General features: G+C 68.9%; 106 protein-coding genes and 1 tRNA gene (2 of these 107 only partly in view). 54 read left to right on the top strand and 53 right to left on the bottom strand.

The features are described from left to right. Positions 1-1205, bottom strand: the beginning of a protein-coding gene (gene clpB, locus PX554_RS09290) for an ATP-dependent chaperone ClpB (protein WP_275500935.1). The gene continues 1375 nt to the left of window position 1, outside the view; 1205 of the gene's 2580 nt are visible here — the first part of the coding sequence; it begins with the start codon at positions 1203-1205; its stop codon lies beyond the left edge, outside the window. A 125-nt stretch (positions 1206-1330) separates the two neighbouring features. On the opposite strand from clpB, the gene PX554_RS09285 reads away from it, so the two are divergent. The 6 genes from PX554_RS09285 (at position 1331) to PX554_RS09260 (ending at position 7168) form a co-directional block, all read left to right on the top strand. Next, entirely contained in the window at positions 1331-4162 is a 2832-nt protein-coding gene (locus PX554_RS09285) for a M16 family metallopeptidase (protein ID WP_275500934.1), read from the top strand. Positions 4163-4166: 4 nt separating this feature from the next. Continuing rightward, the gene (locus tag PX554_RS09280) at positions 4167-4466 is read left to right on the top strand and encodes a hypothetical protein (protein WP_093226125.1); all 300 of its coding nucleotides are present in this window, start codon (positions 4167-4169) and stop codon (positions 4464-4466) included. A gap of 123 nt (positions 4467-4589) precedes the next feature. Further along, a complete protein-coding gene (locus tag PX554_RS09275) occupies positions 4590-4853 on the top strand; it encodes a type II toxin-antitoxin system Phd/YefM family antitoxin (RefSeq protein WP_093226189.1) in 264 nt (87 codons plus the stop codon). Beyond that, on the top strand, positions 4850-5116 hold the full coding sequence (locus PX554_RS09270; protein WP_093226123.1) for a Txe/YoeB family addiction module toxin: 267 nt from the start codon (positions 4850-4852) through the stop codon (positions 5114-5116). Before PX554_RS09275 ends, PX554_RS09270 begins: the two co-directional genes overlap by 4 nt. 69 nt (positions 5117-5185) lie before the next feature. Continuing rightward, a complete protein-coding gene (locus PX554_RS09265) occupies positions 5186-6514 on the top strand; it encodes a PQQ-dependent sugar dehydrogenase (RefSeq protein WP_275500926.1) in 1329 nt (442 codons plus the stop codon). A gap of 201 nt (positions 6515-6715) precedes the next feature. Next, positions 6716-7168, top strand: a complete 453-nt coding sequence (locus tag PX554_RS09260) for a hypothetical protein (protein ID WP_093226120.1) — start codon at positions 6716-6718, stop codon at positions 7166-7168. 21 nt (positions 7169-7189) lie between these two features. Here the strand turns inward: PX554_RS09260 and PX554_RS09255 are convergent, their stop codons facing one another. Both PX554_RS09255 and PX554_RS09250 read right to left on the bottom strand, forming a co-directional pair. Continuing rightward, positions 7190-7501: a hypothetical protein gene (locus PX554_RS09255; RefSeq protein ID WP_275500922.1), complete on the bottom strand. Its 312-nt coding sequence runs from the start codon at positions 7499-7501 to the stop codon at positions 7190-7192. Beyond that, complete coding sequence (locus PX554_RS09250) at positions 7498-7674, bottom strand: hypothetical protein (protein WP_176787249.1); 177 nt, start codon at positions 7672-7674, stop codon at positions 7498-7500. The genes PX554_RS09255 and PX554_RS09250 overlap by 4 nt, the downstream gene beginning before the upstream one ends. 88 nt (positions 7675-7762) lie before the next feature. Between PX554_RS09250 and PX554_RS09245 the strand changes: the two genes are divergently transcribed. Continuing rightward, entirely contained in the window at positions 7763-8392 is a 630-nt protein-coding gene (locus PX554_RS09245; protein WP_275500920.1) for a S24 family peptidase, read from the top strand. 39 nt (positions 8393-8431) lie between these two features. Here the strand turns inward: PX554_RS09245 and PX554_RS09240 are convergent, their stop codons facing one another. Next, a complete protein-coding gene (locus PX554_RS09240) occupies positions 8432-8599 on the bottom strand; it encodes a hypothetical protein (protein ID WP_275500918.1) in 168 nt (55 codons plus the stop codon). A gap of 178 nt (positions 8600-8777) precedes the next feature. Between PX554_RS09240 and PX554_RS09235 the strand changes: the two genes are divergently transcribed. The 4 genes from PX554_RS09235 to PX554_RS09220 all read left to right on the top strand — a co-directional run bounded on the left by PX554_RS09235 (position 8778) and on the right by PX554_RS09220 (position 17291). Next, a complete protein-coding gene (locus PX554_RS09235; protein WP_275501023.1) occupies positions 8778-8981 on the top strand; it encodes a hypothetical protein in 204 nt (67 codons plus the stop codon). A gap of 123 nt (positions 8982-9104) precedes the next feature. Next, positions 9105-11102 carry an autotransporter assembly complex protein TamA gene (locus PX554_RS09230; protein WP_275500917.1) on the top strand — a complete coding sequence of 666 codons (1998 nt, stop codon included), beginning with the start codon at positions 9105-9107 and terminating at the stop codon, positions 11100-11102. Further along, complete coding sequence (locus PX554_RS09225; RefSeq protein WP_420833437.1) at positions 11099-15262, top strand: translocation/assembly module TamB domain-containing protein; 4164 nt, start codon at positions 11099-11101, stop codon at positions 15260-15262. Before PX554_RS09230 ends, PX554_RS09225 begins: the two co-directional genes overlap by 4 nt. 133 nt (positions 15263-15395) lie before the next feature. Beyond that, the gene (locus PX554_RS09220) at positions 15396-17291 is read left to right on the top strand and encodes a S9 family peptidase (protein ID WP_275500913.1); all 1896 of its coding nucleotides are present in this window, start codon (positions 15396-15398) and stop codon (positions 17289-17291) included. Positions 17292-17467: 176 nt separating this feature from the next. Here the strand turns inward: PX554_RS09220 and PX554_RS09215 are convergent, their stop codons facing one another. Beyond that, positions 17468-18142: a queuosine precursor transporter gene (locus tag PX554_RS09215; protein WP_093226113.1), complete on the bottom strand. Its 675-nt coding sequence runs from the start codon at positions 18140-18142 to the stop codon at positions 17468-17470. Positions 18143-18247: 105 nt separating this feature from the next. Here PX554_RS09215 and PX554_RS09210 point away from each other — a divergent pair, with 105 nt between their 5' ends. Further along, entirely contained in the window at positions 18248-19819 is a 1572-nt protein-coding gene (locus PX554_RS09210) for a peptide chain release factor 3 (RefSeq protein ID WP_275500911.1), read from the top strand. 78 nt (positions 19820-19897) lie between these two features. On the opposite strand, the gene PX554_RS09205 is transcribed toward PX554_RS09210, so the two are convergent. The 6 genes from PX554_RS09205 to rpmF all read right to left on the bottom strand — a co-directional run bounded on the left by PX554_RS09205 (position 19898) and on the right by rpmF (position 23926). Continuing rightward, positions 19898-20413 carry an energy transducer TonB family protein gene (locus PX554_RS09205; protein WP_275500910.1) on the bottom strand — a complete coding sequence of 172 codons (516 nt, stop codon included), beginning with the start codon at positions 20411-20413 and terminating at the stop codon, positions 19898-19900. 413 nt (positions 20414-20826) lie between these two features. Continuing rightward, a complete protein-coding gene (locus PX554_RS09200; protein WP_371128306.1) occupies positions 20827-21237 on the bottom strand; it encodes a MerR family transcriptional regulator in 411 nt (136 codons plus the stop codon). Continuing rightward, on the bottom strand, positions 21234-21530 hold the full coding sequence (locus PX554_RS09195) for an integration host factor subunit alpha (protein WP_093226108.1): 297 nt from the start codon (positions 21528-21530) through the stop codon (positions 21234-21236). The genes PX554_RS09200 and PX554_RS09195 overlap by 4 nt, the downstream gene beginning before the upstream one ends. A 142-nt stretch (positions 21531-21672) precedes the next feature. Continuing rightward, the gene (locus PX554_RS09190; RefSeq protein WP_275500907.1) at positions 21673-22644 is read right to left on the bottom strand and encodes a beta-ketoacyl-ACP synthase III; all 972 of its coding nucleotides are present in this window, start codon (positions 22642-22644) and stop codon (positions 21673-21675) included. A 35-nt stretch (positions 22645-22679) separates the two neighbouring features. After that, the gene (plsX, locus tag PX554_RS09185) at positions 22680-23723 is read right to left on the bottom strand and encodes a phosphate acyltransferase PlsX (RefSeq protein ID WP_275500904.1); all 1044 of its coding nucleotides are present in this window, start codon (positions 23721-23723) and stop codon (positions 22680-22682) included. 23 nt (positions 23724-23746) lie between these two features. Then, positions 23747-23926: a 50S ribosomal protein L32 gene (rpmF, locus tag PX554_RS09180; protein ID WP_093226103.1), complete on the bottom strand. Its 180-nt coding sequence runs from the start codon at positions 23924-23926 to the stop codon at positions 23747-23749. Between the two features lie 207 nt (positions 23927-24133). Here rpmF and PX554_RS09175 point away from each other — a divergent pair, with 207 nt between their 5' ends. Further along, positions 24134-24568 (top strand): MAPEG family protein, encoded by a 435-nt coding sequence (locus tag PX554_RS09175; protein WP_275500900.1) that lies wholly within the window; start codon positions 24134-24136, stop codon positions 24566-24568. A gap of 99 nt (positions 24569-24667) precedes the next feature. Here the strand turns inward: PX554_RS09175 and PX554_RS09170 are convergent, their stop codons facing one another. Further along, on the bottom strand, positions 24668-25327 hold the full coding sequence (locus PX554_RS09170; protein ID WP_275500898.1) for an MBL fold metallo-hydrolase: 660 nt from the start codon (positions 25325-25327) through the stop codon (positions 24668-24670). An 87-nt stretch (positions 25328-25414) separates the two neighbouring features. Here PX554_RS09170 and pabB point away from each other — a divergent pair, with 87 nt between their 5' ends. The 3 genes from pabB (at position 25415) to clpS (ending at position 28948) form a co-directional block, all read left to right on the top strand. Continuing rightward, positions 25415-27214, top strand: coding sequence for an aminodeoxychorismate synthase component I (gene pabB / locus PX554_RS09165; protein ID WP_275500896.1), 1800 nt, complete (start codon positions 25415-25417; stop codon positions 27212-27214). 33 nt (positions 27215-27247) lie between these two features. Then, positions 27248-28447 (top strand): pyridoxal phosphate-dependent aminotransferase, encoded by a 1200-nt coding sequence (locus tag PX554_RS09160; RefSeq protein WP_093226098.1) that lies wholly within the window; start codon positions 27248-27250, stop codon positions 28445-28447. A 174-nt stretch (positions 28448-28621) separates the two neighbouring features. Further along, positions 28622-28948 (top strand): ATP-dependent Clp protease adapter ClpS, encoded by a 327-nt coding sequence (clpS, locus tag PX554_RS09155; RefSeq protein ID WP_069207113.1) that lies wholly within the window; start codon positions 28622-28624, stop codon positions 28946-28948. A gap of 56 nt (positions 28949-29004) precedes the next feature. Here the strand turns inward: clpS and PX554_RS09150 are convergent, their stop codons facing one another. Then, entirely contained in the window at positions 29005-29706 is a 702-nt protein-coding gene (locus PX554_RS09150; RefSeq protein ID WP_420833441.1) for a Crp/Fnr family transcriptional regulator, read from the bottom strand. 187 nt (positions 29707-29893) lie between these two features. Here PX554_RS09150 and murA point away from each other — a divergent pair, with 187 nt between their 5' ends. Continuing rightward, positions 29894-31177, top strand: coding sequence for a UDP-N-acetylglucosamine 1-carboxyvinyltransferase (gene murA, locus PX554_RS09145; protein ID WP_093226095.1), 1284 nt, complete (start codon positions 29894-29896; stop codon positions 31175-31177). A gap of 215 nt (positions 31178-31392) precedes the next feature. Here murA and PX554_RS09140 read toward each other — a convergent pair whose 3' ends face one another. Continuing rightward, positions 31393-32241, bottom strand: a complete 849-nt coding sequence (locus PX554_RS09140) for a phasin family protein (protein WP_275500890.1) — start codon at positions 32239-32241, stop codon at positions 31393-31395. A gap of 133 nt (positions 32242-32374) precedes the next feature. Beyond that, positions 32375-34066: a PHA/PHB synthase family protein gene (locus PX554_RS09135; RefSeq protein WP_275501014.1), complete on the bottom strand. Its 1692-nt coding sequence runs from the start codon at positions 34064-34066 to the stop codon at positions 32375-32377. A 176-nt stretch (positions 34067-34242) separates the two neighbouring features. Here PX554_RS09135 and PX554_RS09130 point away from each other — a divergent pair, with 176 nt between their 5' ends. The 4 genes from PX554_RS09130 to PX554_RS09115 all read left to right on the top strand — a co-directional run bounded on the left by PX554_RS09130 (position 34243) and on the right by PX554_RS09115 (position 39716). Continuing rightward, the gene (locus PX554_RS09130; RefSeq protein WP_093226092.1) at positions 34243-35448 is read left to right on the top strand and encodes an LL-diaminopimelate aminotransferase; all 1206 of its coding nucleotides are present in this window, start codon (positions 34243-34245) and stop codon (positions 35446-35448) included. A gap of 118 nt (positions 35449-35566) precedes the next feature. Further along, on the top strand, positions 35567-37342 hold the full coding sequence (locus PX554_RS09125) for a sensor domain-containing diguanylate cyclase (protein WP_275500888.1): 1776 nt from the start codon (positions 35567-35569) through the stop codon (positions 37340-37342). 55 nt (positions 37343-37397) lie between these two features. Then, positions 37398-38144 carry a response regulator transcription factor gene (locus PX554_RS09120; protein WP_275500887.1) on the top strand — a complete coding sequence of 249 codons (747 nt, stop codon included), beginning with the start codon at positions 37398-37400 and terminating at the stop codon, positions 38142-38144. 30 nt (positions 38145-38174) lie between these two features. Beyond that, the gene (locus tag PX554_RS09115) at positions 38175-39716 is read left to right on the top strand and encodes a sensor histidine kinase (RefSeq protein WP_275500885.1); all 1542 of its coding nucleotides are present in this window, start codon (positions 38175-38177) and stop codon (positions 39714-39716) included. A gap of 207 nt (positions 39717-39923) precedes the next feature. Here PX554_RS09115 and PX554_RS09110 read toward each other — a convergent pair whose 3' ends face one another. The 10 genes from PX554_RS09110 to PX554_RS09065 form a co-directional block, all read right to left on the bottom strand. Further along, positions 39924-40709, bottom strand: a complete 786-nt coding sequence (locus PX554_RS09110) for a 3-hydroxybutyrate dehydrogenase (RefSeq protein WP_275500883.1) — start codon at positions 40707-40709, stop codon at positions 39924-39926. A 31-nt stretch (positions 40710-40740) separates the two neighbouring features. Continuing rightward, entirely contained in the window at positions 40741-41898 is a 1158-nt protein-coding gene (locus PX554_RS09105) for a patatin-like phospholipase family protein (protein WP_093226085.1), read from the bottom strand. 68 nt (positions 41899-41966) lie between these two features. Beyond that, the gene (locus PX554_RS09100) at positions 41967-43160 is read right to left on the bottom strand and encodes a murein hydrolase activator EnvC family protein (protein WP_275500880.1); all 1194 of its coding nucleotides are present in this window, start codon (positions 43158-43160) and stop codon (positions 41967-41969) included. Further along, positions 43160-43582: a 23S rRNA (pseudouridine(1915)-N(3))-methyltransferase RlmH gene (locus PX554_RS09095; protein ID WP_093226083.1), complete on the bottom strand. Its 423-nt coding sequence runs from the start codon at positions 43580-43582 to the stop codon at positions 43160-43162. The genes PX554_RS09100 and PX554_RS09095 overlap by 1 nt, the downstream gene beginning before the upstream one ends. Before the next feature lie 344 nt (positions 43583-43926). Next, a complete protein-coding gene (gene rsfS / locus PX554_RS09090) occupies positions 43927-44337 on the bottom strand; it encodes a ribosome silencing factor (RefSeq protein ID WP_275500876.1) in 411 nt (136 codons plus the stop codon). Positions 44338-44345: 8 nt separating this feature from the next. Beyond that, the gene (locus PX554_RS09085) at positions 44346-44978 is read right to left on the bottom strand and encodes a nicotinate-nucleotide adenylyltransferase (protein ID WP_093226080.1); all 633 of its coding nucleotides are present in this window, start codon (positions 44976-44978) and stop codon (positions 44346-44348) included. 8 nt (positions 44979-44986) lie between these two features. Further along, entirely contained in the window at positions 44987-46024 is a 1038-nt protein-coding gene (locus tag PX554_RS09080) for an aldo/keto reductase (RefSeq protein WP_275500871.1), read from the bottom strand. Between the two features lie 94 nt (positions 46025-46118). Then, positions 46119-46412, bottom strand: coding sequence for a type II toxin-antitoxin system RelE/ParE family toxin (locus tag PX554_RS09075; protein ID WP_275500869.1), 294 nt, complete (start codon positions 46410-46412; stop codon positions 46119-46121). Further along, a complete protein-coding gene (locus PX554_RS09070) occupies positions 46400-46663 on the bottom strand; it encodes a CopG family ribbon-helix-helix protein (RefSeq protein ID WP_275500867.1) in 264 nt (87 codons plus the stop codon). Before PX554_RS09070 ends, PX554_RS09075 begins: the two co-directional genes overlap by 13 nt. Positions 46664-46694: 31 nt before the next feature. After that, positions 46695-47960 carry a glutamate-5-semialdehyde dehydrogenase gene (locus PX554_RS09065; protein ID WP_275500865.1) on the bottom strand — a complete coding sequence of 422 codons (1266 nt, stop codon included), beginning with the start codon at positions 47958-47960 and terminating at the stop codon, positions 46695-46697. A 120-nt stretch (positions 47961-48080) separates the two neighbouring features. Here PX554_RS09065 and PX554_RS09060 point away from each other — a divergent pair, with 120 nt between their 5' ends. The 7 genes from PX554_RS09060 to PX554_RS09030 all read left to right on the top strand — a co-directional run bounded on the left by PX554_RS09060 (position 48081) and on the right by PX554_RS09030 (position 56775). Continuing rightward, positions 48081-49778: an Hsp70 family protein gene (locus PX554_RS09060; RefSeq protein WP_275500864.1), complete on the top strand. Its 1698-nt coding sequence runs from the start codon at positions 48081-48083 to the stop codon at positions 49776-49778. Beyond that, positions 49775-52195 (top strand): hypothetical protein, encoded by a 2421-nt coding sequence (locus tag PX554_RS09055; RefSeq protein WP_275500861.1) that lies wholly within the window; start codon positions 49775-49777, stop codon positions 52193-52195. Before PX554_RS09060 ends, PX554_RS09055 begins: the two co-directional genes overlap by 4 nt. Positions 52196-52238: 43 nt before the next feature. Then, positions 52239-53426 carry a BaiN/RdsA family NAD(P)/FAD-dependent oxidoreductase gene (locus PX554_RS09050; protein ID WP_275500859.1) on the top strand — a complete coding sequence of 396 codons (1188 nt, stop codon included), beginning with the start codon at positions 52239-52241 and terminating at the stop codon, positions 53424-53426. A 47-nt stretch (positions 53427-53473) separates the two neighbouring features. Next, a complete protein-coding gene (pdxH, locus tag PX554_RS09045) occupies positions 53474-54052 on the top strand; it encodes a pyridoxamine 5'-phosphate oxidase (protein WP_275500857.1) in 579 nt (192 codons plus the stop codon). Beyond that, entirely contained in the window at positions 54049-54981 is a 933-nt protein-coding gene (locus tag PX554_RS09040; protein ID WP_275500855.1) for a cation diffusion facilitator family transporter, read from the top strand. Before pdxH ends, PX554_RS09040 begins: the two co-directional genes overlap by 4 nt. Beyond that, positions 54978-55769, top strand: a complete 792-nt coding sequence (locus PX554_RS09035; RefSeq protein WP_275500852.1) for a PhzF family phenazine biosynthesis protein — start codon at positions 54978-54980, stop codon at positions 55767-55769. Before PX554_RS09040 ends, PX554_RS09035 begins: the two co-directional genes overlap by 4 nt. A gap of 112 nt (positions 55770-55881) precedes the next feature. Next, a complete protein-coding gene (locus PX554_RS09030) occupies positions 55882-56775 on the top strand; it encodes an SDR family oxidoreductase (RefSeq protein WP_275500851.1) in 894 nt (297 codons plus the stop codon). 98 nt (positions 56776-56873) lie between these two features. Here the strand turns inward: PX554_RS09030 and mnmA are convergent, their stop codons facing one another. After that, positions 56874-57980: a tRNA 2-thiouridine(34) synthase MnmA gene (gene mnmA, locus PX554_RS09025; RefSeq protein WP_275501012.1), complete on the bottom strand. Its 1107-nt coding sequence runs from the start codon at positions 57978-57980 to the stop codon at positions 56874-56876. A gap of 159 nt (positions 57981-58139) precedes the next feature. Here mnmA and PX554_RS09020 point away from each other — a divergent pair, with 159 nt between their 5' ends. The 3 genes from PX554_RS09020 (at position 58140) to PX554_RS09010 (ending at position 59115) form a co-directional block, all read left to right on the top strand. Continuing rightward, positions 58140-58367, top strand: a complete 228-nt coding sequence (locus PX554_RS09020; protein ID WP_275500849.1) for a hypothetical protein — start codon at positions 58140-58142, stop codon at positions 58365-58367. 98 nt (positions 58368-58465) lie between these two features. After that, complete coding sequence (gene sciP / locus PX554_RS09015; protein WP_093226062.1) at positions 58466-58765, top strand: CtrA inhibitor SciP; 300 nt, start codon at positions 58466-58468, stop codon at positions 58763-58765. 98 nt (positions 58766-58863) lie between these two features. Beyond that, complete coding sequence (locus tag PX554_RS09010; protein ID WP_093226060.1) at positions 58864-59115, top strand: GlsB/YeaQ/YmgE family stress response membrane protein; 252 nt, start codon at positions 58864-58866, stop codon at positions 59113-59115. Positions 59116-59172: 57 nt separating this feature from the next. Here the strand turns inward: PX554_RS09010 and PX554_RS09005 are convergent, their stop codons facing one another. Next, the gene (locus tag PX554_RS09005) at positions 59173-59898 is read right to left on the bottom strand and encodes an SIMPL domain-containing protein (RefSeq protein WP_275500846.1); all 726 of its coding nucleotides are present in this window, start codon (positions 59896-59898) and stop codon (positions 59173-59175) included. A gap of 290 nt (positions 59899-60188) precedes the next feature. Here PX554_RS09005 and PX554_RS09000 point away from each other — a divergent pair, with 290 nt between their 5' ends. The 3 genes from PX554_RS09000 (at position 60189) to PX554_RS08990 (ending at position 65911) form a co-directional block, all read left to right on the top strand. After that, a complete protein-coding gene (locus tag PX554_RS09000; RefSeq protein WP_275501010.1) occupies positions 60189-61379 on the top strand; it encodes an efflux RND transporter periplasmic adaptor subunit in 1191 nt (396 codons plus the stop codon). 6 nt (positions 61380-61385) lie between these two features. After that, positions 61386-64505, top strand: a complete 3120-nt coding sequence (locus tag PX554_RS08995) for an efflux RND transporter permease subunit (protein WP_275500843.1) — start codon at positions 61386-61388, stop codon at positions 64503-64505. Positions 64506-64648: 143 nt separating this feature from the next. Continuing rightward, on the top strand, positions 64649-65911 hold the full coding sequence (locus PX554_RS08990) for a DUF445 domain-containing protein (RefSeq protein WP_176787251.1): 1263 nt from the start codon (positions 64649-64651) through the stop codon (positions 65909-65911). 137 nt (positions 65912-66048) lie between these two features. On the opposite strand, the gene PX554_RS08985 is transcribed toward PX554_RS08990, so the two are convergent. Further along, the gene (locus PX554_RS08985) at positions 66049-66720 is read right to left on the bottom strand and encodes an HAD-IB family hydrolase (protein ID WP_275500836.1); all 672 of its coding nucleotides are present in this window, start codon (positions 66718-66720) and stop codon (positions 66049-66051) included. A 62-nt stretch (positions 66721-66782) separates the two neighbouring features. On the opposite strand from PX554_RS08985, the gene PX554_RS08980 reads away from it, so the two are divergent. From PX554_RS08980 to PX554_RS08965, 4 genes are read left to right on the top strand one after another with little or no spacing between them, the layout of a single operon-like run. Next, on the top strand, positions 66783-67892 hold the full coding sequence (locus PX554_RS08980) for an ABC transporter permease (RefSeq protein ID WP_093226173.1): 1110 nt from the start codon (positions 66783-66785) through the stop codon (positions 67890-67892). Further along, a complete protein-coding gene (locus PX554_RS08975; RefSeq protein ID WP_093226053.1) occupies positions 67889-68719 on the top strand; it encodes an ABC transporter ATP-binding protein in 831 nt (276 codons plus the stop codon). Before PX554_RS08980 ends, PX554_RS08975 begins: the two co-directional genes overlap by 4 nt. After that, the gene (locus tag PX554_RS08970; RefSeq protein ID WP_093226051.1) at positions 68719-69681 is read left to right on the top strand and encodes an MlaD family protein; all 963 of its coding nucleotides are present in this window, start codon (positions 68719-68721) and stop codon (positions 69679-69681) included. Before PX554_RS08975 ends, PX554_RS08970 begins: the two co-directional genes overlap by 1 nt. Before the next feature lie 23 nt (positions 69682-69704). Further along, positions 69705-70301, top strand: coding sequence for an ABC-type transport auxiliary lipoprotein family protein (locus tag PX554_RS08965; protein ID WP_275500830.1), 597 nt, complete (start codon positions 69705-69707; stop codon positions 70299-70301). Positions 70302-70412: 111 nt separating this feature from the next. Here PX554_RS08965 and PX554_RS08960 read toward each other — a convergent pair whose 3' ends face one another. From PX554_RS08960 to cyoA, 11 genes are all read right to left on the bottom strand, one after another. After that, the gene (locus PX554_RS08960; protein WP_275500827.1) at positions 70413-71378 is read right to left on the bottom strand and encodes an FAD:protein FMN transferase; all 966 of its coding nucleotides are present in this window, start codon (positions 71376-71378) and stop codon (positions 70413-70415) included. An 11-nt stretch (positions 71379-71389) separates the two neighbouring features. Beyond that, on the bottom strand, positions 71390-72274 hold the full coding sequence (locus tag PX554_RS08955) for a DUF4198 domain-containing protein (protein ID WP_275500824.1): 885 nt from the start codon (positions 72272-72274) through the stop codon (positions 71390-71392). Between the two features lie 198 nt (positions 72275-72472). Next, positions 72473-72943, bottom strand: coding sequence for a DUF2271 domain-containing protein (locus tag PX554_RS08950; protein WP_275500822.1), 471 nt, complete (start codon positions 72941-72943; stop codon positions 72473-72475). Between the two features lie 11 nt (positions 72944-72954). Continuing rightward, positions 72955-73644 (bottom strand): PepSY-associated TM helix domain-containing protein, encoded by a 690-nt coding sequence (locus PX554_RS08945; RefSeq protein ID WP_275500821.1) that lies wholly within the window; start codon positions 73642-73644, stop codon positions 72955-72957. Between the two features lie 237 nt (positions 73645-73881). Next, on the bottom strand, positions 73882-74412 hold the full coding sequence (locus tag PX554_RS08940; protein WP_275500819.1) for a response regulator transcription factor: 531 nt from the start codon (positions 74410-74412) through the stop codon (positions 73882-73884). Then, positions 74405-75652: an ATP-binding protein gene (locus PX554_RS08935; protein ID WP_275501008.1), complete on the bottom strand. Its 1248-nt coding sequence runs from the start codon at positions 75650-75652 to the stop codon at positions 74405-74407. The genes PX554_RS08940 and PX554_RS08935 overlap by 8 nt, the downstream gene beginning before the upstream one ends. 86 nt (positions 75653-75738) lie before the next feature. Further along, positions 75739-76479, bottom strand: a complete 741-nt coding sequence (locus PX554_RS08930; RefSeq protein ID WP_275500816.1) for an SURF1 family protein — start codon at positions 76477-76479, stop codon at positions 75739-75741. After that, complete coding sequence (gene cyoD / locus PX554_RS08925; RefSeq protein WP_275500814.1) at positions 76479-76877, bottom strand: cytochrome o ubiquinol oxidase subunit IV; 399 nt, start codon at positions 76875-76877, stop codon at positions 76479-76481. Before cyoD ends, PX554_RS08930 begins: the two co-directional genes overlap by 1 nt. Next, positions 76874-77506, bottom strand: a complete 633-nt coding sequence (gene cyoC, locus PX554_RS08920; RefSeq protein WP_093226039.1) for a cytochrome o ubiquinol oxidase subunit III — start codon at positions 77504-77506, stop codon at positions 76874-76876. Before cyoC ends, cyoD begins: the two co-directional genes overlap by 4 nt. A gap of 3 nt (positions 77507-77509) precedes the next feature. Continuing rightward, on the bottom strand, positions 77510-79513 hold the full coding sequence (cyoB, locus tag PX554_RS08915; protein ID WP_420833436.1) for a cytochrome o ubiquinol oxidase subunit I: 2004 nt from the start codon (positions 79511-79513) through the stop codon (positions 77510-77512). A 12-nt stretch (positions 79514-79525) separates the two neighbouring features. Beyond that, on the bottom strand, positions 79526-80626 hold the full coding sequence (gene cyoA, locus PX554_RS08910) for a ubiquinol oxidase subunit II (protein ID WP_420833435.1): 1101 nt from the start codon (positions 80624-80626) through the stop codon (positions 79526-79528). Positions 80627-80823: 197 nt separating this feature from the next. On the opposite strand from cyoA, the gene PX554_RS08905 reads away from it, so the two are divergent. Then, positions 80824-82170, top strand: coding sequence for an MFS transporter (locus tag PX554_RS08905; RefSeq protein WP_275500810.1), 1347 nt, complete (start codon positions 80824-80826; stop codon positions 82168-82170). Positions 82171-82594: 424 nt separating this feature from the next. Here PX554_RS08905 and PX554_RS08900 read toward each other — a convergent pair whose 3' ends face one another. Further along, entirely contained in the window at positions 82595-83737 is a 1143-nt protein-coding gene (locus tag PX554_RS08900) for an aminotransferase (protein ID WP_275500808.1), read from the bottom strand. Between the two features lie 49 nt (positions 83738-83786). Further along, the gene (locus PX554_RS08895) at positions 83787-84506 is read right to left on the bottom strand and encodes a dienelactone hydrolase family protein (protein ID WP_275500806.1); all 720 of its coding nucleotides are present in this window, start codon (positions 84504-84506) and stop codon (positions 83787-83789) included. A 109-nt stretch (positions 84507-84615) separates the two neighbouring features. Here PX554_RS08895 and gpmA point away from each other — a divergent pair, with 109 nt between their 5' ends. Beyond that, positions 84616-85302, top strand: coding sequence for a 2,3-diphosphoglycerate-dependent phosphoglycerate mutase (gpmA, locus tag PX554_RS08890; protein WP_275500804.1), 687 nt, complete (start codon positions 84616-84618; stop codon positions 85300-85302). A gap of 9 nt (positions 85303-85311) precedes the next feature. Here gpmA and PX554_RS08885 read toward each other — a convergent pair whose 3' ends face one another. Together PX554_RS08885 and PX554_RS08880 are read right to left on the bottom strand one after the other, a co-directional pair. Beyond that, positions 85312-85743 (bottom strand): DUF2141 domain-containing protein, encoded by a 432-nt coding sequence (locus PX554_RS08885; protein WP_093225126.1) that lies wholly within the window; start codon positions 85741-85743, stop codon positions 85312-85314. Then, positions 85673-86431 (bottom strand): sterol desaturase family protein, encoded by a 759-nt coding sequence (locus PX554_RS08880; RefSeq protein ID WP_275501005.1) that lies wholly within the window; start codon positions 86429-86431, stop codon positions 85673-85675. The genes PX554_RS08885 and PX554_RS08880 overlap by 71 nt, the downstream gene beginning before the upstream one ends. 103 nt (positions 86432-86534) lie before the next feature. Here PX554_RS08880 and crtY point away from each other — a divergent pair, with 103 nt between their 5' ends. The 4 genes from crtY to PX554_RS08860 all read left to right on the top strand — a co-directional run bounded on the left by crtY (position 86535) and on the right by PX554_RS08860 (position 90853). Then, complete coding sequence (gene crtY / locus PX554_RS08875; RefSeq protein WP_275500800.1) at positions 86535-87695, top strand: lycopene beta-cyclase CrtY; 1161 nt, start codon at positions 86535-86537, stop codon at positions 87693-87695. Next, positions 87695-89185, top strand: coding sequence for a phytoene desaturase (locus PX554_RS08870; protein ID WP_093225061.1), 1491 nt, complete (start codon positions 87695-87697; stop codon positions 89183-89185). The genes crtY and PX554_RS08870 overlap by 1 nt, the downstream gene beginning before the upstream one ends. Before the next feature lie 103 nt (positions 89186-89288). Further along, positions 89289-89870, top strand: a complete 582-nt coding sequence (locus tag PX554_RS08865; protein WP_093225060.1) for an LOG family protein — start codon at positions 89289-89291, stop codon at positions 89868-89870. 38 nt (positions 89871-89908) lie between these two features. Beyond that, the gene (locus PX554_RS08860; protein ID WP_275500797.1) at positions 89909-90853 is read left to right on the top strand and encodes a phytoene/squalene synthase family protein; all 945 of its coding nucleotides are present in this window, start codon (positions 89909-89911) and stop codon (positions 90851-90853) included. A 44-nt stretch (positions 90854-90897) separates the two neighbouring features. Here the strand turns inward: PX554_RS08860 and PX554_RS08855 are convergent, their stop codons facing one another. The 6 genes from PX554_RS08855 to dacB form a co-directional block, all read right to left on the bottom strand. Then, a complete protein-coding gene (locus PX554_RS08855; RefSeq protein WP_275500795.1) occupies positions 90898-91518 on the bottom strand; it encodes a hypothetical protein in 621 nt (206 codons plus the stop codon). Between the two features lie 52 nt (positions 91519-91570). Beyond that, positions 91571-93154 carry a lysine--tRNA ligase gene (locus tag PX554_RS08850; RefSeq protein WP_275500794.1) on the bottom strand — a complete coding sequence of 528 codons (1584 nt, stop codon included), beginning with the start codon at positions 93152-93154 and terminating at the stop codon, positions 91571-91573. 82 nt (positions 93155-93236) lie between these two features. Further along, positions 93237-94409, bottom strand: a complete 1173-nt coding sequence (locus tag PX554_RS08845; RefSeq protein WP_275500792.1) for a pyridoxal phosphate-dependent aminotransferase — start codon at positions 94407-94409, stop codon at positions 93237-93239. 50 nt (positions 94410-94459) lie between these two features. Then, positions 94460-95293 (bottom strand): sulfite exporter TauE/SafE family protein, encoded by an 834-nt coding sequence (locus PX554_RS08840; protein ID WP_275500791.1) that lies wholly within the window; start codon positions 95291-95293, stop codon positions 94460-94462. A 318-nt stretch (positions 95294-95611) separates the two neighbouring features. After that, positions 95612-96799, bottom strand: coding sequence for a diguanylate cyclase (locus PX554_RS08835; protein WP_275500787.1), 1188 nt, complete (start codon positions 96797-96799; stop codon positions 95612-95614). Positions 96800-96878: 79 nt separating this feature from the next. Further along, positions 96879-98330, bottom strand: coding sequence for a D-alanyl-D-alanine carboxypeptidase/D-alanyl-D-alanine endopeptidase (gene dacB, locus PX554_RS08830; protein WP_275500785.1), 1452 nt, complete (start codon positions 98328-98330; stop codon positions 96879-96881). Between the two features lie 106 nt (positions 98331-98436). On the opposite strand from dacB, the gene PX554_RS08825 reads away from it, so the two are divergent. From PX554_RS08825 to aguB, 6 genes are all read left to right on the top strand, one after another. Further along, positions 98437-100758: a DNA translocase FtsK gene (locus PX554_RS08825; protein ID WP_275500782.1), complete on the top strand. Its 2322-nt coding sequence runs from the start codon at positions 98437-98439 to the stop codon at positions 100756-100758. 300 nt (positions 100759-101058) lie between these two features. Continuing rightward, positions 101059-101667 (top strand): LolA family protein, encoded by a 609-nt coding sequence (locus PX554_RS08820; protein ID WP_093225049.1) that lies wholly within the window; start codon positions 101059-101061, stop codon positions 101665-101667. A 366-nt stretch (positions 101668-102033) separates the two neighbouring features. After that, positions 102034-102849, top strand: coding sequence for an exodeoxyribonuclease III (locus PX554_RS08815; RefSeq protein WP_275500779.1), 816 nt, complete (start codon positions 102034-102036; stop codon positions 102847-102849). After that, positions 102846-103907 carry a GTP cyclohydrolase II gene (gene ribA / locus PX554_RS08810; protein WP_275500776.1) on the top strand — a complete coding sequence of 354 codons (1062 nt, stop codon included), beginning with the start codon at positions 102846-102848 and terminating at the stop codon, positions 103905-103907. The genes PX554_RS08815 and ribA overlap by 4 nt, the downstream gene beginning before the upstream one ends. Positions 103908-104058: 151 nt before the next feature. Beyond that, positions 104059-104424, top strand: coding sequence for an endonuclease domain-containing protein (locus PX554_RS08805; RefSeq protein WP_420833434.1), 366 nt, complete (start codon positions 104059-104061; stop codon positions 104422-104424). A gap of 128 nt (positions 104425-104552) precedes the next feature. Beyond that, the gene (gene aguB, locus PX554_RS08800) at positions 104553-105401 is read left to right on the top strand and encodes an N-carbamoylputrescine amidase (RefSeq protein ID WP_275500771.1); all 849 of its coding nucleotides are present in this window, start codon (positions 104553-104555) and stop codon (positions 105399-105401) included. A gap of 474 nt (positions 105402-105875) precedes the next feature. On the opposite strand, the gene PX554_RS08795 is transcribed toward aguB, so the two are convergent. Then, a complete protein-coding gene (locus tag PX554_RS08795) occupies positions 105876-106574 on the bottom strand; it encodes a uracil-DNA glycosylase (protein WP_275501003.1) in 699 nt (232 codons plus the stop codon). Positions 106575-106599: 25 nt separating this feature from the next. Between PX554_RS08795 and folK the strand changes: the two genes are divergently transcribed. The 4 genes from folK (at position 106600) to PX554_RS08775 (ending at position 110495) form a co-directional block, all read left to right on the top strand. Beyond that, the gene (folK, locus tag PX554_RS08790) at positions 106600-107091 is read left to right on the top strand and encodes a 2-amino-4-hydroxy-6-hydroxymethyldihydropteridine diphosphokinase (RefSeq protein ID WP_275500769.1); all 492 of its coding nucleotides are present in this window, start codon (positions 106600-106602) and stop codon (positions 107089-107091) included. A gap of 19 nt (positions 107092-107110) precedes the next feature. Further along, positions 107111-107186: transfer RNA gene (locus tag PX554_RS08785), tRNA-Lys, on the top strand. Between the two features lie 134 nt (positions 107187-107320). Beyond that, a complete protein-coding gene (locus tag PX554_RS08780) occupies positions 107321-109444 on the top strand; it encodes a TonB-dependent receptor (protein ID WP_275500766.1) in 2124 nt (707 codons plus the stop codon). Between the two features lie 121 nt (positions 109445-109565). Then, on the top strand, positions 109566-110495 hold the full coding sequence (locus tag PX554_RS08775) for a right-handed parallel beta-helix repeat-containing protein (RefSeq protein ID WP_275500764.1): 930 nt from the start codon (positions 109566-109568) through the stop codon (positions 110493-110495). A 6-nt stretch (positions 110496-110501) separates the two neighbouring features. Here the strand turns inward: PX554_RS08775 and PX554_RS08770 are convergent, their stop codons facing one another. From PX554_RS08770 to PX554_RS08760, 3 genes are all read right to left on the bottom strand, one after another. Beyond that, positions 110502-111146, bottom strand: a complete 645-nt coding sequence (locus PX554_RS08770) for a DUF4893 domain-containing protein (RefSeq protein WP_275500762.1) — start codon at positions 111144-111146, stop codon at positions 110502-110504. A 77-nt stretch (positions 111147-111223) separates the two neighbouring features. Further along, complete coding sequence (gene hisC, locus PX554_RS08765) at positions 111224-112321, bottom strand: histidinol-phosphate transaminase (protein ID WP_275500760.1); 1098 nt, start codon at positions 112319-112321, stop codon at positions 111224-111226. Positions 112322-112513: 192 nt separating this feature from the next. After that, positions 112514-112728, bottom strand: partial view of a DEAD/DEAH box helicase gene (locus PX554_RS08760; RefSeq protein ID WP_275500758.1) — the 3' end only. The gene runs 1486 nt beyond the window's last position; the window shows 215 of its 1701 coding nt (coding positions 1487-1701); its start codon lies off the right edge, out of view; it ends in the stop codon at positions 112514-112516.

Below are 112728 nucleotides of genomic sequence, written 5' to 3'. Positions count from 1 at the left end.
CTGGCGGCTTCGTCCATCAGGTCGATCGCCTTGTCGGGCATGAACCGATCGGTGATGTAGCGGTTGCCGAGCGTCGCCGCAGCGACGATCGCGCCGTCGGTGATGCGGACGCCGTGGTGGAGTTCGTATTTCTCCTTGAGGCCGCGCAGGATCGAGATCGTGTCCTCGACGGTCGGCTCACCCACGAACACCGGCTGGAAGCGGCGCTGGAGCGCGGCGTCCTTTCCGACGTACTTGCGATACTCGTCGAGCGTGGTCGCGCCGACGCAGTGCAATTCACCGCGCGCGAGCGCGGGCTTGAGCAGGTTGGAGGCGTCCATCGCGCCATCGGTCTTGCCCGCGCCGATCAGCGTGTGCATCTCGTCGATGAACAGGATGATGTCGCCCTCGCCGGCCTTGACCTCGTCGAGCACGCCCTTGAGCCGCTCCTCGAACTCGCCGCGATATTTGGCGCCCGCGATCAGGCTGCCCATGTCGAGCGCCATCAGCGTGCGGTCCTTGAGCGTATCGGGCACGTCGCCATTGGCGATGCGCAGCGCGAGACCTTCCGCGATCGCGGTCTTGCCGACGCCGGGTTCACCGATCAGCACCGGGTTGTTCTTGGTGCGGCGGGCGAGGATCTGGATGGTGCGGCGGATTTCCTCGTCGCGGCCGATCACCGGATCGAGCTTGCCGTCGCGCGCCGCCTGCGTCAGATCGCGCGCGAACTTCTTGAGCGCGTCGTAGCGATCCTCGGCCGAGGCGGTGTCGGCGGTGCGGCCGCCGCGCAAGGTGTTGATCGCGGCGTTGAGCGCCTCGGCCCTGACGGCGGCGGCTTGCAGCGCCTTGCCCGCCGCGGTGTTGAGCGACAGCGCGAGCGCGACCAGCAGCCGCTCGACGGTGACGTAGCTGTCGCCGGCTTTCTGCGCGATCTGCTCGGCCTGGTCGAGCACGCGGACGAGATCATTGTCGATGCCGGGCGAACCTTGCGCGCCGCTGCCCGACACCGCCGGGATCTTGGACAAAGCGAGATCGGTCTCGCTGAGCGCGCGCTTGGCGTCGCCCCCGGCGGACTGGATCAGTCCCGCGGCCATGCCCTGCTCGTCCTCAAGCAGCGCCTTCAAGAGATGTTCGGGCGCGATCCGCTGGTGGTTCATGCGGATCGCGACGGTCTGTGCCGATTGCAGGAAGCCCTTGGCGCGGTCCGTGAATTTTTCGAGATTCATGTCGGTGAAATCCCTCCTTTGATGGCGCGCGATATGGTGTTGCCATTTTACAACACAAGAGGCGGCGGCGATTGGACGCATGGGTTCGTGCATGGTAGCGCGCGACCGATCCATCGGATGAAACCATGCGTCTCACATCTCTCGCATTTATCGGCTCCTTGATGTTCCTGACCCAGCCCGCCGTCGCGCGGACCGAAACCAAGCCCGCCCCGATCGCGGCCCTGATCCGGCAGGTCGATATTCCCTATACGCAATTCACCCTAGCCAATGGGTTGCGCGTGGTGGTCCATACCGATCGCAAGGCGCCGATCGTCGCGGTGAGCGTGTGGTATGACGTTGGATCGAAGTTCGAGCCCAAGGGCAAGACCGGGTTTGCGCATCTGTTCGAGCATCTGATGTTCAACGGCAGCGAGAACGCGCCGGGGGATTTCTACGCGCCGCTCAAACAGGCCGGCGGCACCGACATGAACGGCAGCACCTATTACGACCGCACCAATTATTACGAAACGGTGCCCAGGACCGCGCTCGAACGGGCGCTGTTCCTCGAGAGCGACCGGATGGGCTATCTGCTCGGCGCGGTGACGCAGGCGACGCTCGACCGCCAGCGCGGCGTCGTCCAGAACGAGAAGCGGCAGGGCGACACCCGGCCCTACGGGCTCGTCCAGTACAAGCTGACCGAGGGGCTGTTCCCGCCCGGCCATCCCTATGGCCACACCACGATCGGATCGATGGCCGATCTAGACGCCGCCAGCCTCGGCGACGTGAAGAGCTGGTTCCGCGCGCATTACGGCCCCAACAACACGGTGCTGGTGCTGGCCGGCGATATCGACGCGGCGAGCGCCAAGCCGCTGGTCGAAAAGTATTTCGGCGCGATCCCGCGCGGACCGCAGAATCTCGCGCCCAAGGTGGAGATCCCGACGCTCGCGGTGGCCAAATCCGAGGTGATGACGGACCGCGTCGGCGCGACGATGCTGCTGCGCGCCTGGACGGTGCCGGGGATCAACGACACCGATTCGACCGCGCTCGACGTCGCGGCGGGGGTGCTGGGCGGGCTGTCGAGTTCGCGGCTCGACGATATCCTGGTGCGCAAGGAGAAGCTGGCGGTGCAGGTCAGCGCGTATAACGCGAGCTTCGCGCAGCTCGGCACCTTCACAGTGCGCGCGGTGGTGCGGCCGGGGGTCGATGCGGCGCGGGTGGCGGCGCGGCTCGACGCGATCGTCGCCGATTTCCTCAAGACCGGGCCGAGCGCGGACGAGGTCGGGCGCTATGTCACCGAGCGCGTCTCGGCGACGATCGCCGGGCTCGAACGGGTCGGCGGCGGCGGCGGCAAGGCGGTGACGCTGGCCGAGGGCGCGCTCTATTCGAACGATCCCGGCTTCTACAAGAAGCAGCTCGCCGATCTCGCGGCGGAAACGCCCGAGCATGTCCGCGCGGTGGCGGCGCGCTGGCTGTCGCGGCCGGTCTATGCGCTGACGGTCACGCCGGGCGCGCGCGACGCTTATGCCGAGGCGGTGGTGCCGCCGCCCGCGCCGGTCGCCGCCAAGGCCGAGCCGCCGGTCAAGGGCACGCGCGGGGCGATGCCGCCGGCGGGGGCGGCGATCGACCTGACCTATCCGAAGGTCACGCGCGCCCGGCTCAGCAACGGGATCGAGATCGTCTATGCGCGGCGCAGCGCGGTGCCGTTCACGCGCGCGGTGCTGAGCTTCGATGCCGGTTATGCCGCCGATGTGGCGGGGCGATCGGGCACCGCCGGTTTCGCGCTGGCGATGCTCGACGAGGGCACCGCGACGCGCGACGCCACCGCGCTCGCCGAGGCCAAGGAGCGGCTCGGCGCCGGGATCGGGATGGGGATCGGGGCCGACCGCACTTCGGTGTCGCTCAGCGCACCGAGCGTCAATCTCGCGCCGGTGATCGACCTGGTCGCCGACATGGTGCGCCATTCCGCCTTCGCGCCCGCCGAGATCGAGCGGAAGCGCGCCGAACTGCTCGCCGGCATCGCGCAGGAGCTGACCGATCCGGGCGCGCTCGCCAACCGCGTGTTGCCGCCGTTGCTGTACGGCGCGGGCTCGCCCTATGCCAAGGCCAATGGCGGCGGCGACCCGGCCGCGATCGCGGCGCTGAGCCGCGACGACCTGATCGCGTTCAACGCCGCGTGGCTGCGCCCCGACACCGCCAAGCTGTTCGTGGTGAGCGACCTGCCGCTCGCCGACGTGGCGGCGGCGTTCGAGCGCGGATTCGGCGACTGGACCGCGACAGGCGCGCGCGGGGTGAAGACGTTCACCGCGCCCGCGCCGGCGACGCCGAAGATCGTGCTGGTCGACCGCCCCGATTCGCCGCAGTCGATGATCCTCGGCGCGGTGCCCAACCACCTTGCCGGCACCGACGAACTGCTGCCGCTGATCGTCGCCAACGATGCGCTCGGCGGCGGTTTCCTCGCGCGGATCAACATGAACCTGCGCGAAGACAAGCATTGGGCGTATGGCGCGAGCGGCAGCATCCAGCGGATCCAACATGCCGCGCCCTATCTGGTCAGCGCGCCGGTGCAGGCCGACAAGACCGGCGCGGCGATCGCCGAACTGCGCAAGGAGCTGACCGGCTATGTCGGCGCCGCGCCGATGACGCAGGCCGAGTTCGACCGCGCGATCGCCGACGCGACGCGGTCGCTGCCGGGCAGTTTCGAAACCGCGCAGGCGCTGCTCGGCGGCATGCAGAACAACGATCTGTGGCAGCGCCCCGACGAGTATTATGCGACGATCACCGCGCGGTACCGGGCGTTGACGCTGCCCGAGGCGCGGGCGGCGGCGCGTGCGGCGATCGATCCGGCTCGCGCGCTGTGGATCGTGGTCGGCGACGCCAAGGTCGTGCGGCCGCAGCTTGACAGCCTTGGCCTGCCGGTCGAGGTGATCCCCGCCGCATCGGTCGCGACGATGCGCCGGGCGGCCGGTTTACAGGAGTGACGTGATGGCGACGGTCGATGGACAGTGGAATATCGTGGTGCGCACGCCGCTCGGCGAACAGAAGGCGATGCTGAGCGTGGCGAGCGCGGGCGCGAGCTTCACCGGCAACCTGAGCGGCGCGCTCGGTTCGGTCGAGGTCAAGGACGGCAAGGTCGATGGCGACACGATCGCCTGGGTGATGTCGATCACGTCGCCGATGGCGATGACGCTCGAATGCACCGCGACCGTCGATGGCGACACGCTGACCGGATCGGTCGGCGCGGGCGTGATGGGGAGCTTTCCGGTTTCGGGGACGCGGGCGTAAAGCGGGACGGATCGCCCTCGCCCTTACGTCGACTCGCTCCTTCCTCCTGCAAATCAGTGAGGGAAGAAGCATCCCTTGATTTGTACATATACCTGTACATATAAGCGTCCAATGGAGGCTTATATGCAGGTTGTGACGTACACGGACGCGCGCGCCAATCTCAAGGACATGATGGAGCAGGTCGTCGAAGACCATGAAGAGGTCGTCGTCACGCGCAAGAACGGCAAGCCGGTGGTGATGGTGTCGCTCGATACGTGGAACGCCATCCAAGAAACGATGCACCTTCTGTCCACCCCGGCCAATGCGCGCGCGCTGCGTGAGTCGATCGCGCAGCTCGATGCGGGCAAGGGTGTCGAACGGAACTTGATTGCGCTGGCCGACGCGTGAGGCTGGTCTTTTCGGACTTGGCCTGGGAGCAATATCAATATTGGATAAACGCCGATCCCAAGGTTTTCGAAAAGCTCAACGCGCTTATCACCGAATGCCGGCGCAGCCCGTTCAAGGGCAAAGGCAAGCCCGAGCCGCTACGCGGCGACCTGTCGGGATGGTGGTCGCGGCGCCTCACCGAGGCGGACCGGCTGGTGTACCGCATTTCGGGCAAGGCGCCCGACCAGCAGCTCGAAATCGCGCAATGCCGATTCCACTATTGAACCTCAAGGGGTAGCGCGCGCCGGCGATTTAGCCTTTCGCCCGTCGCCGCCACGGCTTACCAACCGTGCATGCTCAAGCACATCCTGCGCATCGCCCTGATCCTGATCGTCGTCGCGATCCCGGTCGGCTATTGGATCAGCCGGCCCGACCAGGCGAAGCTGCCGCTCGAGGCGGTGACCGGCAAGCGGCCCGAGATCAGCCAGCCGCGCAACCAGATGTTCCCGACGACGCGGATCGCCAAGCCGGTCGGCTGGGACGGGGCGATGCCGACCCCGGCGGCTGGCCTTCAGGTGCAGCCGTTCGCGCGCGATCTCCAGCATCCGCGCTGGCTCTATCGTCTCCCCAATGGAGATGTGCTGGTGGCGGAGACCGATTCGCCGCCGCGCGAGGTGCGCGGCGTCAAGGACTGGATCATGGGTCTGCTGATCGGCTCGGCGGGGGCGGACAGCGGCTCGGCCAACCGCATCACGCTGCTGCGCGACGCCAATGGCGACGGCGTGGCGGAGAGCCGCACGGTGCTGATCTCCGGGCTCAACTCGCCGCTCGGCATGGCGCTGGCGGGGGGGTATCTCTACATCGCCAACACCGATGCGCTGGTGCGCGTGCCGTTCACCCCCGGCCAGACCAAGATCACCGCCAAGCCCGAGACGATCGTGACCTATCCCGGCGGGGGCAACCACTGGGCGCGCGGGCTGCTCGCGGCGCCCGACGGGTCGCTGTACGTCTCGGTCGGATCGTCGAGCAACATCGCCGACGATGGGCTCGATGCCGAGAAGAACCGCGCGAACATCCTCCAGGTCGATCCGGTCCACAAGGCGTTCCGTATCTATGCGGCGGGCCTGCGCAACCCGCAGGGGATGGCGTTCGAGCCGCACGGCGGCGGGCTGTGGGTGGTCGTCAACGAACGCGACATGATGGGATCGGACCTTTCGCCCGATTATATGAGCCAGGTCGAACTGGGCGATCACTTCGGCTGGCCGTGGTTCTACTGGGGCGGTTATATCGACCACCGCGTCCAGCCCGAGAATCCGGCGTTGCAGGAATATTCGAAGCGGCCCGATTACGCGCTGGGGCCGCATGTCGCAGCACTCGGCCTGACCTTCGCGGGCGACGCCAAGCTCGGGCCGCGCTTCGCCAATGGCGCGTTCGTCGGCGAACATGGCTCGTGGAACCGCGTGCCGCCCTCGGGCTACAAGGTCGTTTACGTGCCGTTCGCGGACAACGGCTTCCCGGCCAAGGGCGCGCGGCCGGTCGACCTGCTGACCGGGTTCCTCAACGACAAGGGCCAGGCGCGCGGGCGCCCGGTCGGGGTCATCACCGACAAGACCGGCGCGCTGCTGGTGGCGGACGATGTCGGCAATACCGTCTGGCGGGTGAGCGCCAAGACCGCCGGCTGATCGCCCCGGCGCGCGGCGCTGGCGCGAATGTTGCAGGAATGTATCAGACGCGCGTGATTCGTCGCCACGCGAAAACCGGAGTTTACGAAACCCCGCGAACCGCCGATATTCGAAACGATATTCGACCCGGACGCAATTCGGGCGTGTCAGTGTCGGCGTGAGGGGATGATGGGGACGAGTGTTACCACGAATACGGCCAAAATGGCCGAGAACTGGCGCGTGGCGATGACCGCGCTGTGCAATCAGTTCCTGACGACGCAACGCACCTTGTCGGAGACGATCCAACTCGGCCCGTCCGAGACGCTGATCTTCCTGACGATCTCGGTCGCCAATGTGCAGCGCGTGATGCGCGAGCGCGCGATCCCGCCCGAGCTGCGCGGCACCACGCCGCTGCCGCCCGAGGCGATCGTGCCGATCTCCCGCAACGCGATCTCCGCCGCCACCGGGCTGCCGCGCGAAACGGTGCGGCGGCAGGTCGCCAAGATGATCGCGCGCGGCATCGTCGTCGAAGACCCGCGCGGGGGCGTGACGCCGCCGCCCGACATCATCTCGGCGGGCGGGTTCGAGCCGGTGCTCGAAGGGCTGATGACCGAGTTCGCGCGCACGGTGGAGGCGCTGTGCCGTACCGGCGCGCTGGCGGTGCGGCACGACTGACGCGTCCGCGAAGACGACAGGTCACGCCTCCACCGTCAGCGCCTCCAGCGTGATGCGCGCTTGCCCGCCCGCGCGCGCCACGCCTGCCACCGCCAGATCGGCGACGAGGCCGTGGCGGATGACGAGATCCGCCTCGGGCAGATCGGCGAGCCAGCGGTCGAGCGCGTGCCCCGCCGCGCCGGTGAGCCACAGGGTATGGCGCGCGCCGGCGAAGGTCACGCTCGCCCAGCGCTCCCACGTCGCGTCGGCGACCGTCACCGCGCAGCCGGCGCGCGCCGCGTTGGCGACGAGCGCGCGTTCGAGCCGCGCGCCGGCATCGGGACCGCGGCTCATTGGCCGCGCTCCCCGATGAACGCCTCGATCCGCGCAACCATGCGCGCGCCCGGTTCGCGCCCGCGCCGCAGATCGTGAACCAGCCGCGGGTCGCGCACCGCCATCCGCCCGAACCGCGTCGGCGCCATGTTGGTCGCCTTCAGAAATCGATCGATCTTGCCCAGAATCATCACCTGTCCGCCTCCTCGACTCGCTTGATGTTCCGTTTTTGTTCTCGCATTTCCAACTTGTCTAGGAAATTTCCTAGGCTATGCTGGCGGCATGGCGCACGACGACATCCGAGCACGGCTGGCGGCGCTGATCGCGGCGAGCGGGCACAGCTATGGCGCGCTGTCGCGGATGCTCCGGCGCAACGACGCCTATCTTCAGCAATATGTGAAGCGCGGCACCCCGCGCGTGCTCGCGGAGGCCGACCGGCGGCTGCTCGCCGCGTTCTTCCGCGTCGACGAGGCCGAGCTGGGCGGCCCGGCGGCGGCGGCGCCGAGCGTGGCGATACGGCGGCTGGAGATCGCGGCGTCGGCGGGTCCGGGCGCGCTCGCCGACGAGGACCGGGCGGGCGGCGCGGCGCATTTCGATCCGCGCCTGCTCGCGCAGCTCGGCGTCCGCCCCGCCGATGCCGCCGAGATCCGCGCGCGCGGCAATTCGATGGCGCCGCTGATCGAGGATGGCGACCTGATGTTGGTCGACGAGCGCGACCGGCGGGTGCGCGATCAGCCGGCGGTGTTCGTGATCCGGCTCGACGGGGTGTTGCTGGTCAAGCGGGTGGCGCGCGCGGGAGAGATGCTGCGCATCACCAGCGACAATCCGGCGGCGGGGACGATCGCGCCGCAGCCGCCCGACGCGGTCGAGGTGATCGGGCGGGTGGTGTGGCTGTCGCGCGCGCTGCGCTAGCGTGGGGCGCGCGGCCCGCGCGGCACCGTGACGCCGGTGCTAGCGGCGCCGGTCGATCAGCCAGACCGCGGTCGCCATGCCCGCGCCCGCGCCGAGGCCGAGCAGCAGGCCCTTGCTCGGTTCGCCGAGGAACAGGCCGGCGAACGCGCCGACGATCGCGCCGATCGCGATCAGGACGCCGCCGGCGGCGGGGGATTTGCTTGCCATGCGGCGGCTCTGCCATGTCCCGCCGCTGGACGCCAGCGTCCCGTCGCGGGACCGGCGGCGCGCCGCGCGCGCCATGCGTTTACCACCGTGCGCCGCCGCGCGGGCGGCGATGCGGTTCGTGGCATGATCCGTGTGTGTCCGTCCCGCGCACTTTCGCGGGAGGGTTCGAATGGCGGATATGCCATGGCTGGGGCATCGCAGCGACGTCGCGGACGCGGCCACGCTGATCGCCGCGTTCGGCGAGGATGCCGGGTTCGAGGCGGCGGCGCGCGCCGAGCGGAGCCGCGATCTCGGCAACCACACCCACTTCCGCCGCTGGCGGCAGATCGAGCGGCTGATCGTGCTGATGGCCGCGCAAGGGGCGATCGGCACGGTGCAGTGATTGCGGTTTCGCCGCCCCGCCCGCGCACCCGCACGCACATGGGCCATACCGTGCCCTGATCGCGGCTGAACGCCAGCGATAAACGCTTGTTGGCCGGGCGCCGGCCGGGCTAGGACAGCCGGCATGACGTTGTCGCTCGGGCAGCGGGGCGCGGCGTATGGCGCCGCCGCGGTTTTGCTGGTGCTTGCCTGCCCGATGGCCCGCGCGCAGCAATCGCCCGCGCCCGCGCCGGAGCCGCCGCCCCAGCCCCCCGCCCCGCGACCGCCCGTCACCGAACCCGCGCTCGATCCGCAGTCTCCGCTCGCGCCGCTGCCGGGGCTCGGCGTCGACTGGCCCGATCTCGGACCCGCCGCCACCCCCGCCGCCACGCCGGCCAAGGCGCAGGCGACGGGAGGCGACACGCGCTACACCTACCGCGTCGACGGAATCGACGCGATCGCCTCGCCGCTGCTCCGCCAGCGGTTCGATCAGCTTTCGACGCTCAAGACCAACGAGGGCCAGCCCGCCAACGCGGCCCAGCTCGACCGCCGCGCGCGCGAGGATGCCGCCCTGCTCACCGGGCTGCTGCGCGCGGAGGGCTATTATGACGCGAGCGTGGCGACGCGGGTCGACCCCGGCACCGGCCGCCTGCTGGTCGTGCTCGATGCCGAGCCGGGCGCGCTCTACACGTTCGGCGGGGTGCGGGTGACGGGGCTGGACGCCGCGGGCGACGCGGCGGCGGCGCTGCGCGAGGCGTTCGGCGTCAAGACCGGCGATCCGGTCAACGCCGACACGATCGCGGGCGGCGAGGCGAAGCTGCGCACCATGATCGGCCAGCGCGGCTTCCCCTTCGCGGTGGTCGGCGATCCCGAGATCGTGGTCGATCACGCCGCGCATACCGCGACGCTGGCGATGACGGTCGCGCCGGGCACCGCGCGACGCTTCGGCAAGATCGTCGTGCCGGCGGGCAAACACGTGTTCGACGCGCACCATATCGCCGAGATCGCGCGCTTCACGCCCGGCAAGCCGTTCGACGACGTCGCGCTCGCCGATTTGCGCCGCGCGCTGATCCAGACCTCCCTGGTGTCGAGCGTCACGATCAAGCCGGTGCCGGCGAGCGACCCCGATCTGGTCGACATCCTCGTCGCGACCGAGCCGGCGCCGCCGCGCACGATCGCGGGCGAACTCGGCTATGGCACCGGCGAGGGCGCGCGCGCGGAGGTGAGCTGGACCCACCGCAACCTGTTCCCGCCCGAGGGCGCGCTGATCCTGCGCGGTGTGCTCGGCACGCAGGAACAGCTTGCCGGCGCGACCTACCGCCGCAACAATTTCCACGCGCGGGACCGCGTGCTCACGCTCCAGGCGACCGCCTCCAATCTCAAGCGCACCGCCTATGAGGCGAAATCGGTGTCGCTGACCGGCAGCCTGGAACGCCAGACCAACATCTTCTTCCAGAAGAAATGGACATGGTCGATCGGCGGCGAACTGACCGCGTCCGACGAGCGCGACGTGATCGTCTCGACCGGCGCGCCGCGGCGGCAGACCTATTTCATCGGCGCGCTGCCGACGACGCTCAGCTACGACGGATCGGACGATCTGCTCAATCCGACGCGCGGCTTCCGGCTGGCCGGGCGGTTCTCGCCCGAGGTGTCGCTGGAGAAGAACGTGTTCGCTTATGCGCGCATGCAGTTCGACGCGAGCGCGTACAAGCAGGCGGCGGCGGGCGTGGTCGTCGCCGGACGCATCCGGCTCGGCACGATCGCGGGCGCGCCGCGCGACGCGATCGCGCCGTCGCGACGCTTCTATTCGGGCGGCGGCGCATCGGTGCGCGGCTATGGCTATCAGGATATCGGCCCGCGCGACCCCAATAACGATCCGATCGGCGGGCGCTCGCTGAGCGAATTCTCGCTCGAGGCGCGGGTCAAGACGTTCGGCAATTTCGGCGTGGTGCCGTTCTTCGACGGCGGCAACATCTATACCACGCCGCTGCCCAAATTCTCTGGGTTCCGCTACGGCGCGGGGCTCGGCGTGCGCTATTACTCGAACTTCGGGCCGATCCGCATCGACGTCGGCACGCCGGTCAACCCGCAGAAGGGCGATCCGCGCGTGGCGGTCTATGTCTCGCTGGGACAGGCGTTTTGAGCGACGCGGAGGAGACCCCCGCCCCGCCGCCGCCGCGCGCCAGGCGGAGCTGGCGGCAGCGGATCGCGAATTTGCTGGTGGTGGTGCTCGCGGTGCTGACGCTCGGGATCGTCACGCTTGATTCAGACATCGGCCACCGCTTCGTGATCGACCGGATCGGCGCGTTGCGCCCCGCCAACGGGCTGCGCTACAGCCTCGGGCGGATCGACGGATCGCTATTCTCGCGCGCGACGTTGGTCGATTTCCGGTTGCGCGACCCCAGGGGGCTGGTGTTCTACGCGCCGCGCGCGGAGCTGCGCTGGTCGCCGCTGGCGTGGCTGCACAACCGGCTCGACATCACCAGCCTCGTCATTCCGCAGGCGCGGCTGCTCAAGCTGCCGCAGACGCTGCCGACGGCGCGGACCGGGCCGATCCTGCCCGGCTTCGACATCCGCATCGGCACGCTGCGGATCGACCGGCTGATGGTCGCGCCGGCGATCACCGGGGTGGCGCGGCGCGGGCGGTTGCGCGGGCGGGCGGATATCCACGGCGGGCGGGCGCTGGTCGATCTCGACGCGGTGGTGGCGGGGAGCGACACGCTCCGGCTGAAGCTCGACGCGCAGCCCGACCGCGACCGGTTCGACTTCGACCTCAGCGCGCGCGGCGCCGCCACGGGGGTGCTCGCCAAGGCGAGCGGGTTCGCGCGGCCGATCGCGGCGGAGGTCCACGGCGACGGCCGGTGGCGCGCGTGGCGCGGCCGCGCGATCGCCGATGTCGGCAGCGTGCGGCTTGCCGACGTGACGCTCGGCAACCGCGCCGGGCATTATGCGCTGGCGGGAACGCTGACCGTCGCGCCACTCGCGCACGGCAAGCTGCAACGGCTGAGCGGCCCCCGCGTCATCGTCAACGGCGCCGCGACGCTCGCCGGGCGGCGGCTGACGGGCGCGCTCGATCTGCATTCGGCGTCACTCGCGCTGCACGGCGAGGGCGCGCTCGATCTCGCCGCGAGCGCGTTTCGCGACACGCGCGTGCGGGTGCGGCTGCTCCAGCCATCGGCGCTGTTTCCGAACATGACCGGGCGCGCGATCGAGCTGCGCGCGATCCTCGACGGCGCGTTCGCGACCGCCGGGTTCGACTATCGCCTCTCCGCCGAGCGCATGGCGTTCGACCAGACCGGGTTCGAGAGCGTGCGCGCAGCCGGCAAGGGGCATCTCTCGCCCGCGCCGGTGGTGGTGCCGATCCGCCTTACCGCCGCGCGCGTGACCGGGATCGGCGATGTCGCCGGCGGCATATTGCGCAACCTGTCGATCGACGGGGTGCTGCGCGTGACGAGCAAGCTGGTGACGGGCGACGATCTCAAGCTCGCGTCGGACAAGCTCAACGGGCGGGTGTCGCTGCTCGTCGATCTCGTCAACGGCCATTACGAGGTGGGGCTGAACGGCGGGCTGTCGCGCTATCTGATCCCCGGCCTGGGCATGGTCGAGGTCAATTCGTCGCTGCATGTCGTGCCGGGGCCGGGCGGGCGCGGCACGCGCGTGATCGGCAAGGGCAGCGCGCGGATGCTGCGGCTCGACAACGCGTTCTTCCGATCGCTCGCGGGCGGGTTGCCGGGGCTGGTCACCAACCTCGAACGCACCACCGACGGCGTGCTGCACTTCACCAACCTGGTGCTCACCGGGCCGCAGATCCGCATCACCGGCAACGGCATCCGTCGGCGCGACGGCACGTTCCATTTCGAGGGCGGCGGGCAGCAGGCGCGCTATGGCCCGCTGACGATCAAGCTCGACGGCAAGATCGACAAGCCGACGCTCGATCTCGTCTTCACCCAGCCCAACGCAGCGATGGGGCTGTCGAACGTGGCCGCGCATCTCGATCCCACCCCGGCGGGCTATGCCTTCGCCGCGCATGGCGGATCGCGGCTCGGGCCGTTCGACGGCGAAGGCGAGATCCTGTTGCCCAAGGGCGGTCAGGCGGTGATCCAGATCCAGCAGCTCAACGTCAGCGGCACGCGCGCGCACGGCGATCTCGCGATCGTCGAGGGCGGGTTCGACGGCAAGGTCGCGCTGGTCGGCGGCGGGCTGGCGGGAGACCTGATGTTCCGCCCGCAGGACGGGCAGCAGCGGATCGACGCGCGGATCGACGCGGCCGCCGCGCGGCTGGCGCAGGCGGTGACGGTGCGGCGCGCGCATCTCGACCTTTCGGCGGTGTTCGATCCCGCCGGCACCTCGATCGAGGCGACCGCGACCGCATCGGGCATCCGGCGCGGATCGCTGGTGATCGGCCGCACCGCGATCCACGCGGCGCTGCGCGGCGGCAGCGGCGAAATCCGCGCGTCGATCGCGGGATCGCGCGGGCGCGCGTTCGATATCCAGAGCGTGATCGCGGTGACGCCCGACCGCTATTCGGTGTCGGCGCAAGGCACGCTCGACCGCCGCCCGCTCGCCCTGGTCGGCCCGGCGGTGTTCACGCGCAACGAGGATGGCTGGCGGCTCGCGCCGGCGAAACTGTCGTTCGCGGGCGGCACCGCCGATCTGTCGGGCCATTTCACCGGCGCCGCCAGCGCGGTCGATGCGACGCTGACCAGCATGCCGCTGGCGGTGCTCGATATCGGCTACCCGGGGCTTGGGCTGGGCGGCGAAGCGTCGGGCAAGCTCGCGTTCGTCCAGTCGCGCGGCGCCGCGCCGACGGGCAAGATCAACATGACCGTGCGCGGCCTCACCCGATCGGGGCTGGTGCTGTCGTCGCGTCCGGTCGATGTCGGCATCGCCGGTATCCTCGAACCCGGCAAGGCGGCGGCGCGCGCGGTCGCGGCGAGCGGCGGCAAGACGGTGGGGCGCGCGCAGATGCTGCTGACCTTGCCGGGGGGCGACGATCTCGCCGGCCGCCTCGCGCATGCGCCGCTGTTCGCGCAGCTTCGCTACGACGGGCCGGCGGATACCTTGTGGCGGCTGACCGGCATCGAACTGTTCGACCTGAGCGGGCCGGTCGCGATCGGCGCCGATGTCGGCGGCACGCTCGACAACCCCCGCATCAGCGGCGTGGTGCAGGCCAAGGGCGCCAAGATCGAGAGCGCGACCACCGGCACGGTGCTGACCAACGTGATCGCGAGCGGGCGGTTCGGCGGATCGCGGCTGGTGCTCGACCGGCTCGCCGCCGATGCCGGCAAGGGCGGGCGCGTGACCGGATCGGGCAGCTTCGATCTCGCCGCCGCCAATGGCTTCGGCATCGATCTGTCGGTGCAGGCGCAGAACGCTTTGCTCATCAACCGCGACGACATCGCCGCGACCGCGACGGGTCCGCTCACCTTCAAGTCGGACGGATCGGGCGGCACGATCGCGGGCAAGGTGACTCTCACCAAGAGCCGCTACCGGCTCGGCCAGGCGAGCGCGGCGAGCGCGGTGCCGCAGCTCAACATCCGTGAGATCAACCTGCCCGGCGGCGGCGAGGAAGACGATCGCCCGCGCAAACCCTGGAAGCTCGCGGTCCACGCGCATGCGCCCAACAATCTGCTGGTGACGGGGCTTGGCCTGCGCAGCGAATGGTCGGCCGATCTCGATATCGGCGGCGCGCCCGACAATCCCGCGATCACCGGCCGCGCCGATCTGGTGCGTGGCGACTATCAGTTCGCCGGGCGCGAGTTCCAGCTCGATCGCGGCAAGATCCTGTTCCAGGGCGAGGTGCCCGCCAATCCCGCGCTCGACATCGCCGCCAACGCCGATTCGACCGGATTGTCGGCGACGATCCGCGTCACCGGACCGGCGCTCAAGCCCGAAATCTCGTTCACGAGCACGCCCGCGCTGCCGGAGGACGAATTGCTCTCGCGGTTGCTGTTCGGCACCTCGATCACCAATCTGTCCGCGCCCGAGGCGCTCCAGCTCGCCTCGGCGGTGGCGGCGCTCCAGAACGGCAAGGGCGGGCTCGACCCGATCAACGCGGTGCGGCGCGTGGCGGGGCTCGACCGGCTGCGCATCCTCCCCGCCGACCCGCAGACCGGCGCGGGCACCTCGGTCGCGGCGGGCAAATACGTCACGCGGCGGCTGTTCGCCGAGATCATCACCGATGGACAGGGCTATTCGGCAACCCAGGTCGAGTTCCAGGTGACGCGCTGGCTGTCGGTGCTCTCGACGATCTCGACTTTGGGACGACAAAGCGCCAACGTGCGGGTTTCCAAGGATTATTGATCGCTTTCTGCCGCCACCCGTTCGCACTGAGCGAAGTCGAAGTGCGTACCACGCGCGCCAGCGTGTGGGGGACGTGCTTCGACTGCGCTCAGCACGAACGGACTTTTTTAACAGTTTTCCCCCGGAGTATCCTATGCGTCTTTACCTCGCCGCCGCCCTGCTGGCGTCGGCCGCCGCCCCCGCGCTCGCCGCGCCGACGCGCAGCTATGGCGATCTCGCGCTCGCCCCGCGCGGTGACCGGATCGCCAGCATCGACGCGGTCGGAGGGGCCCATGGCGTCATCACCGTGCGCGCGGCCAATGGTCAGGTGGTGCGCACGCTCGATCCGTGTGCTGTCTGCACCTATTCGGACGTGACGTTCGCGCCCGATGGCCGGCTCGCCTGGCTCGCGCGGGACAAGGCCGCGGGGACCGTGACGCTCGGCATCGAGGACGGCAAGGCGACCCGCACCGTCGCGACGATCGCGGGGGTCGCCGAGACGCCGCGCTTCTCCCCCGACGGCACGCGGATCGCGCTGCTCGTCACGCTCGGGGCGGCCAAGGAGATCGGCGCGAACCAGGCCGGGGTGCGGCAGGTCGGCGAGATCGGCGAGAAGAACGACGAGCAGCGCATCGCGGTGTTCGATCTCGCCGGCCCGGCGGTCGCAGCGGCGGCGGTCAAGCCGCTCTCGCCAGCCGGCCGCTATGTCTATGAATATGCCTGGACGCCCGACGGCCGCGGCTTCGTCGTGACCAGCGCGCTCGGCAACGGCGACAACAATTGGTGGGTGGCGACGCTCGACCGGATCGACGCGGCCACCGGCGCGGTCCGCACCATCGCCAAGCCGACGACGCAGATCAATTTTCCGCGCGTCTCCCCCGATGGCCGCGAGGTCGCCTTTATCGGCGGCTTGATGAGCGATTTCGGCTCGGTCGGCGGCGACGTGTGGAGCGTGCCGATCACCGGCGGCACCCCGCGCAACCTCACTACGGGCGCCAAATTCACCGCCACCTCGATCGCCTGGACCGGCGCGGGCGTGCGGGGCACCGCGCTCGGCGGCAGCGACCTATCGCTGCTGTCGGTCGGCGCGCGCGCCGCCACGCTCGGCTGGCACCGCCCGGCGAGCTTCGCGGCGGGCGACGGGCGCGTCGCATACAGCGCCGACGGCAGCCGCGTCGCGATGGTGGTGCAGGACTTCACCCACGCGCCCGCGATCTACGCCGGGCCGGTCGCGGCGCCGGTACAGATCACGCATGACAACGACGCCGCGCCCGCGCTCGCCACCGCGCGCAGCATCACCTGGAAGAACGACGGGTTTGACGTGCAGGGCTGGCTGCTGGCACCGCGCACCGCCGGCACCGGCAAGGCGCCGATGGTGACGATCGTCCACGGCGGCCCGGCGGCGGCGAACGTGCCGTCCTATCTGACGCCCGACAGCACCAGCGGCACGTTGCTCGCGGCGGGCTATTACGTGTTCCTGCCCAATCCGCGCGGCAGCTACGGGCAGGGCGAGGCGTTCACCGCCGCCAACAAACGCGATTTCGGCGGCGGTGACCTGCGCGACATCCTCGCCGGGATCGATGCGGCGGAAAAGGCCGCACCGATCGACGACGCGCGGCTCGGGCTGACCGGCGGCTCCTATGGCGGGTTCATGTCGATGTGGGCCAACACGCAGACCAACCGGTTCAAGGCGATTGTCGCCGGCGCTGGCCTGTCCAACTGGGTGAGCTATTACGGCACCAACGGCATCGACCAGTGGATGCTGCCGTTTTTCGGCAAGACGCTGTACGACGATTACAAGGCGTATGAGGTGGCCTCGGCGATCTACTTCATCAAGAATGCCAAGACCCCGACCTTCATCTGGGCGGGCGAGCGCGACATCGAGGTGCCGCCGACGCAATCGACCGAATATTGGCATGCGCTGAAAGATCTCGGCGTGCCGACCAGCCTGGTGATCTACCCCGACGAAGGCCACGGCGTGCGCGCGCCCGCCAACGCCAAGGATCTGCGCGCACGGACGGTTGCGTGGTTCGACCGGTATCTGAAGTAGCGGATCCGGGTGGGGCAGGTGCTGACGGGGCGCGTGATGCGGGCCGTGGTGTGCGGGGCACGTGCTTCGACTTCGCTCAGCACGAACGGGTTATCCAGACCGTTCGTGTCGAGCGAAGTCGAGACACCTGCGCTCCGGGCTGCCCCTCGACTTCGCTCGGGGCGAACGGGGGTGGGTTAGGCCGCCCGATCCAGCCGCCGACCTAGCGCGACGAAGATCGTAATCAGAACGGGCACCAGAATTATCGAGAGAACGACTTTTACCAACATCTGACCGCCCATAAGCCAGCCGATCGCGCCTGTTCCAAACGCGATGGTGATGAAGAGTAATGTATCGACGATCTGGCTGAGCACGCTTGCAACTGCGGCGCGCACCCAAAGCAGCGAATTACCCTCCTGCCCCTTGAGCCAAGAAAAGATCGTGACATTGAGTATTTGAGACACACCATAGGCAACGATACCGCCGAGCCAGATCCAAGGCGTGGCGCCCATCATCGTGTTGAAAGCAGCCAATCGATCCGCAGGCATTTCCGGTGCGGCAGGCAAAGCAAGGACAAGCAGCGTTAAGATCACGGACGTCACCAGCGGGACGAAACCAACCAAAACCAAGAGGTTCGCTACCTTGCGTCCGTGCAATTCGGCGACGGCGCTGGACGTCGCCACAAGCAGCAGGAAGGCGAAAATCCCGGCTTCAATTGCGAGTGGGGGCAGGCCCAACACCGGGCCAAGCTGGGAAATCGGTCCCAACGTGACCTGTTTGTTGCCGAGCACGCCCGCGATGCAGACCATGCCACCGTAGAAGATCGACAGGAAGAAGAGCGAACGCGGGATCGCGAGAGGCGGCTTTTGCATCCGCCGCACGCTACCGTGTTTCGGGCGCGGGTCAAACCAGCCGTCGCCCCGGCCTGCGCCGGGGCGACGATGGACCGGGCGCGCGCGATTGCGTACAGCGCCGCGATGAATCACATCTCCGACCGCCGCACCTTCGCGATCATCTCGCACCCGGACGCCGGCAAGACCACGCTCACCGAAAAACTGCTGCTGTTCGGCGGCGCGATCCACCTTGCCGGCGAGGTGAAGGCGCGCGGCGCGGCGCGGCGCGCGCGCTCGGACTGGATGAAGATCGAGCAGCAGCGCGGCATCTCGGTCACCTCCTCGGTGATGACGTTCGAGCGCGAAGGCACCACCTTCAACCTGCTCGACACGCCGGGCCACGAAGACTTTTCGGAGGACACCTATCGCACGCTGACCGCGGTCGATTCGGCGGTGATGGTGATCGACGTCGCCAAGGGCATCGAGAGCCAGACGCGCAAATTGTTCGAGGTCTGCCGCCTCCGCAACGTGCCGATCATCACCTTCGTCAACAAGGTCGACCGCGAGGGGCGCGAGGTGTTTGCGATCCTCGACGAGGTCGCCGAGCTGCTCCAGCTCGAAGTGACGCCGATGACCTGGCCGATGGGGATGGGTAGCGATTTCGAGGGGATATTCGATCTGGTCACCAACCGGCTGCTGCTGCCCGAGGGCGCGAGCCGCGAGTTTCAGGGCAAGGTGATCCAGACCAGCGGCATCGACGATCCGCAACTCGACGCGATCATTTCCGCCGGCACGCTCGCCAAGGTGCGCGAGGATGTCGAGCTGGCGCAGGTGGGGTATCCGGAATTCGATGCCGAAGCATATCGGCGCGGCGATCTGACGCCGGTCTATTTCGGCTCGGCGCTCAAGGAGTTCGGGGTCGATTCGCTGATCGACGCGCTCGCGTCGTTCGCGCCGCCGCCGCGCGCGCAGCCGGCCGAGCCCGCCGCGGTCGATCCGGCGCGCGACGAAGTGACCGGCTTCGTGTTCAAGGTCCAGGCCAATATGGACCCCAACCACCGCGACCGCATCGCCTTCATGCGGCTGTGTTCGGGCACGTTCAAGCGCGGCATGAAGCTGACCCCGACCGGCCACGGCAAGCCGATCGCGATCCACTCGCCGATCCTGTTCTTCGCCCAGCAGCGCGAACTGGCGGACGAAGCCTATCCGGGCGACATCATCGGCATCCCCAACCACGGCACGCTCCGGGTCGGCGATACGCTGAGCGAACGCGCCGACGTGCGCTTCACCGGCCTGCCCAATTTCGCGCCCGAAATCCTGCGTCGTGTCCAGTTGAAAGACCCGACCAAGACCAAGCAGCTCCGCAAGGCGCTCGACGACATGGCCGAGGAAGGCGTCACGCAGGTGTTCTACCCGGAGATCGGCTCGAACTGGATCATCGGCGTGGTCGGGCAGCTCCAGTTGGAGGTGCTGCTGTCGCGGCTCGAGGCCGAATATAAGGTCGCCGCGAGCCTGGAGATGGCGCCGTTCGAGACCGCGCGCTGGGTCTCCGCCGAAGACCCGGCCGACCTCAAGGCGTTCGCCGATCTCAACCGCGGCGCGATGGCCAAGGACCGCGACGGCAACCCGGTGTTCCTCGCCAAATCGGCCTGGGAGGTCGGCTATATCGCCGACCGTTATGCCAAGGTGAAATTCGCGGCGACGCGCGAGCGCTAAGGCGGACCGCGCCCGGTCTCCCCGCGCGCCATCATCGGCGATGGTGCGCGAGAGCGGCCGGACGCGGCGCGCGTCACGTCAGCCGCCGGCGGGCGGCGCGAGGGCGATCGTGCTGGCGACCGCCGGCGCGGACCTGCCGAACCACGCATTGGCCTGCGCCGCCTCGATGCGCATGTGCCGGATCTCCTGCGCCGCGGTTTCCGGCGTATCCGCGAACAGGACGCGCATGACGATCCGCTGATTGTGCGGCATGCCATCCGGGAGCGGATGGAGCGTGGCGATGCGGCGGACCGCGCGGAGGGCCGCCTGGTCGAGATCGGGCGCGCGCGACGATTTGTAGAGCTCGACATCGGCGGGCGCGCCGGTTTCGCTGCACCTGAACTTCACGGCGACGACACCGGTCGAATACCGGCCAAAAACGTCATGCGGGTAGGTAAGGTGTTCCTCGACCGCGCGATAGACGCGGTCCGACCATGCCGCCAGCGTCGGCGACTCGGTTGCGGCGGCGTCGGCGGTGCGGCCGACCGCGCTCGATCCAGGCACGAGCGCCGCGAGCGCGATCGTACCGGCAAGGAATAGCGTGTTGATCTTCATGATGAGAGTCCACGTAGTTGGGACAATTGGCTACGCTCATCGGAAGGAGGATCTTCCCGATCTTCGGACGAACAGCCAAAAGGGGACAGCGACCCCGATCTCTTGTCCTTCTCCCGTGCGGCGCGATACTCTCAAGATCAAGCCAAGCATAGTAATAAATCGACATCAGTATCATGCCGTAAGTGTCGGCGCGATATTACGGTTTTGTGTAGCGGATATTCTACAGCGACGTGTGATTTATACACAATCTATTGTATAAGTATTCGTCCTTATACGTATTTGTACCTCGCCGCCGTTCTGAACGGAGATATCACCGGAGCGGGTGCGATCGCCCGGCGACAGGCGCGCGCCGCCTCGCGGCGGCGCGGGGAGGCGTGCTGGCGCGTGGCGCGCACGCGCGACGGGCGGGGTGGTCAGGTGGCGGTGGTGTCGCGCGCCAAGGCATCCGCGAGCGACTCGCGCACCGCGCGCACCGCTTCGATCGTCGCGGCGCTGGCGGGCGTGCGCTTGCGTTCGTCGGCGAGCAGCGTCTGGACGCCGCGGATCGTGTACCCCTCCTGGTTGAGCAGGTGGTTGATCCGCAGCACCAGCGCGACGTCCTCGGGGCGATAATAGCGGCGGTTGCCGGCGCGTTGCAGCGGGCGGAGTTGGGGGAAGCGCGTCTCCCAATAGCGCAGGATATGCTGGGGAAGGCCGCTTTCGCGCGAGAGTTCGCCGATCGTGCGGAACGCGCCCGCCGCCTTGTCCCCGGCGGGTCTTCCGCCGGGTTCGCTTGCCGTGATGCCGCCCGCCACCGTCTCCGGCGGACCGGGAGGCACCATCAGCCGGCTTCCACGATACGATCGCGCATCATCTGGCTGGCGCGGAAGGTGAGGACGCGGCGCGGCGCGATCGGCACCTCGACCCCGGTTTTGGGGTTGCGCCCGATGCGCTCGCCCTTGTCGCGCAGCACGAAGGTGCCGAACCCCGAGATCTTGACGTTCTGGCCGTTGGACAGCGCCTCGCACATATGTTCGAGGATCTGCTCGACGAGCTTGCCCGAATCGGCGCGCGACAGCCCGACCTGGTGATGGAGCGCTTCGGCAAGATCAGCGCGAGTCAATGTTCCGGCAGTCATATCTTGTCCCTCCCCTTTCCCCAAAAGGTTGCCAAAGCGTAACACGACACGGATGCCGCCGGAAGGGGCTTAACCCCTCTGGCACAAGGAGATTTCGGGACATGCCGCCGCCGGCGCGCGGCGCGGCGGCGAAATGCCCGTCCTAGAAGCGCACCACCGCCGCGCCCCAGGTGAAGCCGCCGCCCATCGCCTCGAGCACGATCAGGTCACCGTGCTTGATCCGGCCGTCGCGCACCGCCGTGTCGAGCGCGAGCGGCACCGAGGCGGCGGAGGTGTTGGCATGGCGATCGACCGTGACGACGACCTTCTCGGGCGACAGGCCGAGCTTCTTCGCGGTGGCATCGAGGATGCGCGCATTGGCCTGATGCGGCACCAGCCAGTCGATCGCGTCGGGTGCGAGCCCGGCGGCCGCCATCGTTTCGGTCAGCACCGCCGCCAGATTGACGACGGCGTGGCGGAACACCTCGCGGCCCTTCATGCGCAGCTTGCCGACGGTGCCGGTGGTCGAGGGGCCGCCATCGACATAGAGCAACTGGTTGTGGCGGCCATCGGCGTGGAGCCGCACCGCGAGCACGCCCTGGGCATCGGCGGCGGCGTCACTTTCGCGCGCCTCGAGCACGATCGCCCCGGCGCCGTCGCCGAACAGCACGCAGGTGGCGCGGTCTTCCCAGTCGAGGATGCGGCTGAACGTCTCCGAACCGATCACCAGCGCGCGCCGCACCGCGCCCGCGCGGATCATGCTGTCGGCGACCTGGAGCGCATAGAGGAAGCCCGAGCAGACCGCCGCCACGTCGAACGCGACGCAATCGTCGATGCCGAGCAGCGCCTGGATCTTGGTCGCGCTCGACGGGAAGGTCTGGTCGGGCGTCGCGGTCGCCAGCACGATGAGGTCGATGTCGCGCGCGGCCGCACCGGCGGCGGCGAGCGCGGCGCGCGCGGCGTCGGCGCCGAGCGTGGCGGTGGTCTCATGCTCGTCGGCGATGTGGCGGAAGCGGATACCGGTGCGCTCGACGATCCATTCGTCCGAGGTGTCGACCGTTTCGGCAAGCTGCGCGTTGGACACCCGGCGCGCTGGCAGCGCGGAGCCGGTACCGGTGATGACGGCGCGAATCATGCTGTTTCCTTCAAGCGGCCCAGGGTGCGGCTCGTTCAGGCCGCTTTTGCTTCGAAATTGCCAAGATCCTCGGCGATGCGCCGGGTGAGATCGTCACGCACCATCTTGGCGGCGACGCCGATCGCGGTGGCGACACCGATTTCGTTGGCGCCGCCGTGGCTCTTGAGCACCAGCCCGTTGAGCCCGAGGAAGACCGCGCCGTTATGGTTGTTGGGATCGAGATGATGCCGCAGCAGATCGGTCGCGGGCTTGGAGATCAGGAAGCCGATCTTCGAGCGCATCGAACTCTTGAATGCGCGCCGCAGCAGATCGGCGACGAAGCGCGCGGTGCCCTCGGCGGTCTTCAGCGCGATGTTGCCGGAGAAGCCGTCGCACACGATGACATCGACCTCGCCGCGCGAGAGCCGGTCGCCCTCGATGAAGCCGGTGAAGCTCATCGGCAGGTGAGTCGCGAGGCGCAGCGTCTGCGCGGCGTCGCGGATCTCGTCGGTGCCCTTCTGGTCCTCGCTGCCGATGTTGAGCAGCGCGACGCGCGGGCTCTGGAGATCGAGCGTGGTGCGCGCATAGGCGGCGCCCATCACCGCGAACTGGACGAGGTTGCGCGCGGTGCATTCGGTGTTCGCGCCGAGATCGAGCACGACGACGTCATTCTCGCCGAGCGAGGGCATCATCGCGGCGAGCGCGGGGCGGTCGATGCCGGGCATCGTGCGCAGCGAGAGCTTGGCCATCGCCATCAGCGCGCCGGTGTTGCCCGACGACACCGCGGCGGCGGCGCGGCCCTGCTTGACCATGTCGATGGCGACACCCATCGACGTGGTCTTGGCGCGACGGATCGCCTGGCTCGGCTTGTCGGACGATCCCACCACCTCGGGGGCGTGGACGATCTCCGAATGCGCGGTCAGGTTGGGGTGATTCTTCAGCCCGCGCGTGATCGCCGCCTCATCCCCCACGAGGATGAAGCGCAGGTCCGATCCCTGGCCTTCGAACTGACGACGCGCGCGCGCGACCCCGGCCAGCATCACCGCCAGCCCTTCGTCGCCACCCATCGCGTCAACGGCGATCCGGGAGCCGTTCGTCACTTTCGCCCCCCGTTCCGCAGAGATCAGCCCTCGACCGAGACGATCTCGCGGCCGTTGTAATGGCCGCACGAATTGCAGAGATTGTGCGGACGCTTCAGTTCACCACAGTTCGGGCATTCCTGAAACGATTCGATGCTCAGCGCATCATGGGCCCGGCGCATGCCGCGCTTGGACGGCGTAGTTTTTCTCTTGGGGACGGCCATTTCGGCGAAACCTTGTGCTTGTTGCGTGTTCGATTCGGGGCGATTCGCCCGGACCCAATAGCCACGTGACCGACGGTTGAGGGTCGGCCGCGGTGGCACCTGCGGCCGAACGCATCGCGAAGCACCGCGCCTATAGCGATTCTCCGCGCCGTTGCAAGCGGTGAGGCACGGTGGCACAGCGCGGGCCTCTCACGAAAGGATCGAATCTTGGCGCCTGTCCTGTTGCCGATCACGCTCACCGCCGTCGGCGGGGCGGGCATCATCAACTTCTGGCTGGCGGCGCGCACCGGGTTGATCCGGCGCGAAACCGGCGTCGAGCTGGGCGACGGCGGCAACCTGCCGCTGATCCGCCGGATGCGCGCGCACGCCAATTTCGTCGAATATGCGCCGTTCGTGCTGCTACTGATCGGGCTGATCGAATTCTCGATCGGCAGCCCGACTTGGCTGTGGGCGGTGAGTTCGGTCTTCCTGATCGCGCGAATCGCGCACGCGCTCGGCATGGACGGCATGCCGGGCGGCCGCGAGGGCGGCACGGCGGTGACCTTCGCGGTGCTGCTCGGGCTGTCGGCCTATGCGGTGGCGCTGCCGTTCATCGGCGGCTCCGGGCGGGTGGTGACGGAGACGGTGATTCGGGTGCGGTGAGGCCAGCGTGAAAGCCGTTCGTCCCGAGCGAAGTCGAGAGACACGTCCGCAGCGCCGGTGTCTCGACTTCGCTCGACACGAACGGGCTGGGAATGTCGGTCAGGCCGCCAGCGCGGCGTCGCTCACATAGGGGTTGCTGGCGCGTTCCTGCGCGAAGGTGCTCATCTGGTTGTGGCCGGGGATGAAGGCGGTGTCGCCGCCGAGCGGCCACAGCTTGGTGACGATCGCGTCGAGCAGATCCTGATGATTGCCCATCGGGAAATCGGTCCGGCCGATCGAGCCGGCGAACAGCACGTCGCCGACGATCGCCAGCTTCGAGGGCGCGTGGTGGAACACGACATGGCCCGGGGTGTGGCCGGGGCAGTGATAGACGTCGAGCGTCAGATTGCCGACGGTCACCGTATCGCCGTCGGCCAGCCAGCGGTCGGGCTCGAACGGGGTGCCGGGCACGCCATAATTGCGGCCGTCGTCGGCGAGCCGGGCGATCCAGAAGCGATCGGCCTCGTGCGGCCCCTCGATCGGCACGCCGAGTTCCCGCGCGAACGGGCCGGCGGAGCCGCAATGGTCGATATGGCCGTGCGTAAGGAGGATCTTCTCGACCGTGACACCGTGCTGCGCCGCCGCCGCGCGCAGCTTGGGCAGATCCCCGCCCGGATCGACGAAGGCGCCGCGCATCGTTTCGGTACACCAGAACAGCGTGCAATTCTGCTGGAGCGGCGTGACCGGGATGATCGTCGCGCGGAGGGGAGGATTGGCCATATCGCGCCGAGATAGAAACCATCGCCAGGGCGGACAAGAGCCGGGGCTTGCCCCTGGGGGCATAACCGCTGCATCTGTGCGCCGGAAATGCCGCCGCGTGACGCCCCTTTCGTCCTGCTTGACGATGCCAGCGAGGTTCGGGCCGGCGACGTCCGGGCCGGCGCCGGGCGCGCGCGGCTGTACCGTGATCCGGTGCGGATCGTGGCGGCATATGATGCCGCCGAGGTCCGGCCCGCGCTGGAGGCGGTGCGCGCGGGCCGGCGCGCCGGGCTGCACGCCGCCGGCTATCTCGCCTATGAGGCGGCGGCGGCGTTCGAGCCGATCGCAGGCGCCGCGCCGCGAACGGACGCGCCGCTGCTATGGTTCGGGCTGTTCGAGCGCTGGGACGAGGTGGCCGATGTGGCGGCGCTGCTGCCCGACCCGGCCGGGGCGTGGATCGGCCCACCCGAACCGGGGATCGCCTTTGCCGACTATGCGGCGCGCTTCGCCCGCGTGCGCGAGCTGATCGTCGCGGGCGACATCTACCAGGCCAATCTCACCTACCGCGCGCGCGTGCCGGTGCTGGGCGATCCGCGCGCGGCCTATGCGCAGTTGCGCGCGCGGGCGCGTGGCGGGTTCGGCGCGCTGGTTCACGACGGCGCGCGCTGGCTGCTGTCGCTGTCGCCCGAATCGTTCTTCGCGCTGTCGGGGCGCGAACTGCGCTGCCGCCCGATGAAGGGCACCGCGCCGCGCGGCGCGACGCGCGCGGAGGACGACGCGCTCGCCGCTACGCTCGCCGCCGATCCCAAGCAGCGCGCCGAGAATTTGATGATCGTCGATCTGATGCGCAACGATCTCGCCCGCGTCGCGGCGGCGGGGAGCGTCGCGGTGCCCGATCTGTTCGCGGTCGAGCGCTATCCGACGGTCCAGCAGATGGTCTCGACCGTCACCGCGCGGCTCGCCGAGGGGCGTGACGCGGTGGACGTGCTGGCGGCGCTGTTCCCGTGCGGTTCGATCACCGGCGCGCCCAAGCTGCGCGCGATGGAGGTGATCGGCGAGGTCGAGGACACGCGCCGCGACGTCTATACCGGCGCGATCGGGCGGATCGACGCGGACGGGGACGCCGCGTTCAACGTCGCGATCCGCACGCTGACGCTGCCCGACGGCGCGGACACCGCGAGCTTCGGGGTGGGCGGCGGGATCGTCGCCGATTCGCGCGCTAGCGACGAATGGGCCGAGACGCGGACCAAGAGCGCGTTCCTCGCCACGCCCGGCCCCGGCTTCGACCTGATCGAGACGATGCGGTTCGACCCGCTAACGGGGGTGGCGCGGCTCGAACGCCACCTCGCGCGGATGCGGGCGAGCGCCGCGGCGTTCGGCTTCGTGTTCGATCGCCACATCGCGCGCAACGAGCTTCAGGCGGCGACCTTCCGGCTGCGCGAGCCGCGCCGGCTGCGGCTGTTGCTGGCGCGAAGCGGCGCGATCGCGATCGAGGTGTCGCCGCTGCCCGCGCCGCCGGCGGGGCCGGTGCCGGTCGCGGTGGTGCCGCTGCCGGTCGATCCGGGCGACATCCGCCTGCGCCACAAGACCACCGATCGCGGCTTCTACGACGCGGCGCGCGTCGCGGCGGGCACGTTCGAGGTGCTGTTCGCCGACCCTTCCGGCGCGCTGACCGAGGGGAGCTTCACCGCGCTGTTCGTGGCGCGCGGCGGCGTGCTGGTGACGCCGCCGCTGGCGCGCGGGCTGCTGCCGGGGGTGCTGCGCGCGGCACTGATCGCGGAGGGCAAGGCGATCGAGGGCGATCTGACCGCCGCCGATCTCGCGGGCGGCTTCTTCATCGGCAACGCGCTGCGCGGGCTGATTCCGGCGGTCGTGACGGTTGCGAAGCCTGCGAAGGCCAGTCTATAGCCGCGCCGCTTTCCCTATAGAGGCGTCTTTCTCATGCACCCATCCGCCGCGCTCGCCCGCATCAAGCCCTCGCCCACGCTCGCGATCACCTCGCGCGTGCAGGAACTGAAGCGCGCCGGCGTCGACGTGATCGGCCTGGGCGCCGGCGAACCCGATTTCGACACGCCCGATTTCATCAAGGAAGCGGGCATCAAGGCGATTCGCGACGGGCAGACCAAATATACCAACGTCGATGGCACGCCCGAGCTGAAGGACGCGATCGCGCAGAAATATCTGCGCGACAACGGCCTCGCCTATACGCGCGACCAGATCAGCGTGAATTCGGGCGGCAAGCACACCCTGTTCAACGCGATGGTGGCGACGCTCGACGCCGGCGACGAGGTGGTGATCCCCGCACCGTATTGGGTGAGCTACCCCGATGTCGTGCTGTTCGCGGGCGGTACGCCGGTGTTCGTCGCGGCGGGCGCCGACCAGCAGTACAAGATCACCCCCGAGCAGCTCGACGCGGCGATCACGCCGAAGACCAAGTGGGTGATCCTCAACTCGCCGTCCAACCCCACCGGCGCCGCCTATAGCGAGGCCGAGCTGAAGGCGCTGGGCGCGGTGCTGGAGGCGCATCCGCACGTGTGGATCTTCGCCGACGACATGTACGAGCATATCCTGTTCGACGATTTCAAGTTCACCACGATCGCGCAGGTCTGCCCGTCGCTGTACGAGCGCACGCTGACCGCCAACGGCTGTTCGAAGGCCTATGCGATGACCGGATGGCGGATCGGCTTCGCCGGCGGCGCGCCGTGGCTGATCAAGGCGATGGCGAAGCTGCAGTCGCAATCGACCAGCAACCCGTGTTCGATCGCGCAGGCGGCATCGGTCGCGGCGCTGACCGGCGACCAGGGGTTCCTCAAGGACAATGCCGCGCTGTTCCAGCGCCGGCGCGATCTCGTCGTGGGGATGCTCAACCAGGCCGAGGGCATGACCTGCCCCAAGCCCGAGGGCGCCTTCTACGTATATCCCGAATTCTCCGCGCTGATCGGCAAGACCACGCCGGGCGGCAAGCGGATCGAGACCGACGAGGACTTCGTCGGCTATCTGCTCGACGATGCCAAGGTGGCGGCGGTGCAGGGCGCGGCGTTCGGCCTCTCGCCGGCGATGCGGATCAGCTATGCGACCAGCGACGAACTGCTGACCAAGGCGTGCGAGCGGATCCAGGAGGCGTGCGCGGCGCTGCGCTAGGCACCGCCGGCCGGCGCCCCCGAGCGGGTCTAAGCCCGAACGGGGGCGCGGGCGGCGTCCTGCTTCGGGCGTGATCGACGCAAAAACCGGGGATCGGTCAAGACCCCCTTGCCCTTGGCCGGTGCGATGCCATATTTTCGTCTCGCCATGATCGACGCACCCACACCCACGACGATGGCCGAGCATACGGACGGCGATGACGACGGCACCGGGCTTGGTGTCGCGACCCGCACGCGTGCCCGCACCAAGCAGCCGACGCCGTACCGCGTGCTGCTGCTCAACGACGATTACACGCCGATGGAGTTCGTCGTGCTCGTGCTTCAGCGCTTCTTCCGCATGGACATGGAGGCGGCGACGCGGGTGATGCTCCACGTCCACCAGAAGGGCGTCGGCGTGTGCGGCATCTTCAGCTATGAGGTCGCCGAGACCAAGGTCGCGCAGGTGACCGAATTCGCCCGGCAGAACCAGCATCCGCTGCAATGCATGCTGGAAAAGGCGTGACCCGCCGCCGCTGAGCCTCACCCGGCGCGGTTTGGCCCGGCATCGCGGCGTGGCCGTTATCCCCGCGAGGCGGGCAGCCAGCCGAGTTCCAGACCCGCGTAGCGATCGATGAAATTGGCCGAACGCGCCAGCGCGCGTTCGTCGAGGAAGCGCACCCGGCCCGCCTCGCGCGCGATCAGCCGCTCCTCCTCCAACTGGCGCAGCATGCGGTTGACGTGGACGGCGGTGAGGCCGGTCGCGTCGCCGACCTCCTCCTGCGTCAGCCCGAGCGCGAAACTGTCGCCGACGCTCTTGTCGAGCATCCGCGCGCGGTTGCGCATCTCGATCAGCACCGCCGCCACGCGCGCCTTGGCCGAGGTGCGGCCGAGCGCGGCGAGCCGGTCGGTCAGCGCGACCCGCTCGATCTGGTTATAGACCAGGATCAGCGCGGCGAGACGCGGATGCTCGACCAGCAAGGCGCTGAACGCGGCGCGTTCGAACGGCGCGACGGTGCAATCGGACAGGGCGGTGATCGTCTCGGGCGCGTCGTCGTAGATCAGGTTCGAGACGGCGAGCAGATCGCCCGAGGAATGGATGCGCAGGATCTGCCGGCTGCCGTCGTCGAGCAACACCGAGCTCATCATCCGGCCGGACCGCAACACGAACACTTCGCCGACGCGATCATTCTCGCGCTGCAGCGTGACACCGCGGCGAAGACGCCGTTCCCGTTCCTCCAGACGCTCAAGCGCTCGGTATTCCACATCCGTCAGCGCGACCATGTCGTTGAGACGGTCGGCGAAGCAACTGCCAGGCACTCGTAACATTCCCCCACTGGTCCGCGATCCAAAGCAGTCCTGTAAAATCAGTGCATTAAAGTCGATCAAGGGTGTCTCGAAGCCGACACATTCCACTTTGCGCGCGCCGCTCCGGCTTGCGCGGAAGGCGCGAGGCGATAATAGCCGGCGGATGGATCGCATCATCATTCGCGGCGGCAAACGCCTGTCGGGCCGCCTCCCCATCTCCGGTGCCAAGAACGCCGCGCTGACCCTGATGCCGTGCGCGCTGCTGACTGAGGAGCCGCTGACGCTGCGCAACCTGCCGCGGCTCGCCGATGTCGACAGTTTCGGCCACCTGCTCAACCAGCTCGGCGCCTCGACCCAGATCGAGGGCGCACGGCCCGAGGATTTCGGGCGGGTGATGACGATCCGCGCGGGCAAGCTGACCTCGACCGAGGCGCCGTACGACATCGTGCGCAAGATGCGCGCCTCGATCCTCGTGCTCGGCCCGCTGGTCGGCCGCGCGGGCGAGGCGACGGTGTCGCTGCCGGGCGGCTGCGCGATCGGCAACCGGCCGATCGACCTGCATCTGAAGGCGCTGGAGGCGCTCGGCGCCGAGATCGAGCTGGCGGCGGGCTATGTGAAGGCGACCGCGCCGGGCGGGCGGCTGGCGGGCGGCGATTACGTCTTTCCGATCGTCTCGGTCGGCGCGACCGAGAATGCGGTGATGGCGGCGGTGACGGCGCGGGGTGTCTCGCGGATCGGCAATGCCGCGCGCGAGCCCGAGATCGTCGACCTGTGCAACTGCCTGGTCGCGATGGGCGCGAAGATCACCGGGATCGGCACCGAGACGCTGGAGATCACCGGGGTCGAACGGCTGCACGGCGCGACCTATGCGGTGATGCCCGACCGGATCGAGGCGGGCAGCTATGCGTGCGCGGCGGCGATCACCGGGGGCACGCTCGATCTGGTCGGGGTGGTGCCGGAGGACATGCGCGCGACGATCGCCGCGCTGGTCTCGGCGGGGGTGACGGTGGAGGAGCGCGGCACTGTGCTCCACGTCTCCGCGCCCGAGCGGCTGCGGCCGCTGACGCTCTCGACCGCGCCCTTCCCCGGCTTCGCGACCGACATGCAGGCGCAGTTCATGGCGATGCTGACGCTTGCCGACGGCGCGAGCGTGCTGACCGAGACGATCTTCGAGAATCGCTATATGCACGTGCCCGAGCTGGCGCGGATGGGCGCGGACATCCACGTCTCGGGCCGCACCGCGGTGGTGCGCGGCGTGAACAAGCTCGTCGGTGCGCCGGTGATGGCGACCGACCTGCGCGCGTCGATGAGCCTGATCCTCGCGGGACTCGCGGCGGAGGGCGAGACGCAGGTGGCGCGCGTCTATCATCTCGACCGCGGCTACGAGCGGCTCGAGGAGAAATTGAGCGCGGTCGGCGCGGACATCGAGCGCGCCGGCGACGGGTGACGGCCTGTGTGAAATCCTCCCCCGCCAGGGGGAGGTGGCACGCGTAGCGTGACGGAGGGGGCGGGCGGCGAAACGGTCGCGCGCGAATCGCGCCCTCCCCCTCCGTCGCCTTTGGCGACACCTCCCCCTGGCGGGGGAGGATTGCGATTACAGCCCACACACGAAAAGGGGCCGCCCTCGCGGGCGGCCCCTTTCCTATTCCCGAACGCCGGCGATCAGGCGGCGATCTTGGCCTTTTCGGCGGCGAGCGCGACGCGGTTCGACAGCGGCTGGGCGACTTCGCCGGCCAGCTTGAGCAGCGCTTCGGTGTGCTTCGACGATTCGGCGACGAGCGAGTCGAACGACTGGCGGAAATAGTCGCTCTGGAGCTTGAACAGCTCGGTCGGCGACTTCACCGACGCGAAGCTCTTCATCATCGCGGTCGCGCCTTCGAACTGCTTGCGCGTGTATTCGGCGGCTTCCTGACCGAACGATTCGAAGCCCTTGGCCGCGATCTTGCTCGATTCGACGACGGCTTCGATGTTGCCCTTGCCGAACGCGTTCATGTCCTCGAACAGCTTGGTGCTCTTCTCGAAAGCGGCCTTGGCGCGCTCATTGGCGTCGCCGAAATAGGTCTGGGTCTTGGCGGTGGCGTCCTGGATCGTGGCTTCCATGGTCTTTTCCTTGTGCGAGATCGCCGCGGAAGACGGTTCCGGGGCTGGGGGCGGGGTAGAAACGAGAGGCTCCGGCGCGGTGACGGGCTGGGGAGCGGGTTCGGGCGCCGCGGCGACGGGCTCCGGCGCCGGCTTGGCGGCGACCGAGGGAAGCGTGACGGGCGGCACCACCACTTCCGGGATCACCGGCGCGGCGAGCGTCGGCGCCGGCTCGGCGGCCTGAGCGGCAACGGGTTCGGGCAGCATCGGCACCGGCGGCTTCGCCTTGGGTGCGGGCTTCGATGCTACCGGCTTGGGCGGTTTCGGCGCGGCGGCCGGGGTCGGCGAAGCGGCTGCGGCGGGAGGCACCGGCACGGCCGGCTTGTTCGGCCCCTTGCCGCGCGTCGCGGGCTTGGGATTGTCACCGGCCATATGATCGTCTCCTGCCGTATTGCTGTCACGCAATATATCGAAGTCGATCCACGACCGCAAGAAGTTTGTTGCAGTGCAACATGGCTGTCATGCTGCAATGTTGGAGCCATAATGGAGACAATAAAGCGGGGCTTCATCTTTCCCGAACGTAGCGCCCGGGCGCGTCGTCGAGCGCCTTCGCGGTTCCGCCGCCCGGTTTGCGCGCGCCGGTCGCGCGCACCGTCGCCGAATCTATCGCGCGCAGCCACGCCGCCCAATCGGGCCACCAACTCCCCGGAGTCTCGCGCGCTGCGGCGAGGAAATCGTCGAGCGTGCCCTTTGGTTCCGCGTCGCTCCAATATTGGTATTTGTTCGCCTCCGGGTGGTTGACCACGCCGGCGATATGCCCCGACCCGGCCAGCACGAAGCGCACCGGCCCCTTGAGGTGCTCGGTCAGTTTCCACACGCTTTCGGCCGGGGCGATATGATCCTCGCGGCCCGCCTGCACATACGCGGGGGTCTCGATCCGCCCGAGGTCGATCGGCGTGCCGTCGACGCTCAGCGCGCCGGGCGTGGCGAGCAGATTGTCGCGGTACAGATCGCTCAGATAGCTGAGATGCCATTTCGCCGGCAGGTTGGTGATGTCGCTGTTCCAGTGGAGCAGGTCGAACGGCGCGTAATCATTGCCGAGCAGATAGTTGTTGGTGACATAATTCCAGATCAGATCGCGCCCGCGCAGCAGGTTGAAGGTCGCCGCCATGTAGCGCCCGTCGAGATAGCCGTCGGGGCTCAGTTCCTTGAACATCGCGAGTTGGGCATCATCGACGAAATGGAGCAATTCGCCGGCATCCGCGAAATCGACCTGCGCGGTGAAGAAGGTCGCGCTCGCCACGATATCGGCGCGCCCGCGCGCCGCGAGCAGCGCGAGCGTGGCGGCGAGCGTGGTCCCCGCCACGCAATAGCCGATCGCGTGGACGCGATCGACCTTGAGCGCGGCGCGGGTCGCCTCGATCGCGTCGATCTGCGCGGCGACGTAATCGTCCCACACGACATGCTTGAGGCTCGCGTCGGCGGATTTCCACGACACCATCAGCACGGTGATGCCCTGATCGACCGCCCAGCGCACGAAGCTCTTCTCGGGCGTGAGATCGAGAATGTAGAAGCGGTTGATCCACGGCGGGAAGATCACGATCGGCGTCTTGAGCACGTTGGGCGTGGTCGGCGCGTATTGGATCAGTTCGTACAGCGGGGTGCGATGGATCACCTTGCCGGGGGTGACGGCGAGGTTGCGGCCAAGCTCGAACGCGCCCGGCGCCACCTGCGTCATCTGCCCCTTGGAGATGTCGGCGAGCATGTTCTGCAAGCCCTTGACGAGATTCTCGCCACGCGTCTCGATCGTCTTTTCGAGCACCTGCGGGTTGGTGGCGGGGAAGTTGCTCGGGCTCATCGCGTCGATGAAGGCGCGCGTGGCGAAGCGGAGCTGCTCCTTCTGCTTGCCCTCGACCCCCTCGATCGACTCGACCGCGCGGAGCAGATGGTCCGAGAGCAGGAAGTAGCTCTGGCGAATCCAGTCGAACACCGGATTCTCGTGCCAGCGCGGATCGCGGAAGCGACGGTCGGCGGTCTGTTCGGGGCGCTGCGCCGGGCCTTGCGCGGCGGGATCGAGCAGGTGCTGCCACAGCGCGATGCTGTCGCGCCAGAAATCCTTGGCGCGCGCCACCGTCGCCGGATCGGTGACGCCGGGGATCGGCGGCACCGCGCCGGCGTCGGCCGGCTGCATCGCGGCGAGCCCATGTTCGAGCGCGAGTTGCTGGAGGCGGCCGAGGATCAGCGTCCAGTGCTGCATCTCCTCCAGGCTGGGCAAGCCGAAACCCGCGCCCGTTGGAGCCGCGCCGGGCCGTTGCTTGGTATCGGTCTCGCTCACGCGCGTTCTCCTTCGCCCCTGGCGGGTTTTGCTTTCGTCGATGGCCGTTCGAGTTCTATAAGCGTACCGTCGCGCCTTTGCGACCTTGGGAAGATCCAGTGTCCGACGAATTCTACCGCATGAAGCGCCTGCCGCCCTATATCATCGCCGAAGTGAACGCGATGCGGGCCGAAGCGCGCGCGGGCGGCGAGGACATCATCGACCTGGGCATGGGCAATCCCGATCTGCCGCCGCCGCCGCATGTCATCGAGAAGCTGTGTGAAGTGGCGAGCAAGCCGGGCGCGCACGGCTATTCGCAGTCGAAGGGCATTCCGGGGCTGCGCCGCGCGCAGGCGAATTATTACGGCCGCCGCTTCGGCGTCGATGTCGATCCCGAGACCGAGGTGGTGGTGACGATGGGATCGAAGGAGGGGCTCGCCAGCCTCGCCACCGCGATCACCGCGCCGGGCGACGTCGTGCTCGCGCCCAATCCCTCCTATCCGATCCATACCTTCGGGTTCATCATCGCCGGCGCGACGATCCGCGCGGTGCCGACCACGCCCGACGAACACTATTTCGAGAGCCTCGATCGCGCGATCGCCTTCACGGTGCCGCGCCCGTCGATCCTCGTCGTCAACTATCCGTCGAACCCGACCGCCGAGACGGTCGATCTCGCCTTCTACGAGCGGCTTGTCGCGTGGGCGAAGGAGAACCAGGTCTGGATCATCTCGGACCTCGCCTATTCGGAACTCTATTACGACGGCAAGCCGACCGTCTCGATCCTCCAGGTGAAGGGCGCCAAGGATGTCGCGATCGAGTTCACCTCGCTCAGCAAGACCTATTCGATGGCGGGCTGGCGGATCGGCTTCGCGGTGGGCAACGCCAAGCTGATCGCGGCGATGACGCGGGTGAAATCCTATCTCGATTACGGTGCGTTCACGCCGATCCAGGCGGCGGCGTGCGCGGCGCTCAATGGCCCGCAGGATATCGTCGAGGCCAATCGCGTGCTCTACCACAAGCGCCGCGACGTGCTGGTCGAGAGCTTCGCCCGCGCCGGCTGGGACATACCCGCGCCGCCCGCGAGCATGTTCGCCTGGGCGCCGTTGCCGCCCGCGCTCAAGCATCTCGGCAGCCTCGAATTCTCCAAGCAGTTGCTCACCCACGCCAAGGTCGCGGTCGCGCCGGGGGTCGGCTATGGCGAGAATGGCGAAGGGTTCGTGCGGATCGCGATGGTCGAGAACGAACAGCGGCTGCGCCAGGCCGCGCGCAACGTGAAGCGCTATCTGCAGAGCATGGGCGTCAACACGCCGGCGCGCACCGGCTGAGCCGATCGGCCTTGCCAGCCCGCCGCCCGGAACGATCATCGGCAGACCCGGCACGCTGCGCGCCCATAGGCGTGCGATTGGCAATCGCGCGTTAAGCCTCGTGCGATATGAAGCACTTATGAGCTTTCGGGATCGATCGGGCGGCTTCGCGGCCACTATCGTCTGGACGTTCATCCTCTATGCGGTGCTGACCGCGGCGGCGGCGCTGCTGACGCGCTTCAACCACGGCATCGCGCTGATCTGGCTCGCCAACGGGCCGCTGCTCGCGACCTTGTGCCGCACCCCGCCGCGCCGCTGGCTGCCGATCGCGATCGCGGCCTGGCTGGGCATGGTGTGCGCCGTCTTCACCGCGATCGGCATCCGCCTGGTCGCGATGCCGGTCGCGCTGGTCGATGTCGGCGAGGCGGTGGTCGCGGCGGCGCTGCTGCGGCACTGGCGCGTCTCCGACACGCTGTTCCGCTCGGTGAGGACGATCCCGGCCTTTGTCGCCGCCTGCGCCGTCGCGACCTTGCTGAGCGGCCTGCCCGGCGCCGTGCTGGCGGCGGAGACGCTGCATCTCGCCGTGCTGCAGGTTTGGTCGGATTGGATCATCGGGCACGGATGCGGGCTGCTGCTCGGCACCCCGCTCGCGCTGGTGGTGCGGCGCGACGAGGGCGCGTGGGCCGAGCTGGCCCGGCCCGGGCGCGGCGGCGCGGCGGCGGGCGCCGCGCTTCTGGTCGCGGCGACGACGTTCGGCGCGTTCTGGCAGAGTACGCTGCCGCTGCTGTTCCTGCCCTTTCTCCCGGTGATGATCGCGGCGGTCGCCTTCGAGCGGGTCGGCGCGGCGGTGAGCGTGGTGATCGTCGCGACGATCGGCGGCCTGCTGACGATCGCCGGACACGGCCCGGTGATGCTGATGCACGGCGATGCCGCGCTGCGGCTGCAGGTCTTCCATTTCTATCTGGTCGTGATGTTCCTGACCGCGCTGCCGATCGCGGCGCTGCTGGTGCAGCGCGAGACGCTGGTGCGCGCGCTCGCCGAGAACGAGGCGCGCTACCGGCTGCTCGCCGACAATGCGACCGACATCATGCTGACGTTCGACCCCGACGGGACTGTACGCTTCGTCTCGCCCGCGGTGCGCGAGATCGCGCTGTACGAGCCCGAGGCGCTGCTCGGCACCAGCATAACCGACCTGATCTACCCCGAGGACCGCGCGCGCGTGCGGGCGATCTACGCGGCCGGCCTCGCCACGCCCGAGCGCAGCCACGCCTTCGAGTTCCGCGCGATCAAGGCCGACGGGACGGTGAGCTGGTTCGAGGGCAACAGCCGCATCGTGGTCGACGCGAATGGCGCGCCCGACGCGATCGTCTGCATCCTGCGCGACCTCGAGGGGCGCAAGCAGCGCGAGGCGGAGCTGGAACGCGCCGCCGCGAGCGATCCGCTGACCGGGCTGCTCAACCGCACCGCCTTCCGCCGGCGGGTCGATGAGCGGCTGCGCGGCGACGATCCGCCCGGCGCGCTGGCTTTGGTCGATCTCGATTATTTCAAGCTGGTCAACGACGTCCACGGCCACGCCACCGGCGACACCGCGCTGCTCGTGCTGGCCGATCTGCTGCGCACCAACCTGCGCGCGGAGGACGCGGTCGGGCGGATCGGCGGCGAGGAATTCGCGATCCTGTTCGCCGGGCGCGACACGGCGGCGGCGGTGGCGATCTGCGACCGCTTGCGCGACCTGCTCGCGCGGACGCTGATCCCGGCGCCGCACGACTGTTTCTCGATCACGATGAGCGCGGGGGTGATGCCGCTGCGCCGCGACCTGAGCGTGGACGCGCTGTTCTCGCGCGCGGACGAGGCGCTGTACCGGGCGAAAGCGCTCGGACGGAACCGCACCGAACGCGCGGTGGGCGCGGGCTGACCGCCCTGCACGGTTTCTCCACGGGCCGCGGACCACCGCTCGACACGCGCGCGGCATGGCGTGGTTGACCGCCACCGCCCGGACCCCGATCATGCGCGCCATGACCCGCCACATCCTCGTCGTCGACGATGATCCGCATATCCGCGACCTGCTGAGCTTCGCGCTCGGCAAGGCGGGGATGACCGCCGAGGAAGCCCCCGACGGCGAGGCGGCGCTGGCGGCGATCGCGCGGCGGCCGCCCGACCTGATCGTGCTCGACATCAACATGCCGCGGCTGGACGGGCTGGAGCTGTGCAGGCGGCTGCGCGCGGGGCCGGCCGATCAGGCCGCGCTGCCGATCCTGTTCCTGTCCTCGCGCGACGACGAGATCGACCGGATCGTCGGCATCGAGATCGGCGGGGACGATTATGTCGTGAAGCCCTTCTCCCCGCGCGAGGTGGTCGCGCGGGTCGGCGCGATCCTCAAGCGCGGCGGCGCGTCCGTATCCGTGCCGGTGCCGACCCCGGCGCGGATCGCGCACGGGCGGCTGTCGCTCGACCCCGAGGGATGGGAGGCGCGGTGGGACGACGTGCCCGTCGCCCTGACCGCGACCGAGTTCGAACTGCTCGCGCTGCTCGCCGCGATGCCGGGGCGCGTGTTCAGCCGCGACCGGATCATCGACCGGCTGCACGGCCCCGGCTTCGCGATCACCGACCGGACGATCGACAGCCATGTCCGCAACGTCCGCGCCAAATTCCCCGCCGGTGTGGACCTGATCGAGACGCGCGCCGGGATCGGCTACCGGATCGGCGGCTGTACGTGATCGGCTCCGCTTCATGATCGCCCCCTCTTTATGATCGGATGGGCCAAGGCGCTCGCCAAGCGCCACTGGCCGAAGCTGCGCATCCGCACGATCCTGTTCGGCACGTTGCTGTTCGTGGCGGCGCTGCCCGGCGTCGCCGCGCTGTTCCTGCGCGTGTACGAGAACACGATCGTCCAGCAGACCGAGGCCGAGCTGATCGCGCAGGGCGCGGTGCTCGGCGCGGCGTACAAGGCGGCGTGGGCGGCGGGGCTGACCGATCCCGCGCCGCGCCGGCTCGCCCCCGAGCCGCCGCGGATCGATTTGCGGACGATGCCGATCCTGCCGCCGCAGCGCGCGCCGCGCGGCCGCTTCGCCCCCGATCCGCGCGCCGCGCGGGCGGCGCGCGCGATCCTGCCGATCGCGAGCGACGCGGCGGCGGTGACGCTGACCGCGACGCGGCTGCTCGACGCGCGCGGCGTGGTCGTGCTCGGGCGCGGCGACGTGGGCCTGCGCTATACCGCGCTGCCCGAGGTGCGCACGGCGCTCGCCGGCCGCGCCGCGACCGTGCTGCGCGCGCGGGGGCAGGCGCGCTGGCTGGCGGTGCTGAGCCGCGCCTATGCGATCCGCGTGCATCATGCGCGGCCGGTGCTGTTCGGCGGGCGCGTGATCGGCGTGGTGCTGTCGTCGCGCAGCCCGCGCGGGCTGTTCGTCGGCATCCGTCAGGACGCGGCGGCGATCCTGACCGGCATCGCCTTGATTCTCGCGACCTTGCTGGTGCTGGTCGGGCTGCTGTCGCGCGGGATCGCGCGGCCGATCGACCAGCTCGCGCGCGCCAGCGAAGGCGTGGCGCTCGGGCATGTCGAGATGCCCGACACCCCCGTCACCGCCGCGATCGAGATCGCGCAACTCTACGACGCGTTCCGTGGCATGGCGGCGCGGATCGAGCGGCGCTCGCGCTATCTGCGCGATTTCGCGGCGGCGGTGAGCCACGAGTTCAAGACGCCGATCGCGGGGATACGCGGTGCGCTCGAACTGCTCGACGAGCATGGCGGCACGATGGCGCCGGACGAGCGCGCGCGCTTCCTCGCCAACGCCGCCGCCGATGCCGAGCGGTTGCAGCGGCTCGTACAGCGGCTGCTCGATCTCGCCCGCGCCGACATGGTGACGATCGACGCCGGCGCGAGCGCTGATGTCGTCGCGGCGGCGCGGCGCGTGGCGGACTCATGTCGCGCGGATGGCTTCGCGGTGACGCTCGCGGGCGTCGGCGCCGCGGCGGCGCGAATCACGCCCGAGGTGATCGAGACCGTACTCGAGACATTGCTGGAGAACAGCCGTCAGGCCGGCGCGCGCGCGGTGACGATCGGCATCATCGCGGGCGACACCGTCCGGATCACCGTCACGGACGACGGCCCCGGCATTGCGCCCGCCGACCATGAGCGGATTTTCGAGCCGTTCTTCACCGGACGGCGCGAGGCGGGCGGCACCGGACTGGGCCTCGCGATCGCGCGCTCGCTGCTGGCGGCGAGCGGGGGAACGATCGCGGCGGTGGCGGTGGAGCGAGGCGCGTGTTTCGAGGCCGTGCTGATGCGGTGATGTGGCCCGGCTTGAGCGACCGCCCTCGTTTCGTCACCCGTTCGCACTGAGCTTGTCGAAGTGCGTACCAAGAGCATCGCGCTTTTGGGCACGTGCTTCGACAGGCTCAGCACGAACGGGTGGGTTTGGAGCGCAATGTCCTTAACCTCCGCTCGTTCGTGCCGAGCGCAGTCGAGGCACTGCGCTCGGGACGAACGGTGTGTGACCTCAAGCCGCCGTCCAGCCGCCGTCGACCGAGAGGTTGGCGCCGGTGATCGACTTGGCCTCGTCGCGGCACAGGTACAGCGCGAGCGCGGCGACCTGTTCGACGGTGACGAATTCCTTGGTCGGCTGCGCGTCGAGCAGGACGTCGTTCATCACCTGTTCGCGCGTCATGCCGCGCGCCGCCATCGTGTCAGGGATCTGCTTCTCGACGAGAGGGGTCCAGACATAGCCCGGCGAGATCGCATTGACGGTGATGCCGAACGTCGCGGTTTCGAGCGCGACCGTCTTGGTGAGGCCGGCGAGGCCGTGCTTGGCGGTCACATAGGCCGATTTGGCGGGGCTGGCGACGAGCGAGTGCGCCGACGCGGTCGAGATGATCCGGCCCCATTTCGCCGCCTTCATCAGCGGCACCGCCGCGCGCATCATGTGGAAGGCGGAGGATAGGTTGATCGCGAGGATCGCATCCCATTTCTCGACCGGAAAATCCTCGATCGGCGCGACGTACTGGATGCCGGCGTTGTTGACGATGATGTCCGGCCCGCCCAGTTCGGCGTGGCAGCGCTGGACCATGCCGGCGATCTCGTCGGGCTTGGTCATGTCGGCGGCGTCGTAGAGCGCCTTCGCGCCGCTCGTCGCTTCGAGCGCGGCGCGTTCCTTTTCGATGTCGGCGGCATCGCCGAAGCCGTTGATGACCACGCTCGCGCCCTCGCTCGCGAACGCCTTGGCATAGGCGAGGCCGATACCCGAGGTGGAACCGGTGACGATCGCGGATCTGCCCTTGAGGAACATGCGGTTTTCTCCGTTTTGGGTGAGGATCAGGTCAGGGATGGGCGCGGTCGAGCGTCAGGTCGAACGCCGCGCTCTTGCCGGTCTCGATATTCTCGGCGACGAGACGGGCGTTGGCCATGGTCTCGTGGACGGCTTCGAGCCCGGCGCGCCAATGTTCGTCCATCGTGCGCGCCGAGAATTCGTAATCGCGCGATCCGCCCTCCCACGCGTTGGCGCGGTAGATGAGCTGGACGAGATTGACCGCATCCTCGTGCGAGCGCGCGGCGAGCGCGAGCACGTCGGGATCGTCCGCGAGCGCCGCGGGCAGCTTGGCGAGCACCTTGCGCGCGAGTTCGCGGTCCTTGCGGATGCGCAGCAGCACGTCGGAGACCTGCCGGGTGCGGCTGGAGAAGCGAATCTCCTTCTCGCGCGCCATCACGTCCATGATCGTGCGCGGGCGCTCGGCGCTGGAGGAGAACAGATCGACCTGGAAGGCGAGCAGATCGGAGGTCTGGTTGTCGAGCACGTGGCTGAGCGGCGTGTTCGAGACGAGCCCGCCGTCCCACCACAAGCGCCCGTCGATCTCGACCGGGGGAAGCCCCGGCGGCAGCGCGCCCGAGGCCATGATGTGGCGCGCGTCGATCCGGTCGGTCGTCGTGTCGAAATAGCGGAAGTTGCCGCTTTCGAGATCGACCGCGCCGACCGAGAGCCGCACCGGGCCGGTGTTGAGCAGATCCCAGTCGATCATCGAATCGAGCGTTTCGAGCAAGGCCCGCGTATCGTAGAAGCTGAGCGCCTCGGGCGTTCCCGGCGCCGCGAAGATCGGTGAGATCGCGCGCGGCGTGAAGAAACCGGGCACGCCCCGCGCCAGCACGAAATTGGCCGACCATTCGTGCAGCGCCTCGCGGACATGGTCGTTGGGGAAGATCGGGAAGCTCGGCAGCGCGCTGGTCAGCAGGTTCCAGAAATCGTGGAGCGCCTCCACCCGCCTTTCCGGCGGGTTGCCCGCGACCAGTGCCGCGTTGACCGCGCCGATCGAAATGCCCGCGACCCAGTCGATCGCGATCCCGCTCGCCGCCAGCCCCTCGATCACCCCGGCCTGATAGCTGCCGAGCGCGCCGCCGCCCTGAAGCACCAGGGCGACGGTATCGGGCAGCGGGATCGCCTTGGCATGGCGTTTGGGGCGTTTGTGGGGTTCGCTGTCGGCCATGCGCAGAGACATGGGCCGGGGCGGCGCGGCGATCAACGACAGTTTGATGAAAAGGCCGTCATCGGCGCCTATCCGATCAGCGGCACCATATCGATCGCGCGGTCGCGGCGGCGCAGCTCGACGGTGACGCGCGGATCATCGCCCTTGGCGGCGGTGCCGATCACCGCCCCTTGCGCGACGCGCGCGCCCGGCGCGACCGATGCCGCGTCGAGCCCGGACACCAGCGTCGTCCAGCCGCCGCCGTGATCGAGGATGACGATCGTCCCGTAGCTGCGGAAGCGCCCGGCATAGGCGACCTTGCCCGCCGCAGGCGCGACCACGGGCGCGGCGGGCGCGGTCGCGATCGTCAGCCCGCGGGCGCGCACGCCCGCGTCCGAAAGCTCGCCCAGCCCCGTGACCACCCGGCCCGCGACCGGCAACCGGTATGGCGCCGAACCGGCGGGCCAGACCGGCGGCCCGAGCGACGCGACGACCTCGCCGGGGCGCGGCGGGCGCGGCAGCGGGCCGGGCAAGGCGGCGAGGCCGGCGCGGGTCGCGGTCTCGTCGCCTTGTCTGCTCATCAGATCGACGATGTCGCGCGCGCGCTCGCCAAGCGCGATCGCGCGATCCGATTCGAACAGCGCGTCGCGGCCGAGCGCCCGCGATTTGAGGCGGTGTTCGGCCTCCAGCCGGGTGAGCGCGAGCCGCTGGGTTTCCAAACGGGTGCGGCTCTCGGCGAGCGCGGCGGCGGCGAGCGCCGCATTGGCCTGCAACGCGCGGGTGCGATCGAGATCGGTGCGGAGCGCGGCGGTGCGCGCGCGGACCACCGGCATCGCGCTCGCCAGCACCGCGCGGACGTGGACGAGATCATCGACCGAGCCGGGCTGGACGAGGCTTATCATCGCCGGCCGCCGCGCAAGCGACTGGAGCGCCGCGATCAGCCGCGCGATCGGCCCCTGCCGGGCGGCGAGCCGCGCGCGCTGATCGGCGAGCAGGCGCGCGGTGATCGCGCCGCGCGCCTGACCCGCCGCGATATCGGCCTCGGCCTGCTGGATGCGCGCCGCCATCGCGGCTTCTTGCGCACGCGCCTGCGCGGCCTGATCCTGCTCGCGCGCCGCCGCCGCTTCGAGCGCCGCCGAACGCGCGGCGGCGGCGGCGGATTGCGCCTTGGCGGCCTCGAGCCGGCGGAGCTGATCGGCGGGGACGACCTGCGCGGTAGCGGCAGCCACGGCCGCGACCGCGACCGCCGCGCCACCGGCCGCGAGGGTCCAGCGCGCGCGCATCATCCCTCGCGGTGATAGGGGTGGTTGGCGAGGATGCTGGTCGCGCGCCACAATTGCTCGGCGAGCATCGCGCGCGCGAGCAGGTGCGGCCAGGTCGCGCGGCCGAACGACAGCAGCAAGTCCGCCTGCTTGCGCTGCGCGTCGTCGAAGCCGTCGGCGGCGCCGATCAGGAAGCGCGTCTCGCGCACGCCGCCGTCCCGCCACGTCTCCAGCCGGCCAGCGAAATCGCGCGAGCCGAGCATGTCGCCGGTCTCGTCGAGCATGACGATGCGCGTCGCCGGATCGAGCGCCGGCATCTTGCCGCCGGTATCGGGGAGTTCGGTGATCCGCGTCGGCCAGCCGATCCGCTTCATGTAGCGGTCGACCAGCTCGCTCTCAGGCCCGCGCCCGATCCGCCCGCGCGCGACGATGTGGAGGAGCATTCGGTCAGCCTCTTGTCGAAGCGGTTTCTACAAGACCGCTCCGTTGCACGGGCAGGCGGCGAATTTAAGAGTGTACGCGACGGCAATCCCGCCGTCGCTGAAGGGAACGCATATGACACTAGCAGATCTGTGCGCCATCATCATGGCGTTATGCGCCTTCGCAGCCTTGATCCTCAAGGTCGTGGAGGTGTCGCGCTCACGATAGCGCACCGGGCGGGGGCGCGTTACAGCGCGTCCCCAAACGATTGAACCCCGGCCGTTACAGCGACCGGGGTTCGAACCGAAAGGGCAAGCCCTGACACTAGCGCGACCGACATAGCCGAGCCTCGCCGAAAGTCAAGATTTCAGGCGCCCGCCGCCGCCCCGCCGGACACCGCCGGCGGAGTCGGCGCGTCGCCGAACGCCCACATGCGTTCGAGGTTGTAGAAGCTGCGCACTTCGGGGCGGAACAGATGGACGATCACGTCGCCGGCGTCGATCAGCACCCAATCGGCGGTGGGCAACCCTTCGATCCGCGCGACGCGGCCGAGTTCGGCCTTGATCTTCTCGACCAGCTTCTGCGCCATCGACGCGACCTGCCGCGTCGAGCGGCCGCTCGCGATCACCATGTGGTCGGCGATCGTCGATTTGCCGGCGAGCGGGATCGAGATCGTATCGACCGCCTGATCGTCATCGAGCGAGGCGAGGACGAGCTTGTGCAGCGCCTCGACCTCATCGGGTTCGGACGCGCGATAGGATGGGGAAGCTGAAGCCAAGATGGTTCCTAAGAAACGTGGGAGGTCGGGTCAGGCCCGGATGATTCGGCAAAACGAAGCTGCCAGGCGGGATCGGCTGCACGCAGCCGGGTCGCCGAGGTCGGGTCGAGACGGAAGCGCAACAGCACGAGTGCCGGCAATCTCCACTTCGTCCAGCGTTTCGCCTGGCGTGCGGGCCGGATGGAGCGCCGCAGCCAACCCATCGCGGGGGCCGCGTGAGCGTGCCTGTCATAGCCCGGTCTGGCGATAACTGCAATCGGAACCTCACGCGCGATCCGCCGCCACCCGCGCCACTGGTGAAACTGGGCGAGATTGTCCGATCCCATCAGCCAGACGAAGTGCTTCTTGGGATAGAGCCGGACGAGCTTGGCGATCGTGTCGACGGTGTAGCGCGTGCCGAGCCGCACCTCGAGCGCACTCACCCGGATCGGCGCATGCCGCGCCGCCACGCGCGCGGAGGCGAGCCGCACCGCGAGCGGCGCCATGTCGCCGCTCGCCTCCTTGAGCGGGTTGCCCGGCGAGACCAGCCACCACACTTCGTCGAGATCGAGCGCGTCGAGCGCGGCGAGGCTGATCGCGCGGTGGCCGTGATGCGCCGGGTTGAACGAGCCGCCGAGAATGCCGATCCGGGTTGCCGCCATGCGTCCGCTCAGGCGCCCCGAGCCGGCTGGTTGAGGACAGTGTCGCGGTAGCCGCGCTGCAATTCGAGCATCCAGCCGGGATATTCGCCGGGCAGCCGGCTGACCGCGTCGAGCGTGGCGAGATCCTCCGCCGACAGCACGATCTCGGCGGCGGCGAGATTGTCGTCGAGCTGCTCCTTGCGCTTGGCGCCGACGATGACGCTCGTCACCACCGGCTGATGGAGCAGCCAGGCGAGCGCGATCCGCGCCACCGATACGCCGTGCGCCTGTGCGATCGGCGCCATCGCGTCGAGCACGGCATTGCCGCGCGCTTCGTCCACGGGCGGGAACTGGCGCGTCGCGCGGCGTCCTTCGGCGCCGGCATCTCGGTACTTCCCCGACAGATAGCCGCCGGCGAGCGGGCTCCACACCATCAGCCCCAGCCCTTCGGATTCGAGCATCGGCACGATCTCGCGCTCGATGTCGCGCCCGGCGATCGTGTAATAGGATTGCAAGCTCTGCGGCCGCGCGAGGTTGAGGCGCTCGGTGATGCCGACCGCCTTGGCGACCTGCCAAGCCGCCCAGTTCGATACGCCGACATAGCGGACATGGCCGTGCTGAACGAGGATGTCGAGCGCGCGCAGCGTCTCCTCGATCGGCGTCGCGGGATCGAAGCCGTGGATCTGGTACAGATCGATATGATCGGTGCCGAGCCGTTTCAGGCTGGCCTTGCACTGATCGAGGATATGGACGCGCGACGCGCCCCGGCCGTTGATCCCCTCGCCCATCGGCCCGAGCACCTTGGTGGCGAGCACGACATCCTCGCGCTTCAGCCCGAGGTTCTTGATCGCCTGGCCGGTGATCTGTTCGGACAGGCCCTGCGAATAGACGTTGGCGGTGTCGATGAAGTTGACGCCCGCATCGACCGCCGCCTTGAGCAGCGCGTCCGCCTCGTCCTGCTGGACCTGCCCCATATAGGCGAAGAAGCCCTCGCCGCCGAAGGTCATCGTGCCGAGGCACAGTTCGGACACGAACAGGCCGGTGCGGCCGAGTGGGTTGTAGCGCATGATTGATATCGTCCCGATGGTCAGCCCCGGCCCTGCGGCGACATATGTCCATCACGCCGCGATGCGGCAATGGCGGCGGAGAGATTTCGCGCGGCTAGAGTTCAGCCTCGACCTGCCCGAGCCAGTCCTCGCGCCCATGACGGATGCGAACGATTTCGACGCCTGCGTCGCGCAGGCGGTAGATGACGATATAGTCCGTGCCACGCACACCCATCACGCGAAATGGCTCGCTGAGGGCGCGCCCAAGGCGAGGATAATCGAGGAGTCGGTCTGCCACCCGGTCGATCGCGCGGAAGACGTTCGATGCGGGCACGTCGTGTTCAAGGAAATACGCGTCGATCGCATCGAGATCATCCAACGCGGCCGGCGACCAGATCAAACGCGGCATCGCGTCTCATGCTTAGCGATCAACGCATCCAGCTTTGCCTTCACCTCTTCGTGCGGAATGCCTTCGCCGCGATCGAGCTGATCGATACCTTCCTGAACGAAGGCTAGGAACTCGGCCTCGCGCCGCGCCGCCTCGACCACCGCACGCGCGATGAACTTGGACCGACTTTGCCCGCGCGCGGCCGTGACGCGATCGATCAGATCGATCGTGTCCGGATCGAGTCGGGTCGTGACGACCGCTGTCTTGCTCATACTTCGGATGTATACAATCGAAGCACCATCATCAAGGCCGCGTCTGGCCGGTACCGCGCCCGATCCATTTGTACGTCGTCAGCCCCTCCAGCGCGACCGGCCCCCGTGCGTGCAGCCGGCCCGTGGCGATTCCGATTTCGGCGCCGAGGCCGAATTCGCCGCCGTCAGCGAACTGGGTCGAGGCGTTCCACAGCACGATCGCGCTGTCGACGGCGGCGAGGAAGCGTTCCGCCACCGCCGCATCCTCCGCCACGATCGCGTCGGTATGGTGCGAGCTGTGTGCCGCGATATGCGCGAGCGCACCGTCGAGGCCATCGACGAACTTCGCCGAAGCGATCGCTTCGAGATATTCGGTATCCCAATCGGCGTCGCTCGCCGGCACCAGCCCGGGGATGAGTTCGTGCAGGCTCGGATCGGCGCGCACCTCGCACCCCGTTGCGGCGAGCGCCGCGACCAGCGCCTCGGCGTGGGGATAGGCGCGGTCGATCAGCAGCGTCTCCATCGCGCCGCAGACGCCGGTGCGGCGCATCTTGGCGTTGACGACGATGCTTTCGGCCATCGCCTGATCGGCCGAGGCGTGGACGAAAATGTGGTTGATGCCATCGAGATGCGCGAGCACCGGCACGCGCGCCTCGGCCTGGACGCGCGCGACGAGGCTCTTGCCGCCGCGCGGCACGATCATGTCGATCAGCCCCTCCGCCGTCAGCATCGCGCCGACCACCGCGCGATCGGTGACGGGAACAAGCTGCGCCGCATCCGCCGGCAACCCGCTTTCGGCCAGCCCTTTCGCGAAGATCGCATGGATCGCGCGGTTGCTCTCGATCGCTTCGGAGCCGCCGCGCAGGATGACCGCATTCCCCGAGGCGATGCACAGCGCCGCCGCATCGGCGGTGACGTTGGGGCGGCTTTCGTAGATGATGCCGATCACCCCGATCGGCACGCGCACCCGCGACAGCACGAGGCCGTTGGGCCGCTCGGCGGTGTCGATCACCCCGCCGACCGGATCGGCGAGCGCGGCGACCGCCGCGACGCCATCGGCCATGCCGGCGATCCGCTTGGCATCGAGCCGCAGCCGGTCGAGCATCGCGTTCGACAGCCCCGCCTCGGTCGCGCGCGCCATGTCGGTGGCGTTGGCGGCTTCGATCTCCACGCTCGCCGCGCGCAGCAGATCGGCGATGTGGCGCAGCGCCGCCTGTTTCGCCGGCGTGGGCGCGGCGGCCAGCGTGACGGCGGCGGCACGGGCGCGGGCGCCGAGATCGGCGACCAGCCCCTTCGAAATCGCGTGATGCTCGGTCATGGCACCATCGCTATCACGACCGCCCACCGCTGCCAAAGCCGTTTCGCCCGCGTGGCGGCTTCACCGGCGCGGCGCGGGCGGGTAAGCGTCGGCGCGAGGCAACCGCGACGGACATCACGCATGATCATCGGCATCGACCTTGGCACCACCAACAGCGCTTGCGCGGTGTGGAAGGACGGCGCGGCGACGCTGATCCCCAACCGGCTCGGCGAGACGCTCACCCCCTCGGCGGTGAGCATCGACGATGGCGGCGCGGTGCTGGTCGGCATGGCGGCGCGCGAGCGGCAGGCGAGCCACCCCGACGCGACCGTCACCGCGTTCAAACGCTATATGGGCACCAAGCGCACCACCCGGCTCGGCGGGCGCGACTATAGCGCCGAGGAACTCTCCGCGCTGGTGCTGCGCAGCCTGAAGGAAGACGCCGAAACCTTCCTGGGCGAGCCCGTCACCGAGGCGGTCATCACCGTGCCGGCCTATTTCAACGACCAGCAGCGCAAGGCGACCCACCGCGCCGGCGAACTCGCGGGTCTGCGGGTCGAGCGGCTCATCAACGAGCCGACCGCCGCCGCGCTCGCTTATGGCATCCACAATCTCGATGCCGAGGCGCGGTTCTTCGTGTTCGATCTCGGCGGCGGCACGTTCGACGTGTCGATCGTCGAGATTTTCGAGGGTATCATCGAGGTGCGCGCCTCGACCGGCGACAACCAGCTCGGCGGCGAGGATTTCAACGAGGTGCTGATCGCGCTGATGCGCGAGCGCTTCGCCGCGGAGTGGGGCGAGGCGGCGCACAACGACCGGCTCTACCAGCGCCTGCGCGAACAGGCCGAGCGGGCGCGGCGCGATCTGAGCGGCGGCACCGCGGCGACGCTGCGCGTGGTATGGCAGGACCGCGCCTATGAGATGGAGATCGACGCCGCCACGTTCGAGGCGCAGGCGGCGCGGTTGATCGAGCGGCTGCGCGACCCCGTGCTGCGCGCGCTGCGCGACAGCGATCTCAGGCCCGAGGCGCTGTCCGACATCATCCTGATCGGCGGGGCGACGCGGATGCCGCTGGTGCGGCGCGCGGTGGCGCGGATGTTCGGCCGCTTCCCCAATGCGACGGTCAACCCCGACGAGGCGGTCGCGCTCGGCGCGGCGGTGCAGGCCGGGCTGAAGGCGCGCGATGCGGCGCTCAAAGAGGTCGTCGTCACCGACGTGTGCCCCTATTCGCTCGGCGTCAACGTCAGCCGCCCGCTACCGGGTGGCGGCTTCGAACATGGCATCTTCGCGCCGATCCTCGAACGCAACACGGTAATCCCGGCGAGCCGGGTCCACGGTTTCCAGACGCTCACCGACAATCAGGCGGAGGTGGTGTTCGGCATCTACCAGGGCGAGGCGCGGCTGGTGCGCGACAATGTCGAGATCGGCAAGACCAAGGTGAAGGTGCCGCGCGGCCCCGCCGGACAGGACATCGAAGTGCGCTTCTCCTACGACGTGAGCGGTCTGCTCGAAGTCGATATCGTCGTCGCGCAGTCGGGCGAGCGCACCAGCCTCGTCATCAACGACGATCATGTCGGCGACGATGCCAAGATCGCGGAGCGGCGTGCGCTGCTCGCTAGCCTCAAGACGCATCCGCGCGACGAGGAACTCAACCGCGCGGCGCTGGCGCGCGGCGAGAAATGCTATGAGAATTTCCTCGGCGACGATCGCGCGCATGTCGATCATCTCATCAGCCGGTTCCAGCACGCGCTCGACGGGCAGGATCCGCGCGCGGTCGAGCAGGCGCGCGCCGAGTTCCACGCCGCGCTCGACGGACTCGAGGGCGAGCGCTTCCTGTGACCATCTGGAGCGTTCTGGGGATCGCGGCGACGGCGGACCGCGCCGCGATCCGCCGCGCTTACGCCAAGGCGCTGCGCGTCACCAATCCCGAGGACGATCCCGAAGGCTTCAAGGCCCTGCGCGCCGCCTATGAGATGGCGCTGGACTGGGCCGATCGCGCCTCAGCCTGGGACGCAGGCGAGAGCGCGGACGACATTGGCGAAAGCGGCGGCGCGGGGGTGACGCTGCGTTTCGACGAAGCCCAGTTTTTCGAGGTGATCGCGCCGTGCGATCCCGAACCCGAGACCCAAGCGGCGGACGCGCCGCCACCGTCGCCGCGCTTTCGCACCGGCCCGGCGGCGGGCGACCCGACCGACGCGCACGCGCCCGACCTCGCCGGCCTGTTCGCCGCCGAGCGCGAGGCCGGGATCGCGCGGCTGCGCGCGCTGCTCGCGACGCTCGAACGATCGCTGCGCGGGCCGTGGAACAGCGATGAGACGACGCTGCGCGAGACCTTCGCCGCGCTGCTCGCGACCCCGGCGCTCGACGAGATCGCGCTGCGCGCCGATGTCGAACGGGCGGTCGCCGAGCTGCTTGCCGACACGATCCCGCGCAGCGACGCGATCCTGGCCGAAGCCGCCACCGCGTTCGGCTGGACCGACGAGCGGGCGCACGCGGCCTCGCCGGCGGTCGCGGCGGTGCTGGCGCGGTTCGACGAATGGCGGCTCGCGGAGACGCTCGCCCGCCCCGGCAACCCGCTCCAGCCGGCCTGGCACAGCCTGACGCGCGGCGCCGGGCCTTATTGGTCGTGGCGGCTCGCCGCGTTCCGGCCCGGGCTGGAAAGCGGGGTGGCGACGCTGCTAGGCGCGCACGGGCCGATCGCGCCGGGCATCGCTTATTCGTTCAAGGCCGATTCGGTGGCGCGCTGGCGGCGTTTCCTGAGCCGTCCGCACGGGACGCTCGGCATGCTCGCGGCGATGCCGCTGGCGCTGCTGCTCTATCTCGCGCTGAAAGACGCGTTCGGCGACCCGCTGCCCGCACTGCAACCGTGGGCGAACTGGGCGATCGGCCTCGCCATTCTGCTCAGCCCGTGCGTGCCGTTCGCCGCGCAGTGGCTGCGCCACCGCTGGTCGCAGGCACCCCGCCCGGCATGGCTGGCGAATGGCTGGGTCGCGGGGCCGGCGCTGGTGCTGGCCGGCGCGATGCTGCTGCCCGAATCGCGCGTGGCGCTGCTCGGTCTCGCTTTGCTGACCGCGCTCGCGTGGGCTTGGATGGCGGTGGCGGGCGGCACCGCGACGATCGCCGAGGTGCGCCAGCGGGTGCTCGCGGGTGTGCTGCCCGGCCTCCTCGCCGCGCTGTTCGGCGGCGGTTTGGCGGTGGCGGCGCTCGATCCGGTCCACCGCGCCGCGCTGGCGCTGGTGTTCGCGCTCGGCGCGACGATCATGGTCGGGCCGCTGACGCAGGGCGCGGTGATATTAGAGCATGTGCCGCGCTGGCGCGCCGCTTTCGCGGTGCCGCTGGTGCTGGCGATCGGCGGACTCGGCTATGGTGCGGCGCTGCTCATCGGCATCCGCGGTGCCGCATTCTATGCCGCCGCGCTGACGTTGGTGGCGGGCCTGGTCATCGTGTCGGCCGCGCAGATCGCCGGGGTGCGGGGCAACCGCGAACATCTCGCGCTGCGCGCGCTCAAGATGGCGCTCGTCGCCGGGTTTGTCTTCGCCGCGATTCTCTCGCTCGGCGGGTTCGAAGATACCTGGGCGCCCGACCGATCGCTGCGCGGCAAGACCGAGGCCGCGCTCGATTCGCATGGCGAGCAGGCGTTGAAGCTGCGTGCGCTGCGTCAGCGCGTCGCGGGGTTCGATGCGATCGCGCGCGGCAACCCGGCGCTGTGGCAGCAGATCGCGCAGGCCGTGTCCCGACAACCGGACACCGAGACCGCAACGACGCGCGTCATCGACCTGGTCGGCGCGGCCTATGCGAGCCATCTGCCCGTCGCCCCGGACGCAGCGCTGCTGGAGGAGATCGAAATCCGCCGGCTACGCCTGCTCGCGCTGCGCGGCCGCTCTGGCGAGGCCTGCGCGAAGCCCCGCGCCACCGTCGACGAGAAAGCGTTGCCGCAGACGCTGCGCGACCGGCAGGCCGCGCAGACCTTCGCCATCGCCGCCGCGCCGCGCCTGTCGGACGCGCAACTGACCGCGACACCGCCCTACCCGCCGGTGGCGTTCAACGCGATGGTGACGGGAGCGAGCGGGCTCGATTATGAGGCGTTCATGCGCGCGGCGGACGGCAAGGCGGGCAAGGCCGCGCAGTGCGATGCGCGCATCGCCTTACTGACCGCGCTTGCGCGCGCCCCCGACCGCGCCCGCGCCGCCGCGACCGCGCGAATCGTGCTGTTCCCGGCGCTGGCGACACCGGCGCGCGCCGCGCCATCGACCTGACACGCATTTCCCGCGCGGCGCTTTTGCCCCTACAGGCGGTGCGATGACCATCCCAAGCTACGATACCATCGTCCTCGGCGCGGGCGCCGCCGGGCTGATGTGCGCCGCCGTTGCCGGGCAGCGCGGTTCGCGCGTGCTGCTCGTCGATCATGCCGATGCGGTCGGCAAGAAGATCCTGATCTCGGGCGGGGGGCGGTGCAATTTCACCAACCTCCACACCGCGCCCGACCGCTATCTGTCGGCCAATCCACATTTCGCCAAGTCCGCGCTCGGGCGCTACACCGCGCAGGATTTCCTCGCGCTGGTCGAGGCTTATGGCATCGTCTGGCATGAGAAGACGCTCGGGCAATTGTTCTGCGACGGATCGGCCAAACAGATCGTCGCGATGTTGCAGGCGGAGTGCGACAAGGGCGGCGTGACGCTCGCGCTCGGCGCGCCGGTCGGCGCGATCGACCATGGCGACGGGGGGTTCCGCGTGGCGATCGGCGGTCGCGCGGCGGCGGCGCCCGCGCTGGTGATCGCCACCGGCGGGCCGTCGATTCCGCAGATGGGCGCGACCGGCTTCGCTTATGATCTGGCGCGGCGCTTCGGACTGAAAGTGGTCGAGCCGCGCCCGGCGCTGGTGCCGCTGACGCTGGGCGGCGACGAGACGCTGTTCCGCTCGCTCTCGGGGGTCGCAACCGAGGTGGTGGCGAAGACCGGCAAGACCGCGTTCCGCGAGGCGGCGCTGTTCACGCACAAGGGGTTGTCCGGCCCGGCGATCCTGCAAATCTCCTCCTATTGGCGGCATGGCGACAGCGTCGGCATCGATTTCCTGCCCGCGCTCGCGGACGGCTGGCTGGTCGCGGCCAAGCATGCGCGGCCGCGCGTGACGCTCGAACAGGCGCTCGACCGCCATTTGCCCGCGCGGCTCGCGGTGACGCTCGCCGACCGGCTCGATCTCGACGGGGAGCTCGGCGGCTTCACCGACAAGCGCGTCGCGGCGGCCGAGCGGCACCTGGCGGACTGGCGCTTCTCGCCCAACGGCACCGAGGGGTTCGCCAAGGCCGAGGTGACGGCGGGGGGCATCTCCACCGCCGAACTGTCTTCCAAGACGATGGAGGCGCGCAATGTGCCCGGCCTCTACGCGATCGGCGAAGCGGTCGATGTCACGGGGTGGCTTGGCGGGTATAATTTCCAATGGGCCTGGGCGAGCGGCCATGCGGCGGGGCTGGCGATCGCGGGGGCGTAAACCCGGTGGGTGGTTACACACCGCGCGCCACGCGTTACAGCACGGTCATGACAACCGATCCCTTCGCCCTGTTCGACGCCTGGTATGCCGAGGCGCGCGCATCCGAGATCAACGATTCGAACGCGATGGCGCTCGCCACCGCCGACGCGGGCGGTCGGCCGGCGGTGCGCATGGTGCTGCTCAAGGGGCATGGTCCCGACGGTTTCGTGTTCTACACCAACCAGCAGAGCCGCAAGGCCGCGGACATCGCCGCCAACCCGCAGGTCGCCTTGCTCTTCCACTGGAAGTCGCTGCGCCGCCAGATCCGCATCGAAGGGCCGCTCGCGCGCGTCACCGAGGCCGAGGCCGACGCCTATTTCGCCAGCCGCGCGCGCGATTCGCAGCTTGGCGCCTGGGCATCGGACCAGTCGCAGCCGCTCGACGCGCGCGAGACGTTCGAAGCGCGCTTCGCCGAGGTGCGGGCGCGCTTTGAAGGCGGCGACGTGCCGCGCCCGCCGCATTGGAGCGGCTACCGCGTGACGCCCGATCGCATCGAATTCTGGCAGGACCGCGCGCACCGCCTCCACGAACGCCGCCTGTTCACGCGCACCACCGACGGCTGGGACGAGGGCCTGCTCTACCCATGAGCGGCGCGGTGCCGCTCGCGACGCGCGGCGCGCTCGCCAGCGTGGCGACGGCGTGCTTCCTGCTCGCGCTGAAGGGCTATGCGGCGTGGGCGACGGGATCGGTGGCGATGCTCGGATCGCTGGCCGACACCGCGCTCGATCTCGTCGCGTCATGCGTCACGCTGTACGGCGTGCATCTCGCGACGATCCCCGCCGATCACGACCATCGCTACGGCCACGGCAAGGCCGAGGCGCTGGCGGCGCTGTTCCAGGTCGCGCTGATCTCGGTGTCGGCGGCGGGCATCGCGTGGGAGGCGATCGGCGCGCTGGGCGCGCCCGCGCCGACGCGGCACGCGGGCACCGGCATCGGCGTGTCGATCGCGGCGATCATCGTGACGCTCGCGCTGGTCGCCTATCAGCGCCGCATCATCGCCGCGACCGGATCGGTCGCGGTCAGCGCCGACAACGTGCATTATCAGTCCGACCTGCTGCTCAACGGATCGGTGATCGTCGCGCTGGTGCTCGACCAGCTTCTGCACGTGCGCGGTGCCGATCCGGTGTTCGGCGTGGCGATCGCGCTGTGGCTCGCCTGGGGCGCGCTGCGATCGGCCGGAACCGCGATCGACCTGCTGATGGACAAGGAATGGCCGGTCGCCGAGCGCGACCGGCTGATCGCGCTGATCGCCGACCATCCCGAGCTGCGCGGGCTGCACGACATCCGCACGCGGCGATCGGGCACGCGCGATTTCGTGCAATTCCATATGTATGTCGCACCCGAGATGACCGTCGCCGCCGCGCATGAGGTGGTCGAGGAGGTGGAGGCGCGAATCACCGCGGTGTTCCCCGACACCGAGATCCTGATCCATCTCGATCCCGGCTGGCTGCTCGACGCGCGCAACCCGCTGATCGAACCCGATGTGATGATCGCCGACGCAAAGGACCGCGCATGAGACTGCCCTTCACCCAGATCGACGCCTTCGCGACCCGGCCGTTCGAGGGCAATCCGGCGGCGGTGATGCCGCTGACCGAATGGCTCGACGACGCAACCTTGCTGGCGATCGCGCGCGAGAACAATTTGTCGGAAACCGCCTTCCTCGTGCCCGATGCGAGCGGCGAAAGCGATTTCGAGCTGCGCTGGTTCACCCCCGCCGACGAGGTCCGGCTGTGCGGCCACGCGACGCTCGCCAGCGGGCATTTCGTGCTGGCGGCGGACCCCGACCGCGTGCGCGTCACCTTCCGCACGCGCCGCGCCGGGGTGCTCGCGGTCGATCGGCAGGGCGATGGCTACGCGCTCGCGCTGCCGGCGTGGGCGCCCTCGCCCAAGCCGCTGCCCGAGGTGGTTGCGGCGCTCGGCGTGGCGCCGGTCGAGACGCTGTGGCGCGAGGGCGGCTACGGCGTGATCGTGCTCGCCGACGAAGCTGCGGTGCGCGCCTGCGCGCCCGACATGGCGCGGCTGGCGGCGAGCGGCGACCATCAGGCGATCGTCACCGCGCCGGGCGATTCGACCGACGTGGTGAGCCGGATGTTCGCCCCCGGCGCGGGCGTGGACGAAGACCCGGTGACGGGGTCCGCGCATGCGGTGATCGTGCCCTATTGGGCGCAGCGGCTCGGCCGCGACAGCTTCACCGCGTTTCAGGCGAGCGCGCGCGGCGGGCGGCTGACATGCGCGCTCGACGGCGACCGGGTCGTGCTGGGCGGCGGCTGCGTAACGGTGATCGAGGGGACGTTCTTCCTGTAACCATCGCGCCGGGCGACGATGCTGTTGATATCTATACCACGATAAAGTCCCATATTTTACCGGGACAGCGACTCGGCGACATGGCCTTTCGAACAGCATCGGAGACCATGTCATGCGCGTATTCCTCACCGGGGCGACCGGCTTCATCGGCTCGCGGATCGTACCCGAACTGCTCGCCGCCGGGCATCAGGTGCTCGGGCTGACGCGATCGGACGCGGGCGCGCGGGCGCTCGAAGCGGCCGGCGCGGAGGCGTTTCACGGCACCCTCGAAGATCCCGATGGCCTCGCCGCCGGCGCGGCGCAGGCCGACGCGGTGATCCACACCGCGTTCGACCATGATTTCGCGAACTTCGTCGCCAATTGCGCGAAGGACGCGCGCGTCATCACCGCGCTCGGGCAAGCGCTCAAAGGGTCCGACCGGCCGCTCGTCATCACCTCGGGCACCGGCATGGGCAATGCCGTGCCCGGCCAGCCCGCCACCGAAGATGCCTTTGTCGCCGACAATCCCAACCCGCGCGTGCTGTCCGAAAAGACCGGGGCCGAACTGCTCGAGGCGGGCATCAACGTCTCGGTGGTGCGGTTGCCGCAGGTGCACGATACCGAGAAGCAGGGCCTGGTCACGCCGTATATCGAGATCACGCGCGAGAAGCGGCTGGCGGCCTATGTCGGCGAGGGGCGCAACCGCTGGCCCGCCGCGCATGTGCTCGACGTGGCCAAGCTCTATGTGCTCGCGCTGGACGCCGCCGAGCCGGGCGCGCGCTATCATGCGTCCGATGAGGAAGGCGTGGCGGCGCGCGACATCGCCGAGGCGGTTGGCACGGGGCTTGGCGTGCCCGTGGCGTCGCTGACCGCCGAGCAAGCGCAGGCGCATTTCGGCTGGCTCGGCCTGTTCGCCGGGATCGACATGCCGTCATCGAGCGCGTGGACGCGGCAGCGGCTCGGCTGGCGGCCGAGCGGGCCGGGGATGATCGCCGACCTGCGCGCGATGGACTATTCGGTGCGGTAAGCGCGCCCCCTCCCCGTTCGTGTCGAGCGGCGTCGAGACACCTGCGCTCCGCATGGTCCCTCGACGTCGCTCGGGACGAACGGTTGCTGGCGTGAGCGCTACGCCGCGACCAGCGCGCGCTCGGTCTCTTCGATCCAGCCGCCGCCGAGCACGCGTTCGCCCGCGTAGAGCACCGCCGCCTGGCCGGGCGCGACGCCATATTCGGGCGCGTCGAACGTCACGCGGTCGCCGATCAGCCGCGCCGGCACCGGTTTGGCGAGCGAGCGCACCTTGGCGGTGAGCGGCCCGTCGAAACCGCCGCCGAGCCAGTTGATCCCCGACAGCCGCGCCGCGCCGACGGCGAGCGCGGCGCGCGGGCCGACCACGACCTGGCGTGTCGCCGCGTCGAGCCGGATCACGTAGAGCGGCTCGGGCGTGCCGCCGATCTCGAGCCCGCGGCGCTGCCCGACGGTGAAGTGGATCAACCCCTTGTGGCGGCCGAGCACGCGACCGCGCTCGTCGACGATCTCGCCGCTGGTGTCGGCCTCGGGCCGCAGCTTCTTGACCAGCGATGCATAATCGCCGTCGGGCACGAAGCAGATATCCTGGCTGTCGGGTTTGGCGGCGACCCCCAGGCCCAGTTCGGCGGCGAGTTCGCGCACGCGCGGCTTGGGCAGGCCGCCGAGCGGGAAGCGCAGGTAATCGAGCTGGCTTTGCGTCGTCGCGAACAGGAAATAGCTCTGGTCGCGCGCGGGATCGGCAGCGCGGTGGAGTTCGGCGCCGTGTGCGCCTTCGACGCGGCGGACGTAATGGCCGGTGGCGAGGCAATCCGCACCGAGATCGCGCGCGATCTTGAACAGGTCGGTGAATTTTGGCCCCATGTTGCAGCGCACGCACGGGATCGGGGTCCGGCCCGCCAGATATTCGTCGGCGAACCCGTCGATCACCTCGGCGCGGAAGCTGCTTTCATGATCGAACACGTAATGCGCGATGCCGAGCCGGTCGCACACCGCGCGCGCGTCGCGGATGTCGCGGCCCGCGCAGCAACTGCCGGCGCGGCCGACCGCCTCGCCATGATCGTAGAGCTGGAGCGTGATGCCGATCGTCTCCGCGCCGCTGCGCGCGGCGAGCGCGGCCACCACCGACGAATCGACGCCGCCCGACATGGCGACGACGATGCGGCGGCCGGCAAGGTCCGCCCCAAGCTGGAAATCGGCTTCGGAGATCATCGCGTGCAGATAGGGCGTGGCGGCGGCGGATGCAAAGCGCGGCGGGGCGGGCGCCGGCACGAACGCGCATCCGCGATTTTCTTCGCGCGCTTTACCAAGCCTTTAGACGGGTTCGTTTACACGGATTTCCCTGGCACAAGAAAGCGGAACGCCGTCGTGGACCTGAGTTTTTCCCATTTCGTACAGGACGGCCGCGTCACCGGCCTGCCGCCCGATCTGGCGGTGCTGATGGTCGGCGTCTCGGCGCGTCAGGCGGCGAGCCCGACCGCGATCCTCCACGCGCGGCTGTCGCCCGTCGCGGCGCCGCGGAGCGTGTTCACGCCGAGCGGCGGCGCGTTCAACCGGGCCGTGGCCGCGACGTTCGGACGCTGGAAAGCGGGATGAAGGCGGCGTTTACCCTCCTGCTTTAACCGCCCTTCAATCCCGATACGATATCCCCATGTGACGTGAGAGGGGGCCCCCCGCCCCGATCGAGGTTAGTGATGATCGAGAACCAGAAGATACGACCGGCCAAGGTGATCGGCCCGCTCGGGGAGCCGCTGACGCTCGAATCGCTGCCGCCGCCCGAGACGACGCGCTGGGTGGTGCGCCGCAAGGCCGAGGTCGTCGCCGCCGTCAACGGCGGGCTGCTGACCGTCGATGAGGTCTGCCAGCGCTACAACCTCACCGTCGAGGAATTCGCGAGCTGGCAGCGCGCGATCGACCGGTCGGGCATGCCCGGCCTGCGCGTGACGCGCATCCAGCATTACCGCTCGCTCTACGAACGCCAGCAGAAATACTGACCGCGGCAGGCGCGCGCACCGGCAAAACCGGAACAAATTCGGTCCCGAAACGTCTTGCTCCCTGTCATCCCCGTCGAGGGGGCATAATGGAGGGAAACATGGGACTTATTATCTGGCTCGTAATCGGCGGCATCGTCGGTTGGCTCGCAAGCATCGTCATGCGCACCGACGGTCAGCAGGGGATTATTCTCAACGTCGTCGTCGGCATCATCGGCTCGGTGATCGCCTCCGCGCTGTTCGGCGGCGGCATCAATCAGGTCATTACTGTCACGACCTTCATCTATTCGTTGATCGGCGCGATCATCCTGCTCGCGATCGTCAACCTGGTCCGCCGCGGCTCGCTCCGCTAAGCTGACGTTTGCGAAGATCACGGGCCGCGCGGTTCACGCCGCGCGGCCCGTGTCGTTTCACTTGAGCAGGAAGCGCACCGTCAGCGACGCCGACACGCGCGATTCGCCGGCCGCGACCGGGGTCGAATCGGCCCTGACGGCGCGCTGGAACATCACGGGGCCAGGCGTCGCGCCGTCGTTCACGCCGGTCTCGGCGATCGAGACGATCCGCGCGACCGACAGGCCGGCGGCGCGCGCATACAGATCGGCGCGCGCGCGGGCGATCTTGATGGCGGCGGCGCGCGCCTCGTCGAGCGCGGCTTCGGGATTGTCGATCGAGAGGTTCGGCCCGTCGATCTGGTTCGCGCCGACCCCCGCCAGCGTATCGAGAATCGCGCCCGCCTTGGCGATGTCGCGGAAGCGGATCGCCACCGAATTGGTCGCCTGATAGCCGGTGATCGTCGGCGCCTGCCCCTCGGCATAGCGATATTGCGGGCTAAGGTTGACGGTCGCGGTCTGGACATCACGCGCATTCACCCCGGCGCGCTTGAGCGCGTCGAGCACGCGGGCCATGCGCTGCGCGTTGTCGCCCAGCGCCGCCGCCGCGGTCGCGCTCTGGGTGACCACGCCGGCGCGGATCGTCGCGACGTCGGGCGCGCGCGTGGTGCTGCCTTCCGCCTGCACATCGAGCAACGTTCCGTCGGCGAGGATCGTCGGCGCGGCCGGCACCTGCGCCTGCGCGCCCGCGGGCACGGCGGCGAACGGAAGCACCGCCAGCGCGGTCGCCTGAAGATATGAACGCATGTTTCGCAAATCCTCCCGGTTGAGCGGGCCGGCAGGCCCGGTACGGCCCTGTTCGCATGGCCTGGAACAACCGAGGATGAACGAAGGTGATCGGCGCTTCGGCAAGAAAATCTTCCGAAACGGTCACTATACGACAGATTTCATGCTGAAATCGGCGCGCGACGTCTTGCCGAAGCCTTCATGACGGGTCATTCCTCGCTCGCTTCGCGAAGAACCCTTGAGCGCGGTGCGTTGTTTCTGTAACACAGCACCCGGTATACGGCATCGGCCGGGGCGAGGACGTGAGCGACATGAACTACGAGACGCCGTTATTGGACAATGGCGGCACCCTTGCCCTGCCCGCCCCCGAGGCGGAACGCGGCTATCGGCGCACGCTGGTGATCGGCGCGGTGATCGCGATCGTCGGCGCGCTCGTCCTCGGCTGGTGGTGGATGCACAGCCACCCCGGCGCCAAGCCCGCCGCCGTCGAGCAACTGCCGAGTGTCACCGTGTCGGCGCCGGGCCGCTCGAACGTGGCGGCGGTCATTTCGGCGACCGGCACGCTCGCCGCCAAGCGCGACATGCCGGTCGGCGTCGCCGGCGAAGGCGGCATGATCACGCGCGTGCTGGTCGAGCCGGGCCAATGGGTCGGCAAGGGCCAGGTGCTCGCCACCATCGACCGCGCGGTGCAGACGCAGACCGGCGCATCGCTCGCCGCGCAGGTCCGCGCCGCGCGCGCCGACGCGGGGATCGCGCAATCCAATTACGACCGCGCGCTGGCGCTGGTCGATCGCGGCTTCATCTCCAAGGCCGATCTGGAGCAGAAGGCCGCCACCCGCGACGCCGCGCTCGCGCGCGTGAAAGTCGCGCAGGCCTCGCTCGACGAACAGCTCGCGCGCAACGGCCGGCTCGACATTCGTGCGCCCGAGGCCGGGCTGATCCTCGCGCGCGGCGTCGAGGCCGGGCAGATCGTCGGCGCGAGTTCGGGCACGCTGTTCCGTATGGCCGAGCGCGGCGAGATGGAGATGCGCGCGCAGTTGAGCGAGGGCGATCTTGCCGCGATCCACGTCGGTTCGCCCGCCACCGTGCGCCCGGTCGGCAGCAACGTCAGCTATAGCGGCACCGTCTGGCAGGTCTCGCCGGTGATCGACACGCAGACCCGGCAGGGCATCGCCCGCATCGCGCTAAGCTACAATCCCGCGCTGCGCCCCGGCGGCTTCGCGGCGGCCGAGATCGGCGGCGGCTCGACCAGCGCGCCGCTGCTGCCGAACTCGGCGATCCAGAGCGACGATCGCGGCAACTTCGTCTATGTGCTCGACGCGAACGATAAGGTCGTGCGCCGCGACGTGAAGGTCGGCGAGGTTTCGGACAATGGCGTCGCCATCGCCGAGGGGCTGAGCGGCAGCGAGCGGGTCGTGCTGTCGGCGGGCGCGTTCCTCGCGCCGGGACAGAAGGTGAAGCCGATCCTGCAAAAGCCGCTTTCCCAAAAGCCGCGCGGCTGACGCGCGATGGGCTTCCGCAACATCTCCGCCTGGTCGATCCGCAACCCGGTGTTCGCGATCGTCCTGTTCTTCATGCTGAGCGTCGCCGGCATCGTCAGCTTCGCGACGATGGACGTCAACAACCAGCCCGACATCGAATTCCCGGTCGTCATCATCGAGGTGAACCAGCCCGGCGCGGCGCCGACCGAGCTCGAGACGCAGGTCACGCAGAAGGTCGAGGCGGCGGTGCGCAGCCTCCAGGGCATCGACGAGATCGATTCGACCGTGACCGAGGGCCAGTCGGAGACGGTCGTCCAGCTCGCGATCGGCACGCCGATCGACCGCGCGGTCGAGGACGTGCGCGGCGCGATCCAGCAGATCCGCAGCGACCTGCCCGACGGAATCCTCGAACCGCAGGTGATCCGCGCCAACACCACCGGCAACGATCTGGCGAGCTATGCCGCGATCGGCACCGACATGACGATCGAGGAACTGAGCTGGTACATCGACAACACGGTGTCGAAGGAACTGCTGTCGGTGCCCGGCATGGCCGCAGTCGACCGCAACGGCGGCGTCAGCCGCGAGATCCGCGTGATCCTCGATCCGCTCAAGCTGCAGGCGCAGGGGCTCACCGCGAGCCAGGTCAACCAGCAGCTTCGCCAAGTCAATCTCAACGCCGCCGGCGGCCGCGCCGAGATCGCCGGATCGGAACAGGCGGTGCGCGTGCTCGGCAACGCCAAGAGCGCCTATGATCTCGGCCAGACGCAGATCTCGGTCGGCGGCGGGCGCTCGATCCACCTCTCCGACATCGCCGACGTGCGCGATCTCTACGCGGAGCAGCGCTCGTCGTCCGAACTCGACGGGCGCCAGGTGCTGAGCTTCGATTTCCAGCGCTCGAAGACCGGCTCGGACGTCAACGTCTACAAGGGTGCGGTCAAGAAACTCGCCGAGCTCGAGAAGCGCAACCCGAAGGTCAAGTTCAAGGAGATCTTCAACTCGGTCAAATATACCGAGAAGCAATATGACTCGGCGATGGAGGCGATGATCGAGGGCGCGCTGCTCGCGGTCGTGGTCGTGTTCATCTTCCTGCGCGACTGGCGCTCGACCGTCATCTCCGCGCTGGCGATCCCGCTGTCGGCGATCCCGAGCTTCTGGTTCATGGATCTGATGGGCTTCACGCTCAACAACATGACGCTGCTGGCGCTGAGCCTCGTCGCGGGTGTGCTGGTCGACGACGCGATCGTCGAGATCGAGAACATCGTGCGGCACATGCGGATGGGCAAGACCGCCTATCAGGCGTCGATCGACGCCGCCGACGAGATCGGCCTCGCCGTGCTGGCGACGACGATGGCGATCGTCGCGGTGTTCCTGCCGGTCGGCCTGATGCCCGGTCTCGCGGGGCAGTTCTTCAAGAATTTCGGCCTCACCGTCGTCGTCTCGGTGCTGATGAGCCTCGCGGTCGCGCGGCTCATCACGCCGATGATCGCGGCCTATTTCCTCAAGGCGCACGGCACCGCCAGCCACGGCGAGGGCCGGCTGATGGACGTCTATATGGCGACGCTCCGCTGGACGCTTCAGCACCGCTGGTCGGCGATCGTCGGCGCCGCCACCGCGCTCGCGCTGACCGTGGTGTGCTTCTCGGTGATCCCGCAGACCTTCCAGCCCGACCGCGACAACGACAGCAGCCGCGCCAATATCGAGATGGTGCCCGGCACAACGCTCGCGCAGACGCAGGTGGTGGTGCGCAAGGTCGCCGATTTCCTCAGCCAGCAGCCCGAGGTCGCCTCGGTCTATTCGCGCGCGCTGGTCGGCAGCGGCCGGGTGAGCGCGATCCTCAAGCCGCGCGGGCAGGGCCGCGACGTGACCAGCGTCGCGTTCGAGCGCCGGCTCGCGCCGCAGCTCGCGCAGTTCGCCGATGCGCGCGTCTCGTTCCAGTCGGGCAACGGCTGGGGGAGTTCGGGCCGCGACTTCACCGTTACGCTCGGCGGCGACGATCCCGCGGTGCTGCTCAAGACCGCGCAGACTTTGGTCACGCAGATGTCGCATGTCCCGAGTCTGGTCGCGCCGCGAATCGCGGGCGATCTCGAACGCCCCGAAATCGTCATCCGGCCGCGCATGGACCTCGCCGCCAATCTCGGCGTGACCACCAACGCGCTGTCGACCGCGATCCGCATCGCGACGCTCGGCGACATCGACCAGAACAGCGCCAAATTCTCGCTGTCGGATCGTCAGGTGCCGATCCGGGTCGCGCTCGCGCAGAATTCGCGCCAGCGGCTGTCGACGATCAAGAACCTGCCGGTGCAGACCGCCGCCGGCGAATCGGTGCCGCTCGGCCTCGTCGCGGACATCGGCTTCGGCGCCGGGCCGACCAAGATCGAGCGCGTGGCGCAGCAGCGCCAGATCACGGTCGGATCGGATCTCGCCCCCGGCGTGGTGAGCGGCACCGCCAAGAAGCTCGTCCACGATCTGCCGATCATGAAAAACATGCCGATGGGCGTGAAGGAACTCGTGCTCGGCCAGTCGAAGTGGGAGGAGGAGATGATCTCCAACTTCATCGTCGCGGTGTTCGCGGGCGTGTTCCTGGTGTTCGCGGTGCTGGTGCTGCTCTACCAGCGGCTGCTGCCGCCGTTCGTCAACATGGGCTCGCTGATGCTGGCGCCGCTGGGCGGGCTGATCGCGCTGCTGGTGACCGGCTATCCGGTGTCGATGCCGGTTTATATCGGCATGCTGATGCTGCTCGGCATCGTCGCCAAGAACTCGATCCTGCTGATCGATTTCGCGCTGGAGGAGATGAAGCACGGCGTACCCGTGCGCGCCGCGATCCTCGATGCCGGGCACAAGCGCGCGCAGCCGATCGTGATGACGACGGTGGCGATGGTCGCGGGCATGCTTCCGACCGCGTTCGGCCTCGCCGGCGACAAATCGTTCCGCGCGCCGATGGGCATCACCGTGATCGGCGGGCTCACGCTCTCGACGATCCTGACGCTGCTGATCGTGCCGGCATTGTTCAGCCTCGCGGTCGGGATCGAGCGCTGGGCGGGGCCGCGGCTCGGGCGGCGGCTGCTCACCTATCGTCCCGGCGACGACGGGCAGCCGCTGATCGAGCATGACGATACCCCACGGCTGCCACCGCACCCGGCGGAGTAATCCCCCGTCGCCCCGGCGAAGGCCGGGGCCGCTGAGTTTTGAGGCACTCGCTCGCCAAATTGCGCAGCGGCCCCGGCCTTCGCCGGGGCGACGATAATAACGGCGGACTTGAACTATCGGGCGCCTCGGGCTTTTGTTTCCCGATGAGGAAAGCCGGTCCCCTGCGCATCGAAGCCGTCTCGCCGGGGCTGGTCCGCATGCGGCTGATCGCGACGGGGCTGTTGCTGGCGATGGCGGCGGTGTTCCTCGTCTCGCGCGCCTACGACCAGCGCTGGCCCGCGCTCGGCTTCGTCCGCGCCTTCGCCGAGGCGGCGATGGTCGGCGGGCTCGCCGACTGGTTCGCGGTGACCGCGCTGTTCCGCCATCCGCTCGGCCTGCCGATCCCGCACACCGCGATCATTCCGCGCAACAAGGATCGCATCGGCACCACGCTCGCCGCGTTCCTGCGCGACAATTTCCTGATTCCGCGCGTGGTCGCGCGGCGGATGCTGCGGCTCGACGTGGCGGGCGCGGCGGGGCGCTGGCTCGCCAACCCGCTCGCGCGCGACGGGCGCATCGCGCGCGGCGCCTCGGCGCTGACCATCCACATTCTTCAGGCGCTCGACCAGCAGCGGCTCGGCGGGATGGTCAAGACGATGATCGGCACCCGGCTCGCCGATCTCGATGTCGCGCCGCTGCTCGGCCAGGCGCTCACCGCCGCGATCGCGGAAGGACGGCATCTGCCGCTGCTCGACGGCATCGTGCGCTGGGCGGCGCGCATCCTCGAGGCGAACGAGCATCTGATCCGCGCGATGGTGCATGAGCGCGCCGGATCTATCCTGCGCTGGACCGGGCTCGACGAAACGCTCGCCAACAAGATCATCGCCGGGCTGAACGGGCTGCTCAGCGACATGGCCGCCGATTCGGCGCATCCGCTCCGCGCCAAGGCCGAGGAGGCGCTGGAAACCCTCGCCCATGACCTGACCCATTCCGCCGAAATGCGCGCGCGGGTGGAGGCGATCAAGGCCGAGATCATCGCCAATCCCGCCATGCAGCGCTGGCTCGACGGTCTGTGGGAGCAGGCGCGCGGCGGCCTGCTGCGCATGGCGCGCGACCCCGACCGGGTGATGCAGGGTCCGATCGGCGACGCGCTGCGTCAGCTCGGCGAGACGCTCCAGCGCGAACCGAGGCTACGCGCGACGATCAACCGCTTCGTGCGCCGCACCGTCGTCGGCATCGCCGCCGATTACGGCGACAACATCGTCCGGCTCGTCTCCGAGACCGTCAAGGGCTGGGACGCCGACACGATCACGCGGCGGCTGGAGAATGCGGTCGGGCGCGACCTGCAGTATATCCGCATCAACGGGACTTTGGTCGGCGGGCTGGTGGGGTTGGCGATCCATACGGTCGACGTGGCGCTCGGCTGAGCGTAGCCCGCCACAATACCGTCACCCCAGCGCACGCTGGGGTCTCTCCGCGATAGCACGCGCCCGGCCCCCGGGAGACCCCAGCGTGCGCTGGGGTGACGATGAGGAAAGCGGCGCGGGGACGTTCGTTCACGCCCTCACCGCTCCCAATCCACCACCGTCCAGCCGCGCAGCGCCGCCATCACCCGCAGCGGCGCGTGGGCGTTGACCGCGAAGGCTTCGTCGGCCCATTCGAGCGTCGGCGCGTCGGAAACGTGATCGCTGTAGAAGCGGATCGTCGCATCGTCGCGCGCGATCCCCTGTTCGGCCATCCACGCCTCGATCATGCGGAGCTTGGCGGCGCCGTAGCAATTCTCGCCGTCGATCCGCGCGCGGACCCGGCCGCCGTCGGACGCCACCCCGGTGCCGATCACGTCGTCGAAGCCGAGCCGTTCGGCGATCGCGCGCGCGTAAAAGGCGTAGGAGGCGGTCGCCAGCACGATGCGCCGCCCCGCCGCGCGATCCGCCGCGATCGCCGCGCGCGCGCCGGCATAGACGCCCGTCGCGACGACACCCTCGGCGAAGCGCGCCGCCGCCGCCGCCGCGCGCGCCTCGGGCCAGGCATTGCCGAGCATCAGACGCTGGGTCGTCGCCTTGAGCGCGCCGCGATCGAGCCGCTTGAGCGCATAGCCGAGCGTCGCCACCCCCGCGAGCGGCAGCAGCGCGAGCCGCCACGGCATTTCGCGCCGCGCACTCGAAACGAGGAACGAAGTCCATGTCGGTGCGTAGGTGATCGTCTTATCGAGGTCGTATATGGCGATGGCGTGCATCGGTTCATCCTAGCAAAAGCGCGGCTTGCCGTTCCAGCGCGATTGCAGCAAAGATGCGCGCGATGACCGAACCAGCCGCCTTCACGTCCGAACGCTCCGGCGCGCGCGACGTGGTTCGCTTCACCGGCAGCCTGTCGCTGGCGCAGATCGGCGATCTGCCGGACCGTTTGCGCGATTATGAGGGCGAAGTCGATTCGATCGATCTCAGCCGCATCGAGCGCATCGACACCGTCGGCGCATGGCTGATCCACCGCTTCGCGGCGCAGCATGGTGCCGAGATCGACGGCCTCGACTCCGACGGCAGGCATCTGCTCGAACAGGTCGAGGCGGCGGATCAGCCGGTGGCGATCCGCCCCGCGCCGGTCGGCGGCATCGCGCGCGTGATCGGCGAGGTCGGCGACGCGGTGGTGGTGACCGGCAAGACCTTGGTCGGCCTGCTCGGCTTCTTCGGCGCGATGATGATCGCGGTGTGGCACATCGTCATCCACCCCAACCGCTTCCGCTTCAACGCGACGGTGCAGCGCTTCGAGGTGGTCGGCGTCAAGGCGCTCGGCATCATCGGGCTGATGAGCATCCTGATCGGCATCGTCATCGCGCAACAAGGCGCGGTGCAGCTCCGCCAGTTCGGCGCGGAGGTCTATACGATCAACCTGCTCGGCCGGCTGACGCTTCGCGAACTCGGCGTGCTGATGACCGCGATCATGGTCGCCGGGCGCTCGGGCTCGGCGTTCGCGGCGCAGCTCGGCACGATGAAGCTGACCGAGGAGATCGACGCGATGCGCACGATCGGCGTCTCGCCGATGGAGGCGCTGGTGCTGCCGCGCGTGATGGCGGTGGTCATCATGATGCCGCTGCTCGGTTTCTATTCGGCGCTGGTCGGCATCATCGGCGGCGGGCTGCTGTGCTGGGTGTCGCTCGGCATCCCGCCGGTGACGTTCATCCAGCGGCTGCGCGAGGTGGTGCCGCTCACCGATCTCTACGTCGGGCTGGTCAAGGCGCCGGTGTTCGGGGCGATCATCGGCATGGCGGGCTGTTACCAGGGCATGCTGGTCGAGGGCGATGCCGAGCAGGTCGGCCAGCGCACCACCTCGGCGGTGGTGCAGGGCATCTTCCTCGTCATCGTGCTCGACGCGTTCTTCGCGGTGTTCTTCACATGGGTGGGCTGGATATGAGCGCGCAGCCCGAAGACACCGACACCGACGACGTGATCGTCGTCCGCGGCCTGCGCAACAGCTTCGGCGAGCAGGTCGTCCATGACGGGCTCGATCTCGAGGTGCGGCGCGGCGAGATCTACGGCGTGGTCGGCGGGTCGGGCACCGGCAAATCGGTGCTGATGCGCTCGATCATCGGCTTGCAGAAGCCGCAGGCGGGCGACATCCATGTGCTCGGCGAGCCGACCATCGACCGCGAGGAGACCGAGATGGTCGACCTCTCGAAACGCTGGGGCGTGCTGTTCCAGGGTGGCGCGTTGTTCTCGACGCTGACCGTCGCGGAGAACGTGCAGGTTCCGCTGCGCGAATTCTACAAGGGGCTGCCGCCCGCGCTGCTCGACGAGATCGCCGCGTACAAGGTGGTGATGACCGGGCTGCCCGCCGATGCTGGGCCGAAATACCCGTCGCAGCTTTCGGGCGGGATGAAGAAGCGCGCCGGCCTCGCCCGCGCGCTCGCGCTCGACCCCGAGGTGCTGTTCCTCGACGAGCCCACCGCCGGGCTCGACCCGATCGGCGCGGCCGCGTTCGACGAGCTGATCCGCTCGCTCCAGAAGACGCTCGGGCTGACCGTGTTCCTCATCACGCACGATCTCGATACGCTGTACGCGATCTGCGACCGCGTCGCGGTGCTGGCCGACCACAAGGTGATCGCGGTCGGCACGATCGACGAGCTGCTCGCGACCGATCACCCGTGGATTCAGGAATATTTCAGAGGGCCGCGCGGCCGCGCCGCGAGCGCTTCGGTTGAGCATGCCGCGGCCAACGAGATTGCAGGGACCGAAAGCTGATGGAAACGCGCTCGAATCACGTCCTGGTCGGCTCGGTGGTGCTGATCCTGCTGCTGGTGATGGCGGCGTTCCTCGTGTGGATCGCGCGCTTCGGCGCGGCGACCGACAAGGAATATGACATCTTCTTCAAACAGTCGGTCGATGGTCTCGCGAAAGGCTCGGCGGTCGCGTTCTCGGGCGTGCCGACCGGCGAGGTCAAGGAGATCGCGCTCACCAACGATCCGCAGTTCGTGCGCGTGCGGATCAGCGTCAACCGCGACACGCCGATCCTGGTCGGCACCACCGCGACGATCCAGGGCAGCTTCACCGGCACCAGCACGATCCAGCTCGACGGCGCGGTGAAGGGTGCGCCGCCGATCACCTGCCCCGAAACCAACCCGCTGCTCGATTGCCCGAACGGCGTGCCGACCATCCCCGCCAAGGCCGGGGGCCTCGGCGCGCTGCTCAACTCGGCGCCGAAGCTGCTCGAACGCATCTCGACGCTGACCGAGCGGTTCAACGAACTGCTCTCCGATAAGAACCAGCAGTCGATCACCGGCATCCTCGCCAACACCAACCGGCTGACCGGCGCGCTCGCCGATCGCGGGCCGGAGATCGCGGCGACGCTCGCCGAGATGCGCACCACGCTCAAGCAGGCCGGTGACGCCGCCAAGCAGATCGGCGACCTGGCGGGATCGACCAATACGATGATCAACGAGGACGTCCGCCCGGCCACCAAGAACCTGAGCGCGACCGTCGCCTCCGCGCAGCATAGCATGGAGACGCTCGACGCGGCGATCACCGACGCGCGGCCTGGCATCAAGGCGTTCTCGAAGGAGACCATCCCCGAGGTCGGCGCGCTGATCCACGATCTGCGCAATATGTCGCAGGCGCTGACCGCCGTCGCCGAGAAGCTCGATCGCGGCGGCGCGGGATCGCTCGTCGGCCAGCCCAAGCTGCCCGACTATAAAGGTGGCAAGTGATGGCCCAGCATATGAGGTTTCCGATGCGTCCGCTCCCCCTGAAAGCCTTCGCCGCCTTCGCCGCGCTGGCATCGCTGTCGGGCTGCATCAGCCTCGCGCCCAAGCCGCCCGCCTCGCTGCTGACGATCACCTCGACCACCGCGCTGCCGGCCGGTCAGGACCAGAGCTCGGCGAGCGCGGCGACGATCATCATCCAGGTGCCCGCCGTCTCGCAGGCGCTGGCGGGCAATCGCATCCCGGTGCAGATCAACCAGACCTCGATCGCCTATGTGCCCAAGGCACTGTGGGTCGAGCCGCCGGCGCGGCTGTTCGCGCGGCTGGTGTCGGACACGGTCGCGGCGAAGACCGGGCGCGTCGTGCTCAGCGTGTCGCAGTTCCGCGCCGATCCGGGTGCGCGGCTCTCGGGCGAACTCCGCAGCTTCGGGATCGACGCCGGCTCGAAGCAGGCGGTGGTCGCGTTCGACGGGTCGCTGATCCGCGACGACAAGAACGTGATCGAGAAGAAACGCTTTTCGGCGAGCGTGCCGGTCTCCACGATCGACGCGAACGGAAGCGCCGCGGCGCTCAACCAGGCGGCGAACCAGGTCGCGGGCGAGGTCGCGGACTGGGTGGGAAAGTAGCCTCGTTCGTCACCCCAGCGCACGCTGGGGTCTCTGCGTGGTAGCGCGTTCCCGGCCCCCGGGGAGACCCCAGCTTGCGCTGGGATGACGAACGAGGGCGGGTGGCGGAACTCACGCCAGCATCGCTCGCAACACCGGGCTGAGCCACTCGCGCGCGCCGCCTTCCGCGCGATAGACGCACCGTACGGCCAGCCCCTCGCGCTCGGCGAGCGCGGCGCCCGCCGCCGGGCCGAGCACCGTCAGCGCGCTCGCCCAGGCATCGGCGATCATCGCCGACGGGTGGAGCACGCTGAGCGAGGTTACGGCGCGGGCAGGATGGCCGGTGCGCGGATCGAGCGTGTGGGGGCCGCGCACGTAATCGCCCGACGTGGCGACCGCCAATCCGTGTAGCGCGACACGAAGCGGGGCGAGCTCCGCACCCGGCGGGGTCTCGATATCGACCCACCAGGGATCGAGATCGGGCCGCACGCCCATCCCCCGACATTCACCGCCGATCTCGACCAGCGCGTGTACGACATCCTGCTCCCAAAGCAGGCGCGCGACAGCATCGACCGCATACCCCTTGGCGATTCCCGACAGATCGAGCGCGACGCCGCCCGGCTGGTGCAGCCACCCCGCGCGATCGTGCGCGATCCCGCGCCACCCCGACACCGCCAGCGCCGCCGCGATCTCCGCGTCCGAGGGCACGCGCGCGTGCGGTCGAGAGCCGAACCCCCATAGATCGACCAGCCGCCCGATCGCCGGATCGAAAGCGCTACCCGAGCGCTCGGCAATGTCGAAGCCAGCCGCGATCACCGTCGCAAAGTCTTGCGGCAGCCTCGCCCATGTGCCCGCCGGGGCGCGATTGAAGCGGCTGAGCGCCGACTCCGGCTCCCAGTGGCTCATCTCGCGGACGATCCCGGTCAGCCGCCGCACGATCGCCATGCGCAACGCCGTGACGTCGTACGCGGCGGGAACGGCGCAGCGCGCCCGCCACACCGTTCCCATCGTCTCGCCGGCGAGATCGGCCACGCGCGCGGCGCGGTCCACCCCGGCGATCGCGCGCGCGTCGAGATCGCGCGGGATCGCGAGGCGCATCGTGCCGGCGGTTACGGCGCCACCACTTCGAGCGTGGCGGTGTAGCTCATCCGCCGCTCGGTCGCGCGGGGGGCGCTCGGGTGCGCGTCGGTGGTGGTGGCGTTGAGCCAGAACAGCCCGGCGAACGGCCATTTGACCTCGGCGACACCGTCCGCACCCGTGGTCACGTCGAACGCACCTTCACTATCGCGATAGCGCTTGCCGCCGGGGACGAGCGTGACCTTGAGACCGGCGGCGGGCTTGCCATCGATGAGGAAGCGGAACGTCGCCGGTTCGTTCGACACGAGTTCGTCGGGGTGCGTCACCGGCACCATCTCCAGCGCGGTGTTGGTCGGCTGGAACACCGTCGTGGTCGGTGCGCCAGCGGTGATGAAGACGTTGTTCTGGCCGATCACCTCGGTGAGCTTGATGTCGGTCGCGTTGGCCGGGATGTCGGCGACGGTGGCGACGCTCGGGCGCGGCGGGGCACCCTCCCCGGCCGGCCGGGCCGCGCCCGGCGCGGGCGGACGGGCTGCCCCGCCGAAGCCGCGCCCGCCGACGCGCCACTCGACGCCATCGAGCTTGAAGCTGCCGATCACCGCCGATTGCGTCGTGCCGATCTTCCAGGTGCCGGGCTTGTCGATCCTGACGTCGAACACCGAGCGATAGTGCAGCGTCGCCGCGTTTTGGATCTGCGCGGGGCTGCCGTCGGGTGCCCAGACCTTGACCATTTCGGAGCGCATCGGATTGTGATCGGCGAAGAACAGATCGTTCGAGATCGCCGCGTCGATCGAAACCCAATCGTCGGTGCCCGAGACGATCGTGGTCGAGGGCACGAGCCAGGCGCGATGCGCAAGCGCCGGGGCGGCGCAGGACAGCAGGGCGGCGGCGGTGGCGAGACGGAAAGCGGGGCGCATCGAAAATCTCCCGGTTAGAGCTTGGTTGTCTCCGTTCGTCCTGAGTAACTGCCGAGTAGCCCGCAGGGCGTATCGAGGCAGTGTATCGAAGGACAGGGCAGCGCGATTCACTGCGCTTCGATACGGGCTCTCGATACGGCGCAAGCGCCTACTCGATCCCTACTCAGCACGAACGGCTGAAGGTGATCTCGACCTGTTTCACCGGATCGTGACGGTGCCGAGCTCGGCCTTGCCCGCCGCGCGCGCGGGCTTGACCGGAACGCCGAGCGGGACCGAGACCAGTTCGCGCCCGCCGGTCTCGCGCGCGGCCTCGACGTACAGCGTGTACGCGCCGGGTTTGAGATTGGTGGGCAGCGGAATCTGGTAGGTGCCGGGGGGGCGCGTCGCGCCGCTCAGGCCGTCGGCGGGAAGCGCCAGCGAACGGCCGCCCTTGCGCCAGAAGGTGCGCAGATCGGACAGCCATTTGGTGCCCGGCTCATTGCCCTTCTTCTTGATGTCGTACCACACGAACACCGTCTGCGCCGCGCCACCGCCCACCGGCTCGATCCATGCCGCGACATAAGGCCGATGATATTCGGCGACCGGCACCTGCGGAATGGTGACGCTGATCGTGCCTGCGCTCGCCGGTGCGGCCAGCGCACCGGCGATCAGAAGCGGTGTCTTGCGCATGGTGGTTCCCCTCAATGGATGAAGATGACGGCGAGGATCAGCGGCAGCGCGAGCCCGAGCCCGACCATCGGCCAGGTGAGCGGCCGCCGCCGCGCGTGGAGTTGGAGCAGCAACAGCCCGGTCAGCGAGAAAAGCACGCAGGCGGCGGCGAAAACGTCGATGAACCAGAACCACACCCCGCCGGTGTTGCGGCCCTTGTGGAGATCGTTCGCCCAGGCGATCCAGCCGCGATCAGTGACCTCCGAGGTCGCGACGCCGGACGCGCGCGCGATGCTGATCCACGCGTCGCGGCCCGGCCCCGGCATCGCGACATAGACCTCGTTGTCGGACCAGTCAGCGGGCCGGCCGCGCGCGTCGAGGTGGAGGCGCAGCGCGAGATCGTCGGCGACCGCATCGGGCAGCGGCGCGTCGGCGGCGTGCGGCGCGGCAAGCAGGCGCATCAGATGCGGCGGCACGGTCGCCTTGGCGGTGGTGACCACGGGTGTGGCGGCGATGCTCGCGGCGTGGTTGAGCGTGATGCCGGTGATCGCGAACAGCAGCATCGCGGCGAGCGACACCGCCGCGCTGATCCAATGCCAGGTGATGAGCTGCTTCATCCACCATGCGCGGAACTTGGGTTTGGCGCGCGGTGGAGACACCGCCACCGGGGCCGCCGCGCGCGCGCCGGATTCGGCCAGACCATCCTTCAGCAAAGCGCCCATCCCGACTCCGAACAGCCGCGCCAGCGCCGCCGATCCCCGATTTCGGGAGCGTGGTACGGTTTATGCGAGTGGTTCGCAATAGCTAAATCGTAGACTGCTGCGACCTTTTCTCCTCCCTGAAAGGGAGGGGTTGGGGGTGGGTTGGCTCCCGAGGAAGCGGAAGGCCCGCCACAAGCCAACCCACCCCCGGCCCCTCCCTTCCAGGGAGGGGAGAAGAGGGCGAGGGAGGACGGTGTTTCACTTCACCTGCTGCTTCTCCAGCTTCCGCGCCAACGTGCGCCGGTGCATCCCCAGCCGGCGCGCGGTCTCCGAGATGTTGAACCCGGTTTCCGCCAGCACCTCATGAATACGCTCCCATTCGAGCGTCTTGATCGATGTCTGGCGCTCGCTGATCGGCGCGTCGATGTCGCCGCGCGTCTTGCGGAACGCCGCCTCGATATCGTCGGTGTTGGAGGGCTTGGCGAGATAATGCGAGGCACCGAGCTTGATCGCTTCGACCGCGGTCGCGATGCTGGCATAGCCGGTCAGCACGACGATCAGCATCGCGGGATCATGCGCGTGCAGCGTCTTGACGCAGGCTAGGCCCGAGGCCTGGCCGAGCTTGAGATCGACCACCGCGAAGCCGGGACGGTGCTCGGCGAGCAGTGTGTCGAGCGCTTCGGGACTGTCGGCGGTGAGCACGGCATAGCCGCGCCGTTCGAACGAGCGCTTGAGCGTGCGCGCGAAGGCTTCGTCGTCCTCGACGATCACGAGCTTGCGATCAGGCATCGGGCGTCTCCGTATCGAGCGCGAGCGAGGCGATCGGCAGCCTCAGCGTCACCTCGGCGCCGCCCTCGTCGCGGTTGCGCGCCGTCACCGAGCCGCCCAGCTTGCGCATGACGTTGACGACGAGGAACAGCCCGAGCCCGCCCCCTGGGCGCTGCTTGGTCGATTGATAGGGCTTGCCGAGATTGGCGAGCATGTCGGGCGCGAAACCCGGCCCGGCATCGCGCACGCTCAGCCGGATCGCGTCGCCGGCACGCTCGACGGCGAGGCCGATGCCCTGGGGCGAGACTTCGGCGGCATTGTCGAGCACGTTGCAGATCACCTGTTTGAGCGCGGTATCCGAAACGATCGGCAAGTCCGGGCCGAACGCATTGTCATAGGCGAGCGGGGTGGTGCCGCGCGCGCGCCAATAGTCGACCAGATCGGCGAAGAAGCCGTGGACGCTGGTGATCTCGGGCGCTTCGCCGCGCGCCTCGCCAGCCGACATCAGGATGCCGGTGACGATCGCCTTGCAGCGTTCCACCTCGGCCTGCATCTCGGCGACGTCCTGCGCGAGTTCGGGATCGGCGGCGAGCCGGGGCATCCGCCGCCAGTCGCCGAGGATCACCGCGAGCGAGGCGAGCGGGGTGCCGAGTTCGTGCGCCGCGCCCGAGGCGAGCAGCCCGATCTGGAGGATATGGTCCTGATCCGCCGCGCGCTGGCGCATGTCGGCGACATAGGCGTCGCGCGCGCGCAGGTTTCCGCTTATCCGGGTGACGAACAGCACCAGCAGCACCGCCACCAGCGCGAAACACGCCCAGGAGCCGACGATGTGCAGCCCGAACGGATCACTGGCGAGGCTGATCGGCAGGTCGAGCGGGCGGAAGCGGCGCATCAGCAACGCGAACGCGCCGCAGGTGACCGCCACCAAGGCCCAGCTCGACCAGCGGCCGAGCAGGATCGCGCCGAGCACGACTTGCAGCAGGAACAGCGATACGAACGGATTGGTCGCGCCGCCGCTCAGGTAAAGCTGCGTGGTCAGCGCGGCGACATCGAGCAGCAGGGCGAGCAGCAACTCGCTGTTGGTGATGGTGCGGCGCTGGCGGAGCAGCGAGAGGCTGGCGAGGTTGACCAGCACCAGCGCCGCCAGCACCAGCGCCATCGCACGCAGCGGCAACTCCACGCCCATTCCGAACTGAACGAGCAGAATCGTCGCGAGCTGCCCCGCCACGGCCAGCCAGCGGAGCTGGACGAGCAGCACCATGTTCTTGCGCCCCGCCGCATCGGCGGAGAGCAGCGCCGCGACCAGCGCGAGCCGGGTCGGCTCGCGCGGCGGCCCGGCCGCGACGCTCACCGCGCCGCCGCGGCGCGGCGCACGCGGCGCTCCTCGCGCGCGACGATGACCGCGCCGATGGCGACGAGCGCGGCGAGTCCGAACCAGGTGAGCGCGTAGATGAGATGGTTGTCGCTGAACCTGACCACGGTCAGCCCGCCGACCGGACCGCCGGGATTCGAGGACGCCGCATCGGCATCGACGAAATAGGGCGCTACCGGCGCGAGGTGGCGTGCCCGTGCGATCGCCGCGACGTCGCGCGAGAACCAGTGGTTCGCCGCCGGATCGTTCGCGCGCAGGAAGCCACCGCCCGGTTCGGTGAGCCGGAGCAGCCCGGTCACGCGCGCTGGCCCCGCCGGCGCAGGCGCGACGGCCCGCGCGACGAACCCGCGGTTGACCAGCACGATGAAGCCCTGTTCGCTAACGAGCGGCGACAGCGCCCAGAAGCCGGGGCCGCGCTCGGTCACGGCTTTGACGAAGGTCTCGCGACCGGGGAGGTACTGGCCGCTGAGCGCGACGCGGAGATAGGCGTCGCGCGCGTCGATTCGCGGCCATTCGGCCGGCCCCGGCGGGGCGACCGGCGCGGCATGGAGCCGCGCGTCGACCTGCGCGATCAGCGCGTGTTTCCACGCGCGCCGCTCGACCTGCCAGATCCCGAGCGCGACCAGCGCGCCGAAGAGCAGCGCCGCCACGCCACCCAGCAGGATCAGCGTGGCGGGAGAACGCGGCGGTCGCTCGGGAGCACCGCCGCCGGCCATTACGGCATCTGGCGCATGTCCTCGACGGACATCGGCATCATGTTGGTGTTCATATTGTACATCACCCAGAGCGAGCCGCTCAGCGTGATGACCAGGACGACGACCGTGAAGGCCAGCGCCATCATGTTCCAGCCCGCTTCCGACTTGCTGTCGAGATGGAGGAACAGGATCATGTGGACGACGATCTGGATCGCGGCGAACGCCATGATGACATAGCCGGTGGTCTCGTTGGGCAGGACATGCGCCATCACCAGCCAGAACGGGATCGCGGTGAGCACCACCGACAGGCCGAAGCCGAGCAGATAGCTGGCGTAGGTGCCGTGCGCCGCGCCGCCTTCGTGGTCGCCTTGGCCGTGCGGCTCGCCGGCCGCATGGGGGGCATGTTGGTGCGCGCTCATCGCAGCATTCCCATCAGATAGACAAAGGTGAAGACGCCGATCCAGATCACGTCGAGGAAGTGCCAGAACAGGCTGAGGCACATCAGGCGGCGGCGGTTGGCGGGGATCAGCCCCTTGGTGGCGATCTGCACCATCAGCGTGAACAGCCAGATCAGGCCGAAGGTGACGTGCAGCCCGTGCGTGCCGACCAGCGTGAAGAAGGACGACAGGAACGCGCTGCGCTGCGGCGTCGCGCCCTCATGGATCAGCGAGGCGAATTCGGTCAGCTCGATCGTGAGGAAGGCGATGCCGAACAAGGCGGTGACGAACAGCCAGAGCTGCGTCTGGCCGGCCTTGTTCTGGTTCATCGCGAGCATCGCGAAACCATAGGTGATCGACGAGAACAGCAGCATCGCGGTGTTGAGCGCGACCAGCGGCAGCTCGAAGAGCTGGCGCGGGCCGGGGCCGCCGGCATAGCTGTGGCCCAGCACGCCATAGGTCGCGAACAGCATCGCGAAGATGAGGCAGTCGCTCATCAGGTAGATCCAGAAGCCGAGCAGCGTGCTGCCGCCTTCGGGATGATCGTGCTCGTCGAGGTCGTAGAAGGCGATCTGCGCGTCGCCGTTCGCGGTCATGGTATCAGCCGACATGTCTCAGGCCTCCGCGGCGAGCTGGCGGGTGCGCTCGTTCTCGACGCGCGTCACGTCCTCGGCGGGGATGTGATAATCGCGCTTGTAGTTGAAGGTATGGAAGATCGCGACGCCGAGCAGCGCGACGAAGCTCGCGATCGCCAGCCACCACACGTACCAGATCATCGCGACGCCGAGCGCCACGCTCAGGCCGGCGAGGACGATACCGGCCCAGGTGCTGCGCGGCATGTGGATCGCCTTGAAGCCGCTGGTCGGACGGACCGCGCCGCGCTCCTGCATGTCCCACCACGCATCGGTGTCGTGGACGATCGGGGTGAAGGCGAAGTTATACTCCGGCGGCGGCGACGAGGTCGACCATTCGAGCGTGCGCCCGTGCCACGGATCGCCGGTGGTGTCGCGCAGCTTGTCGCGGTTGAGGATGCTCACCGCGATCTGGATGAGCAGCGCGCCGATCCCGATCGCGATCAGCACCGCGCCGAACGCCGCGATAATGAACCAGATCTGAAGCGACGGATCATCGAAGGTCCGCAGCCGGCGCGTCACGCCCATCAGGCCCATGATGTAGAGCGGCGTGAACGCGACCCAGAAGCCGCTGACCCAGCACACGAAGCTGATCTTGCCCCAGAACGGATCGAGCCGGAAGCCGAACGCCTTGGGGAACCAGAAGTTGATCGCCGCGAACACCCCGAACACCACGCCGCCGATGATGACGTTGTGGAAGTGTGCGATGAGGAACAGCGAGTTGTGGAGCACGAAGTCGGCCGGCGGCACCGCGAGCATCACGCCGGTCATGCCGCCGATCACGAAGGTGACCATGAACGCCACGGTCCACAGCATCGGCAGATCGAAGCGGATACGGCCGCGGTACATGGTGAACAGCCAGTTGAAGAGCTTGGCGCCGGTCGGGATCGAGATCACCATCGTGGTGATGCCGAAGAAGCTGTTGACGCTCGCGCCCGACCCCATCGTGAAGAAGTGGTGCAGCCACACCAGGTACGACAGGATGGTGATGACGACGGTCGCGTACACCATCGACGAATAGCCGAACAGCCGCTTGCCCGAGAAGGTCGAGGTCACTTCCGAGAACACGCCGAACAGCGGCAGGATCAGGATGTACACCTCCGGGTGGCCCCAGATCCAGATCAGGTTGACGTACATCATCGGGTTGCCGCCGAGCGTGTTCGTGAAGAAATCGGTGCCGACGTAGCGATCGAGGCTGAGCAGCGCGAGCACCGCGGTCAGCACCGGGAAGGCCGCGACGATCAGGATGTTGGTGCACAGCGCGGTCCAGGTGAAGATCGGCATCCGCATCAGCGTCATGCCCGGCGCGCGCAGCTTGACGATCGTCGCGATCAGATTGACGCCCGACAGCAATGTGCCGACGCCGGCGACCTGCAACGCCCAGATATAATAATCGACCCCGACCCCGGGGCTGTACGCCACCCCCGACAGCGGTGGATAGGCAAGCCAGCCGGTGCGCGCGAATTCGCCGACGAACAGCGACATCATCACGATCACCGCGCCGCCGGCCGTCATCCAGAAGCTGAAATTGTTGAGGAACGGGAAGGACACGTCGCGCGCGCCGATCTGGAGCGGAACGACGAAGTTCATCAGCCCGGTGACGAACGGCATCGCCACGAAGAAGATCATGATGACGCCGTGGGCGGTGAACACCTGATCATAATGGTGCGCGTTGAGATAGCCTTCGGAGCCGTGGAACGCGATCGCCTGCTGCGCGCGCATCATGATCGCGTCGGAGAAACCGCGCAGCAGCATGACGAGCCCGAGCACCATGTACATCACGCCGATCTTCTTGTGATCGACCGAGGTGAACCACTCCTTCCAGAGATAGCCCCACAATTTGTACCACGTCAGCGCCGCGACCAGCGCGATGCCGCCGAGCGCGACCGCGCAGAAGGTGCCGACGACGATCGGCTCCTGGAGTGGCAGCGACGCGATCGTGAAGCGACCGAAGATCGGGCTGATCGGAACGAACTGGGGTGACATGGACATCGCTTCTTACAGACGGGGTTGGCTGGCGGTCGCGGCAAGCGCCACGCCGGCTGAAGGGGCGGCCCGGCGCGGCAGGTCGGCGCCGGTCAGGCCGGCGGTGTCCGGCTTGGCGGCGGGCGACGGCTGCGGCACTGGCGAGTGGCCGGGCATGGGCATCGGATGGCCGCCGGGCATCGGCATCGGGCCATGCTCGTTCGCGTTCGACTGGCTGTCGCGCGCGGCGTCGGTGCGCATCATCGCATCGGTGCAGACCGAGCCGGGCTTGACGCAGAAGTTGACCGCGGCGCGGAACAGGCCGGGTTCGACGGCGGCGAAGCGCTGTACCGGCACATGCTCGCTCGGGCGTTCGAGCTGGAGATAGGCGGCGCGGTCGAGCGTGCCGCCCGCCGCCTTGTTGCGCGCGACCCAGCCGGCGAAATCCTTGTCGGTCATGCCGTAGAAATGGAAGTGCATGCCCGAGAAGCCGGCGCCGCTGTAATTGGCGGACATGCCGGTGTAATCGCCGGGCTTGTTGATGACCGCGTGCAGCCGCGTCTCCATGCTCGGCATCGCATAGATCATGCCGGCGAGCGCGGGGACGTAGAAGGCGTTCATCACCGAGGACGCGGTGATCTTGAAGGCGATCGGCCGATCGACCGGCGCGGCGAGTTCGTTGACGGTCGCGAAGCCGTATTCCGGATAGATGAACAGCCACTTCCAATCGAGCGCCACCACCTCGACCTCGAGCGGCTTGACGCCGGGCGCGACCGGCTTGCCCGCGACGGTGCGCTCGATCGGCCGATAGGGATCGAGCAGATGCGTCCCCACCCATGTCACCGCGCCGAGGCAGATGATGATGAGCAGCGGGGCCGACCAGATCAGCAGCTCGAGCTGAGTCGAATGGTCCCAATTGGGCTGATAGTTCGCGTCCGTGTTCGACGCGCGATAGCGCCAGGCGAACAGCGCGATCATCGCGATCACCGGCACGATGATGAGCAGCATCAGCACGGTCGCGATGATGAGCAGATCGCGCTGCTGCGCAGCAACGTCTCCGGCCGGGTTCAGGACGACCATGTTGCAGCCGCCGAGCAGGAGGCTGGTCGCCAAGATCATGAAGGGCCGCATCATCGTGCGGACTCGAAGGGTGGGAGCACTCTCGGGCATGGGGCGGCGCCTAGCATGGCTGCCGCGCCGCAACATAGGACATTTTGTCCAATCCCGCAGGTGCGAGCAATATCGGAGAGGCGCGACTTGACCGCGCGGACCCAATCCGCGATCGACTCGCCGTGTCGTCCGCGCGGCGCGTCGCCTTCTGGAGTCGTGATATGAGTACGAAGAGTATCGGCAACCCCCACGCCGACACGCCGCCCGGAGGCCACGGGCGCGGTACGCATGGCAATGTCGGCCAGCACGGCGACATCGCGCCGGCGGAGATCGCGATCGGCGTCGTCATCGGGCGCACGTCGGAATTCTTCGATTTCTTCGTGTACGCGATCGCGTCGGTGCTGGTGTTCCCGCAACTGATCTTCTCCGATGTCGACCGGCTGACCGGTACGCTCTATTCGTTCGCGATCTTCGCGCTCGCTTTCATCGCGCGACCGATCGGTTCGCTGATCTTCATGACGATCGACCGTTTATACGGCCGCGGGACCAAGCTGACGATCGCAATCTTCATGCTCGGCGGCGCGACCGCGGCGGTCGCCTTCCTGCCGGGTAGCGAACAGATCGGCAAGACCGCCGGCATCCTGCTCGCGGTGTTCCGCATCGGCCAGGGCCTCGCGCTCGGCGGCGCATGGGATGGCCTGTCGTCGCTGCTCGCGCTCAACGCCCCCGAGAACAAGCGCGGCTGGTACGCGATGATCCCGCAGCTCGGCGCGCCGCTCGGGCTGATCGTGGCGAGCGCGCTGTTCGCCTTCCTCGTCTCGACGCTGTCGCCGGGCGACTTCATCGAATGGGGCTGGCGCTATCCGTTCTTCGTGGCGTTCGCGATCAACGTCGTCGCGCTGTTCGCGCGGCTGCGCATCGTTTCGACGCCCGATTACCAGAACCTGTTCGAGAGCCGCGATCTCCAGCCCGCGCCGGTGTTCGAGACGGTCTCGTCGCAGGGCCGCAACATCATCATCGGTGCGTTCGCGCCGCTCGCGAGCTTCGCGATGTTCCATATGGTGACGGTGTTCCCGCTCTCCTGGGTCTTCCTGTTCACCAAGCAGAACCCGGCGCGCTTCCTCGAGATCGAGATCGGCGGCGCGGTGGTCGGCCTCATGGCGGTGCTCGCCTCGGGGCTGCTCGCCGACCGGTTCGGGCGTCGCTCGGTGCTCGGCGTGTCGGCGGTGGCGATCGCGGCGTTCAGCGGCTTCGCCCCGCAGCTCCTCAACGGCGGCGACGTGGGTGAGGTCATCTTCATGGTGTTCGGCTTCGCGATCCTGGGGATCGGCTTCGGCCAGTCGTCGGGCGTCGTCGCGGGCAATTTCACCAGTCATCATCGCTATACCGGCGCGGCGCTCACCTCGGATCTCGCCTGGCTGGTCGGCGCGGCGTTCGCGCCGCTCGCCGCGCTGCTGCTGGCGAGCCATTTCGGCGTGCTCGCGGCGGGCGCCTACCTGCTCTCGGGTGCGGTCGGCACGATCGCCGCGCTGTTCGTCAATCGCGAGTTGGGGCAGAAGTTCTCCTAAGCGAACGCTTCGGCGGCGAAACACGAACGGCCCGCTTTCCACGAGGAGAGCGGGCCGTTTGCGTTCACATCCCCACCCGTTCGTGCTGAGCGACGTCGAAGCACGTTCCACAAGCGCCATCGACCGGGCACGCCCTTCGACTGCGCTCAGGGCGAACGGGGTACGGGGAAGGACCACCCGCCCTCCGACCCGCTAACGGCCAGCGCGCGACACGAAGCGTCCCGCTCTCCATGAGGAGGGCGGGCCGTTTGCGTTCAACTCCCCACCCGTTCGTGCTGAGCGCAGTCGAAGCACGCCCCCCCCCAAGCGCCATCGACCGGGCACGCCCCTCGACTGCGCTCAGGGCGAACGGGTGAGAGGGGAGTCCGCGTTATCAATCGTTCGTGCTGAGCGCAGTCGAAGCACGTGCCGAGTGCGCGCCCGCTCAGGGCCGGCGCGTCATCCGCTCCAGCGCGGCGTCGAGCGTCGCGTCCTGTTTGGCGAAGCATAGCCGCACCACGTTGGTCACCGGCGCCTCGGCGTAGAAGGCGCTGACCGGGATCGTCGCGACGCCCGCCTCCGCGATCAGCCATTCGGCGAAGGCGACATCGCCCATGTCGACGCCCGAGGCGGCGAGGTCGATATTGAGGAAATAGGTCGAGGCGCAGGGCAGCACGGCATAGCCGAGCCGCTCCAGCCCGTCGCGCAGACGGTCGCGCGAGCGCTGGTAGCCGGCGCGCATGTCCTCGAAATAGCCGATGTCCTTGCCCAGCCCATAGGCCGCGCCGGCCTGGAGATTGGGCGGAGTGGTGAAGGTGAGGAACTGGTGCGCCTTGGCCAGCACCGCCGCGAGGCGCGGCGCGGCGCACATCCAGCCGACCTTCCATCCTGTCAGCGAGAAGATCTTGCCGGCCGAGCCGATCTTGACGGTCCGATCGCGCATCCCCGGCTGCGCGATCAGCGACTCGTGCCGCGCGCCGTCGAACACGACATGCTCCCACACCTCGTCGCAGATCGCGATCGCGTCGTGGCTGACGCAGAAATCGGCGAGCAGCGCACGTTCGTCCGGGGTTGCGAGCGCGCCCGCCGGGTTGAGCGGGGAATTGACGATGATGAGCCGGGTCCTGTCGCTCGCGACCGCCGCGAGCGCCTCGGCGGTGATCCGCCAGTCGGGGGGCGCGAGCCGCACCAGCTTCGCGACCCCGCCCGCCCGCTCGACCAGCGGCAGATAGGCGTCGTACAGCGGCTGGAACATCACCACCTCGTCGCCGGGCGAGACCAGCGCGAAGATCGCGCAGGCGAGCGCCTCGGTCGCGCCCGAGGTGACCACCACCTCCTCCGCTGCGAGATCGAGCCCTTGATGCGCGCGGTAATGCTCGACAACCGCCTGCCGCAGCGAAGCGGTGCCGAGCATCGGCGGATACTGATTCGAGTCCTCGATGAGCGCGCGCGCCGCCTCGGCGAGCACGTCCTCGGGGCCGCGTCCGTCGGGGAAACCCTGGCCGAGATTGATCGCCCCGCTCGCCCGCGCGCGCGCCGACATCGCCTCGAAAATGGTGGTGCCGAGCTTGGTGTAGACGGGGTTCATGGATGTTCTCTCTTGATCGGCTCGGGACGAACGAACGCTGCACGCCGCGCTACAGGAACAGCTCCGCGAGGAAATCGCGCATCGCCCGCCAACTGCGCTGGTCCGCCAACGCGCGATAGCCGAAGCCGGGGCGCTCGGGCGCGTCGCGGTCGGTGAAGGCGTGGCCGGTGCCGCCGAAGGCGAGCAACTGCCAGTCGGCCTGCCCCTCGGTCAGTTCCTGCGCGAGTCCGGTCACGGCTTCGGGCGGTCCGAGCGGATCGTCCCAGCCGTGGCAGATCAACAGTTTCGCGGTGATCGGGGTGACATTGGCATAATCCGGCCGGTCATAGACGCCGTGGAAGCTCACCACGCCGCGCACGCCGAGGCCGGCGCGCGCGATATCGAGCACGCAGCCGCCGCCGAAGCAGAAACCGATCGCGGCGAGCCGCGCCGGATCGACCCGGTCGAACCCGGCGAGCGCCGCGAGCGACGCCGCCAGCCGCTCACGCAGCAGCGCGCGGTCGGCCCGCAGCGCGTTCATGTACACGGCGGGATCGGGCGACTCGCGCGTCGTGCGTTTGCCCTGACCATAAACGTCGCCCGCCAGCGCGACATAGCCGAGCGCGGCGAGATCCTCGGCCTTGCGGATATCCGCCTCCTTCTGGCCGAGCACGTTGGGGACGACGAGCACACCGGGGCGCAGCGTCCGCACCTCGTCCTCGAACGCGATCACGCCTTCGAACGGGCCGCCGGGGCCGTCATAGATCAAGCTCTGCCGGATGATCGCCATCGCACGTCTCCTTCACATGCCGACCTGCCACGGCGCCCAGTGCGCGCGCAAGTTGCCTCGGCGCGATCAGCCGCTAAGGACAAGGCGAACACCAGCAGAGGGGAAATCCATGCCCAGCCTCGTCCTGATCCGCCACGGCCAATCGGCCTGGAACCTCGAGAACCGCTTCACCGGCTGGTGGGATGTCGATGTCACGGAGAAAGGCGCCGAGGAAGCGCGCGCCGCCGGACGGCTGATGGCCGAGAAGGGCCTCGATTTCGATCTGTGCTTCACCTCGCTGCAAACCCGCGCGATCAAGACGCTCAACCTCGCGCTCGAGGAGATGCAGCGGCTGTGGCTGCCGGTCGAGAAGGACTGGCGGCTCAACGAACGGCATTACGGCGGGCTGACCGGGCTCAACAAGGCCGAAACCGCCGCCAAGCACGGTGACGAGCAGGTGCATATCTGGCGGCGCAGCTTCGACGTGCCGCCGCCGCCGCTCGAAGCGGGCAGCGCGTTCGATCTGTCGGGCGACCGCCGCTACGCGGGCATCGCCATCCCGGCGACCGAGAGCCTGAAGGACACGATCGCGCGCGTGCTGCCCTATTGGGACAGCCGGATCGCGCCCGCGCTCAAGGCGGGCCAGCGTGTGCTGATCTCGGCGCACGGCAATTCGCTGCGCGCGCTGGTCAAGCATCTGTCGAAGATTCCCGACGACGAGATCACCGGGCTCGAAATCCCGACCGGGCAGCCGATCGTCTATGACCTCGATGCCGATCTCACCGCGACCGACCGCTATTATCTGAGCGAACGCTAAGCGGCGGCATCACAGCAGGTAGCGCATCTTCACCTGCTGCCGTTCGCCCGCGCCGGTCACGCTGAAGCGCGCACTCGCGAAGCGGGGCGGGCCGAAGCGGATCGGCGGGTTGCGCGAGAAGCCGAAGCCCTCGCGCGGGATGCCGGCGATCGTGTCGAGCTTGCCGTTGCCGTTCTCGTCATGGATCACCGCGATCGCATAATCGCCGTGCGGCAGCCCGGCGAACCGGATCGCGCCGCCATCCGCCGGCGCGGTCCGCCGGGTCGATTCGGCGGTGTCGACGCATTGCGGGAAATTGTCCGCCACCGCGGTCAGGCACACGCGCACCAGCCCCTTGGCCGAACGCAATCCGCCGATATCGAGCGACAGGTCAGCGACCGGCGCCGCGCCGCCGAGCATCGTCAGCGCGAGCGCGCCCAGCCCGAGCCGCCGCGCGGGCATGATCGCGCGCGAAGTCGCCCAGGCCGCGATCGGTGCCGCAGAGCCGGTCCCAAACCCGGAAATAAAGCCCATAATTGCCCTCATACTGCTGGTGGTGGCGCTGGTGATGGCTCGCGGTGATGATCCAGCCCCCGATCGGCCCCCGCCATAGCGCCGCCGGGAACATCTCCCAGCCCATGTGATTGGTGACGCCCATCACCGTCATCACCGTCAGCACGATCGCGAGGCCGATCGGATGGATCGGCACGAGGAACACGAGCAGCGGAACCACCAGCGCGCCACTCAGCGCCTCGATCGGGTGAAACGCCATCGCCGCCCAGGCGGTGGGCGGGCGGCTGGCATGGTGCGCGGCATGGGCGATGCGGAACACGCGCGGGCGGTGCATCCAGCGGTGGGTCCAGTAGAACCAGGTGTCATGCGCGGCGAGGTACAGCAGCACCGACACCGGCAGATACCATAGCGGCCAGGCGTGGAGATCGGCGTAAATCCGCGTCCAGCCGCGATTCTGCCATCCCCAGGCGACCACGCCGGCGGGCACGCCGTAGATCGCCGCCGAGGCGAGGCTCCAGCCGATCTCCCGGCGAATTTGCGGATCGAGCCCGGCGTACAAACCCGGATGGCGCAGCCGCGTCGCCGCCGCGAACGCGCCGCTGACGACCAGATAGCGCACCCCGACGATCACCGACATCGCGAGCGCCGACAGGAGGATGGTGAGGATTGCTGCCACGCCGCTCGCCCTACACGATCGCGGCGCGATTTGCACCGCCGCGTGAATCGGCTAGGGGCCGGCGATGTCCGAAGTCCACCATTGCGACCTCGCGATCGTCGGCGGCGGTCTTGCGGGCGGCCTGCTCGCGCTCGCCCTGCACCGCGTCCGCCCCGATCTCGATCTGCGTATCGTCGAGGAAAACCCGCATCTGGGCGGCAATCACGTCTGGTCGTTCTTCGCGAGCGATGTCGCGGCGGCGGACCGCTGGCTGGTCGCCCCGCTCGTCTGCCACGGCTGGTCGCGCTATGAGGTCGCCTTCCCCGCGCACCGCCGCGGCATCGCCCAGACCTATTATTCGGTCGAATCGGAGCGGCTCGACCAGGTGCTGCGCGGCCGGCTCGCGCCGCGCGCGCTGATGACCGGACGGCGCGTGACCGATCTCGCGCCGACCGCGGTGATGCTCGCGGATGGCGACCAGATCTCGGCGCGGGGCGTGATCGACGCGCGCGGCCCCGCCGATCTCACCCGGCTCGATCTCGGCTGGCAGAAGTTCGCCGGCTGCGAGGTCGAACTCGCCGAGCCGCACGGCCTCGCCCAGCCGATCGTGATGGACGCGACCGTGGCGCAGGAGGACGGCTATCGCTTCGTCTATTGCCTGCCGTTCGCGGCGACGCGGATGTTCGTCGAGGACACATATTACAGCGACACGCCCGATCTCGACGGCGCGCTGCTGGCCGAGCGAATCGACGCCTATGTCGCCGCGCGCGGCTGGCTGCCCGAGCGCGTGCTGCGCGAGGAGACCGGCGTGCTGCCGGTCGCGATGGGCGGCGATTTCGAGGGATATTGGCGCAGCGGCGGCGCGGGCATCGCCAAGGCGGGGATGCGCGCAGGGCTGTTCCATCCGATGACCGGCTATTCGCTGCCCGATGCGGTGCGGCTCGCGGCGCTGGTCGCGAAGGCGAGCGATCTGTCGGGCGCGGCGCTGCACGATCTCACGCACCGCCATGCGCAACGGCTGTGGCGTGCGCGCGGCTTCTATCGTATCCTCGCGCGCATGCTGTTTCGCGCCGCCGACCCTTGGGAACGATACCGCATCCTCGAACGCTTCTACCGCCTCGATTCCGATCTGATCGGACGCTTTTACGCAGGGACGACGACGATGACGGACAAGATGCGCATCCTGTCCGGCAAGCCGCCGGTGCCGATCGGCCGCGCGATCGCCGCGCTCGCGGGGTCGCGCTGATGCCGCCCGCCGCCCGTTCCGCGATCGTCATCGGCGCTGGCTTCGGCGGCCTCGCGCTCGGCATCCGCCTGCAATCGGCGGGGATCGACACCACCATCGTCGAGGCGCGCGACAAGCCGGGCGGCCGCGCCTATGTGTGGGAACGCGACGGCTTCACCTTCGATGCCGGCCCCACCGTCATCACCGATCCGGCATGCCTGCGCGAGCTGTGGGGGCTGAGCGGGCGCGACATGGCCGAGGACGTGGCGCTGGTGCCGGTGATGCCGTTCTACCGGCTCAACTGGGCGGACGGCGTCAGTTTCGATTATTCGAACGACGACCCCGCGCTGACCGCCGAGATCGCGCGGCTCAACCCCGACGATGTCGCGGGCTATCGCAAGTTCCTCGATTATGCCGCCGGCGTGTACGAGGAAGGCTATGTCAAGCTCGGCGCGACCGCGTTCCTCGATTTCGCGGCGATGATAAAGGCCGCGCCCGCGCTCGCGCGCTATCAGGCGTGGCGCTCAGTCTATTCGGTGGTGTCGTCGTTCGTGAAGGACGAGCATCTCCGCCAGGCCTTGTCGTTCCACACGCTTCTGGTCGGCGGCAATCCGATGACGACGAGCGCGATCTACGCGCTGATCCACAAGCTCGAACGCGACGGCGGGGTATGGTTCGCGAAGGGCGGGACCAACCGGCTGATCGCGGGCATGGTCACGCATTTCGAGCGGCTCGGCGGCGTGGTGCGGCTCGGCGACGCGGTGACGAGCATCGAGACGGTCGGGGACCGCGCCACCGGCGTCACCACCGCGAGCGGATGGCAGGCGCAGGCCGACATGATCGCGTGCAACGGCGACGTGATGCACATCTACCGCGATCTGCTCAAGACCTCGCGCAGCGCGCAGCGCACCCGGCAGCGGCTGGAGGGCAAGCGCTGGTCGCCGTCGCTGTTCGTCGTCCATTTCGGCATCAAGGGGACGTGGCCGGGCATTCCGCACCACATGATCCTGTTCGGGCCGCGCTACAAAGGGCTGCTCGCGGACATCTACGATCATGGCGTGCTGCCCGAGGATTTCTCGCTGTACCTCCACCACCCGACGGTGACCGATCCGAGCCTCGCGCCCGAGGGGCATTCGACCTTCTATGCGCTCGCGCCGGTGCCGCACATGGGCAAGTTCCCGGTCGATTGGGCGGAGATCGCGCCGGTGCTGGAAAAGCGCATTCTCGACGAGGTCGGGCGGCGGCTGATCCCCGATATCCACGACCGGATCGTCACCAAGTTCAGCTACACGCCGGCGGATTTCGCGGGCGACCTCAACGCGCACCTCGGCAGCGCCTTTTCGCTGGAGCCGATCCTGACGCAAAGCGCCTGGTTCCGCGTCCACAACCGCGACGACCAGATTCCGAACCTGTATTTCGTCGGCGCCGGCACGCATCCGGGCGCGGGGATTCCCGGCGTGGTGGGAAGTGCCAAGGCGACGGCGGCGTTGATGCTGGAGGACTTGAAGTGAAAAGTCTCGTCGCCCCGGCGCAGGCCGGGGCCGCCGCGTTACTGAGCGTGGCCGTCGTTTCGAACGATTACGCAACGGCCCCGGCCTGCGCCGGGGCGACGCTGTGAAACGCCTCGCGGTGTACTGCGGGTCGGCCTCGCCGGCTGATCCGGTTTATATCGACTCCGCCCGCCAGGTCGGCCGCGCGCTCGCCGAGCGGGGGATCGGCGTGGTCTATGGCGGCGGGCGGCTCGGGCTGATGGGGGCGGTCGCCGATGGCGCGCTCGAGGCGGGTGGCGAGGTGATCGGCATCATCCCGACCGCGCTGGTCAGCGCCGAAGTCGCGCATCGCGGCTGCACCGAACTGCGCGTCGTCGAGACGATGCACCAGCGCAAGCAGGCGTTCACCGATCTCTCGGACGGGTTCATCAACCTGCCCGGCGGCACCGGCACGATGGACGAATTGTGGGAAGCGCTCAGTTGGGCGCAGATCGGCTATCACGCCAAGCCGGTCGGGCTGCTCAACGTCGCGGGCTATTACGATCACCTGATCGCGTTCGTCGCCAAGATGGGCGAGGTCGGCTTCCTGCGGCCGCAGCACCAGCGCATCCTGATCGTCGATGACACGCTAGACGGGCTGCTCGCGCAGATGGCGGCGCACGAACCGATCGAGACGATCACCAAGATGCGCAAGGCGGATCTGTAAGCCGTGCCGTCCCCTCCTCCGTCCGGGCTGAGCGGGTTTTGAGCGTTTCGGAACCCACCCGCGCCGAGACGGTCGCCGCGGCGCAAGCCTCGATCGCGCACGGCTCGAAGAGCTTCGCTGCCGCGAGCCGGCTGTTCGACCGTCCGACGCGCGAGAAGGCGTGGCTGCTCTACGCCTGGTGCCGCGCCTGCGACGATATCGCCGACGGGCAGGAACACGGCCATGCGATGCGCCGTGTCGCCGATCCGGCGCCGCGCCTTGCCCAGATCACCGCCAAGACCGACGCCGCGCTGGCCGGCGCTCCCGTCGGCGATCCGGCCTTCGACGCGCTGCGCATCGTCGCCGGCGAGACCCGGCTGCCGCACCGCTTCGCGCGCGATCTGATCGCCGGCTTCGCGCTCGATGCCGAGGAATGGCGACCGCGCGACGAGGCCGACCTGTACCGCTATTGCTACCATGTCGCCGGCGTGGTCGGCTGCATGATGGCGATCGTGATGGGGGTGTCGCCCGAGGACGATGCCACGCTCGACCGCGCCTGCGACCTCGGCATCGCCTTCCAGCTCGCCAACATCGCGCGCGACATCGCGGAGGATGATCGCGGCGGGCGCTGCTATCTGCCGCAAGCGTGGCTCGCCGAAATGGACATCCCGCCGGGCGAGCATATGAAGCCGCCGTTTCGCGACCGGATCGCGGTGCTCGCGCGCCGCCTCGCCGACCGTGCCGCGCTGTACGAGGCGAGCGCGCGGCAGGGCGCGCCGGCGCTGCCGTTCCGATCGGCCTGGGCGGTGCTGTCGGCGGCGGCGATCTACGGCGCGATCGGCCGCGCGGTCGCCGCGCGCGGCGCGCGGGCGTGGGACAGCCGCGTCACCACCTCGCGCGCGGACAAGGCGCGCTTCATCCTGCGCGCGCTCGGCCAGGCGCGCGGGCGCGCGCGCATGACGATCACGCCGCGCCCGGCGGATCTTTGGACACGGCCGCGCTGAGCTTCGCTTTCACGCGCCGCGCCGACACTGGCGAGGCGCGGGTCTCAGAGCTTGCCGAATTGCGCCTCATACGCGGCGCGATCGCCCGCGACGAGCAAGCGCGCCTGCTCGATCCAGCGGTCGCGCGCCATGCGCCCCTGAAACGCGCCGAGCCGCGCGTCGAGCGCTTCCGCTTCGGCGGGGGTGAGATCGGCGATCTGGTCGACGCGGGTGTAGCCGAGTTCGGCCAGCGTCGCCGCGAGCTTGGGGCCGAGCCCCTTGAGCTGGGTGAGGTCCGAGCCGCCTGCGGAGGTCGACGCGGGTGCGAGTGCCGGCGGAGCGGCCGGCGCCGGCTCGGGTGCCGCCCCACGGGCGGGCTCGGGTACCCGCTCTGACGCCGGTTCTGGCGCCGGTCGGGGCGGGGCGGCGGGCACGGCCGGAACGTCGTCACCCATCGGCGATCGCGTCGTCGGCGGCGCGGTCGCGCCGGCTTCCTCGGCGATCTCGCGATTCTCGGCGACCTGCCGCTCGGCGCGGCGGCGGCGGCGCACCAGCACGCCGCCGCGCCAGATGATGAGCAACGCGGCGAGCGCGAGCACCACCATCAGCGCGATGTGGACCGCCGTGATCGGCCCCATCGCGTCGATCGACGCGGTGCTGTGCTGGGCGCTCGTCGTGGTATCCATAGCTATGCTCCCTGGGCGTCAGCCCGTCCTAACGCACGAGCGCGGCAAAGCGCTACCGCGCGAGCGCCTCGGCGATCAACCGGCGTGAATTGGCGATGCCGTAGAGTGCGATGAAGCTGCCCATGCGCGGCCCCTGGCTCGATCCGAGCAGGGTTTCGTACAGAGCCTTGAACCAGTCGCGCAACGTCTCGAAGCCGCCCGAGCCGTCGAACTGCGCCTTGCCGATCTCATAGACGATGTTCTGGATCGTCTCGGCATCGGCGTCGGCCGGCAGCGCCGCCAGTTCGGCGTCGAGCCGTTCGAGCGCGGCGCGCTCGACCGCATCGGGCGCGCGCTTCACCAGCGTCGGCGCGACGAAATCGCGGCCATAGGCGATCGCATAGCCGATCAGCCGGTCGAGCTCGGGATAGGCCTCTGGCGTCGCATCGGGCACGTAATTGGCGAGATAGCCCCACACCTGCTCGGCGGTCGCCTCGCCCATCACGCTGACGAGGTTGAGCAACAGCCCGAACGTCACCGGCAGCGTCCCCTCGGGCAGCTTCCCATCATGGATGTGGTGGACCGGGTTGCCGAGCCGCTCCTTCACGCCCTGCGTCGGATAATTGGCGCGGAACTGCCAATATTCGTCGACCGCGCGCGGGATGACGCCCATGTGGAGCGACTTGGCCTTCTTGGGCTCGCGATAGGCGAAGAAGGCGAGGCTCTCGGGGCTGCCATAGGTCAGCCATTGCTCGATCGAGAGGCCGTTCCCCTTCGACTTGGAGATCTTCTCGCCCTTCTCGTCGAGGAACATCTCGTAGTTGAACCCCTCGGGCGGGCGGCCGCCGAGCACGCGGCAGATCTTCGAGCTTTGCGTGACCGAATCGATCAGATCCTTGCCCGCCATCTCGTAATCGACGCCGAGCGCGACCCAGCGCATCGCCCAGTCGACCTTCCATTGCAGCTTGGCATGGCCGCCGAGAATCGTCTGGGTGATCCGCTCGCCGTCATCCTCGAACGCGATCAGACCGGCGTCGGCATCGACCACCTCGACTGGCACCTGGAGCACGATGCCCGACTTGGGGCTGACCGGCAGCACCGGCGAATAGGTCGCGCGGCGATCGGCGCCGAGCGTCGGCAGCATCACGTCGAGGATCGCTTGATAGTGGCGCAGCACCGCCTTGAGCGCATCGTCGAAACGGCCATCGGCGTAATAGTCGGTCGACGAGGCGAATTCATAGTCGAAGCCGTAAGCGTCGAGGAAGGCGCGCAGCCGCGCGTTGTTGTGCGCGGCGAAGCTCTCGTGCGTGCCGAACGGATCGGGGATGCGCGACAGGGGCTTGCCGAGATGCTCGGCGAGCATCGCCTTGTTGGGGACGTTGTCGGGCACCTTGCGCAACCCGTCCATATCGTCGCTGAACGCGATGAGGCGGGTCGGCTGGTCGCTGAGCGCATGGAAGGCATTGCGCACCATCGTCGTGCGCAACACTTCGTTGAAGGTGCCGATGTGCGGCAGGCCCGAGGGGCCGTAGCCGGTTTCGAACAGGATCGGCGCGCCGCCTGGCTTGCCGTCCGGATAGCGTTTGAGGAGCTTGCGCGCCTCCTCATAGGGCCAAGCTTTGGATTCGAGGGCGGCGGCGCGGAGGTCTTCTGTCATGGTACGATGCCGACTAGCGCTAAGTGACTCGCGCGTCACCCCCGTGGCGATACCGCGCCGAAGCGCGGCATCGTCCGGTCCATCACGCCATGATCTTGTCGAGCGCGGTGCAGAATTCCTTCATCTCGGCGGCCGAGCCGACGGTGATGCGGCTGACCGTCGGCCAGATCGGCCACGAGCGGCCGATCTCGACGCTCTGCTTGCGGAACGCGGCCTGCACGTCGCGCGCCGGCTTGGTCTTCCAGTCGATCATGAACATGTTCGCCTCGGTCGGCTTGACCTCGATCCCCTTGTATTTCTTGAGGTGATCGAGCGTCAGCCCGCGCGCGGTCCGCATCTCGGCGCGGCGGGCGGCGATCAGCGGCGCGGCGGTGAGGCTGGCGGTCGCGCAGGCGAGCGACGGCAGCGGCAGCGCGCCCGACTGCATGCCGCCGTCGTAGCGCATCATCTTCATCAGATTGTCCGGGTTGGTCATGATGAAGCCCATCCGCATGCCGGCCATCCCGAAGATCTTCGAAAAGGTCCGCATCACGATCACGTCCTTGCGCTTGGGCGCGAGGTACGATGCGGTCGGCACGCCGGCGAAGTGGGTATAGGCCTCGTCGATCAGCACCACCGCGTCGGCGGGCTTGTTGTCGAGCAGCCACTCGATGTCGGCGAGCGGGGTGATCGTGCCGGTCGGGTTGTTGGGCGTGCAGATATAATAAAGCCCGGCGTTGGGATCGGCGGCGACCATCGCCTTGACGTCGTGGGTATAGTCCTTGGTGAGCGGCACCGCCTTGACCGGCACCTTGAGCCACTGCGCGGTGCGCCCGGCGAGTTCGAAGGTCGGATCGGCGGTGACGAGGCCGCGCCCGGGCGAGCAGAAGGTCACGACCGCGCGCGACAGCGGATCACTCGATCCGGGCCAGGGCGCGACATGATCGTAGGGCACGCCCTCGACCGCCATCACCGCCTTGATGAAGTCGCCACGCTCGTCGTGCGGCGCATAGCGGTTGCCGCTGGCGATGATCGCCGCCGCCGCTTTCTGACCCGGTGCGAACGGGCCGGTCCAGCATTCGTTCGCACCGATCCGCACGCGCGCGGTGGGTGCGGGATCGGGCACGCCGCCCGACGCCCAGGCCGGGCGGCCGAGCGTCGCCACCGCCGCGCCGACCCCGAACACCGCCGCGATCCGCGCGAGATCGCGCCGGCCGAAGCCGCGGCCCAACAGATCGTCCTGAACCTCTTCCGTCACCATCACGCTATCCGACATGGTTTTGCCCCTGAGAAAAAGTGAGAATTGCCAATAGATCGTTGAGCGATTCAGCGCAGATGCAGCGCCTTCATGAACATCGTCATCGAGATTACGACGAGATACAGGCCGAACACCTTCTTGAGCGGCGCTGCCGGCAGATTGTGCGCGACCGCGACGCCGTAAGGCGCGGTCAGGATCGACATCGAGGCGATCGCGAAGGTCGCCGGCAGATTGACGTAGCCGAGCGATCCCCACGGCAGGCCCTTCTCGCCGAAGCCGGTGATCATGAAGCCGATCGCGGTCGGGATCGCGATCAGCACGCCGATGCCCGCCGCGGTCGCGATCGCCTTGTGGATCGAGCGGCCGCACAAGGTCATCACCATGATCGCGATGCTGCCGCCGCCGATGCCGAGCAGCGAGGAGAAGGTGCCGAGCCCCCCGGCGATCGCGACGCGCGGCGCGAGGCCCGGCATGGTATCGGAAATAACGAAGTTGCTGAGCTTGGGCACGAGGAAGTTGACCGACATCAGCAGCACGCCGATCGCGAAGATCAGCAGCAGGATATGCCCGTCGACATGGTCCGCCAGCACGACGCCGGCGGCATCGCCCAGCACCAGCCACGGCGCCCAGGTCTTGAGCACTTCCATATCGACCGCGCCGCGCTTGGCGTGCGAGCGGAACGAGCGGATCGAGGTGACGATGATCGTCGCCGCCGACGTGCCGATCGCGACATGCGCATATTGCGATTTGTCGCCGCCGAGCAGCGGCAGCAGATACACCAACGCGGGCACCACGATGAAGCCGCCCCCGACTCCGAATATGCCCGCCGTGAACCCGGCCGCGAGCCCCGCCGCCAACAACGCCACCAGCGGGACGAGCCACGCCGTCATTTCCACCGTCATCAAGAACAACCCCCTTGTCGATCGTTCGTGCGCCTGTTCCGGCGCCGCGCCCCATTGTAACGAATCACCCAGAGCGAACCGCCATCGGAAATATCCTGCGGCAAAAGTTTTTCTGGGTAGGGCGTTGTTTTGCGCCGCAGCATCAAAGTCAACTCAATATGATTGCCCGACAGGAAAACGCGACGATCGGAGCGGGGCTGTGGCGCATTGGGCACAGCGCGGCGCGTGGCCGCATGTCCAGGCGGTTTTCCGGCCGACGCGCGCCGGCGCTTCGCGCGACTCGGCGCGGTGCGGGCGTGTCGGTGTCGGTCGGGCGGCTCAGCCCGCCGCGGCGGCCCGCAGCAGCATCGGGAAGCCGACCTCGGGCACGAAGCGCGCGCCGATTTGCGGCTCGTGCGTGACGGTCCGGTTCCGCCCGGCGTCCTTGGCCGCGTACAGCGCCGCGTCGGCGCGGGCGGTGACGTCCAGGAAGAAGCGGTCCGCCGCCTCGCTCGCCGCGACGCCGAAGCTCGCGGTCAGCGGTGCGGCGACGTCGATCGCGCCCCGGTCGGCGGCGGCGAAGCGCTGGCCGATCACGCCCGCGAGCCGCGCGCCCTCCCCCGCCCCGGCGCCGGGCAGGAAGATCGCGAACTCCTCGCCCCCGGTCCGCGCGGCGACGCCGCCGGGGGGCAGCGCGGCGGCGATGATCGCGGCCAGCCCGGCGATCACGCCGTCCCCGGCGAGATGCCCGAAGCGATCATTGACGCTCTTGAAATGGTCGATGTCGCCGATGATCATGCAGCCCTCCAGCGGCAGCGCCGCCAGCGCCTGTTCGAAACCGCGCCGGTTGAGCAGCCCCGACAGCGGATCGGTGATGGCGTCGCGCGCATAGCCCGCGACCACATCGAGCAGGATCGCCGCGAGCGCCGCCAGCCCCCACACCATGCCGAGGATCGCCGCGACCGACTGCATCTCGAACCCGTAGATCGTGCGCAGATAGGCCGGATGCCCGGCGAGCAGCACGAGCGTGACGAACACCCCGCGCCCGGTGGTTTCGAGCGCGACCAAAGCGGTGATCGCGAACAGCAGGCGATCGATCTTCAACGTGACGCGGCGGCGCATCGCGATCAGCACGGGCAGCAGCAGCAGCCCGCAACTGATATCCGAAGCGACATATTCGAGCGGCTGGTTGCGCGGGCCATAGATCGCATAGCCGCACAGCGCCATCGTCGCCGCGGCGATGCCCAGCCGCGCGAGGCGGTGGCGATGCGGCCTGCCGATGTGGTGGAGCAGCCCCTGCCCATAGCCGAGGAACGACAGCGCGAAACAGCCGTCGGCGCCCAGCGCGCCGAGCGGAGCATCCTGCACGCTCTGCGGGAACAGCGGCATCGCGAAGCCGACCGCGCCCCACAGGAATCCGAACGCCCACCAGGCCGCGCCGCGCCGATACCAGCGCCACACCAGCCCGAACACGATCGTGAAGATCGCCATATAGGCGGGCAGCAGGAAGGCGAACGGACTGTCCATCGTCAACTGCCGCCGTCTGCCCCCTGCCCCGCCCGACTGCTAACCATAGTTGGTTAACGAAACGTTTGCCAGCGGCGCGTCAGTTCGCTGCCGCCACCGCCTCCAGCGCGGCGTCGATCGCCGGGGTGGCGCTCGCGCCCTCGGGAATGTCGTTGGCGAACAGGGCGAAGGTCAGCGTGCGCCCGCTCCGGGCGATCAGCCAGCCCGACAGCGCCGAGGTCGCGTTGAGGCTGCCGGTCTTGGCGAACAGCCGATGGTCGAGCGGTGTGCCGGCGAACCGCCGCGCGAGCGTGCCGTCGGCCCCGCCGACCGGCAACGTCTCGCGCCACGCAGCGCCCCAGCGCTGGCCGGAAATCCAGCGCAGCAGCGCGACCATGCCGCGCGGGCTGACGCGGTTGTAGGTCGACATGCCCGATCCGTCGTAAAGATCAAACGCGGCGCGCGCCACGCCCGCCTCCGCCAGCATGCCGCGCACCGCCGCCTGTCCGTCGGCGATCGCGCCGCCGCCCCGCACGCGCCCGATCCGCCGCAGCAGCAGTTCGGCGTGGAGGTTCTGGCTGGTCTTGTTGGTGATCCGCACGTCCTCGGCGAGCGGCGGCGGCACCAGCCGCGCCAGCGCCGGCGGCTCGGGCGGGTGCGCGATCGCCGCGCCGCCGCGCCGGGCGGGATCGTCGCCGGGGCCGGGCGGCCGGTGCCGCGCCGTCGCGTGCCCGCTCACCGTCACGCCCCGCGCGCGCAACAGGGCGCGAAAAGTCCACGCCGCGTACTCGGCGGGATCGTCGATGCCGAGGCGGTCGCGCAGCGGCGCGGCGCCGCGCGCGATCGTGCCGGTGATCCGCAGCACGGGGCGGTTCGGCGCGCGCTCGAAGCCGATCGCGGTCGCGCCGCCCGCCACGGTGATCGCGGCGTTCTCCACCGTGTAATACGGGGCGACCGTGACGCGCGGTGCCGCGCCGAGCGTGGCGGCGGGCGTCACCGTGATCGGAAGTTCGTTGTCGTCGAGCGTCAGCGCCGAAACACCGGTGCCCGAGCGGGTCTGGATGGTGTTCCAGCTCATCCCGGGGCTCCAGCGCAGGTCCGGGAACCAGCTATCGTCGCCGATCACATCGCGCACGACCCGCGTCTTCGCCGCCACGGCGTCCGCGAGCGTCGCGAGGCAATCGACCGTGCAACCGGCGGCGCTCGACAGCCGCGCGTCGCCATGCCCGGCGAGCACCACGTCACGCCCCTCGATCCGCACGCTCGCGCCGCCTTCGATATCGGGCCGGGTCAGATCGCCGAGCGTCGCGAACGCGGTCGCGGTGGTGAAGATCTTGGTGTTCGAGGCCGGGACGAAGCGATCGTCGGGACGGACCGCGACCAGCCCGCGCCCATCGGCATCGACCACGAGCAGCCCGATTCGCGTGCCCGCCGGCGCGGTGGCGAGCGCCGCCGCGACGCGTGCGTCCACCGCCTCCGGTGCCTGCGCGGCGGCGGGGACGAGACACAAGCCGAGACACAGGGCGAGACACAGGGGCAGCGCGCGCTTCATGCGCGGCACCGTAGCGCCCGATCACGGCACCGCAAACTTGACGCGGACTCCGTCCCGCGCGATGATCGGACGGAACCAACAGCCAACATTCAGGGAACTTCGAAGCATGGCGAGCCGCGTGCAGCCGCCGCTATGGCGTGAGACGGTGAAGGCTGGGGCGGTGCGCAGCACCCGCGTGATCGGCGCGATGGCGATCCTGATCGCCGTCGTCGCGTTCGTGATCGCGCTGGCGAGCTATCATTCGGGCGATCCCTCGTTCAACACCGCCTCGGCGGGGCCGGCGCGCAACTGGCTCGGCCCGGTCGGCGCGTGGAGCGCGGACCTGATGCTCTTCCTGTTCGGCCCGCTCGTCGTGCTGATGCTGCCGGTGCTGATGCTGATCGCGCTGCGGCTGTGGCGCGACGTGCCGGTCGGGCGCTGGCGGCTGATGCTGCTGCTCGCGACCGCCGGCGTGGTGCTGATGGGGACGACACTCGCGCTGATCTCGGCGACGGCGGTGCTGTGGCTGCCCGCCGGCTGGGGCGGGCTCGCGGGGCTCGCGATCGCCGAGTCGCTGCGCTTCGCGGTCGGCTTCGTTCCCGATCAGCAAGCGATGCTGTGGACGGCGCGCGCGCTGGGCGCGCTGATCGGGCTCGCCGGGCTTGCGTGCTGGGCGTCGAGCTTTGTCGTCGGGCTCGACGGCGCGAGCATTCCGAGCCGCATCAAGGCGCTCGCCGACCTGCGCGAGCGCGACCGTGACGGGCTGATCGAGGACGTGCCCGATCGTGTCGTCACGCGCGATCCCGCCGATACGCCGCGCATCAGCGTGCCGCGCCCGGTCGCCATGCCGGACGACCGCCCCGCGCCGGTCATCAGCGACCGCACGATGGCGAGCGCGGCGCCGCCGCGCCCGCGCGCGCAGCAGACCTCGTTCGATCTCGGCGACAGTTCGCAATTGCCCTCGATCGACCTGCTCAAGCCGGCCCCGCCCCCGACCGGCGGGCCGATCGACAAGGCCGCGCTCGAACGCAACGCCCGTCTGCTCGAATCGGTGCTCGACGACTTCCATGTGAAGGGTTCGATCGTCAACGTCCGCCCCGGCCCGGTGGTGACGATGTACGAACTCGAGCCGGCGCCCGGCATCAAGGCCAACCGCGTCATCCAGCTCGCCGACGACATCGCGCGCAATATGTCGGCGATCTCGGCGCGCGTCGCGACGATTCCCGGGCGCACCGTGATCGGCATCGAACTCCCCAACGCGCGCCGCGAGATGGTGGGCCTGCGCGAACTGATCGACGCGATCGAGGACGAACCCGGCTCGCTGCCGCTCGTGCTCGGCAAGAACATCGCCGGCGACGCGGTGATCGCCAACCTCGCGCCGATGCCGCATCTGCTCGTCGCGGGCACCACCGGCTCGGGCAAGTCGGTGGGCTTGAACAGCATGATCCTGTCGCTGCTCTACCGGCTCCGCCCGGACCAGTGCCGGATGATCATGATCGATCCCAAGATGCTCGAACTGAGCATGTACGACGATATCCCGCATCTGCTCTCGCCGGTCGTCACCGATCCCGCCAAGGCGGTGCGCGCGCTCAAATGGGCGGTCGAGCAGATGGAGGATCGCTACCGGCAGATGTCCTCGGTCGGCGTGCGCAGCCTCGCCAGCTTCAACGACAAGGTCCGCGCCGCCAAGGCCAAGGGCCAGCCGCTCGGGCGCAAGGTCCAGACCGGCTATGACCCCGAAACCGGCGCGCCGACCTATGAGGAGGAGACGCTCGACTATCAGATCCTGCCGCAGATCGTGGTGATCGTCGACGAACTCGCCGATCTGATGATGACCGCCGGCAAGGAGGTCGAGTTCCTCATCCAGCGGCTCGCGCAGAAGGCGCGCGCGGCGGGCATCCACCTCATCATGGCGACTCAGCGGCCCTCGGTCGACGTCATCACCGGCGTCATCAAGGCCAACCTGCCGACGCGAATCTCCTTCCACGTCACCTCGAAGATCGATTCGCGCACCATCCTCGGCGAACAGGGCGCCGAGCAACTGCTCGGCAAGGGCGACATGCTCTACATGCCCGGCGGCAAGGGCATCGTCCGCGTCCACGGCCCGTTCGTGTCCGACGACGAAGTCCATGCCGTGGCTGACCATTGGCGCTCGCAGGGGCGGCCCGATTACATCCAGTCGGTCACCGAGGAGCCCGAGGAGAGCTTCGCGATGGACGGCGCGCCCGCCGGCGAGGATTCGGCCGAGGACCAGCAATATCGCAGCGCGATCCAGTTGGTGTGCGAAAGCCAGAAGGCGTCGACCTCGTGGCTCCAGCGCCAGCTTCGCATCGGCTACAACTCGGCGGCGCGGCTGATCGAGCGAATGGAGAAGGACGGCATCGTCGGCCGCCCCGACCATGTCGGCCGCCGCGAAGTGCTGCGCGACCGTGAGGGAAATCCGGTTTGAGGCGGTGAGATTTCCCCGTTCGTGCTGAGTAGCGATTGAGTAGGGCCAAAGGCCCGTATCGAAAGCGTGTATCGAAGCACGGTAATCGCGCGGGGCCTGTCCTTCGATACACCACCTCGATACGCCCTGCGGGCTACTCGGTGGTTACTCAGGACGAACGGGGGATATGCACGGTCCTGAGGCATCGATTTCCGCATCGACTGCGGCGGGCACGCGATCCGCAGCCTCTGTTGACGATGGTTCAGAGCGGGTTCAAGCCGCGCCGCGTAAGCGCGACCGCAGAATTTCGGGAGTTTTGACATGATCCGTTCTCCGGCCTGGGCGCTGCTCGCGGCGCCCGCCCTCATCGCCGCCGCGCCCGCGAACGAGGATCTCGCGCTCGTGCAGAAGCATCTGCGCAGCATCCAGACGATGACCGCCGCCTTCACCCAGACCGACCGCAACGGCAAGGTCGTGACCGGCACGCTGACGCTCAAGCAGCCCGGCAAGATCCGCTTCCAATATCAAAAGGGCGTGCCGATCCTGATCGTCGGCGACGGCAAGGCGCTCACCTTCATCGATTATTCGGTGCGGCAGGTGCAGCGCTGGCCGATCGGGTCCACCCCGCTCGGCGTGCTGCTCAACCCCGATCGCGATATCGGCGGCATCGCGCATGTTGTCGACAGCGGCGATCCGCGCATCGTCTCGATCGACGCGACCGACCCCAAGCACCCCGAATATGGCCGCATCAATCTGGTCTTCACGCGCGACCCCGCCGCACCGGCGGGGTTGCGGATGGAAGGCTGGGTCGCGCTCGATTCGCAGAACAACCGCACCACCATCCGCCTGTCCGACGAACGCTTCAACGCCCCCGTGTCGGACGGCATGTTCCGCTGGAACGACCCGCGCAGCAAATCGCCCAAAGGCTGAGCTTCCCCGCGCAACACAATATTTCCAGGGGGAAACACAATAACGCGAATGTCATCCGAATCCGGCCCGGCCGTTCATAGTGGCGACAGGTTCGGGGGCCTAGATCGGTCTTGCGGTTGCGGGGACTTCGAGATTTCCCCCTGTTGCTCGAAGCTCCGCTCCCCGCCTGCGTGACGAACGCCGGTCGGCCCTCGCTCCATGCCCCCGGAGCGAGGGCCTTTCCTTTTAGAGTATCGCCCGTTCGTCCTGAGCGAAGTCGAAGGACGTGTTATAGGCGGTGCGCTTGGGACGCGCACTTCGACTCCGCTCAGTGAGGACGGTGGCGCGCAAACAACCGCGCTGGCGCCGCGCCGCCGCGATAGCTACATGCCCGCAATGCCTTCCTCCGCCGCCGACACGCTCAAGATCGTCTCCTGGAACATCAATTCGGTGCGGTTCCGCATCGAGATCGTCGAACGCTTCCTCCGAGACGTCGCGCCCGACATCCTGTGCCTTCAGGAGACCAAGGTGATCGACGGCGATTTCCCCGCCGCCGCGTTCAAGGCGCTCGGCTACAAGCATATCATGCTCCACGGCCAGCGCATGCACCACGGCGTCGCGATCCTCAGCCGCGTGCCGCTGGTCGAGGACGACCGGCTCGATTGGCAGGCGAATCGCGAGGCGCGGCATATCGGCGTGCGGCTGGCGAACGGGATGCGGATCGAGAACGTCTATGTGCCGGCCGGCGGCGACGTGCCCGATCGCGACGTGAACCCCAAGTTCGGCCAGAAGCTCGATTTTCTCGAGCGGATGACCGCCTGGTCGCAGAGCCTGACCGCGCCGACGCTGCTGGTCGGCGATTTCAACATCGCGCCGCTGCCCTCGGACGTTTGGGGGCACAAGCAGTTGCTCGGCACGGTCAGCCATACGCCGATCGAGGTCGAGGCGCTCGACCGGCTCAAGGCATCGAATAGCTGGGTCGATCTCGGCCGGCATTTCCACCCCGCGCCGGCGCGTCTGCATACCTGGTGGAGCTACCGCTCGCCCGATTTCACCGTCAACGATCGCGGGCGCCGGCTCGATCATATGTGGGCGACCGCCGAGGTCGCGGCCAAGGCGGTGTCGCATACCGTGTTCGAGGATTGCCGAAGCTGGCTCAAACCCTCCGATCACGTGCCGATCATGACCGAGTTCGCGGCATGAGCGACGCGCGCCTCACCGCGCTCGCGATCGACGCGCTCCGGCGCGGCTGGCCGATCGCGATTCGCGGAGCCGACGGCGATCTCGCGCTGCTGCCGATCGAGACCGCCGACCCCGCCCGGCTCGCCGCGTTCGATTCCGAGGGCCGCGCCCCCGTGCTGCTCAGCGCCGGCCGCGCGGCGACGCTCAAGCTCGCCAACCAGCGCGACGCCGCCGTGCCCGACGCGCCGGTGCTGATCGAGCGCACGCGCTGGCTCGATTTCGCGGCGGCGACCGCGCTCGCCGATCCGCAGTTCGATTTGCAGAACCCGCTGATGGGTCCGTTCCGCGCGGTCCCGCTCGGCGAGACCGCAGCGGCCGGCGCGGCGCTCGCGCTCGCGCGGATCGGCGGGATGCTGCCGGCGTTCTTCGCGCTGCCGGGCGGATCGGCGGCGCTGACGATCACCCCCGCCGACATCGCCGCGCATGAGGACGCCGCGCGCCTCACCATCGCCACCCACGCGCGCTTGCCCGTCGCGGGCGCGGAGCATGCCGAGATCTACGCGTTCCGCACCCCCGAAATGCCCGGCGAGCATGTCGCGCTGTTGATCGGCACGCCCAACGGCAAGCCGCCGCTGGTGCGGCTGCACAGCGAATGCCTGACCGGCGACGTGCTCGGCAGCCTCAAATGCGATTGCGGACCTCAGCTCGACGCGGCGATAGCGGCGATCGCGGAGAGCGGCTGGGGCATCCTGCTGTATCTGCGGCAGGAGGGGCGCGGCATCGGCATCATCAACAAGCTGCGCGCCTATGCGCTCCAGGATCAGGGTTTCGACACGGTCGATGCCAACACGCGGCTGGGCTTCGCGGTCGATTCGCGCAACTTCGCGGTGGCGGCGCGGATGCTCGCGCTGCTCGGGCAGGATGCGGTGCGGCTGCTCACCAACAACCCCGAGAAGGTCGCGCAGCTCGAAGCGGCGGGCATCACCGTCACCGAGCGCGTGCCGCACGTGCTGCCCGCCAACCCGCACAACGAACGCTATCTCGCGACCAAGCGCGACCGGACCGGGCATCAGTTCTGATCTGCTCCCTCTCTGATCAGGAGAGGACACGAGGGCAGAAAGTACCGGGCTTCGCACCTTTTGCCCCTCCCTGGAAGGGAGGGGTTGGGGGTGGGTTGCTCTCCGTATTAGGCGACGGCATCCTCATGCGATGCCTCGAATAGCCCCTCACATGACGGCAAACGCTCGCCTGTTGCGCGACGCCGCAACTGCGGAGGAGCGCGCCTTGTGGTCGCGCCTTCGCCACCTGCGTCCCCGCTTCACGCGACAACTTCCGATCGGCAGCTATATCGTCGACTTCGCGTGTCGCTCGATCAAATTGGCGGTCGAACTCGACGGCAGTCAGCACATCGATGCCGTCGCTTATGACGACTCGCGCACGCTATTCATCGAGAGCCTTGGCTGGCGTGTCTTGCGATTCTGGAACAGCGAGGTTCGCGAGAATGCCGATGGCGTGGCTGAAGCGATCATGGCAGCGGTCGCGCATCGTTTCGGGCCGACCCACCCCAAACCCCTCCCTTCCAGGGAGGGGCTTTAGTCTAGCGCCCGACGACAACCGCCCCACCTTCCCGAACGCCCCGCGCATCCCCATCTCCGCGCACCTCGCTCGCGCGATTTTGCCGGCGGGAGGGTGCGGATGTCACACGCACCCGCTAAGGGAGCGTCATGACCGAAATCACCGTCGCTGCGCTGCAGCTCGCCTTCAGCAACGATATTGATGACAATATCGCCCATGTCTCAGAACTCGTCCGCGAGGCGGCGGGTAAGGGCGCGCAGGTGATCCTGCCGCCCGAGCTGTTCGAGGGCGAATATTTCTGCCGGGTCGAGGACGAGGGGCTGTTCGCCACCGCCAAGCCCACCGCCGAGCACAAGGCGGTGCTGGCGATGCAGGCGCTCGCCAAGGAGCTGAACGTCTATATCCCGACCAGCTTCTTCGAGGCGGACGGGCCGCATCACTACAATTCGCTGGCGATGATCGGCCCCGATGGCGGGGTGATGGGCGTGTACCGCAAGAGCCACATCCCCGATGGGCCTGGCTATGAGGAGAAATTCTACTTCCGCCCCGGCAATACCGGCTTCAAGGTCTGGCCGGGTCCGCAGGCGACGCTCGGCGTCGGCGTGTGCTGGGATCAATGGTATCCCGAGACCGCCCGCGCGATGATGCTGATGGGCGCCGAGATCCTGTTCTACCCGACCGCGATCGGCAGCGAGCCGCACGACGCCGATCTCGACACCTCGCGGCTGTGGCGGCGCGCGATGATCGGCCATGCGGTGTCGAACGTGGTGCCAGTGGCGGCGGCGAATCGAATCGGCACCGAACATGGCCAGACCTTCTACGGGCACAGCTTCATCTGCGACGAGCGCGGCGATCTGGTCGCGGAGTTCGGCGCGGGCGAGACGGGCGTGCTGACCGCGCGCTTCGATCTCGATCGCGTCAAGCGGCACCGTGCCGCATTCGGGTTTTTCCGCGATCGCCGGCCCGAGCTGTACGGGCGGCTCTCGCAGGACGTGTGAACGCTATCATCGGCCCGGTTCCGCAACTCAACCCCGCTGGGCACCGTGTCGTCGCATTAATGCAATTGTAATTGCAAATTTTGCACTTGCGAGCAGCCGTGTTGCGGCGCACAAAGAGTGTGCCTTTCAGGCATCCTCTCCTAAAACTTTCATGGCCGGTCTCGTACCGGCCTTTTTTTTTGATTTCGACTCGGCTACGCCTCCGATTGTCGTAGCCGCCGTATCGAACATAAGAACGCCCTGGGGAGGACGCCGCCGGTAAGACCGGCACCGGCGATTGCGATAGCGCGGGGGATCGAGCGAGGCGCTCTCCCCCGTGCTCGTGTTTCAGGCATACCGCATGGCCGGCGCTGCCGCTCCACATCCCACCCGTTCGTGCTGAGCGAAGTCCAAGCACGTGCCAAGTACGTGGCGTTTGGGGCACGTGCTTCGACTTCGCTCAGCACGAACGGTGGAAAAGGCTAGCGCGCCCTCTCACCCCCCGCGCAGTTCCAGCGCGCGCGCGAACACCGCTTCGAACATCTCGGCGGTCAGCCGCCCGGTGTTCTGATTGTAGCGCGAGCAGTGATAGCTATCGATCAGCACGCGCCCGTCGGGCATGCGATGCTCGGCGAGATGCGCGAACCGCGCTTTGGGGAGCCGCCCGCCGAGCACCTTGACCGCCGATTGGTGCGCGATCTGCCCCAGGGCGATGAACACGCGCGCCTTGGGCAGCACCGCCACCTGATTCTGGACGAACGGGCGGCAGGTGCGGATTTCCTCGGGGCTGGGCTTGTTCTCGGGCGGCAGGCATTTGACCGAATTGAGGATGATCGCGCCCTCCAGCCGGAGCGAATCATCGGGTCTGGCCTCGTACACGCCCGAGGCGAGGCCGAATTTGGCGAGCGTCGCGAACAGCAGGTCGCCCGCGTAATCGCCGGTGAACGGCCGCCCGGTACGGTTCGCACCGTGCTTGCCCGGCGCGAGGCCGATGATGCCGAGCCACGCATCCGGGTCGCCGAGCGCGGGCACCGGCGCATTCCACCAGCCCGGATATTCGACGCGCAGCGACTCGCGCAGCGCGACCAGACGGGGGCACAGCGGGCAATCGTGCGGCGGCTCCGTGCCGGGCAGCGGGCTTGGCGGCGGGCCGGCGGGCACCGACTCGGATGGTATGGTACTTGGGGTCAGCATCGCGTTCGCGTAGGCGGGTGCCGCCATGCCGACAAGCTATGCCCTCGCGCTCGGATCGAACCGCCGCGGCCGCCACGGCGCCCCCGCCGCCGAACTGCGCGCCGCGATCGCCGCGCTCGGCCGGCTCGGGGACGTGCGCGCGGTCGCGCCGGTGTTCGACACCGCACCGCTCGGCCCGTCGTCGCGGCGCTTCGCCAACAGCGCGGTGGTGCTCGACACCACGCTCGATCCGCCCGCCCTGCTCGCCGCGCTGAAAGCGATCGAGCGCGCGTTCGGGCGGCGGCGCGGGCGGCGCTGGGGGGCGCGGGTGATCGATCTCGATATCATCCTGTGGAGCGGCGGGCGGGTACGCCTGCCCCACCTGACCATCCCGCACCCGGCCTTCCGCGAGCGCCGCTTCGTGCTCGATCCGCTCGCGCATGTCGCCCCGCTCTGGCGCGATCCGCTTTCGGGGCGTACCATCCGCCAGATCGCCGCGCGGGCACGCGTGGTTGACCGCCGGGCCAAGCACCCCTAACGGGCGTCCTTCGGTTTGGGGGCTCGTAGCTCAGTCGGTAGAGCAACGGACTTTTAATCTGTAGGTCCCGGGTTCGAATCCCGGCGAGCCCACCACCGTCCGAACCGCCGGTTCAGCAATCCGCAAGGTTTGCACCGGCATCGGGACCATGCAGGATCGGCCCGGGAGGCTTGACGATGCTGCGACATTACATCGTATCATGGTCGTCATAGCCGGAGCCTCCCAGCCCATGCCCCTTCGAATCCTGCTGCTATGCGGCTGCGCGCTGTTCGCCACGCCCGCCTTCGCTGACGATCAGCCGGCCCCGGCCCAAGCGCCGGCGAATCAGCCAGCCGACCAGCCCAAGGACATCGTCGTGACCGGCCGGCTCGACGCCGCGCGCGCCTCGATCCAGCCGAGCCTCGGCGCGACCACCTATTCCATCTCGAACGCGACGATCCAGGCGCTGCCCGGCGGGGACAACCAGCAGCTCAACCAGATCCTGCTGCAATTGCCCGGCGTGTCGCAGGACGGCGCGGGGCAGCTCCACGTTCGCGACGACCACGCCAATCTGCAATATCGCATCAACGGGACGATCCTGCCCGAAGGCATCGCCGTGTTCGGGCAGACGCTTTCCCCCCGCCTGGTCGATCGCTTCGATCTGCGCACCGGCGCGCTGCCCGCGCAATACGGGCTGCGCACGGCGGGGATCATCGACATCACCACCAAGAGCGGCTTCCAGAACGGCGGCGAGGTTTCGCTCTACGGGGGCAGCCGCGGCACGATCGAGCCGAGCGTCGAATATGGCGGCAACACCGGCAACACCAATTATTTCGTCACCGCGAGCTATCGCCACAACGATCTCGGCATCGAATCGGTCGACGGCAGCGCGCAAGCGCTACACGACACCACCAACCAGTATCAGGGCTTCGTCTATCTCGATCACACCATCGACGACGGCAACCGCGTCTCGCTGATCGGCGGCTATTCGGACCAGCGCTTCCAGATCCCCAACCCGCGCGGGCTGCACCCCGACGGCACCTACAATGTCGGCGGCGTCACGGATTTCCTCAGCGACGATCTCGACGAACGCCAGCATGAGAAGACCGCGTTCGGCATCCTCAGCCTGCTCCACGATGCCGGGCCGGTGACGCTGCAAGGCTCGGTCTTCGCGCGCTACTCGTCGCTGCAATATACGCCCGACGTGCTCGGCGAGCTGCTGTTCAACGGCATCGCGCAGGCGGCGAAAAAGCAGGATTTCACCACCGGCGTCCAGGTGGAAGGTGTGTACCGGCTGAGCGGCGCGCATACGCTGCGCGGCGGCTTCGTCGTGACGCGCGACCACGGCACCAGCCGCACCAGCACGCAGGTCTTCCCGGTCGACGCGTCCGGCGCGCAGACCGGCCAGCCGATCGCGATCGCCGACAATGGTTCGGCGACCGAGATGACCTACAGCGTCTATCTCCAGGACGAATGGCAGCCGATCGACCACGTCACGATCAACTTCGGCGGCCGGTTCGACCATTATGACGGCTATCGCAGCGAGCAGCAGCTCAGCCCCCGCGTCAACGCGGTGTGGTCGCCGCCGGGCGGGTTCACGATCCATGCCGGCTATGCGCGCTATTTCTCGCCCGCACCCTTCGCCAACGTCGCCACCACCACGATCGCCAAGTTCGTCGGCACCAGCGGCGCGGCGCCCGGCACCTACGGCGACGTGCCGTTCGCCGAGCGGCAGGACTATTTCGACATCGGCGCCGAACAGAAGATCGGCCCAGTCACGATCGGCGTGGACGCCTATCACCGCCGCTCGCGCAACCTGCTCGACGAAGGCCAGTTCGGCGCGCCGATCATTTTGACGCCGTTCAACTACGCGCGCGGGCGGATCGACGGGATCGAGGGCAATATCAGCTACACGCATCGCGGCTGGCTGATCTACGGCAATATCGCCCACGCCAAGGCCCAGGGCACCGACATCAGCAGCGGCCAGTTCAACTTCGATCCCGCCGATCTCGCCACGATCAGCCGCCAATATATCTATCTCGACCACGACCAGACCTGGACCGGCTCGGCCGGCGCGTCGTACCGTTTCGACGACGGCATCCTGCGCGACAGCAAGCTCGCGGCGAGCATGATCTACGGGTCGGGGCTGCGCCGAGACGGCGCGGTGCCCAATGGGGGCAAGCTGCCCGGCTATGCGGTGTTCAACATCAGCGCGAGCCACAGCTTCAAGGGGCCGGGCATCGAGGTCCGCGCCGATGTGTTCAACCTGTTCGACCATGTCTATGAGATTCGCGACGGCTCGGGCGTCGGCGTCGGCGCGCCGCAATATGGCCAGCGGCGCGGGTTCTTCTTCGGGATCAGCAAGAGCATCTGACAGAGTTCCCGCACGCTCCGCTCGACGCGCGGTGTTCCGAACCGGGAACAGGTTAACCCTCAATGCGCCTTCTCAGACCCTTCGCGCGCGGGCATTCCCGGCGCCCAAGGGAGTCTTGCCGATGCGTCCTCTTCTTGCCCTCGCCACGCTCGCGCTCGCCGCGCCGGTCGCGGCCCAGAGCGGCCCGCAGCCGTTCACCGTCCAGGGCGGCCAAGGCTTCGCGCGGCTCGACGAGGCGTTGATGGCGATTCGCGGGCAGGACGCCACGATCCTGATCGCCCCCGGCACCTATCACCAATGCGCGATCCAGCAGGCCGGGCACATCACCTTCAAGGCGGCGGTGCCCGGCCGCGTTATCTTTGAGCAGACGACCTGCGAGGGCAAGGCGGCGCTGGTGCTGCGCGGCGACGGCGCGGTGGTCGATGGCATCGTCTTCCGGGGGCTGCGCGTCGGCGACGGCAACGGCGCGGGCATCCGCATCGAACGTGGCGATCTCACCGTGCGCAACGCGATGTTCCTCGACAGCCAGGAGGGCATCCTCGGCGGCGCGGGCGCGGACATGGCGATCACGATCGACCACAGCACCTTCTCGGGGCTCGGCCAGTGCGACGAAAGCCCGAGCTGCGCGCACGCGATTTATCTGGAGACGCAAGGACCGGTCACCGTCACCCATTCGCGCTTCGAGCGCGGGCGTGGCGGCCATTACGTCAAGGTGCGCGGTCCCCGCGTGACGATCGCCGACACCAGTTTCGACGATACCGCCGGGCATAAGACAAACTACATGATCGACCTGCCCAACGGCGCGACCGGCACGATCCGCGGCAACACCTTCGTCCAGGGCCGGGACAAGGAGAATTGGACCGGCTTCATCGTCATCGCCGCCGAAGCGCACGATCATAGCGCGGCGGGCCTGCGGATCGAGGGCAACACCGCCAGCCTCGCGCCGGGCGAGACGCGCAGCCCGGCCTTCGTCGCCGACTATAGCCACGAGCGCCTCGCGATCGGCGCCAACACGCTCGGCAAGGGCATACGCGCGTTCGAGACGCGCTAGGCGGCGTTACGCCGGCACGATCTCGATGATGTCGAGCATCGATTCGAAGCGGGGCGCGGGCAGCACCAGCCGCCAGCGCTTCGGCCCGATCCGCTCGATATAGCCGACCATGTCGCGCAGCCGGTCCTGCCCGTAACGGAATGGCTTGTCCTCGTCGCCATACACCATCGTGCCGAGGAAGACCGCGCGCGCGCCATCGGGGTAGAGCAGCCCGTCGGGGCGCTGCACGCCGCCGGTCTTGTGGAATTCGAGCAGCCCGCCGCCGACGACGATCTCGCAGTCGGTCGGCTCGAACGCGGTGAAATCGGCCATCGCGGTACCGTTGGCGCCGATCTTGTACACGGTGCAGCGATACGCGCCCGCCGGCGGCAGCGGATCGGTGAGCGCACGGTCGGGATCGGCGAGTTCGTGCAAGCCGTCGATCGCGGCGCCACGCCCGCCCTTGCGCGCCTTGTCGACCGCCGCCAGCCAGGTGTCGCGCCAGCCGCGCAGCCGGTTGCGATCGTCATCGGTGGCGACCAGCCGCCAGTTCCGTTCGGGCGCGACCGCGCCGGCGGGGGCGGTGCCGCCCGGCGCGGGCCGATCCTTGCCGCCGCAGCCGGCGAGCGCCGCGCAGCCGCACAAAAGCCCAACGATTGCGGCGATTCTCAAGCGATCGTCTTCCTTGTCATCGGCGCACACCTAACCACGCGCGCCGGGCGTTGCCAAGGCCGCGCGCCGGAAGCCGCTCACACCCCGGCGACGATGTCCCGCAGCGCGGCCGCGACACCGCGCGTCTCTTCCTCGGTGCCGATCGTGATGCGCAGGCCGTTCGCCAGTCCCTGGCCGGGCAGCCAGCGCACGATATAGCCGCGCTCCATCAACTGGGTGTAGGCCGTCTCGGCGGTCAGCGCGCCTTCGAACAGCACCAGCACGAAGTTCGCCTCGCTCGGCACCACGCGCAGGCTCGCCGCGCCCAGCTTCTCGATTTCTTCGGTGAGCCACGCGCGCCACACGCGATTGTGCTCGCGCGTCTTCTCGATCCAGTCATCGTCCCGCACCGCCGCGATCGCCGCCGCCTGGCCCGCGATCGTGCAGCAGAACGGCGCGCGGATGCGGTGCATTGCCGCGACCGCCTCGGCCGAGCCATAGCCCCAGCCGATCCGCTCGGCGGCGAGGCCGTGGATCTTGGAGAAGGTGCGCGTCACGATCACATTGGGGGCGGTTCGCGCCAGCTCGAGCGCGCCGTCGTCGTCCTCGGGATCGAGGAATTCGGCATAGGCCTGGTCGATCACCAGCATCACGCGGTTGGGCAGGTTGGCGTGGAGGCGCGCGATCTCCGCGCGCGAGGTGAAGGTGCCGGTCGGGTTGTTGGGGTTGGCGATGAAGACGATTCGCGTCTTGCTGGTCATGCACGCGAGGATCGCATCGACGTCGGTCGCATAATCCTTGTCGCGCGCGATCACCGGCAGCGCGCCGACCCGCCGCGTCGCGATCTCGTACACGGTGAAACCGTAGCGGACGTGGATCACCTCGTCCCCCTGCCCGGCATAGGCGCCCGCGATGAGGTGGAGAATCTCGTCCGATCCGGTACCGTAGATGATCCGGTCCGGCTCCAGATCATATTTCGCGCCGATCGCCGCGCGCAGTTCGGTCGCGCTCGCATCGGGGTAGCGTGCGAGATCGCCGCTATGCGACGCGAACGCGGCGATCGCCTTCGGGCTGGTGCCGAGCGCGTTTTCGTTCGAGGAGAGCTTGACGGCCTTCGCGCCGCCATCAACCGTCGATCGCCCCGGTATGTAGGGGGCGATCGCCATGATCCAGTCTTTGGGTTTGGGTGCCAGCATGGCTGTCGCTTAGCGCCCGCATGGCACCCGCGCTAGTCCCGAGCGCAGGTCGTGCTCAGGTGTGCTCAATCGGCACCAGAGCGGGTCATGGTTACCGTCGAATTGCCGTCCCGCGTCCGTGCCGAACGGGTGCGCGCAGGGCCGCGATGGCCTCCGCGTGCCCGGCACGGACGGGGTCGGCGCGCGCGTCGCTTACCGCTGCGGCCGCTTGCCGCGCAGCGTCGGTCGGGCGGTGTGGCGCACCGGCGCCGGCCCGTTCGCGCGGCGTGGTACGCGCGGGGCCTCCTGCGGCCCGTTGGCGAGTTGCTCGAACTGCACCCCGCCCTCGGCCTCCTCGCCCTGGGTGCGCTTGACCGAGGCGAGGAACTTGCCCGCCAGCGCGCGCGGGATCTGGAACGCCGTCTCGT

The sequence above is a fragment of the Sphingomonas pollutisoli genome, from assembly GCF_029167165.1.
GTDB lineage: Bacteria > Pseudomonadota > Alphaproteobacteria > Sphingomonadales > Sphingomonadaceae > Sphingomonas > Sphingomonas pollutisoli.
The sequence above is the reverse complement of the archived record's forward strand: the minus strand, read 5'-3'. Positions and strand labels throughout refer to the sequence as shown.

Bases quoted from the DNA above. Each gene is read 5' to 3' on its own strand.
- PX554_RS09285 (WP_275500934.1), top strand. From the start codon at position 1,331: ATGCGTCTCACATCTCTCGCATTTATCGGCTCCTTGATGTTCCTGACC.
- PX554_RS09280 (WP_093226125.1), top strand. From the start codon at position 4,167: ATGGCGACGGTCGATGGACAGTGGAATATCGTGGTGCGCACGCCGCTC.
- PX554_RS09275 (WP_093226189.1), top strand. From the start codon at position 4,590: ATGCAGGTTGTGACGTACACGGACGCGCGCGCCAATCTCAAGGACATG.
- PX554_RS09265 (WP_275500926.1), top strand. From the start codon at position 5,186: ATGCTCAAGCACATCCTGCGCATCGCCCTGATCCTGATCGTCGTCGCG.
- PX554_RS09260 (WP_093226120.1), top strand. From the start codon at position 6,716: ATGGCCGAGAACTGGCGCGTGGCGATGACCGCGCTGTGCAATCAGTTC.
- PX554_RS09255 (WP_275500922.1), bottom strand. From the start codon at position 7,501: ATGAGCCGCGGTCCCGATGCCGGCGCGCGGCTCGAACGCGCGCTCGTC.
- PX554_RS09245 (WP_275500920.1), top strand. From the start codon at position 7,763: ATGGCGCACGACGACATCCGAGCACGGCTGGCGGCGCTGATCGCGGCG.
- PX554_RS09240 (WP_275500918.1), bottom strand. From the start codon at position 8,599: ATGGCAAGCAAATCCCCCGCCGCCGGCGGCGTCCTGATCGCGATCGGC.
- PX554_RS09235 (WP_275501023.1), top strand. From the start codon at position 8,778: ATGCCATGGCTGGGGCATCGCAGCGACGTCGCGGACGCGGCCACGCTG.
- PX554_RS09230 (WP_275500917.1), top strand. From the start codon at position 9,105: ATGACGTTGTCGCTCGGGCAGCGGGGCGCGGCGTATGGCGCCGCCGCG.
- PX554_RS09220 (WP_275500913.1), top strand. From the start codon at position 15,396: ATGCGTCTTTACCTCGCCGCCGCCCTGCTGGCGTCGGCCGCCGCCCCC.
- PX554_RS09215 (WP_093226113.1), bottom strand. From the start codon at position 18,142: ATGCAAAAGCCGCCTCTCGCGATCCCGCGTTCGCTCTTCTTCCTGTCG.
- PX554_RS09210 (WP_275500911.1), top strand. From the start codon at position 18,248: ATGAATCACATCTCCGACCGCCGCACCTTCGCGATCATCTCGCACCCG.
- PX554_RS09205 (WP_275500910.1), bottom strand. From the start codon at position 20,413: ATGAAGATCAACACGCTATTCCTTGCCGGTACGATCGCGCTCGCGGCG.
- PX554_RS09195 (WP_093226108.1), bottom strand. From the start codon at position 21,530: ATGACTGCCGGAACATTGACTCGCGCTGATCTTGCCGAAGCGCTCCAT.
- PX554_RS09190 (WP_275500907.1), bottom strand. From the start codon at position 22,644: ATGATTCGCGCCGTCATCACCGGTACCGGCTCCGCGCTGCCAGCGCGC.
- rpmF (WP_093226103.1), bottom strand. From the start codon at position 23,926: ATGGCCGTCCCCAAGAGAAAAACTACGCCGTCCAAGCGCGGCATGCGC.
- PX554_RS09170 (WP_275500898.1), bottom strand. From the start codon at position 25,327: ATGGCCAATCCTCCCCTCCGCGCGACGATCATCCCGGTCACGCCGCTC.
- pabB (WP_275500896.1), top strand. From the start codon at position 25,415: ATGCCGCCGCGTGACGCCCCTTTCGTCCTGCTTGACGATGCCAGCGAG.
- PX554_RS09160 (WP_093226098.1), top strand. From the start codon at position 27,248: ATGCACCCATCCGCCGCGCTCGCCCGCATCAAGCCCTCGCCCACGCTC.
- clpS (WP_069207113.1), top strand. From the start codon at position 28,622: ATGGCCGAGCATACGGACGGCGATGACGACGGCACCGGGCTTGGTGTC.
- PX554_RS09150 (WP_420833441.1), bottom strand. From the start codon at position 29,706: ATGGTCGCGCTGACGGATGTGGAATACCGAGCGCTTGAGCGTCTGGAG.
- murA (WP_093226095.1), top strand. From the start codon at position 29,894: ATGGATCGCATCATCATTCGCGGCGGCAAACGCCTGTCGGGCCGCCTC.
- PX554_RS09140 (WP_275500890.1), bottom strand. From the start codon at position 32,241: ATGGCCGGTGACAATCCCAAGCCCGCGACGCGCGGCAAGGGGCCGAAC.
- PX554_RS09135 (WP_275501014.1), bottom strand. From the start codon at position 34,066: ATGCAGCACTGGACGCTGATCCTCGGCCGCCTCCAGCAACTCGCGCTC.
- PX554_RS09125 (WP_275500888.1), top strand. From the start codon at position 35,567: ATGAGCTTTCGGGATCGATCGGGCGGCTTCGCGGCCACTATCGTCTGG.
- PX554_RS09120 (WP_275500887.1), top strand. From the start codon at position 37,398: ATGGCGTGGTTGACCGCCACCGCCCGGACCCCGATCATGCGCGCCATG.
- PX554_RS09115 (WP_275500885.1), top strand. From the start codon at position 38,175: ATGATCGGATGGGCCAAGGCGCTCGCCAAGCGCCACTGGCCGAAGCTG.
- PX554_RS09110 (WP_275500883.1), bottom strand. From the start codon at position 40,709: ATGTTCCTCAAGGGCAGATCCGCGATCGTCACCGGTTCCACCTCGGGT.
- PX554_RS09105 (WP_093226085.1), bottom strand. From the start codon at position 41,898: ATGGCCGACAGCGAACCCCACAAACGCCCCAAACGCCATGCCAAGGCG.
- PX554_RS09100 (WP_275500880.1), bottom strand. From the start codon at position 43,160: ATGCGCGCGCGCTGGACCCTCGCGGCCGGTGGCGCGGCGGTCGCGGTC.
- PX554_RS09095 (WP_093226083.1), bottom strand. From the start codon at position 43,582: ATGCTCCTCCACATCGTCGCGCGCGGGCGGATCGGGCGCGGGCCTGAG.
- PX554_RS09085 (WP_093226080.1), bottom strand. From the start codon at position 44,978: ATGGCGGCAACCCGGATCGGCATTCTCGGCGGCTCGTTCAACCCGGCG.
- PX554_RS09080 (WP_275500871.1), bottom strand. From the start codon at position 46,024: ATGCGCTACAACCCACTCGGCCGCACCGGCCTGTTCGTGTCCGAACTG.
- PX554_RS09075 (WP_275500869.1), bottom strand. From the start codon at position 46,412: ATGCCGCGTTTGATCTGGTCGCCGGCCGCGTTGGATGATCTCGATGCG.
- PX554_RS09070 (WP_275500867.1), bottom strand. From the start codon at position 46,663: ATGAGCAAGACAGCGGTCGTCACGACCCGACTCGATCCGGACACGATC.
- PX554_RS09065 (WP_275500865.1), bottom strand. From the start codon at position 47,960: ATGACCGAGCATCACGCGATTTCGAAGGGGCTGGTCGCCGATCTCGGC.
- PX554_RS09060 (WP_275500864.1), top strand. From the start codon at position 48,081: ATGATCATCGGCATCGACCTTGGCACCACCAACAGCGCTTGCGCGGTG.
- PX554_RS09050 (WP_275500859.1), top strand. From the start codon at position 52,239: ATGACCATCCCAAGCTACGATACCATCGTCCTCGGCGCGGGCGCCGCC.
- pdxH (WP_275500857.1), top strand. From the start codon at position 53,474: ATGACAACCGATCCCTTCGCCCTGTTCGACGCCTGGTATGCCGAGGCG.
- PX554_RS09040 (WP_275500855.1), top strand. From the start codon at position 54,049: ATGAGCGGCGCGGTGCCGCTCGCGACGCGCGGCGCGCTCGCCAGCGTG.
- PX554_RS09035 (WP_275500852.1), top strand. From the start codon at position 54,978: ATGAGACTGCCCTTCACCCAGATCGACGCCTTCGCGACCCGGCCGTTC.
- PX554_RS09030 (WP_275500851.1), top strand. From the start codon at position 55,882: ATGCGCGTATTCCTCACCGGGGCGACCGGCTTCATCGGCTCGCGGATC.
- sciP (WP_093226062.1), top strand. From the start codon at position 58,466: ATGATCGAGAACCAGAAGATACGACCGGCCAAGGTGATCGGCCCGCTC.
- PX554_RS09010 (WP_093226060.1), top strand. From the start codon at position 58,864: ATGGGACTTATTATCTGGCTCGTAATCGGCGGCATCGTCGGTTGGCTC.
- PX554_RS09005 (WP_275500846.1), bottom strand. From the start codon at position 59,898: ATGCGTTCATATCTTCAGGCGACCGCGCTGGCGGTGCTTCCGTTCGCC.
- PX554_RS09000 (WP_275501010.1), top strand. From the start codon at position 60,189: ATGAACTACGAGACGCCGTTATTGGACAATGGCGGCACCCTTGCCCTG.
- PX554_RS08995 (WP_275500843.1), top strand. From the start codon at position 61,386: ATGGGCTTCCGCAACATCTCCGCCTGGTCGATCCGCAACCCGGTGTTC.
- PX554_RS08990 (WP_176787251.1), top strand. From the start codon at position 64,649: ATGAGGAAAGCCGGTCCCCTGCGCATCGAAGCCGTCTCGCCGGGGCTG.
- PX554_RS08985 (WP_275500836.1), bottom strand. From the start codon at position 66,720: ATGCACGCCATCGCCATATACGACCTCGATAAGACGATCACCTACGCA.
- PX554_RS08980 (WP_093226173.1), top strand. From the start codon at position 66,783: ATGACCGAACCAGCCGCCTTCACGTCCGAACGCTCCGGCGCGCGCGAC.
- PX554_RS08975 (WP_093226053.1), top strand. From the start codon at position 67,889: ATGAGCGCGCAGCCCGAAGACACCGACACCGACGACGTGATCGTCGTC.
- PX554_RS08970 (WP_093226051.1), top strand. From the start codon at position 68,719: ATGGAAACGCGCTCGAATCACGTCCTGGTCGGCTCGGTGGTGCTGATC.
- PX554_RS08965 (WP_275500830.1), top strand. From the start codon at position 69,705: ATGCGTCCGCTCCCCCTGAAAGCCTTCGCCGCCTTCGCCGCGCTGGCA.
- PX554_RS08960 (WP_275500827.1), bottom strand. From the start codon at position 71,378: ATGCGCCTCGCGATCCCGCGCGATCTCGACGCGCGCGCGATCGCCGGG.
- PX554_RS08955 (WP_275500824.1), bottom strand. From the start codon at position 72,274: ATGCGCCCCGCTTTCCGTCTCGCCACCGCCGCCGCCCTGCTGTCCTGC.
- PX554_RS08950 (WP_275500822.1), bottom strand. From the start codon at position 72,943: ATGCGCAAGACACCGCTTCTGATCGCCGGTGCGCTGGCCGCACCGGCG.
- PX554_RS08945 (WP_275500821.1), bottom strand. From the start codon at position 73,644: ATGGGCGCTTTGCTGAAGGATGGTCTGGCCGAATCCGGCGCGCGCGCG.
- PX554_RS08940 (WP_275500819.1), bottom strand. From the start codon at position 74,412: ATGCCTGATCGCAAGCTCGTGATCGTCGAGGACGACGAAGCCTTCGCG.
- PX554_RS08935 (WP_275501008.1), bottom strand. From the start codon at position 75,652: ATGGTGCTGCTCGTCCAGCTCCGCTGGCTGGCCGTGGCGGGGCAGCTC.
- PX554_RS08930 (WP_275500816.1), bottom strand. From the start codon at position 76,479: ATGGCCGGCGGCGGTGCTCCCGAGCGACCGCCGCGTTCTCCCGCCACG.
- cyoD (WP_275500814.1), bottom strand. From the start codon at position 76,877: ATGAGCGCGCACCAACATGCCCCCCATGCGGCCGGCGAGCCGCACGGC.
- cyoC (WP_093226039.1), bottom strand. From the start codon at position 77,506: ATGTCGGCTGATACCATGACCGCGAACGGCGACGCGCAGATCGCCTTC.
- cyoB (WP_420833436.1), bottom strand. From the start codon at position 79,513: ATGTCACCCCAGTTCGTTCCGATCAGCCCGATCTTCGGTCGCTTCACG.
- cyoA (WP_420833435.1), bottom strand. From the start codon at position 80,626: ATGATGCGGCCCTTCATGATCTTGGCGACCAGCCTCCTGCTCGGCGGC.
- PX554_RS08905 (WP_275500810.1), top strand. From the start codon at position 80,824: ATGAGTACGAAGAGTATCGGCAACCCCCACGCCGACACGCCGCCCGGA.
- PX554_RS08900 (WP_275500808.1), bottom strand. From the start codon at position 83,737: ATGAACCCCGTCTACACCAAGCTCGGCACCACCATTTTCGAGGCGATG.
- PX554_RS08895 (WP_275500806.1), bottom strand. From the start codon at position 84,506: ATGGCGATCATCCGGCAGAGCTTGATCTATGACGGCCCCGGCGGCCCG.
- gpmA (WP_275500804.1), top strand. From the start codon at position 84,616: ATGCCCAGCCTCGTCCTGATCCGCCACGGCCAATCGGCCTGGAACCTC.
- PX554_RS08885 (WP_093225126.1), bottom strand. From the start codon at position 85,743: ATGCCCGCGCGGCGGCTCGGGCTGGGCGCGCTCGCGCTGACGATGCTC.
- PX554_RS08880 (WP_275501005.1), bottom strand. From the start codon at position 86,431: ATGTCGGTGATCGTCGGGGTGCGCTATCTGGTCGTCAGCGGCGCGTTC.
- crtY (WP_275500800.1), top strand. From the start codon at position 86,535: ATGTCCGAAGTCCACCATTGCGACCTCGCGATCGTCGGCGGCGGTCTT.
- PX554_RS08870 (WP_093225061.1), top strand. From the start codon at position 87,695: ATGCCGCCCGCCGCCCGTTCCGCGATCGTCATCGGCGCTGGCTTCGGC.
- PX554_RS08855 (WP_275500795.1), bottom strand. From the start codon at position 91,518: ATGGATACCACGACGAGCGCCCAGCACAGCACCGCGTCGATCGACGCG.
- PX554_RS08850 (WP_275500794.1), bottom strand. From the start codon at position 93,154: ATGACAGAAGACCTCCGCGCCGCCGCCCTCGAATCCAAAGCTTGGCCC.
- PX554_RS08845 (WP_275500792.1), bottom strand. From the start codon at position 94,409: ATGTCGGATAGCGTGATGGTGACGGAAGAGGTTCAGGACGATCTGTTG.
- PX554_RS08840 (WP_275500791.1), bottom strand. From the start codon at position 95,293: ATGACGGTGGAAATGACGGCGTGGCTCGTCCCGCTGGTGGCGTTGTTG.
- PX554_RS08835 (WP_275500787.1), bottom strand. From the start codon at position 96,799: ATGGACAGTCCGTTCGCCTTCCTGCTGCCCGCCTATATGGCGATCTTC.
- dacB (WP_275500785.1), bottom strand. From the start codon at position 98,330: ATGAAGCGCGCGCTGCCCCTGTGTCTCGCCCTGTGTCTCGGCTTGTGT.
- PX554_RS08825 (WP_275500782.1), top strand. From the start codon at position 98,437: ATGGCGAGCCGCGTGCAGCCGCCGCTATGGCGTGAGACGGTGAAGGCT.
- PX554_RS08820 (WP_093225049.1), top strand. From the start codon at position 101,059: ATGATCCGTTCTCCGGCCTGGGCGCTGCTCGCGGCGCCCGCCCTCATC.
- PX554_RS08815 (WP_275500779.1), top strand. From the start codon at position 102,034: ATGCCCGCAATGCCTTCCTCCGCCGCCGACACGCTCAAGATCGTCTCC.
- ribA (WP_275500776.1), top strand. From the start codon at position 102,846: ATGAGCGACGCGCGCCTCACCGCGCTCGCGATCGACGCGCTCCGGCGC.
- PX554_RS08805 (WP_420833434.1), top strand. From the start codon at position 104,059: ATGACGGCAAACGCTCGCCTGTTGCGCGACGCCGCAACTGCGGAGGAG.
- aguB (WP_275500771.1), top strand. From the start codon at position 104,553: ATGACCGAAATCACCGTCGCTGCGCTGCAGCTCGCCTTCAGCAACGAT.
- PX554_RS08795 (WP_275501003.1), bottom strand. From the start codon at position 106,574: ATGCTGACCCCAAGTACCATACCATCCGAGTCGGTGCCCGCCGGCCCG.
- folK (WP_275500769.1), top strand. From the start codon at position 106,600: ATGCCGACAAGCTATGCCCTCGCGCTCGGATCGAACCGCCGCGGCCGC.
- PX554_RS08780 (WP_275500766.1), top strand. From the start codon at position 107,321: ATGCCCCTTCGAATCCTGCTGCTATGCGGCTGCGCGCTGTTCGCCACG.
- PX554_RS08775 (WP_275500764.1), top strand. From the start codon at position 109,566: ATGCGTCCTCTTCTTGCCCTCGCCACGCTCGCGCTCGCCGCGCCGGTC.
- hisC (WP_275500760.1), bottom strand. From the start codon at position 112,321: ATGCTGGCACCCAAACCCAAAGACTGGATCATGGCGATCGCCCCCTAC.